Raw genomic sequence first — 113,916 nt, 5'->3', positions numbered from 1 at the left:
CGACCTGCGGTTCACGGCGGTCCTGCCGCTCACCGCGGGCCTCGTCGCCTGCCTGCCGCCGGCCGGGGCGGCCGCGGCCGTCCTCGGTCTCGGGCTCGACGCCTGGGGGACCCCAGGACGTCTCGCCGGAGCGCTCGGCCTGCTGACGGCCGTCGCCGTCTCCCCGTACGCCTGGCGTCCGATCGAGCCGGTCGCCGTGCGCTTCCTGCGCCCCTCGTCCGCGATGGCACTCGCCGAGCGCGTGGAGGAACTGATCGCCCAGCGCGCCGATGTGACGAACGTTCAGGCGGCGGAGATCCGCCGCATCGAGCGGGACCTGCACGACGGGGCACAGGCCCGTCTGGTGGGTCTCGGGCTCTCCCTCGCGACGGCGGAGAAGCTGATGGAGACCGATCCCGAGCGGGCGAAGGCACTCATGAAGGAGGCACGGGCGGGCGCCACCGCCTCCCTGACCGAACTCCGGGAACTGGTCAGGGGCATCAACCCGCCCGTCCTGAGCGACCGCGGCCTGGTCGACGCCCTCCGCGCGCTCGCCCTGGACAGCCCGCTCGACGTCACCGTCGAAGCGGACCTCCCGCACCGCCCGGACCCGCCCGTCGAATCGGCCCTGTACTTCGCCGTCGCCGAACTCCTGAGCAACGCGGTCAAGCACGCCGGGGCGACCCGCGTCCGGATCTCCCTCGCCCGGCGCGAGACCGGCATCCGGATCGAGGTCGAGGACGACGGCCACGGCGGAGCACGTGTCAGGGACGGCGGCGGGCTCGCCGGACTGCGCCGCCGGCTCGCCGTCTTCGACGGCACCCTGGAGATCGACAGCCCGGCGGGCGGCCCGACCCGCGCGACCCTGGAGGTGCCATGCGCATCGTCGTAGCCGAAGACCTGTACCTGTTGCGCGACGGGATGGTCCGGCTCATCGAGGCCTACGGCCACGAGGTGGTGGCGACGGCGGCCACCGGACCCGAGACGCTCCAGGCGCTGCGCACGTGGCGGCCCGATGTCGCCGTCGTCGACGTCCGCATGCCGCCCAGCCACACGGACGAGGGCCTGCGGGCGGCCATCGCCGCCCGCGCCGAACTGCCGGGACTGCCGGTCCTGATCCTCTCCCAGTACGTCGAGCAGCTCTACGCCCGGGAGTTGCTCGCCGACGGCTCGGGGGGCGTCGGCTACTTCCTCAAGGACAGCGTGTTCGACGCCGACCAGTTCATCGACGCCCTCGAACGCGTCGCGGCCGGCGGGACCGCGATGGACCCGGCCGTCATCGCCCGGCTGCTGTCCGGCGGGCCCTCGAACCGGCGCCTGGAGAAGCTCACCGCACGCGAGCACTCGGTGCTCGGCCTGATGGCCGAAGGACTCTCCAACCAGGTCATCGCCCAGCGCCTCTTCCTCAGCGAGAGCGCCATCGGGAAGTACACGACCTCCCTGTTCGGCAAGCTCGGCATCGTCGACGACGGCACCAACAACCGCCGTGTCCTCGCCGTCCTGGCCTACCTGAACAAGGACTGACGGCGGGTCAGCCGGTCTTCGCCAGCCCCGTCGCCCGGCCGTCGGCGTCCCAGGTGATCTCCAGGATCCCGTCGACGGCGGCACGGTCGATCGGCCCGAACACGTGCGGGAAGAGCGTCTCCCCGGAGACGCCGGGCGGCGGGGTCGGCGCGGCGGCCTCCCACTCCGTCCGCGCCGTGAGCCGGCCCTCGTCGAGGAGGAGCACCAGGAGCGGCCGGGGCGCGCCGCGGTAGAAGGCGTTGACGACGGCGAGCGTGGTGGGCTCGTCGGGGGAGCAGTGGACGAAACCCTCCTCGGCGAGGGAGGCGGGCGCGTACGGCTCCTCGGGCCGGGCGGACCATTCGGCGGACGTCACGACGTGGTAGATCATGTGCCGGTTATAGCAGGAGCCGCAGGCCGGCCCCGGGGGCACCAGGTGCGGGCCGGCGGGGGCCCCGGCGTCACCAGGAGCGTCCGGCCTCGATCAGTACGTCCCGTACGCGGGTGACGTGGGGGTTGTCGGGGCGGCCGGGGCGCTGGACGAGATAGCCGGTGTTGATGGGCGGGTCCTCCGGTTCGTGCAGCGGGACGAGCGCGCCGGAGGCCAGCTCGCTCTGGCAGAGATAGCGCGGCAGGACGCTGAACCCCGCTCCGGCGACGACCGCGGCGAGCACCCCGCGCAGATCCGGGACGGTCACGGCGGCGGGGGAGGACAGTCGCGTCCCGAACACGTGCCGCCAGTAGCGGCGGGCGATGGGCAGATCCTCGGCGTACGTGACCAGGGGGACGGGGTGCAGTGCCGCCGGTCCCTCCACGGCGAGGCGCTCCCTGACCCGCTCGGCCCAGACGGGTGCCGCGACCAGGACGAACTCCTCGTCGGTGAGCGGTACGGCGGTCAGCGCCCGCCCGCGCGGCCTGAAGGTGGCGATGACCAGGTCGTGCCGGCCCGCGCGCAGCTCGTCGAGCAGAGGCTCGGTCAGACCCGGGCTGACTCTCAGCCGCACGCCTTCGGCCGTCAGCGGGGCGAGGGCGGGCAGGACCCGCGTGCAGAGCAGCTCGGCGGGGCCCGCGAGATGCACGGGGGCGGTCCGCTCGTGGGGCGCGAGCTCGTGCCCGGCCGCGGCGGCGAGCGCGTCGAGCGGCCCGGCGACCCGGGCGGCGAGGTCGTGCGCGACGGTGGTCGGGGCCACGCCGCGGGGCAGCCGCTCGAACAGCTCGCGGCCGGTCTGCCGCTCCAGGGCGCGGATCTGGGTGGTCACCGTCGGCTGCGACAGACCGAGCAGCCCGGCGCCGGCGGTGAACGAGCCCGAGCGGTACACCGCCAGGAAGGTCCGCAGCAGGTTCAGGTCGGCCGGCGGCTGCGCCGCGCCGCCCGGCACGCCATCGGAATCCTTATGTCTCACGGATGCCAAGCCTACTCAGTCCCTATGGGAGGGTCGCGGCCCCGCCCCGGAAGGTCCGCCGGTAGGCGAGCGGGGAGACACCGATCGCCGCGTGGAGGTGCTGGCGCAGCGAGGTGCCGGTGGCGAAGCCGACCTGGCCGGCGATGTCGTCCACGGCGAGGTCGGTGGACTCCAGGAGATGCCGGGCGCGGGCCACCCGCTGCTGGATCAGCCAGCGGCCCGGGCTCATGCCGACCTCCTCGTTGAACCGGCGCGCGAAGGTCCGCAGGCTCATCCGGGCGTGGTCGGCGAGCGTGCTGAGCGCCAGCGGCTCGTGCAGGTTCTCCAGCGCCCACTGCCGGGTCGCCGAGGTGTCGTTGGCGGTCGTCTCCGGCACGGGCTGCTCGATGTACTGGGCCTGGCCGCCGTCCCGCCAGGGCGGCACGACGCACAGCCGGGCCACGAAGTTCGCGACGGCGGTGCCGTGGTCCTTCCGTACGAGGTGCAGGCAGGCGTCCACGCCGGACGCGGCGCCCGCCGAGGTCAGCACGTCGCCGTCGTCGACGAACAGCACGTCCGGGTCGAGCGCCACCTGCGGGAACCAGTCGCGGAAGACGGAGGCGAGGGCCCAGTGAGTGGTGGCGGGCCGGCCGTCCAGGAGCCCGGCGGCCGCGAGGACGAACGCGCCCGTGCAGATGGACACGATCCGTGCCCCGGCGGGCACCGAGGCCAGCGCCTCGGCGACCCCCGCGGGGAGCTCGCGGGAGAGGAGGGACATGTCGAAGGGCGGCAGGATCACGGTGTCGGCCGTGGCGAGCACCTCGGGGCCGTGCCCGACGGTCACCGAGAAGTCGGAGTTGGTACGGACGGGCCCGCCGTCCACCGAGCAGGTCAGGACCTCGTAGTGCTCGCCCACCGAGCCGAACACCCGGCTCGGAATGCCCAGTTCGAAGGCGTAGACCCCGTCCAGGGCGAGGACGGCGACACGATGACGGTCACCCGTGCCAGAACTCATGGCAGGATCCCTTCGAAAGATGGCATTCATGCCATGGTACGCGGGTCGGCCGGCGGCGAGTCTGGACGGCATGACGAATCAGCCCACCATGCGCGCCATCAGCCAGGACACCCTCGGCACCCCCGACGTCCTCAAGGAGGTCGTGGTCCCGCGGCCCACGCCCGGCCCCAGCCAGATCCTCGTCGCCGTCCGCGCGGCCGGTGTCAACCCGACCGACTGGAAGCACCGCTCCAGCCCCCTCTTCCTCGACCGCCTGCCCCTCGTCCTCGGCTGGGACGTCTCCGGCGTCGTCGAGTCCGTGGGCTTCGGCGTGACCCTGTTCAAGCCCGGCGACGAGGTCTTCGGGATGCTGCCCTACCCGTACGGCGTCGGCTCCCACGCCGAGTACGTGACCGGCCCGGCCCGCGCCTTCGCCCACAAGCCGGCCGGGCTCGACCACGTCCAGGCAGGCGCCCTGCCGCTCGCCGCCCTCACCGCGTACCAGGCCGTCGTCGACACCGCCCAGGTCCGCCCCGGCCAGCGGGTCCTGATCCACGCGGCCGCCGGCGGCGTCGGGCACCTCGCCGTCCAGATCGCCAAGGCCCGCGGCGCGTACGTCATCGGCACCGCGAGCGCCCCGAAGCACGAGTTCCTCCGCTCGCTCGGCGCCGACGAGGTGATCGACTACCGCACCACCGACTTCACCGAGGCCGTCCAGGACGTCGACGTGGTCGTCGACCCGCTGAGCGCCGACACACGCATCCGCTCCCTCGACGTCCTGCGCCCCGGCGGCATGCTCGTCTCCCTGCGGCCCGTCGACCCGGACGAGCCGGCGAGGGCGGCCGCGCGCGGCGTCCGCCTGGAGGCCCTCCTCGTCGAGGCCGACCACGCCGGCATGAACGCCGTCGCCGCCCTCGCGGCCTCCGGCGCCCTGCGCGCCCACATCGAGGCCGTCTTCCCCCTCGCCGAGGCCGCCAAGGCGCACGCCCTCGGAGAGACCGACCGCACGTCGGGCAAGATCGTCCTCACGGTGGACGGCGGACCGACGGGGGAGTGAGCCCTACGCCCTTGTGCCGGACGCGGTGAAGACGGGGATCGCCAGGAAGAAGCGGCCCCCGGCCGCCCGGGCGGTCTGGTCCGCCGTCCAGGCCGCCGCCTGCTCGGAGGTGATCGCCCCCGTCCGTACCGCCGACTCCGCGAGGCCGGTCGCCAGGGGGAGCCGACTGGCGTCGGTGAGGACGGCGGTGGACACCTCCACCGCCACGTCCTCGAAGCCGTGGTCCAGGAGCAGGCCGCGGAAGCGGCGCGCGACGCGCGGTCCGGTGACCAGGTCCGCGCGCGCGTGCACGATCCTCCGGGTCAGAACGCCGTCCCCGGCGTCGAGGACACAGGTGTCCCAGTCCTGCCCGCTGAGCACGGCCTGCCCGCCCGGCGCGAGGACCCGGCGCGCCTCCGCGAGCGCCGCCGCCGGATCGGGCAGCTCGTGCAGCACCTTGTCCGCGCGGTACGCGTCCCACGCGCCGTCCTCGTAGGGCAGCGCGGTCGCGTCCGCGACGGCGAACGCGTGGCCCGGGTGGCGCCGCCGGGCCTCGGCGATCATCTCCTCGTCCCGGTCGACACCGGCGGCGAGGGCCCCGAGCGCGCCGGCCTCGGCGACGGCGAGCCCCCCGCCGCAGCCCACGTCGAGCAGCCGGGTCCCCGCGGTCACCCCCAGGAGCTCGTACGAGCGGGCGCGCAGCGCGGCCGCTCCCGGGGCGCGGTCGACGGCGTCGAGGACGGCGAGCAGAGCAGGAAGGTGGTCGCGGCCCGAACCGGCCGCACGAGTGATGGACATGGCGACCACGCTCGTGGTTAATGCCGACATGAAGTCAAGCGGTACGCCTCCCACTCCTCCCACGATGAGCATCGGCGAAATAGCGGGCCGCTTCGGTCTCGCCACCCACGTGCTGCGGCACTGGGAGTCCGCCGGTCTCCTCGCGCCCGCACGTGACCCCCACGGCCGCCGCCGCTACGACGACAGCCACATCACCCGCGTCGCCGTCGTCCTGCGGGCCAAGGGGGCGGGCCTCGCCCTCGACGACATCCGCGAACTGCTGCGGGCCGGCGAGCCGGGGGTCCGGCGGCAGCGGCTCGAAGCGCACCGCGAGGAGCTCCGGCGCCGGGTGGCGGAGGTGCAGGCCTGTCTCGACCTCGTCGAATGCGCGCTGGGCTGCGCCCACGACGACCTCGCCGCCTGTCCCCGGTTGCGGGAGGTCGTCGCCGCGACCGGTACGAGCGAAGCTACTCGCTCGTACGGTCCGTGATCGGCGGCCTCTCCCCGCGCGTTCGCGTTCCCGCCGGTGGATCCTGGAGGTAAGGGAAGGGGCCGCGCCCCGGTGTTCGCGCGGCCCGGCGATGCGAGGAGGCGGACCATGAGCCGCACGCTGGAGTGGACGGTCGGCGTCGAGCTGACCGAGGACAGCGGCAGGACGAAGGCCGAGGCGACGCTGAGCACCGGCACCTCGACCCTCACGGGCCACGGCTCCGCGCGGTGCAACCCGGCGGACGTGGACGTGCCGGCGATCGGCGACGAACTCGCCGCGAGCCGGGCCATGAAGGACCTGGCCGGCAAGCTCATGCGGGAGGCCAACCGGGAGATGGAGGCGGTGGGCGCGGGGACCGTGCCCCAGCACACCGGCCCCGGCTACGGCTGGCCGGAGGCGGTCTCCTGACGGAACCGCCTCCCGCACCGGGAGCCCGACGGGCGGACGACGCGCCGCCGGGCTCCCGGCGCGTGCCCTGAGGGGTTCGGGGCCCGGGGGTGACGGGACCGGGGAGGGCCGCGCCGGGGCCGGAACGCCGGGCTACGGAGCCTCGCCCCCGGGAGCGCCGTCGTCCTCCCCGTACGCCATCCGGTCCACGACCTCCACCACCCCGTCCACCGTCTCGCACAGCCGCACCAGGATCGGGCCGAGGCCCGGGCGTTCCAGGGTGCCGCTCAGCGTCACCCGGCCCTCGTCGACGTCGATGTGCACGGTCGAGGGGGACAGGTGCAGGATCCGCACGATCACGTCCTCGCGGATCTCCTCCTGGATCGAGCGGTCCCTGCGCAGGAACAGCTGGAGCAGATCGCTGCGGCTGAGCACCCCGATCAGCCGGCCGTCCGCGTCCACGACCGGGAGCCGCTTCACCCGGTGCCGTTCCATCAGACGGGCCGCCTCGACGGCCGTCCAGGAGGGCCGGGCCGTCACGGCGGGGCTCGACATCATGGCCTCCGCCGAGCTCGGCCCGTCCTTCGCGGTGTGGCGCCGCAACAGGTCGGCCTCGGAGACCACGCCCACAGGGCGGTTCTCCTCGTCGACCACGGGGACCGCGGTGATCCCGTACTCGTCGAGGAGCCGCGCGATCTCCTTGAACGAGGTCCCCCGCTGCACCGCGACAGCGGTGGGCGTCATCAGGTCCGCGACACTGCGGTGCCTCATCGTCCGTTCCGTCCCTTCTGGGTGCCTGCGTCCATGATCCCGCACCCGGCGGAACACGTGGTGCGGCGGGGTGCGTCCCCAGGGCTTGTGGGCTTGACGTGACCATGGTTACCTCCGGTAAGTCGTCGTCGTGCCACGGAAGAAGGACCCCCATGCCCTCTCCCCGACCGTCCGGGACCCGCCGCTTCCTCGGAGCCCTCGCAGCCGCCCTCGTGCTCGTCACCACCTCGGGCGGCAGCGGCGCCTCCGCCGCCCCCGCCGGACTCCAGGAGGTGATGTTCGTCGGCAACAACTGGGACGGCACCGCCGACGTCATCTCCTCCCGCGGCGACTTCCACCGCCTCGGGCGCGTGAACGTCGTCCCGGACAAGGAGGAGCGCCTCCGCGAGATCTATCTGAACCCCGTCAAGCTCGCCTTCTTCCTCGGCGTCCGCAGCGGGCCGGGCGAGGGCCACGACCAGTTCGTCGACGACATGTACGCGACCCCCGACGGCTCCGCCATGGTCGTCTCCCGCCCCAGCTTCGCCGATGTCGTCTCCCTCGACCTGCGGACCGGACGGATCAACTGGCGCTTCCCCGTGGCCGGTTACCGCGCCGACCACATGGCCGTCTCGCCCGACGGCACCCGCGTCGCGGTCTCCGCCTCCACCGCGAACACCGTGCACGTGCTGGACGTCGCCACCGGACGCCAGGTCGGCTCCTTCAAGACCGGCGACAAGCCCCACGAGAACGTCTTCACCTCCGACGGCCTGCTCTGGAACATGTCGATCGGCGAGGTCACCACCGCGCTCGACGCCCCCTGGCTCGACTGGACCAAGGGCGACCGGAAGATCACCGTCGTCGACGCGCGCACCTTCGAGACCGTCCGCGTCATCGACATGCGCGACCGCCTCGACGCCTTCGGGCGCGGCGACCTCTCCGACGCCGTCCGCCCGCTCGTCTTCACCCCGGACGAGAAGAAGATCTACTTCCAGGTCTCCTTCTTCAACGGCTTCCTGGAGTACGACGTCGACTCCGACCGCATCACCCGCCTCAAGAACCTGCCCGGCAACCCGGCGACCGACCCTGACCGCACCACCTGGGTCAACGACTCGCGCCACCACGGCCTTTCGATCAGCCCCGACGGCGACAAGCTCTGCGTCGCAGGGACGATGGACGACTACGCCACGGTGGTCGACCGCGCCACCCTCGACCAGGGCCCGCTCGTCCCGGCCTCCAAGCCCTACTGGGCGACCGTGAGCGGCGACGGCAAGGCCTGCGTCATCTCCGAGAGCGGCGCCGACCGGGTCACCGCGATCGACTTCGCCACCGGGCAGCGGGTGGCCTCCGTCGACGTCGGCGACCACCCCCAGCGGGTCCGGCTCGCCCGCGTCCCCGCCGACTGGACCGGCCCCACGGCCGGCTGACACCCCGGACACGAAAGAAGGGGCTGTCGGATCCGCACCCGGATCCGACAGCCCCTTTCCCTGCGGGCTCAGGACCTGTTGACGGCCACTTCGTAGAGCGAGTAGCCCCAGTCCGTGGCCCGCTTCACCCCGTGCACGCGCACATAGCGCGCCGACTGCGAGTCGAACGTCGCCGTGTCGTAGCCGCCGTCACCCGCGTCCGTGGACCACGCGGTCCGCCAGGTCGTGCCGTCGTCCGACAGCTCGATCCGGTACGCGCGCGCGTAGGCCCGCTCCCAGTCGAGCGTGACCCGCCCGACCGGACGCACCGAGCCCAGGTCCACCTGGAGCCACTGGTCGTCCTTCCACTCGCTGGCCCAGCGGGTCCCCGTGTCGCCGTCGACCGTGAGCCCCGGCGAGAAGTTCACGAAGGGGTTCCACCACTCCGTGGTCGAGGCCGACGCCGGCCGCCCGGCGGCCAGGTTCACACCCGGCTCGTGGTCCTCGGTCTTCTTCCACGTCGTCAGGTACGACTCCGCTCCCCGCGACAGCTCGTCCACGACGCCCTGGCCGCCCGGGGTCAGCCGGATCTGCTCGATCCAGTCCGGTACGAGACCGTTGTGCGCGGCGCCGTCCGTGTTGAGGTCCCAGGTGCGCTCACCGGTGACCTGGCGGTCGAGGACCGAGCCCCCGTCGAAGCTGCGGAACGGGTACTTCACCGCGTTCGGGGCGTCCGCCCCGACCGGGCCCGGCCAGCCGCCGACCCCGTTCATGTCCGTGCCGTAGCCGAACCCGACCCCGTACTTCTTGCGCAGCTCCGCCTTCTGCGAGGCCTCGCCCACGAAGCCCTCGGCGCTGTGCATGTACGAGGCGGCGAACCCGCCGAGGCGGTAGAGCCGCTCGGTCCAGTCCAGGTCCATCCAGCTGTGGCTGGACAGGACGCCGGGGTACTCCTGCGCCTCCAGGATGTCGAGGGCCCGCCCCGCGGCCTTGACGCTCATGTGGTCCAGCTCCAGCATCATCCCGCGCTGGATCATGCCCTTCAGGGCGTACTCGCCGAGCCGCGTGAGACCCCGGGTGTTGCACTTCGCGTCGGAGGCGTACGAGGGGACGCTCACGCCGGCCGGCAGCTTCTCCGCCATCGCGGCGGGCGCGGCGGCCAGACCGATCGGGTTGTCGTGCTGCGGGCCCGCGCACTTCTCGGTGGCCCAGAAGGTGCCCGTCGAGAGGAACTGCCCGATGTTGACCGCCACGCCCGTCGTCCCGCTGTCGAAGCGGACGCCGCAGAGCGCGTTGTCGAACTTGTGGCAGAGGAACATGCTGCGCACGCCGAGCGCGTACAGCTCGTCGAGGCCCTTGTCGATGTCCTCCTGCCCGCACTGGGCGATGTCGAGGATCTGCTTGCAGCCGAAGGGTTCCGAGGTCTCCACGCCGAGGACGACGGCGAGCTTGCCCTCCTTGATCACCGAGCGGGCCTGGTCGGCGCTCGTGACGATCCGGAACCAGCCCTTGCCGGGACCGCCGTACATCCCGTCGATGTAGTCCTGCATCTCGTACGTCTTGCGGGCCTCGAGACGGATCGCGGTCATCTCGTCGCAGCTGCGGTCCCGGGGCAGGAGTGAGCAGATCAGACCGTTGGTCACCAGGTCGTTGACGAGCACCCGCTGTCCGCCGCGCCAGGCGCGCTCGACCCAGGCGTAGTAGTTCTGCTGGTGGCTCAGCGAGTTGTTGGCGGGCCAGTCCTTGAACGTGGGCCAGCCGACCGGGTCGTGCTTCCCGTTGTCACCGCCCGTGAGGTGCTCGAAGAGCGCACCCGAGCCGTCCGGGTAGTGCTCGGGACAGTCCTTGAGGGCGTCGGCGACACCCGCCGGCGAGAACGGCGCCCCGCAGATCATCCGGCCGCCGAAACCCTCGCTGGACATCAGGTGGTTGTGCGCGTCGACGAACCCGCGCACCTTGCCCTGCGCGTCGGTGCCCTTGAAGGGGGCGCCCGTGACGTTGATCTGGGAGTCGGGGGCGGGACGTGCGGTGGGTTCCCACCAGGAACCGGCGTCGGCCGCGGGGACCGGCCCCGCGCCGAAGACGACGGCGGCCAGGGCGATGAACAGCGAGACGAGGGCGAATCGCCCGCCCGCTCTGCGCGATGTTGGTCGATTCATGGTCAGCGATGCCTTCGGTCATGGGGGTGTACCGGGCTGGGCCGCCGCCTGTTTCTTGCGGTAACAGCGGCTCGGCCTGAGGATCGCGAGGATCGCCGAGTGAGTCAAGGGTCCGGGTCAAATGACCTGTTGATGAAGTGTCAGCCTCCGATCAGGGTGACCAGTTGTTCGGCCGTCGCGTCGAGCAGTGCCGCCGCGGTCCGCTCGTCGCCGAGCACCAGGTACTGCAGGGTCAGCCCGTCGATCATGGCCGCGAGCAGATGCGCGAGCAGGCCCACCGGCACCTTCGGCTCGACCCCGCACACCGCGCAGACCTGCTCGATCAGGGTGGTCCCCGAGGCGACGTACTGCTCGTACTGGGCCCGCGCCAGATGCTCGAACCCCTCCTCGCGCAGGGCGTACTGGGTGAGTTCGTACGTCAGCATGTGCTCGGCGGGATGGGCCGCGACATGGGCCCAGTACGTGCCGAGGGCGCCCCGCACCGTCTCGCGCAGGGTCGCCCGGGGCTCGACCGCGGACATGACGTGGGCGACGTAGGTGTCGGTGATCGACTCGATGGCGGCCTCCAGGAGCGCCTGCTTGGAGTCGAAGCAGTAGTGGAAGACGCTGAGGGAGACCTCCGCCTCGGCGCAGATCGAGCGGGTCGTGGTCCGGGCGACGCCGTCCCTGGTCATCGCCCTGATCGCCGCCTCGACCAACTGCCTGCGTCGTTCGGCCGACGGCATCCGCGCCATGGTTCCTCCTCGCGTCCGGCGCACAGGGTAACCGCAGCACCCCCGCGCCCCTCCTCTCGGCCGGTCCCGTCCGCGACGGGACCGGCCGAGAGGGCCGTCAGGGGGTGTACGGCGTGTCGCTGTGGTGGAGTTCGGTCAGGGTGGGCTCCGTCACGCGGTACACGGCGGAGCGGCGGATCGTCACGGCGGCCGAGGGCTCGGAGTCCCCGCGCGTCAGGTAGACGACGGTCGCCTGGCGCGGTGCCGGTGACGAGACGTCGATCGACTCCACGGGGGTGCGGTCGCCGAGCGAGGCGGCTGCCACGGGCACCGGGGAGCCGGAGTCGTTGCGCCAGGTGACGAGGCCGTAGAACTTGCCCGTGCCGCCGGTGGTGACCTTGACGGCCGCCACGGCGTCCTCGGCGGGGTCGCCCGTCATGTCCCCGATGCCGCACTGCGGCTGAAGCTCGATCACCACACCGTCGCCCTCCCAACGTCCGTCGGTGAAGGCGACCGTCCCGTCCGGGGCGTCGGGGAAACGGAAGGACGACGTCTGCAGCGGGGCGTTACGCAGCTGGTCACACGTCAGTGCGGCCGCCGAGGCGTCCTTGCCCGGCTGCGTCGGCTTCTTCGACGTCGTCGGCTTGGCCGATTCCTTGCCCTTGCCCTCGCCCTTCCCCGGAGCCTTCGAAGCGCCCGCGGACTTGTCGGGCGCGGGCTTCGCACCCGCTCCGTCGCCTCCCGTGTCCTGGCAGCCCACCGTGACCGATGCCAGCACCAGGGCAGTGACCAGCCACGTTCCGCGTGCTGTCCGGCTTCTCTTCCCGTTCACCGCAGGACCCCCTTGTGTCCGTTCGCGTCGTCCGTCCGCCGTCCGGCAGGTCCGAAGACGCGTCGTCCCGCAGCGCGGTTGCGGGTGCGGGGCAGCGAGGAGGGCAAGGCCATCGTGGCCTGTACTCGTCCCCGCGACGGGAGATGATAAGCCTTCCCGCGCTCCCGCCTCGTCGGCGAGCGGTCTGGCCGCGCAGGGTGTTTCCGGGTGCGTCCTCCGCGAGGTCAGTCTTCTTCCGGGTCCTTCACGTGAAGGACCTCGCGCAGCGCCGCCACCGCGTGGGCCCGGTGCTCGTCGAGCCAGCGGACGGTGGCCTCCTCGTCGCCGTGGCGGAGTGCGGAGATCACGGCGCGGTGCTCGCGTATGGCCTGCTTCCGGTGGGAGGGCTCGGTGTAGTAGAGGGAGCGGTACGCGTCGGTGGCGTCCCACAGGGTCGTGATGAGGCGGACCAGGCGCGGCATCCCGGACGCCTCGATCAGGGTGAAGTGGAAGAGCCGGTTCGCCGCCGCCATCGCGGCCACGTCCCCTTCGCCGGCGGCCCGTTCCACGTCCCGCTGGATCCGTTCGAGCGTGGCGACCGTGCCGTCCGGCATCCACCGCACGGCCATGCGGACCGCCTCGGTCTCCAGGAGCTCCCGGATCCGGTAGATCTCCTCCAGGTCGTCGAGGGAGAGCTCCGCGACGAAGTAGCCCCGGTGCACGTGATGGACCACCAGGCCCTCCGCCTCCAGGGCCTTCAGGGCCTCCCGGAGCGGCACCCGGCTCACCTCGAACCGGGCCGCCAGGGCCTCCTGACGGATCGGGCCGCCGGGTCTGAGCTCCCCGCTGGTGATGGCGCGCCGCAGTTCCTCCAGGACGAACTGCTGGGCGGTCTGCGGCCGCCGCTTCTGCACCGCGCTGCTCATCGCCTGTGACCTTCCGTTCCCTCGTGTCGCCTCCGGTTGACTTCCTCCGCCGGAGGCGACCATCTTCCTACGCGGGGCCGTTCGCCGCCGACCCCCTGTGGACAACTCCGCCCAGCTCCGACCGGACGCCGTCGGTGTGCTCGCCGAGGCGCGGGGGAGCGGTGCGGTACGCGGCCGGGGTGGCGTCGAGCCGGATCGGGTTGGCGACCTGCCCGGGACCGGCCGCGGACTCCGGGACGCGAGGGGCGAGCCCCAGCCGGTCGGCGAGCCCGAAGGCGGCCGCCAGGTCGTTGATCGGCCCGCAGGGCACACCGGCCGCGGTGAGCTCCTCGAACCAGCCGTCGGCGGTACGGGTGCCGAGCGGGCCGGCGAGGGCCTCGACCAGCTCCTCCCGGTGGGCCACCCGGGCCGTGTTCGTCGCGAAGCGCGGGTCCTCCGCGAGCTCCGGCCGTCCCAGCCGCCCGCACAGGGCCCCGAACTGCCGGTCGTTGCCGACGGCGAGGACCAGCGGCCGGTCCTGCGCCTCGAACACCTCGTACGGGGCGATGCTCGGGTGCCTGTTGCCCATCGCGCGCGGTACGACTCCGGCCCCGAGGTGGGCGGCGGCCTGGTTGGTGAGCGCCGAGAGGAGGGAGGTGAGCAGGGAGACCTCGACCCGCTGTCCCTCGCCGGTGCGCTCGCGGTGCCGCAGGGCGGCGAGGACGCCCATCCCCGCGTGGAGGCCCGTGATGACGTCGACCAGGGCGACCCCGGCCTTCGTGCCCTGCCCGTCCGGTTCGCCCGTCACACTCATGAGTCCGCCCATGGCCTGGACGAGCAGGTCGTAGCCCGGCAGCCGGGCGCCCTCGGCGGTGCCGAAGCCGGTCACCGAGCAGTAGACGAGCCCGGGGTTGCCCGCCTTCACGTCCTCGTACCCGAGGCCGAGCTTCTCCATCGTGCCCGGGCGGAAGTTCTCCACGAGGACGTCCGCGCGGTCCACGATCGCCCGGGCCGTGGCCAGGTCCTCGGGATCCGTGAGGTCGAGTGCCACGGAGCGCTTGTTCCGGTTCACGCCGAGGAAGTAGGTGGCCTCGCCGCCGGCGAACGGCGGGCCCCACGCGCGCGTGTCGTCCCCGGAGCCGGGCCGCTCGATCTTGATCACGTCCGCGCCCAGGTCGGCGAGGAGCATCGTCATGTACGGCCCGGCCAGCACCCGGCCGAAGTCGGCGACGACGATCCCGGACAGGGCGCCCGGTTGGTCTGCGCGCATGCGGCTTCCTCGCTCCCACTGGTGATACGAAGATTGGAGATTGGATCCAATCGGACCGTACGGGCCGGATCTCGGATTTTCAATACTGGATCCAATATTCGATCTGGGGCTACGCTTCGGCTCGCCGAGTTGCCACAGTCGCCAGGAGGCCGTCCGTGAAGTCGCCGTCCACTCCCGTCCACCCCTTCGACCTGCTCGCCGTCGACGGACTCCTGACCGACGAGGAGCGCGAGATCCGGAACACCGTGCGTGCCGTCGCCGACCGCGAGCTGCGGCCGCACGTCGCCGGCTGGTTCGAGAAGGGCGAGATCCCCGCCCGCGAGCTCGCCCGCACCCTCGGCGGGATCGGCGTGCTCGGCATGCACCTGGAGGGCTACGGCTGCGCGGGCACCAACTCCGTCGCGTACGGCCTCGCCTGTCTGGAGCTGGAGGCCGTCGACTCCGGACTGCGCTCCCTCGTCTCCGTACAGGGTTCGCTCGCCATGTACGCGATCTGGAAGTACGGCTCCGAGGAGCAGAAGCAGCGCTGGCTGCCGAAGATGGCGGCCGGCGAGTACATCGGCTGCTTCGGTCTCACCGAGCCGGACGCCGGATCGGACCCGGGCGCCATGCGGACCAACGCCAAGCGGGACGGGTCCGACTGGGTGCTCAACGGCACGAAGATGTGGATCACCAACGGCTCGGTGGCCAACGTCGCCGTCGTCTGGGCGCGGACCGAGGACGGCGTCCGCGGCTTCCTGGTCCCGGCCGGCACCCCCGGCTTCAGCGCCCCCGAGATCAAGATGAAGCTCTCGCTGCGGGCCAGCGTCACCAGCGAGCTGGTTTTCGAGGACGTCCGCCTCCCGGCCGACGCCATGCTGCCCGAGGCCCGCGGTCTGTCCGGCCCGCTCGGCTGCCTCAACGAGGCCCGCTTCGGCATCGTCTTCGGCGCGCTCGGCGCCGCCCGCGACTGCCTGGAGACGGCGATCTCCTACGCGAAGGACCGGGTCGTCTTCGCCCGTTCCCTCGCCTCCTACCAGCTGACCCAGCAGAAGCTCGCCGACATGTCCGTCGAGCTCGGCAAGGGCATGCTCCTCGCCCTCCACCTCGGGCGGCTCAAGGACGCGGGCGCGCTCACCCCCGAGCAGGTCAGCGTGGGCAAGCTGAACAACGTCCGCGAGGCGATCGCGATCGCCCGCGAGTGCCGCACGATCCTGGGCGCCAACGGCATCACCCTGGAGTACCCGGTGCTGCGCCACGCCAACAACCTGGAGTCGGTGCTGACCTACGAGGGCACCAGCGAGGTCCACTCCCTGGTCATCGGCAAGGCGCTCACCGGCGAGCAGGCCTTCCGCTGAACCGGGACGGCCTCCCGGTCGCTTGGGACCGGCGAGCCGTCCCGGTCCCACGGACCGGGCGAGCCGTCCCGGTCCCACGGAACCGGGACGCCGTCCCGGTTCCTCAGCCCGACGTCACGCGGCCGACGAACGCGTCCAGGTTGCCCGTCAGACGGGCGAGCTGTTCGTCGAGGGTGAGGGACTCCTCGTGGCGCCGGTGGCGCAGCTTCGGCTGCCGGCGGCCGCGCACGTAGAGGGAGCAGGCGAGGTCGGCGCAGACGTAGATCCCGACCGTGTTCCCCTCGCGGCCCCGGCTGCCGGCCAGCGGCGCCACCAGGAGAGTGACGCCCGAGGACGCGTGCGCGGTCAGACAGACCTGGCACATGCTCGACTTCACGGCGCTGGTCCGGCCCGTGGCCGGGACCCGCAGGCTCACCCCGAGCGGCCCCTCCTCGCGCGGCACGACCAGGTGCGCCCGCAGGGGCGCGCCCGGGTCGACCCAGCCAAGGAAGTCCAGGTCGTCCCAGGGGAGTTCGGCGAAGTCGAGGGGCAGCTTGAGCCGCGCCGCCTCGCCCTTGGTGCAGTTCACGAAGGACGAGCGGATCTGTTTCTCGGTCAGAGGTTCCACTCGGTGGACCGTACACGGATCCCCGGAGGCGGGCATCCGAATATGGACCCCCGGCGCCTTTCAGGCCACCCAGTCCGGCTGGGCCGGGTCGGCGACGTGTCCCGGGGCGCCGTCCAGGGCCGCAGCGAGCCGCTCCGCCGCCGGCTCGTAGGCGTCCACGGGCAGCGTGAACGGGATCCGCAGCCGGTGTTCGTGCGTGCCCGGGTCCACGCCGAACCGGGCACCGCCCTCCACCCGCACCCCGTGCCGCAGCGCCCGGGAGGCGAGGGCGGAGGCGACCGGCCGGCCCAGGTCGATCCAGAGGCACATCCCGCCCGGCGGCACCGTCCACCGCCACTCCGGCACATGGCGCGCCAGCGCGTCGGTCAGCGCGGCCCGGCGCTGCCGCAACTCGTCGAGCCGCCGGGGGAGGATCACGTCGAGGCGGTCGATCAGGGCGACGGCCACCAGCTGGTCCAGTACGGAACCGGACAGGTCGGCGGTGATCCGGACCCGGGCCAGCTCGGTCACGACCCGGGACGCGGCCCGCACCCAGCCGACCCGCAGCCCGCCCCAGCAGCTCTTGCTCAGCGAGCCCACGGAGACGAGCTGTTCCCCGTCGCCCCCGCCGACCGCCGCGGCGAACGGCGGCGGCGCGGGCACGTCCAGAGCCATGTCCGTCAGCGTCTCGTCGACCACCAGCCAGGTCCCGGTGGCACGCGCCGACCGGGCGAGTTGCCGGCGCTGCTCCGCCGGCATCAGCCGCCCGGTCGGGTTGTGGAAGTCGGGGATCAGATAGGCCAGACGCGGCGCGGTCTGCCGCAGTGCCGCGTCGACGAGCCCGCTGTCCCAGCCGGTCTCGGTCACCGGCACCGGCGTGATGCGGAGCATGCGTCCGCGCATCGCGTCGAGGGCGTTGGGGTACGAGGGGTTCTCGGCGAGCACCCGGTCGCCGGCCCGGCCGAGCAGCGTCAGGACCAGCGACACGGCCTGTTGCGCGCCGCTGGTGACGAGGATCTGCTCCGGGAGGGTCGGCAGGCCGCGGGCCGTGTAGCGCTCGGCGATCGAGGTGCGCAGCGCGGGCAGCCCGTACGGGTGGTAGCCCTGCGCCCCGGCGTAGCGGGGCAGCTCGGCGGCGGCAGCCGTGAGTGCGGCGGCCAGCTCCTCCTCCGGCGCGTGCGGCGCGGCGAGGGCCAGGTCGATCGTCGCGCCCGCGTCGTCGTGGAAGGCGCCGAGCACGGTGGGCGTCTGTCCGTCCGGCAGCGCGGTCCACGTACCGGCGCCGCGCCGGCTGTGCGCGTACCCGCTCTCCCGGAGCAGGTCGTACGCCCCGGTCACGGTGGTCCGGCTGACCATGAGGACCCCGGCGAGCTCCCGCTCGGCCGGCAGCCGCAGACGCAGCGCCACGCGGCCGTCGAGCAGCGCCTCCCGCACGGCCCGCGCGAGCTCCCGGTAGCCGAAGCGGCCCTCCGGGGGCGGGGTGAGGAGCGAGGCCAGCTGGCGGCCCGTCAGGGTCCGGTCCGCTGTATGGACCACGCGTGCCACTGCCATGCCAATCACTCCTCATTGGCTCTGCTGTCCGGGCCAATAAGGTTACAGACTCCTTCCCAGTGGCCTGGTGGCGCTGTTCTTCGGACGGCCTTCAGGCGTTCTTCGGGGAAAGGAGACGACCGATGTCCGGGCACTTCACCGACCGTGACGAGCGGATGTGGCAGCAGCGCGCTGAGGAGCGGGCGGCCCGCCCCGTGCCGATCGGAACCTGGTTCCGGGCGCTGCGCCGCCGGGCGGCACGCGCCCGCGTGGAGCGGGACGCCGCGACGCCCACGCCTCGCGCCCACGCCTGCGAACCGGCATGAGGGGTCCGCTGCCGCAGGGCGCGGGCCGGATCGTGGTCGGGGTGACCGGCTCGCTCACCTCGCTCGCCGCCCTGCGGTACGCGACCGGCCTCGCCCGCCGCGAGGGCAGGCCGCTGATCGCGGTGCTGGTCTGGGAACCCCCGGAAGGGGAAGGGCTGTTCGTCCGGATGCCCGACCGGGCCTGGGCGCGGCTCTGGGGCGAGGACGCCCGGCGGCGCCTGGAGGACGCGCTCGTCGACGCGCTCGGCGGAGTCCCCGAGGGCCTCGCCTTCGAGGGCCGGGTGGTCCGGGGTTCCCCCGCGTCGGCGCTGTGCGCGGTGGCCGACCGCCCGGGGGACCTGCTGGTCCTCGGCTCGGCTCCGGACCGGGGCCGGTTCGCCCGGTTCAGGCGGCGGCCGGTGCTGCGCGCGGTCCTGCGCCGCGCGACCGGGCCGGTGCTGACGGTGCCGGGCCCGGTCCTGTTCCCCGGCGAGGCCCGCGTCCTGCGGCGGAACGCCCGTACCCCCGTACCGGAGGCAAGGGCCACGTACGCGCCCTGAAGGGGCCGCGGTCACCGCACGATCAGACGACGGGCGCTGACCCGGGACCGGGCGCGGGGGTCGAGACCGAGACCGAGGAGGAGCGAGACGCCGGGACCGAGGACGACGGCACCTTCGACACCGGCGGGGAGAGCGGGGCCGCCGCCGACTGGTTCCGCCGGTCCGCCTGCTGGTCCGGCGGCAGGCTCGTGCCCCCCGCCGCACCGTCCGAGGCGGGCGCGCTCTCCGGGCTCGACGACTCCGGCGACGGCGACGAGGGGCCGGACGTGTCGGGCGGAGACTCGGGCGAGGACGTGGGCGCGGAGGGGGAGAGCGTCGAGAGGCACGGCGACGGGGTGATCCCGCCGCTCGGCGTCGGGGTCTCCGTGCCCGTCACCGTCACGCACGGCACCGGCGAGGACGGGGAGGTGGACGGGGGCGAGCTGGAGGTGGACGGCGGCACGAGGGTGGACGGGGAGGCGGTGGGCGGCGGGGGAGGCGGCGGGGCCGGCTTGTCGTGCTCGCCCGTGTCGCCGGGCTTCCGCGCGAACCAGCCGTCGGCCTCGGGGTCGTACACCACGAAGACGTTCACGACCGTCACCGAGGGCGCCACCACGACGACCTGCTGGGAGTTGAATCCCTGCCAGGGCGTGCCGGTCGTGCGCGGCGCCTTCTGCGCCACCGGGACGGACAGCGGATTGCCGCAGGCGCACCGCACCCGGGGCACGCCGTGGCCGTCCACCATGACCGCCGTCCCGGCCTGGAGCACCGCCTGGTAGGCGGTGGCCGCGCCGTCGCGGAAGCCGTGGTTCGTCACCCGGGTGTCCACCCGGAGCTGGAGCGGGGTCAGGGACCGGAGATAGCCGGGCACGTCGTCCGGCGAGACCCCGACGACGGTGGCGAAGGCCGTGTTCTTCGCGCGCTCCCCGGAGAGGAAGCGGATCTGCTGCTCGACGTCGCAGCTCGACACCGACTTCGTCCCGCCGTACAGACCCGGCGTCGACCCGGACATCTCGGGTACGGCCGTGGCGGTACGGGGCGGCAGCGAGGCCGGCGGGGCGGAACCGGCGTCGGCGCGTGCCGTCGACCGGGTGAAGGGGTCGGGACCGGTCGCGGCGGCGTTCTGCAGGAAGACCTCGCCGCCGCCGGAACCCGCCGTGTCGTTCTTGCCGTCGGGGCGGTTGGTGAGGACGACGGCCAGCGCCGCGGCCGCGACGAGTACGGCGGTGACCGAGGCGACCTTGGGGACGGAGCGCCACCAGGGGCGGCCACCGCCCTGCCCGCCACCGCCCGTCCCGTCACCGGTCGGCCCCCCGCCGCCAGGGCCGGAGCCGCCACCGGACGAACCGCCGCCCCCCGAACCGCCGTGGGGCGGTCCGGGCGGTGGCGGGGGGCCGGCGCTTCCCGGGCGTGTGCTCGGACCCGAGAGGGGGCCCGAGGGGGGACCTGTGGGGGGAACCGACGGAGGGCCGGACGGCGGGTGGGAAGTCACGTTTTTCCCTTTCTTCCGTTCCGCGCCCATTGTGTGCGCCGAACGGCGCCCGTCCGCAAGCGGAGGACACGACCCGGCACTAGCGTGGAGCGGGTGACGAGCAGTCGGATCCCCACCTCCGCGCGGTCACCCGCGCCCCCGACCGGGCCCTACGTCCGCGTCGCCCTCCAGGCCCTGGCCGCCGTGGTCGCCGGGTTCGTCGCGATGGGCGTCGTCGCCGGGCTCGGCCTCTGGGCCGCGGGCGCCGCCGACCTGCCCGGCGGCTTCACCGCCGTCCTCGCCGCGGTCGTCGTCATGGCCTCCGGCGGCAAGGTCGAACTCTCCGGTGACGCGGGCGCCCTCGCCGGCACCCAGGCCGAACTGACCGCCATGCCGCTCACCGTCACCCTGGTGGGCGCACTGGTCACCGGCTACTGCTTCCTGCGCCCCCTGCGGCACCACGCCGTGACCAGCACCCGCGCGCTCCTGCTCCGCGCCGCGAGCGTCGTCGTGCTCTGGCTGGCCGCGCTCGCGGGCACCTCGGCCCTCGCCCGCCACGACTTCCCGCTCACCCTCGGCGGCGGCACCTCCGAAGGGTCCCTCATGGACATCTTCGGCGAGCTCCTGGACGCAACGAACCCGACCGTCGGCTTCCGCACCGACCTCGGACCCACCCTCTTCTACGGGCTCCTGTGGATCCTGGGCGTGCTCGTCGTGGCCCTCCTCGTCTCCCGCAGGACCCCCCTGCCGCCCCGGCTCGTCCACTACCAGGAACCCGTCAGGCCGGCGGCCTTCGCGATGCTCCTGCTGCTCCTCGCGTACGTCGTCGTGGGACTGGTCATCGGGATCGTCGTCGCGGCGACCAAGGGCCACGCCGCGGAGACCCTCGCCGTGCTCCTCCTCGGCCTCCCCAACATCACCTGGCTCGCGCTCGGCGTGGGCATCGGCGGCTCCTGGCAGGGCAAGGCGGAAGGACCCTTCGGTCTGCCCATGCCGCAGATCCTCGACGCCGTCCTGCGGGGCGGGGGCGACAGCCCGGACCTCTCCACCGTCGACCTGTCCTCGCTCGCCGCGCAGGACGCGCGCGCGTGGTGGCTGCTGCCCGTCGCCGCCGTCCTGGTGCTCGCCGCCGCGTTCGTGGCGGCCGTCCGCTCCCCGGCCCGCATCTCCCTCTGGCAGCACTCGCTGCACCTGGGCATCGCCTTCGCGCTCACCATGCTGGTCGCCGCACCGCTCACCCTGGTCGAGGCCCGCTTCGGCCTCTCGGTCCTCGGCATCGGCGACCTCGACTCGCTCGGCGGCGAGGTGCTGCTCCGCCCGGACGTCTGGAAGACGACGGGCTTCGCGCTGCTCTGGGGCCTGGTCCTCGGCTTCCTCGGCGGCCTTCTCGCCTCCCGGGTCCACCGCAAGGGCGAGGTCGTCGACCAGGCCCGTGTCCCGCCGACCCGGCCGTGACGCCGCTCAGGAGCTACAGGTCGTACGACTGGCCGCGACCGGAACCACCAACCCTGACATCGCCGCGCATCTCCTGCTGAGCCCGCCCACCGTCGGGCAGTACGAACCTAGCGGCCCATTCCGTAGACCGGCGGCTTCGTGGTCGGGCGGGTCCGGGAGAGCCTCGCCGCGGTGCCGCGGGCCGCTTCGAAGGCCATGACCGGGTTTCCGTTCCTGCGCCAGGGCTGGGCGCCGCACCACGGGCCGATCAGACGGAACTGCTCCAGGGCCGCCCCGTACATCATCGACTTGAGCATGTAGTGCGCCAGCAGATGGCGCAGGACCGGGAGGCGCTCGTCGTCGGGCGCGACCGCGTCGAACGAGGCGGCGACCTTCTTCAGCAGACTCCTCGTCAGGGGAGAGGCGGACAGCGCCACGCCGGCGGGCCGGTCGGTGAGCTCGTTCAGGGCGTGCAGGTAGATCCCGGCGAGCGGGCTGCCGGGCGGCGCCTTGCGGACCGCCTCGCGGGCGAACCGCATCATCCGCCGGTCGCTGCCGAACCACTTGGCACACCAGTACTGCAGGGCCTGCCAGTGCCCCTCGTAGTGGTGGGGCGCCCGGGCGACGAGGCCTTCCCAGAGCGGCTTGAACCGTGCGCGCTCGTACTGGGCTCCGCGCGCCGCCGTGATCATGACGACCCACGGGCCCGGGTTCGCGGGGTCGAGCAGTGCGGCCTGCCGCGCCTCCTCGATCGCGGCCGGGAGCATCGCACGGAAGCGGTTCATGTCCGAGTCCAGGACCTCGTGGGCGTACCCGCTGCCCCGGATCTCCCAGGCCCGGTGGACCACGAGGCTCGCGTGGAGGGTGGCCGCGTCGCAGTTACCGGGCTCGGCGGCGCGCCACGCGTCGAGCCAGGCGTCGTCCTCCCGGGCGACGTGCTGCAGGAGCTCGAGCCGCGCCCAGCGCTCGTCCCAGTCCTCGCCGGCCGCCGCGACGTACCGCTCGGCGGCCCGCCAGTCGCCTTCCCACGCGGCGTCGGCCACGGACTGCCGCTCCTCGGCCCGGTGCTCCGGCGGGGGAGGGCCGGCGCGGCGCGGGTCGAGCACCTCACGAGGCGGCAGCCCGTAGGCGGACGCCACGAAGTGCGCGCCGGCCCAGTCGGCGGCACGGCCGGGGGCGATGACGACGCGGTAGAACACGGGGAACAGCACGCCGAGCAGGACGACGAGGGAGAGGGTCACGGCGGCGAATCATTCCCGAATCGATCACTCTCCGCAATAGTTCAGGCCAACGATAAGGCGAGGTCAGAGCGGTCGGGACCCTTCGGTCACCAGAGCGGTCGGGACCCTTCGGTCACCGCTGGACCGGAGCGGTCCGGACCCTTCGCCCACCGCTCTGGACCAGAGCGGTCGGAATCCTCCGGTCACCCCTGCGCACAGGCCACCGACAGCCCCGCGCGACCTGCTAGTCCAGCTCCCGGAAGACCGGCCGTGCCCACGCCGGCGGGGCGGGCGGCGCGGCGGGCCCCCGCGGCTCCCGAGGCGCCGCCGAACCACCGCCGGCCGCGTCGGCCAGGGCGGCGCGCACCGCGGCGACGAACTCCAGGCACGTCCCGTACCGCTCCTCGGGCGTCTTCGCCAGCGCCCTCGCGAACACCGCGTCCGCCGCCCCCGGCAGCCCCGGCCGCACCTCGGACAGCGGCGGCGGCGGATCGTACTGCTGCGCCCACAGCACCGCCCAGTCCGTGTCCCGGCGGAACGGCGGCACCCCCACCAGGGTCTCGAAGACCACGCACGCCAGGCTGTACACATCGCACCGGCCGTCCACCGGCTTGCCGGAGATCTGCTCGGGCGCCACGTAGTCGAGCGTCCCGACGAACTCGCCCACCGTCGTGAAACCCGTCAGGGACAGCGACTTCTTCGTCAGCCCGAAGTCGGTCAGGTACACATGCTCCGGGTGATCGCCGTCCGTGCCCTCCGCGACCAGGATGTTCCCGGGCTTCACGTCCCGGTGCACCAGGTCGTGCGCGTGCGCCGCGTCGAGCGCCGAGGCCACCTGGACCGCGATCCGGCACGCCTTCACCGGCGGCAGCGGCCCCTCGCGGTCGAGCAGGGCCGCCAGGTCCTGCCCCGCCACGTACCGCATCGCGATGTACAGGACGCCCTCCGTCTCGCCCGCTTCGAAGACCGGCACGATGTGCGGGTGGTCGATCGAGGCGGCGACCCGGGACTCGTGGGCGAAGCGCTTGCGGAAGGTGTCGTTGCGGGCGAGCTCGGGCGCGAGCAGCTTCAGCGCCACCGTCCGGTCGAGGCGCAGATCCCGCGCCCGGTACACGACGGCCATGCCGCCGCGCCCGATCTCGCCCTCCACGCGGTAGCCCGCGATCTCCTTGCCGAGCAGCCCCGAGGGCCTGCCCGCCGGGATCTCCGGGTCCCCGTGGGCCGCACCGGTGCTCATGGCTCCTCACCCGCCGGTCCCGTCGGCCCCACGACCTGCGTCGGCGGAGGCCCGGCCGCCCCCGCCGGGTCCACCTGGGGCACGACCTGCGTCGGCTCGTAGCCGCGAGGAGCCGAGGCCTCCTCGGCCACCGAAGCGGATCCGGGCTCCTCCGCCGGCCGGGCGGCCTCGCCGGAAGGCGCCGCCGACGCCGCGTACGTACTGAGCCCGACGCCGTCGCAGTACACCCAGCGCTCGTGCTCCGCGTCGTACAGCCACACCGACTCGCCGTCGACGACCATGCCCACCCGCAGCCCGCGGGTCCGCAGCCGGAAGCCCTCGCCGTCGAGCCGGCCCGAGCCCAGCTCCTCCGCCGCCCGTCGGTAGCGGCCGAGCGCGTCCTCGGCGCGGGCGATGAGCGGCCGGGGATCGGCGGTTCGGGTGAGGGGACGTCCGGCCGCCGGAGGATCGTCCGGAACGCTCACCAGGAGGCGGGCGTCGACCCACGCGGTCCAGCCGTTGGAGCACAGCACCCGGCCCCAGTCGCCGGTCCGGTCCACGAGCCGTACCGGCAGGAAGGCGTCGAGCGGCGCGGTGGGCAGCCCCGGATCGGGCGCCTCCCAGGCGGGCAGCCCAGAGCGCGGCACCACGTGCGTGGGCCGGAAGTCCGGCACGTACTCGGGTACGGGGACGCTCACGGCCTCACCTCCACCACGGGGACGCTCACGGCCTCACCTCAGCCACGGGGACGCTCACCGGCCTCACCTCCACCACGGGGACGCTCACGGCCTCACCTCCACCACGGGGACGCTCACCGGCCTACCTCCGCATCACGACCGGCTCGTGGCGGCGCAGCAGCCGGGCCACGGCCAGACCGAGGACGAGACAGAGCACCACCATCATGCCCATGTCGAACAGCCAGGCCTCCGCCGTGTGCCGCATCAGCGGATCGGCGGTCTTCTCGCTCGGCGCGATCTTCCCGATGTCGATCGTCGCACCCATCGCCGCGAACGCCCACCGCGAGGGCACGAGCCAGGCCAGCTGCTCCAGGACGAGCGTGCCGCGCACCTTGAGCAGCGCCCCGCAGAACACCACCTGCACGATCGCGAGGAGGACGAGCAGCGGCATCGTCACCTCCTCCTTGCGGACGAGCGCCGAGACCAGCAGCCCCAGCATCATCGCCGTGAAGGCGAGGAGCGCCACCGCGAGGGTGATCTCCACGAGCGGCGGCATCAGGACGCCCTTGCCGCCGGGCACGTTCAGCGGCACGCCGACCAGGGCCACCAGGGTGAGGACCACCGCCTGCACGACCGTGATCAGACCGAGCACCACCACCTTGGAGGCGAGATAGGCGGAGCGGGACAGGCCGACGGCTCTCTCGCGCCGGTAGATCGTGCGTTCCTTGACCAGTTCGCGCACGGCGTTCGCCGCGCCCGTGAGGACGCCGCCCACACAGAGGATGAGCAGCACGTTGAGCGTCGACTCGGGGTTGAGGCTGCCCTCGGACAGGGCACGGGCCATCGCGCCCATCACGAACGGCAGGGCGATCATGATGGCGAGGAAGGTGCGGTCGGCGGAGAGCGCCGCCGCGTACCGGCGCACGAGCGTCCGCAGCTGGGAGCCCCAGCTCTGCGCCTTCGGCGGCGGCCCCGGCTCGACGGCGGCCCGGCCGCGGGCCGGCAGGGAGGCACCGGCGGGCGCGGGGGCGTCGGGGTGGGTCATCGGGTCCGCGATGTACCGGCGGTGGAAGCGGGAGGTCCGGTACTGCTCGGCCCAGTCGCGGTCCCGGTCGTTCTCGAAGGCCTCGAAGGCCTCGGGCCACTGCTCGAAGCCGAAGAAGCCGAGGGTGTCCGCCGGCGGGCCGTAGTACGCGACCCGGCCGCCCGGCGCGAGCACGAGCAGCCGGTCGCACACGTCGAGGCTGAGCACGCTGTGCGTGACCACGACGACCGTGCGGCCGTCGTCGGCGAGCCCGCGCAGCATGTGCATCACCGAGCGGTCCATGCCCGGGTCGAGACCCGAGGTCGGCTCGTCGAGGAAGAGCAGGGACGGCTTGGTGAGCAGTTCGAGGGCGACGCTCACCCGCTTGCGCTGGCCGCCCGAGAGGCTGTGGATCGGCTGCTCGGCACGCTCCACGAGACCGAGCTCCCGGATCACCTCGTCGACCCGGGCCCGCCGTTCGGCCGCCGCGGTGTCCTCGGGGAAGCGGAGTTCGGCGGCGTATCCGAGGGCCCGGCGGACGGTGAGCTGGAGGTGCAGGATGTCGTCCTGCGGGACGAGCCCGATGCGCTGGCGCAGCTCGGCGTAGTCGCGGTAGAGGTCGCGGCCGTCGTAGAGCACCGTGCCCCGGTCGGCCGGGCGCTGACCGGTGAGCGCGTTCAGGAGCGTCGACTTGCCGGCGCCGGACGGGCCGACGACCGCGAGCAGGCACTTCTGGCCCACCGGGAACGACACCTCGTCGAGGAGGGTCTTGCGCCCGTGGTCGACGGTCACCGCGAGCGAGCGGACGTCGAGGGAGACCTCACCGGTGTCGGTGAACTCGACGAGCTGGCCGCCGATCAGACAGAACGCGGCCCGGCCGATGCCGACGATGTCCTCGGTCGTCACGCGCGCGTCGACGACGGGAGCGCCGTTGAGGAAGGTGCCGTTGTGGCTGCCGAGGTCGTGGATCCAGTACGTGCCGTCGGGGTGGGCGCGGAGCTCGGCGTGCCGCCGGGAGACGACCAGGTCGGCGACGACGACGTCGTTGTCGGGGGCGCGTCCGATCCGGATGCTGTGGGCGGGCAGCGGGCGTACGGAGGTCGGCTGCCGGAAGGTGCCGGTCGCGGCCGGATGCAGGACGGAGGGAGGCCGGGGGGTCACCGGCCGGCCGCGACCGACCGCCGGCGGCTCCGGCAGCGGCAGCGGCGGGGCCTCGGGGGCGGGCTCTTGCAGGGGCGCGACCGCGGCGTCCGGCGGCCGGTCCCGTACGGCGTCCGGCGGGAAGTCCCGTACTGCTTCCGGTGGCAGGTCGCGGACGGCCTCCGGCGGCGGGGGCGGCAACAGGGGCGGGCCTTCCTTCTCCGGTACGGGCCAGGGGTCCGGTACGGGAGTCGCCCCGGGTGCGGGCGCCGACTCGGGCGGGGGCTCCGGCTCGGGTACGGGAGTCGACTCGGGTACGGGCGGCCACTCGGGTGGGGGCTCCGTTACGGGCTCCGGCTCGGGTACGGGATTCGGTCCGGGTACGAGCCGAGGCTCGGGTCCGGGGGCGGGCTGGGGCTCCGGCTCGGCTGCGCGTCCCTGCTCCGGTCCTGCCACGACCCCCGGCTCCGGGGGGAACCCGGGAGGAGGCTCCGGTACGGCACGCGGCTCCGCCGGACGGGCCGGGGCTCCGGTCAGCAGGACCGCGCGCGGCCCGTCGGTCGGATGCCCGAACCGTACGACCGTCCTGGGGCCGACCTCCCGCGGCCGGGCCACCCGCCGACCGTCCGCGAAGGTGCCGTTCGTACTGCCCTCGTCCGTCAGAGTCCAGTGGCCGCCGACCGCGCTGAGCACCGCGTGGTGCCAGGACGCCCGGGCGTCGGCGAGCACGATGTCGCTGGTGGGGTCGCGCCCGATGCGATAGACGCGGCTCGGTTTCATGAGCGTCGCGTCCCCGTCGATCTCGAGGACCAGATCGGGCGCCGCGGGCACGACGGGCCGCTCTGCCATGCGTTGAATTTTATCCGCCGGTGCTGATCGCCGCCCGGGAAGAGGACGCCGGTAAGGTGGGCGTCCGCCGTTCCAGCGGCCCGAACGAGGAGGACGCACCCGTGCCGAAAGGTGTCACCAGGCGACGGCCCCGCACCCGCGCGGCGCTCCTGAAGGCGGCCCTTGAGACCTTCGCCGAGCACGGCTTCCACGCGACGACGATCGAGCAGATCTGCGAGCGCGCCGGCTACACCCGGGGCGCGTACTACTCGAACTTCGCGAGCAAGGAAGAGCTCTTCCTCGCCCTGTTCGACGAGCACAGCGAGCGGACCGTGCGGCGCCTCGCCGAGTCCATCGACGCGCTGACCCCCGAGGAGTACACCCTCACCCGGCTCGCGGAGCTCGCCGCCCGCGTCGAACCGGACGAGCGGGAGTGGTACCTCGTCACCACCGAGTTCACCCTGCACGCCATCCGCGACTCCCAGGCCGCCTGGGTGCTCGCGCGCCACGACGAGCGGCTGCGGGCCGAGATCGCCCGCGGCCTCACCCTCGTACTGCGCAGGGCCGGACGCGAACTGACCGTGGAGGCCGACCGGTTCGCCCGCCTCCTCATCGCCCTGCGCGAGGGCGGTCTCGCGCAGAGCTACGTGGAGCCGGCCGAGCTGCCGCCCGGCACCCTGGAACGGCAGTTCCTCGCCCCGCTCCTGGAGGCGACGACGCGCGAGATCCCCGGCCAGGGGCCCGCGGGTCAGTCGAACAGGTCGGGGTCGGACGCGGTGATCTGATCCCACAGCGGGCGCGCCTGGAACCAGCCGGCCAGGTGCCCGCCGATCTGCCCCCGGGTGAGCAGGGCCGTCTCGCGGTCGATGAGCTGCGGGGTGCCCGCCGCCATCGCCAGGAGCTGCGCCTGGCAGGAGCGCTCCATGGTGACGAACCACCACACGGCTTCGGCGACGGAGTGGCCGACCGTGAGCAGCCCGTGGTTCTTGAGGATGACCGCCTTGAAGTCGCCGAGCGCCTTGGCGACCCGCTCGCCCTCCTCGGTCTCGTTCACGACGCCCCGGTAGTCGTCGTAGATCCCGTGGTCCTCGAAGAACGCGCAGGCGTCCTGGGTGATCGGGTCGAGCGGGATGCCGAGGCTGGAGAAGGCCTTGCCGTGCAGGGAGTGCGAGTGCGCGGCGGCGACCGCGTCGGGGCGGGCCGCGTGCACCCGCGAGTGGATGACGAACGCGGCGCGGTTCACGGGCCGGCGCCCTTCGAGGACGTTCCCCTCGTGGTCCACCAGGATCAGGTCAGAGGCCTTGATCTGGGTGAAGCTCATGCCGAAGGGGTTGACCCAGAAGGCGTTCGGGTCGCCGGGATCGCGCACGGTGATGTGCCCGGCGACCCCCTCCGAGAAGCCGAACCGCCCGAAGATCCGGAACCCGGCGGCGAGCTGCTCCTTCCGGTGGCGGCGCTCCTCCTCGACGGACTCGAAGGTGGGCGGCAGCGGCACGATCGCCCCTTCGGGCAGCGGCCCGACGGCGGCGGCGATGGCGGGCGGCACGGTGCTCATGACGGCTCCTCGGTGAGCGCGGGGTGTACGGGCGGGGGACGGGCCGCGTCGTACGAGCCGGGCGTACGGGCGGGGGTGCACGGGCCGCGTCGTACTACCAGGCCTGTACAGGCGGGGTCGTACGGCCGGAGCCGTACAGGCAGGCATGCGGCGCGCCAAAAGATACAGAGATGTATCCGATGCGACAACGGTCGCGCCGCCCAGCGCGGCACCTGGTTCCCGCTCCTGCTCCTCGGTGCGCTCACGATGGGCGGCGTCCTGGTCGGCCGCCTCACCTTCCGGATCGAGACCGTGCCCTGCCTGCCGGGCCACGCCGCAGCGGCCGACGGCTGCACCCTGATGCGGCAGACGTCGTCCACCAGCGCGTCCGCCCCGGCATCCTCACCGTCGTCCACCAGGCCCGCCGCGTCGAGTTCGGCTTCCTGCGCACGGCCCTCGACCTCACCGCCGGAAACCCCAGCCGGCACCTGGCCGTCCTGGAGCAGGCCGGACTCGTCGAGATCGACAAGGGGTACGAGGGGAAACGCCCCCGCACCTGGCTCTCCCTCACGCCCGCCGGCGCTCGCGCCCTCCAGGACGAGGTCACCCGGCTCAAGCGCCTCGTCCAGCGGATCGAACGCGGGGGACCCGCCCCTGAGTCCTGAGCCTGGGCGGGGTCAGGCGGCGGGCGCTCCGAAGCGGGCCAGGTAGTGCCAGACCTTCTTCACGTCCTGCAGGTCGTACCGCCCCGACGCGGCCGCCTCCTGCACGATCCGGGCGTCGAGCAGGCCGCCGACCGCGATCCGGGCCGCGAGCTCCACGTACTCCGGCCCCCGGAACGTGGGATGGCGCTTCAGTTCGTCGACGGAGACGCGGAAACCGCCGTGCCACTCCACGGCGCACGGCAGCCTTCGTGCCGCCTCCTCCACCTCCGTACCCCGGTGGCTCGGGTCCAGGACCAGCGCCTCCACGTCCCGCCCGATGACGACGGGGCCGTGGACCTGTGCCTCGATGTAGTCGTCGAGCGGATCCTTCTCGTCGGCCTCGGCGAGTGCGATCAGGCGCATCCGGGACGCGACGCCGAAGTCCTCCGGCTCCAGGAAGCTGTCCGGATAGCAGAAGGTCGCCCGGTGCACGGCGGTCGCCGTGAGGCGCAGATGGGCGGAGCCGAAGCGAGGGGCGGCCCCGAACGGACGGCGGCGGAAGTCGAGGGCGCCGTACACCGGACGCGTCTCGGCCGGAGCCTCGTCGTACACCCCGCCGAACATGCGGCTCTCCCAGCGCCAGCGGTCCCCACCCGGGTGTGCGGTCAGGCCGCCGTTGCCGGTGCCGGTGACGAACTGGGAGCGATAGACGCCCTCGTCCGCGAGCCGGTGCAGGAAGTGCGGGTGAAAGTTGAGGGTGACCCGCAGAGCCGGGTCGAGGGGCTCGCCGGTGGAGCGGTGCGTGACATGGGCGAGCGCCCGCCGGGCGTGATCATGAAGGGGCGTCATCGAGGCAGTGTGCCGGAGGGCCGGGGGTTGCGGCGCGGGGTTTTCGGTGGCTACGGTCAGGGGCGGGGAGAAAGCGCTTTCCCCATGCCCCTGCCCCCTCCCGCGCTCCTGCACCGCACGGCGTGGGTCCCCTCCCGCGTTCCTTCACCCTGCGGCGTGGGCCCCCGCGCTCCTGCACCGCACGGCGTGGGCCCGTCTCCCTCCACCGCCCGGTCCCGTCCGCCCCTGGAGTCCCTCGCGTGCCCACCGCCGACGTCCTGATCTACACCCGAACGGCGGGCTACCGCCACGACTCCATCCCCGCCGGCGCCACCGCCCTCGCCGAGCTGGCGCGCGAGCTCGGACAAGCGGCCGAGATCACCGACGATCCGGCCGTCTTCACACCCGAGCGGCTCGGCCGCTGCGCCGCCGTCGTCCTGCTGTCCACCACCGGGAACGTCCTGACGCCCGAGGGGCGCACCGCCTTCGAGGCCTACCTGCGAGGCGGCGGGGCGCTCCTCGCCGTACACGCCGCCGCCAACGCCGAACCCGACTGGCCCTTCTACGGCGAGCTGCTCGGCACCCGGTTCGACGGCCACCCGGAGATCCAGCCGGGCCTCGTCCTCGTCGACTCCCACGACCACCCGGCGACCGCCCCGCTCCCGGACCGCTGGCCCCGCACCGACGAGTGGTACAACTTCACCTCCGATCCGCGGCCCTCCGGCGTCCGGGTCCTCGCCCGCGCCGACGAGTCCACCTACCGGGGCGGCACCCACGGCGACGACCATCCGCTCGTCTGGTGCCGCGAGATCGGCCGGGGGCGCTTCTTCTTCACCGCGCTCGGGCACGCCTCGGAGACGTACCGCGACCCGGCCTTCCGCGCCCACCTCTCCGGCGCCCTCGTCTGGCTGACCTCCTGACCCCCGCGGGCCACGCGGTCACCCCACCGCCCCGCCCCTGTTGCGCAGACGCCCAGGGAGCGGAAGGTTGCAGACGGGGGCCGATGGCAGGAGGAGGCACGTCATGGGCATCGCCACCGTGAACCCCGCGACCGGCGAGACGCTGCGTACGTACGAGGCCCACGGGCCCGAGGAGGTCGAGCGGCGCATCGCCGCCGCCCACGAGGCGTTCCGCCAGTACCGCACGACCTCCTTCGCCGAACGCTCCCGGCTCATGCGTGCCGCCGCGACCCTCCTCGACGAGGACACCGAGGACATCGCCCGCACCATGACCACCGAGATGGGCAAGCCGATCGCCGCCTCGCGCGCGGAGGCCGCCAAGTGCGCCAAGGCCATGCGCTGGTACGCCAGACACGCCGAGGAACTGCTCGCCGACGAGCACCCGGCCGAGAGCGACGTCCAGGACTCCGGGGCCGACGTGGCCCGGGTCCACTACCGGCCCCTCGGCCCGATCCTCGCCGTCATGCCGTGGAACTTCCCGCTCTGGCAGGTGATCCGCTTCGCCGCGCCCGCGCTCATGGCGGGCAACACCGGCCTCCTCAAACACGCCTCCAACGTGCCGAGGACCGCCCTCTACCTGGGCGACCTCTTCCGCCGCGCCGGATATCCCGACGGCTGCTTCCAGACCCTCCTCATCGGCTCCCGCGAGGTCGAGGGCGTGCTCAGGGACCCCCGGGTCGTGGCCGCCACGCTCACGGGCAGCGAGCCGGCCGGCCGGTCCGTCGCCGCCGTCGCGGGCGACGAGGTGAAGAAGACCGTCCTGGAGCTCGGCGGCAGCGACCCGTACATCGTCATGCCCTCCGCCGACATCGTCGGGGCCGTGAAGACGGCCGTCACCGCGCGCGTGCAGAACAACGGCCAGTCCTGCATCGCCGCCAAGCGGTTCATCGTCCACCAGGACGTGTACGACGACTTCTCGGAGCGCTTCACCGCCGCCATGAACGCCCTCACCGTCGGCGACCCCCTCGACGAGTCCACCGACGTGGGCCCCCTCGCCACCGAGCAGGGCAGGGCCGACCTGGAGGCGCTCGTCGACGACGCCGTGGAGCGGGGCGCCACCGTCCTGTGCGGCGGCCACCGTCCCGAAGAGCCGGAGCTCGGCAACGGCTGGTACTACCGGCCCACGGTCCTCACCGGCATCACCCCGGAGATGCGGATCCACCAGGAGGAGGCCTTCGGCCCGGTCGCCACGGTCTACCCGGTCAGCGACATCGAGGAGGCCGTGGCCGTCGCCAACGACTCCCCGTTCGGACTCAGTTCCAACGTCTGGACGCGCTCCCAGGAGGACATCGCGTTCTTCGTCCGCGACCTGGAGGCGGGCGGCGTCTTCGTCAACGGCATGACGGCCTCGCACCCGGCGCTCCCCTTCGGCGGGGTCAAACGCTCGGGGTACGGGCGTGAGCTCTCCGGCCACGGCATCCGCGAGTTCTGCAACGCGACGACGGTCTGGCAGCGGGCTTGAGGGGGGCTGGGGGAGCGGGCCTGAGGCGTTTCGGAGGAGGCAACGGGCAGCCCGAAGCTGTTTCCGAGGCAACGGGTTCGACCAGCCGGGTGCTCAGCCCGCCGCCCACTCCAACAGCCGCTCCGCCGACCAGGTGTTGATCACCCGGTCCGGCGGGACCCCGCACTCCTCGGCCCGTGCGCAGCCCAGGATCTGCCACTCCAGCTGACCGGGTGCGTGGGCGTCCGTGTCGACGGCGAAGTACGTACCGGCAGCGACGGCCTGCCGCAGCAGCCGGCGCGGCGGATCGAGGCGCTCCGGGCGGCTGTTGATCTCCACCGCCGTACCCGACTCGGCGCAGGCGGCGAAGACGCGCTCCGCGTCGAACTCGGACTCGGGCCGCAGGCGCCCGCCGGCCACCAGGCGCCCCGTGCAGTGCCCGAGCACGTCCATCAGCGGGTCGCGCACGGCCCGTTCGAGACGGCGGGTCATCGACCGGGCGTCCATCCGCAGCTTGGAGTGGACCGAACCGACCACCAGGTCGAGCCGTTCGAGCAGCTCGGGCTCCTGGTCGAGCGAGCCGTCCTCCAGGATGTCGCACTCGATCCCGGTGAGCAGCCGGAAGGGAGCCCACTCCTCGTTCAGCCGCGCCACCACGTCCAGTTGCTCCCGCAGCCGCTCGGGCGAGAGGCCCCGTGCCACGGTGAGCCGCGGCGAATGGTCGGTGAGCACCGCCCACTCGTGCCCGAGTGCGGCCGCCGTACGGCCCATGGCCTCGATCGTGGCGCCGCCGTCCGACCAGTCCGAGTGCAGATGGCAGTCGCCGCGCAGTGCGGCCCGCAGCTCCTCACCGACGTGACCGTCCGTCCCGCCCGGGCCCAGCGAGGCCTGCAACTCCTCCTCCAACTGCGCCAGATACTCCGGCACCCGCCCCTCCAGGGCCTCGCGCACCACCGCAGCCGTCTTCGGCCCGACGCCCTTCAGCGACTCCAGGGTGCCGGCGGCCGCGCGCCGGGCCACCTCGCCCTCGGGCAGGGAGGCGACGGCGGAAGCGGCCGTACGGAAGGCGCGGGCCCGATAGCCGGGCGCCTGGCCCCGCTCGAGGAGGAACGCGATGCGGTTCAGGGCGGCCACGGGGTCCACGACGACCTCCTCACCCACCGCCGGGGGCGGATTCGGCCGCCACCGGCGCCGGTCCGATCTCGCACCACACCGCCTTGCCCTCGCCGCGCGGTTCCACGCCCCACCGGGACGCCAGCGCGTCGATCAGGAGCAGTCCGCGGCCCGAGGTGGCGGCCTCGCCGGGGGTACGCCGCCGGGGCCAGGCGCTCGACCGGTCCTGCACCGAGAGCCGTACCCGCCGCACCGGTTCGGGCAGCACCTCCAGGGTGAGGACCGCTCCGCCCTCGGTGTGCAGCAGTACGTTCACGAGCAGCTCGCCCGTCAACAGCTCGGCGTCGTCGACGAGTTCCGGCATGCCCCAGTCGCGGAGCGCCTGCCCGACGGCCGCGCGCGCGTCCGAGAGGCCCTGCGGGTCGGCCTGGTGGATGTACTGGTGGATGCGCGGCGCCCGGGGCGTGCCCGGGTCCGGGCTGCGGCGCAGTACCAGGAGCGCCACGTCGTCGCCGGAGCCCCACCGCTCCCAGAGCCGCTCGGAGAGGTGGTCGGCGAGCGGCTCCGCCTGCGGCGGGCCGCTGCTGATGGCGCCCGACAGCGCGGCGAGACCGGACTCGATGTCCGAGCCGGGCTGCTCGACGAGCCCGTCCGTGCAGAGCACCAGCGTCTCGCCGGGCACGAGGTCGAGACGCGTCTCGGGAAACTCCTCGTCCCCGAACACGGTCGCCAGGCCCAACGGGAGTCCGCCCCGCAGCTTGGGCTGCCCGACCCGGCCGTCGGTGTGCCGGATCAGCGGACCGAGATGCCCGGCCCGTACGGCGCGCAGGGTGCCGCTCGCCAGGTCGACCTGCGCGTACGTGCAGGTCGCGAAGCGGTTGGTGTCCAGCTCGGCGAGGAACCGGGAGGCCCGGGCGAGGACGGTCGACGGGGCGTGGCCCTCGCCGGCGTACGCGCGCAGGGCGATCCGCAGCTGCCCCATGATGGCGGCGGCGTGCGTGTCGTGGCCCTGGACGTCGCCGACGACGATGCCGACCCGGCCGCGGGGCAGCGGGATCACGTCGTACCAGTCGCCGCCGACCTGGCGCCCGCTCCACGCCGCGTGATACCGGACGGCGATCTCACCGCCCGCGAACTGCGGGATGTTGCGGGGCAGCATCGTCGCCTGGAGGCCGGTGGCCAACTCCCGCTCCTCGTCGAAGAGGATGGCCCGCTGGAGCGACTGGGCGACGATCGCCGCGAGACCGAGGGCGAGGTTGCGCTCGTCGGCGTTGAACGAGGTGCGGCCGCGGTAGAAGAGGGCCATTCCGCCGAGCGAACGGGCCTGTGCCACGAGCGGGAGGTAGCAGGCGGCCCGGAATTCGAGGCGCGCCAGATAGGGGGCGAGCTCGGGGAAGTCCCTTCCCAGGGACGGGAAGGAGGACACGAAACGGGGGCGCCCGCTCAGCACCGCATCGGCCAGCGGCAGTTTGCGGTCGAGACGGCGGCTGCGGAAGTCGTTGAGGACGTCGAGGGATTCGCCGCTGAGCGCGATGATGTTGAGCGAGCCGTTCTCGACGAGACCGAGCGCGAGACCGTCCGCGCCGAGCCGGGCGAGACCGCCCGGACCGGTCAGGGCGGCCGTCACGTCGTCCACGGTCACCGCGCGCGACAGCGCGTTCGTCGTCCGCTCGACGATGCTCGTCTGGACCTCGCGCCGCTTCTCCAGCTCCTGCACGAAGGCGAAGTGGGCGACCTCGGCCGTCGTGTCCCGCACGACCCCGACGATCCGCCGGGCCCGGCCGTCCCGCGAGCGCAGGATCCGCGCCTGCACATGCGTCCAGTGGGGTGAGCCGTCGGCCTGCGGGATGGGGAAGTGCGCCGTGTACGAGGTCGCGCCCCCCTTCACGGCCTTCCGTACGACGTCCTCCAACTTGTCCCGCTCGTCGGCGGCCAGACGCGTCACGATCGACCCCGGCCGCCCGTCGAAGGCGTTCGGGGCCACGCCGAAGATCAGCAGCCCGGACTCGTCGACATCGATGCTGCCCCTGTCGAGATCCCAGTCGAAGCTGCCGGTCCGGTTCATGGCGAGCCACTCGGCGGGCCCGATCTCGCCACTGCGCGTACGCCGGTCGTCATCGGTCATCCCCCCCATTGTCGAACCCGCACCCCGCGGACGCCATGGCGATGACACGGCGTGGCGCGAGTTCGCCGCGGGGCCGCTGCGCGGGGCGGGCAGGAGCGGGCACGGGGGCGGGGCCGGCCGCGGGGCGCGGGTACGGGGGGTTGGGCGCGGGCCGCGGGGCGCGGGACCTCGGATACGGAACGGGCAGGGCGCCGCCTCCCGGGCCCCGGACGCCGTACGTCGGACGTGGGGTGCCGGGCCCCGGATTCGGGACGGGCGGGGGCGCTGGACGCCGGATCCGGAACGGGCGGGGCGCCGGCTCCCGGGCCCCGGACGCCGTACGTCGGACGCGGGGCGCCGGGCACGGGAGACGCCGGACGGGGGACGCCGACCCCCGGGCACCGGCTGCGCGGAAGACGGGCCTCGGCCCGGGTGCCCGGCCCACGCCATCACCCGCGCCGTGCCGGGGCAGAATGGGCCGGTGCAGCCGCAGCCGTCCTACCGTGTTCTCGGTCCCTGCCAGGCCCTCCGTGCCGACGACGGGACGGAGGCCGCCCTGAGCGGTGCCAGGCTCCGGGCCCTCCTCACCGCCCTCGCCGCCGCCGGCGGTCGCGCGGTCGGACCCGGCGCGCTGATCGACCAGGTCTGGCCCGACGGCGACCCCGCCGACGACCAGGACCGTACGGCGGCACTCCAGGCCCTCGTCGGCCGCCTGCGCCGGGCCCTCGGCCGGGAAGCCGTCGTCTCCGCCCCCGGCGGCGGCTACCGGCTCGCCGCCGGCCCGGACGCCGTCGACCTGCACCGCTTCGAGCGGCTCGCCGCCGAAGGCGCCGCTGCCCTCGCCGACGGCCGCGCCGAGCGGGCGGCCGCGCTCCTCGACGAGGCCCTGGGACTCTGGCGCGGGCCCGCGCTCGCGGACCTGCCCGGCCGGGACACCGACCCCCTGGTCGTACGGGTCGAACAGCGGCACGCCCAGGCGCGCCGCGACCGCCTCGCCGCCGAGGTGGCCCTCGGGCGGGCCGCCGACGCCCTCGCGCCCCTCGCCGCGCTCGCCGCCGGACAGCCCCTCGACGAACCTCTCCAGGCCCTGCGGATCCGCGCCCTGCGCGCGGCGGGACGGCCCGCCGAGGCCCTCGCGGCGTACGAGGAGGTACGCGAGAGCCTCGCCGAACGGCTGGGCACGGACCCGGGGCCGGAACTGCGCTCCCTGCACGCCGAACTCCTCACGGAGGACGGGCCCGTGCCCGCCCCGTCACGACGCGCCCTTCCCGCCCCCCTGACCTCGTTCATCGGCCGGGCCGAGGAACTGGGCTCGCTCGCCGCCGCCTGGGAGGGACGCCGGCTGGTCACCCTCACCGGACCGGGGGGTGTCGGCAAGACCCGGCTGGCCCTGGAGGCGGCCGGGACGTACGACGGCCCGGTCCACCTCGCCGAACTCGCCTCCGTACGCGAGGAGTCCACCGTCGCCGCCGCCGTCCTCAGCGCACTCGGGGCACGCGAGACCCAGCTGTGGCACACCCCGGCCGTCGCCCCGGTCGAGCCCAGGGACCGGTTCGCGGCCCTCGTCGAGCACTGCGCCGGGCGCCGGATGCTGCTCGTCCTCGACAACTGCGAACACGTCGTCGCCGAAGCGGCGGAGCTCGCGCAGGCGCTCCTCACGCGCTGCCCGGGCGTGACCGTCCTCGCGACGAGCCGGGAACCGCTGGGGGTGCCGGGGGAGGGGGTACGGCCCTTGGGCCCGCTGCCGGTGGACATGGCGCTCCGGCTCCTCGGGGAGCGGGGCGCGGCCGCGCGGCCGGGGTTCTCGGTGGCGGAGGACCCGGAGGCGGCGGACGAGATCTGCCGCCGGCTCGACGGTCTGCCGCTGGCGATCGAACTGGCGGCGGCGCGGCTGCGGATGCTCTCGGCGCGGCAGATCGCGGAGCGCCTCGACGACCGCTTCCGCCTGCTGACCTCGGGCGCCCGGACGGTACTGCCACGCCAGCAGACCCTGCGCGCGGTGGTCGACTGGTCGTGGGACCTTTTGGACGAGACCGAACGAGCGGTACTGCGACGCCTCGCGGTCTTCACGGGCGGCTGCGACCTGACGGCGGCGGAGACGGTGTGCGGAAGCGGGCCCGACCCGCAGGAAGCGGGGCCTGCGGGTGCGGTGCTGGACGGACCGGGCGCTGAGGCCCTGAACGGACGGCGCGTCGACGATCCGGTGCGGGGCGCGGACATGCCGGGCGCGGGTCTGCCGGTCGGACTCGGCGGCGGGATGCCGGACTCGCCGGTCACTCACGCCCCGGGCGGCCCGGTCGCCGACGTGCCGCAGGTGCGGGGCGCCGACGCACCGGGGCGATCGGGCGTCGAAGGGCCGGTGCAGGGACCGGGCACGCCGGGCGCGGACATGCCGGGCGGGCTCGGCGGCGCAGTGCAGGACCCGTCGGGCGGGCCGGTGGCCGACGTGCCCCGCACCGACCCCCGCGTCCCAGGCCCCGACGCGCCGGGCGGCGCACCGCGCGCCGACGCCCCGAGCAAGCCGGACTCCGCTGCCCCGCCCGTGCCGGACACCGGCCCGCGCGGTGGGCCGGACGCCGGTGCGCCCGCACGGCCCCGCACCGACAGCCTCGACGCCCGACGCCCCGGCGCATCCCACCCCCACGCATCCCACCCCGACGCACCCCGCCCCGGCGTCCTCGGCGTCTCCCGCGCACACGGCCCCCACGTATCCCCCGCCGACGTCCTCGACGTCCTCGGTGCCCTCGTCGACAAGTCGCTCGTCGTGGCCGCGCCCGGCGGCGACGGGATGCGTTTCCGGTTGCTCGAGACCGTCGCCGAGTACGCGGGGGAGCGGCTCGACGAGGCCGGGGAGCGGGAGGTCGTCGCGCGGCGGCATCTCACGTACTACCGGGAGCTCGCCCGCCGGACCGACCCCGAGCTGCGCGGGCCCGGACAGCTCGCCGCCATCGAGCTGTTCGAGCGGGAGCACGGCAATCTGCGCGGCGCCCTCCGGACCGCCCTGGCTCTCGGTGACGAGCAGGAAATGCTCTGTCTCGTCCACGCGCTCAGCTGGTTCTGGCAGCTCCGCAACCACCAGGTCGACGCCCGTACCTGGGCCGCCGAGGCCGGCCGCCTCGGCCCCGACCCCTTCCAGGAACCCGTCCGCCCCGCCGAACCGCTGGACGGGCGGTGCCTCGACGTGCCGCCGCCGTGGACCGGCGAGCGGCTGTGGGAGGCCCGCCGCGGCGGCCGGCTGTACGCCCTCGCGACCGAGGGCGGCGAGGGCGCCACCGCGCTCGAACGGCCCGAGACCCGCGCCCGGCTCACCGCCCTCGTCGCCGCGTACCGCCCCGGCCTCCCCCAGACCTGCAGGCAGCCGGGCACGATGTGGTACTTCGCCCGGCTGATGACCGGCGAGCTCAGCGGCCTCGACGAGACCCTGGCCCAGATCGTCGACGCCTGCCGGGCCCACGGCCCCGGCTGGGACCTGGGCTTCGCGCTCCTCATGCGGGCCAAGCTCGCCGGTCAGGGCGACGACGCCGCGGAGGCGCTCGCCCTCTTCGAGACCGCCAGGGACTCCTGGGGGATCGCGGAGTCCCTCGCGGCCCGCGGCGAGGCCTACGAGCGCGAGGGCCGGCTCAAGGAGGCCGCCGCGGACTTCGAGCGGGCCACCGACGCCGCCACCCGTGTCGGTGCCCGCTCCCAGGTGCCGGTCTTCACGGCCCGCCTCGCGGCCGTACGGCTCCGGCTCGCCCCGACGGGGGACGCGGAGGCCGAACGGCTCCTGGCCGAGGCCGCCGACGAGGCCGGGCAGTGGGGCGCCGAGGCCGCAGGCGCCGGCCGGCTGCTGCTCGCCCAGCACTACGGTCACACGGGTCGCACCGGCCTCGCCCGGGCCCAGCTCTCGCTCCTGGAGGGGGAGTTCGGGGACGTCACGCCGGCGCTCTTCTGGGGTCTGGTGGGCGGCACGTGGGCCTGGCTCGACTGCCTCGACGGCGCCTACGACCGGGCCCTGGAACGCCTCGCCCGGGCCGTCGTGGACGTGGAGACCCTCGCCCATCTGGTCGCCCCGCACCTGGTCGTCGCCCAGTTCGCGACCGCGGCCTGGGCCCGGGGCGCACGCGGCGGACCGGGCGACGCCGAGACGGGGGCACGGCTCCTCGGCGCGTACGACGCCCATGCCGGCTCCGACACGGGCGGCGGCTTCCGCCCCTTCACCCCGCAGACCGAAGCCGCGATCCGGGCCGGCGCCGAGGAGGCGCTCAGCGCGGCCCTGCCGGCGGAGACGTACACCCGCCTGTACGAGGAGGGCACGGCCCTCAGCCTCAGAAGGGCCGCCGGCCTCGTCCGCGACCAGGCCGCAAGTCCGTGAAGCGACGTTGCCGGTCGACGGCAGCTCGCGCCTCGGTCCCTAGGGTCCGTGGACGGCAGGGTATCTCCCTCCGGCGGCACCCGAGGCGGGGTTCGTTCCTGGACCGAGCTACGGGCGGAGAGAGGCCCCCAGCCGGCTCCCATGGCCGATACAGCTCACCGATCACCGCATTCCACGGCTGCGGGCAGGGTGTCCGACCGTACGGCCTCGGCCGGCACGTCGTCGTCGCGAAGGGGGCGCACGGTCAGGTCCCCGGCCCTCGGCAGGGACTGCTCCTCGGCCGCGTCGGGCACCTGGACATACGCGAGGGCCCGCCGCCCCGGCGGCAGCGCGGCGACGCCGTGGCGAGCGCGGGGAGCGCGCAGGCGTCGGCGTACAGGAGCGTCCAGTCGCCCGCCCCCGGCGTGACGGGGACCGCGAACGCTGCCGAAGGGCCGAACATGCCCAGGACGTCCCCGGGCCGAGCCGCCCGCGCCCAGCGGGTCGCCGGACCGGCGTCCTCGCCGTCCCCGTCGAGGAAGAAGTCGATGTCGACGGTTCCGGCGGCCGAATCGTGGGCCCGGAGGGTGTAGCTCCGCATCCAGGGGCGTTCGGCCTCGGGGAGCGCCGCGTAGGCCCCGTACCAGCGCATCGCGTCACCGTCGGGCCCGGGCACCGGCAGCACCGGCTCCGCCTGGCCCGGGCGGGGGAAGAACAGCTTCACCTGCTGGCCGGGGCCCGTCAGGACGAAGCCGTCGGGGCTCGGGCCGCCGAGCGTGACCCGCCGCATGCGCGGGGTCTCCGGGCGGACGGCGGTCACGTACAGACGGTGCAGGGGCAGGGACAGGTCGTGGGACTGCGGCATCGCGAACTCCTCGGGGACGACGGGCCGGCCCCCACCCTCCCCGTCCCGGTCGACACGCCACCGACACCCCGTCGACTCCGCACGCCGGCGGCCCCGGATGCGCTCACGGGAAGCGGACACGAGAATGGCGAGTGCCGGACGAACACGTAGGAGGCGGCATGAACGCTGAGCCCGACAAGACGTCCCCGGGGGACTTCCCGACGCCCGACCGGCTGCTGCACACAGGGTCGGAGGGCGAATTCTCGCCGGAGGACCTCGTCCTCGCCTCCGGCCGTGACGTGAATCCGAAGAATCTCGCCTGGGCGGAACGCCGCATGGCGGAGAAGGGTCGCGCCTCCATGGACGAGCTTCTGCCGTAGGACAGCACGGTCCCGCCGGCCCCGGATCGGTCGCCCCGAACCGGGGTCGCGGCGTTCCCGGGAGTCCCGAGGCTTCCGCATTTATGGAACACGTTCTACCGTGTGCGCCGTCGCGTGTCGCGAACGAGAGCGTCGCGGACGCCGCAGGACGCCGCCACGGGAGGACGCCATGCACCTCGAGTACACGCCCGCACAGAACAGCCTGCGCGCCGAACTGCGGGCGTACTTCGCCGAGCTGGTCCCGGACGACGTCCACACCCGCTACGCGGACCCGGCCGCCCAGAAGCGCTTCTACCGCGAGACCGTGCGACGCCTCGGCGCGGACGGCTGGCTCGGAGTCGGCTGGCCCACCGAGTACGGCGGCCGCGGGCTGACCCCCATGGAACAGTTCATCTTCTTCGACGAGGCCGCGCAGGCCGGCGTACCGCTGCCGCTGATGGCCCTGAACACCGTCGGCCCGACGATCATGAGCTACGGCACCGCCGAGCAGAAGGCGTACTTCCTGCCCCGGATCCTCTCCGGCGAGATCGACTTCGCGATCGGCTACAGCGAGCCGGACGCGGGCACCGACCTGGCCGCCCTGAAGACCCGCGCGGTGCGCGAGGGGGACACGTACGTCGTCAACGGCCAGAAGATCTGGACGACGAACGGCGACACCGCCGACTGGGTCTGGCTCGCCGTCCGCACGGACCCCGACGCCCCGCCCCACAAGGGCATCACCATGCTCCTCGTGCCGACGAGCGACCCCGGCTACTCCTGCACGATCATCAACACTCTCGCCTCGCACGACACCACCGCGAGCTACTACGACGACGTCCGCGTCCCGGTCTCCCGCCGCGTCGGCGAGGAGAACAAGGGCTGGCGGCTCATCACCAACCAGCTCAACCACGAGCGGGTCACCCTCGCCGCCCACGGCACCATGGCGATCCGCGCCCTCCACGACGTCCAGCGCTGGGCCGCCGGCACCCCGCTCTCCGACGGCCGCCGCGTCATCGACCTCCCGTGGGTCCGCCGCACCCTGGCCCGCACCCATGCCCGCCTCGACGCGATGAAGCTCCTCAACTGGCAGATGGTGAACGCCGTCCAGCACGGCACGCTCACCCCGCAGGACGCCTCAGCCGTCAAGGTGTACGGCTCCGAGGCCCGCCGCGACGCCTACGCCGCCCTCATGGAGGTCGTCGGCTCGGCGGGCGTCCTCAAGGAGGGCTCGGCGGGCGCGGTCCTCCACGGCGAACTGGAACGCGGCTACCGCTCGGCCGTCATCTTCACCTTCGGCGGCGGCAACAACGAGATCCAGCGCGAGATCATCTCCTGGATCGGCCTGGGCATGCCCCGCGTCCGCCGTTGAGGCCCATTTCGCGGCTGCAGGCCCTCGTCTCCCGCACCGCCTCCGCCGGCCCGCCGACGAGGTTCTGTCACGGAGTTGCGTCCTGGTGTTCCAGCGCCCCGCTCCCTTGAACAGGTGAGGGCCGGCGGTGGGCCGGTCCGGGTGCTGGCTGCGTGCTGGTGCGCCCGCACCCCGCGCGGAGGCGGGGCGGCGGCCCGCGCACACCACCCGGCTCCGGCTGATCAGCGCCGCACGGCGCCGCGGCCTACGCGTCGGCCGGTTGCGCCGCCGTGCGCGGCGTCCGGGTCTTGACGTCGGCGCCGCCCCCGGGCCCGACCGGAACGCCTCGAAGGGCCCCGGCCGCGCCGGGCGGCTCCGTGGTGCCGGTGAAGGCGCGCGAGATGGCGTCGCCGTACGCGCCCTTCTCCAGCAGGACCCCGCGGGCGGCGCTACACCAGTGAACGCCCCCGCGGCGACGGTCTCGTCGAGACCTGCCGACCGCGGTGATCGACTCGGGATCGGTTCTCGAGCGGGCCCGTGGCCCCGAAGGCCGGGATCGACGGCTCAGGCGCGGTCATGGAGCGTCACCTGGTAGCCGTCCGGGTCGGCAAACGTGAAGGTTCGCCCGAAGGGGCCGTCGATCGGTGCGGAGACGATGGTGTGGCCGTCCGCGACGAGGGCATCGTGGATCGCCTGGACGTCGGTGGCGTGGAGCCAGAGCGCGACACCGATGCCGGGCTGGGGCGCGGAGCCGAGGTCGGTGCCGGGGACGATCTCCCGGAGTGCGAACGCGATCGGCTTCGTCTCGAAGACGACCGCGTGCGGAGGTCCGGCCTGCGAGCGGACGAGGCCGAGGTACTGCTCGTAGAACGCCTGCGAGGCGTCGAGGTCGCGCGCCTGGAGCGAGATGAAGTCGGGGCCGGTGACGGGCATGGGGATACTCCTCTTCGTCGTGTCAGCTTACTGACACGGGCCAGTGTGTCAGAATACTGACATGAGTCAAAGTGGTGGCGGCGTCGAACTGGACAAATCACTGGGCTACCTGCTGAAAGAGGCTTCGAGTGCCCTGCGCATGGCCATGGAGGAGGTGCTTCGCCCGCTGGGAATGACCATCACGCACTACTCGTGCCTCGAGCTGCTCGCGCAGCGGCCGGGCCTCTCGAACTCCGAGCTCGCGCGGGGCGCGTTCGTGACGCGACAGTCGATGAACGTACTGCTCCGGAGCCTGGAGCGAGACGGCTACGTGACCAGGCCTGCGGAGGCGCCCGTCGGGAAGGTCCTTCCCGCGCGGCTCACGCCCCGTGGCCGGGAGGAGCTGGAGAAGGCGAGCAAAGCCGTCCGCTCCGTCGAGGTCAGGATGCTGGCCGGCCTGACCGAGGCTGAACAGTCCGCCGCGCTCCGCATGCTGCGGAACATGGTCCAATCCCTGCGCGACGGCAACGGCGGAGCATGACCACGTATCCCTGACGCACGTCTTGGCGCGACGATTCGGGCGCGTTTGAAAGGCGGTCGAGCTTGGTGCCCGCCCCGTACCCCGCGGACCGGGTGATGGAGGGGTTCGTGCACGCCAGGCCGGGCCGGGAGGACATCGAGCACGGCGCACCTGGAAGTACCGCACCTGCCTCGCCCTGGCGGGACCTGCCAGACGAGCCCAGCCGCACGGGGCCAGCGGTGGAGGCGCCGGCATGTTTGCGGGGGATGCGGAGGCAGCAGGCTTGACTACTGGAGGCGTGCGAGCGGGAGGGGCCAGGGGGATGGGTCGGACGGACGATGGGGGCGAGGGGACGCGATGGCCTTCGGCGATCGGGCCCTACCGGGTGATCAGGAAGTTGGGCGCCGGGGGGATGGGGGAGGCGTTCTTGGCGAGTTCCGAGCAGGACGGCTTGGTGGTCGTCAAGCGGATCCGGGCGGACCTGGCCGCGGATCCGGTCTACCGGGCGCGGTTCCGCCGCGAGGTCCAGGCCGCGCGAGCCGTGAGCGGTGACTGCACGCCCGCCGTGGTGGGCGCGGCGCCTGAGGCCGAGCACCCCTGGCTGGCCACCGTCTTCGTCGAGGGAACGGACCTGCAGGCGCTGGTGTCCGGCGGCGCGGGCCCCCTGGAGGAAGGGGCGGTGCGTGACCTCGCCGGCGCGCTTGCGACCGCGCTGGCCTCCCTGCACGGTGTGGGTCTGGTGCATCGTGACCTGAAGCCGTCCAACGTCTTGATGACCGACACCGGCCCTCGTGTCATCGACTTCGGGATCGCCAAGCCGCTGGGAACGGCTTCACCGTGCTCACCGAGCCGTCTCAGGCGATGGGTACCCCGGCGTACATGTCACCCGAGCAGGTGAGGGGACGCGACGTCTCGCCCGCCAGTGACGTGTTCTCGCTGGGGTCGATCCTCGTCTACGCGTCGACCGGGCATCTCGCCTTCGCCGGCGACGGCGCCACCGCGATGCTGGCGGTGGCCCACGACCGTCCGAATCTGGACGGGGTACCCGGCGGTCTGCGCGCCCTCATCGAAGCGTGCTTGGACAAGACCCCGGAGAATCGCCCTTCACCCGAAGACATACTCAACCTCCTCTCGGCCACCGGGGAGTTCACACAGACCCGTCGCCACCGTCCGCGGATGGGTGCCGCGTACCTCACGCTCACCTTCGTGCTGACCTGCTATGTCTGCGCCTTCCTCGTGGCCGCGGCCGTCCGCCACGGTTACTTTCTGCTGATCCCCGTGGCCCTGGTCTTCGGCGTGGTCCCGCCGGTGTGGGTGATGGAAATGCTGCACCGGCTGCGCAAGGTCACTGCCCAGGCCACGGTGAACGACTGGGGGGTGAAGCTGCGGTACGGGCACGTCCAGGTCGAGTACCCCTGGGAGGAACTCAGCCGGGTGGCGCTGATCAGGCCCAAAGCCGCTCGCGTACCGGCCGACGCGCCCTGGTCCCTCGTCGCCACCATGCGGCCCGGCTACCCGGGCGTCCAGCCCAAGCCCTTGCGCCTGCGCCCGGGAAACCGGGTGGGACTGAACCTGCAGCTGACGCCGGGGGAAGCAGCCGTTCTCGCGGCCCTGCTGGCCCGGCAACGGGCGAACACCCGGGCGACCGAGGACGACGCCAGTGAGGAGATCACCGGCTGAACCGACGGGGACGCCCGGTCCGGCACGGTGAACGCCGACCGACACACGGGGCGCGGCGTCCGCGTGCGTGAGCATCGCACCGGCATGCCGACGGGAGAGGACGGAACCCACTCGGACTCCCGCTCGGCCGGCTTGGCATACGCGCGGCGAGTCCTTGGCCGGTCCTACTCCGAACACCCCACCTGACAGCAGGACTGGCGCCCAAGCGTTTCAAGGAGGCAGTCCCCAGTCGGCTATCGAGCTTGGGCGCACCTGTCCGGCGTGTCCGGCGCGTTCGGGGTGATCGGGGGCAGTGGTTCCCGGGCCGTGTGCCACGTGGTCGGGAGGGCGGCGACGCCTGTGCGGGCGGCGATGACGCCGCCCGCGATGGCGCAGGTCGTGTCGATGTCGCCCCGCCCGGCCACCGTGGTCCACAGCCCCTCGTGGAGGTCGTCGAGGTGGCCCGCCGCGCACCACAGGGCGTACGGGACGGTGTCGGGGCCCGACATCCGGTAGCCGGAACCGAGGACCTCGGCCGAGTGCCGGACCGACGTGTGCTCCGGCATGCGGGCTGCGATCCGCACCCCCGACCGGACGTCGCCCTCGGGGAGCCGGGCGGCGACGGCCCGCAGGAAGTCCGGACGGGCCGGCGCGGGACCTCCGCGGCTGCGGGTCGCGAGGGCCGCGGCGAGGGCCACCGCCACCGCCCCGGCCACCGCCTCCGGGTGGTGGTGCGAGACCACGCTCTGCGCGGCCGCCTGCTCGGCCACGGCGTCGAGGTCGTCGGCGAGCCAGGCGCCGAGCGGGGCGACGCGCATGGCCGCGCCGTTGCCCCAGGACCCCTGGCCGCCGAACTGGCCTGCCACCACGTCCCGCCAGGGCTCGCCCGCGCCGATCCGGCGGAGCACGTCGTGCATCGACGCCCCGTAGCCCCGGTGCGTGTCGTCGGCGTAGGCCGCGGCGAGGCGCAGGGCGAGACGGTCCTGGTCGACGGCGCCGTCTCCCTCGGCGAGTTCCCGTACGAGTACGAGCGCCTGGGCCGTGTCGTCGCTCCACAGCCACAGCGGCTCAGGCGGGACGATCCGCGCCTCCAGGGCCGCCGGGCCCTCCCGGCGCAGGATGGCGAACCAGCGGTCGCCGAAGGCGTCACCGAAGGCGAGTCCGGAGAGCGAATCCAGCGCGGCGGCAGGCGGGTTGATCATCGGATCAGTGTGTCAGCGGTATTCGCACAGGTAGGCGGTGTCCACCGCGACCTTCAGCTGGAAGCTGCTGTCGCCGGGGACCTTGAAGTGGTCCCCGGCGGCGAAGGTCTCCCACTCGGCGGCGCCCGGCAGCAGGACCGTCAGGGCGCCGCTGACCACGTGCATGACCTCCGGGGCGGCCGTGCCGAACTCGTACTCGCCCGGAGCCATGACGCCGATGGTCGCAGGGCCTTGCTCCTGGGTGAACGCGATCGACTTGACCGTGCCGTCGAAGTACTCGTTGACCGTAAACATGGGCGTCGTCCTCGTGGAGATCGAGCGGAAGTGGTGGCCCGGTCCTCGCGTACCGGCCACGGGTAGGGGCACCCTAGCGGCGACGGGGGCGCCCTCCTGGACCGGTCTCACGGGCTGGACGGAGCGGGTCGGTGCCGGTCGTGCTGGTCGGTGCCGGTCAGGTCGTCGTCGGGCGGCCGCCGAAGGACCAGTCGTGGACCTCGATGTCGGCATACCGGTCGGGGGTCCGCAGCACCGCCGCGGCCGTCGCCGCGTCCGGGGCGCGCACCAGGGCCGCCGTGCCCACCCAGGTGGTGCCGTCGTCGGCCAGCAGGGGGCCGTAGGCGATCAGGTCGTCAAGCTCCGCCGGGGCGGTCGGCGGCGTCAGGTCGACGGCCTCGCCCTCCCCGAGGCCCAGGACGAGATACCGGTTGCCGCCCTCGCGGCCGCCGGGGAACTCCCACATCGTCCGGCCCAGCGTGTTGCGCCACCGCCGCAGCAGGACGTCCCGGTACACCCCGGCCTGGTAGTTGGGCTCGTCGAAGGCGAACGCCCGGGCCGCGGCGGCGTCGGGCAGGTCGACGATGTGCACGCTCCCCGTGCACGACTCGCCCGCCGGGTCGAAGGTCGGCCCGCGCGCGATCAGCTGCTTCGCGAAGCCGTCCATGTACGCCCAGTGCGCCTCCAGGAGGGCGTCCCGCAGGGGCATGGACGCGGACCGGTCACGGTGGTAGCAGAGGAATTCCATGGGGCTCAGAATGTGCGCCCGGAGTGATCATGTCGAGGGGTTTTCGTCCTCGTCACGACCAGGGCCGTTCCAGGGGCGCCCGTGATCCGTCGCGTACGCCTTGAACACCTCCTCCGGCGTCCCTCCGATCCGCAGGAAGCGCTCGTCCAGGACGGTGGCCAGGTCCTCCAGGGCCGTGCGCAGGACCGAGGCGGAGAGCCGGACGTCCGGATGGCGGGCGCGCTCCGCCCGGTCCGCCAGGCCGACGGTGAAGTCGAGCCGGCAGGCCAGGGAGATGTTCTCGTCCCCGTCGTAGAAGTAGTACGACTCGGCGTACTGCAGGAAGTCGACGGTGACGGTCGAGAGCGCCGAGGCGACGCCGTCCAGAATCGCGGCACCCCCGGCGGAGTCGAGGGCCTCGGTCGTGCCGTCGCTTCGGCTCAGGTGGGACAGGCGCAGGGCGAGCGTCCTGCGACGGGCGAGGGCCGGGTAGATGCCGAGGACCCAGGCGACGGTCGCCGACAGCAGGGCGAAACCCACCAGGGCCTCGACCGGCGCGAACATGCGCAGCCACCCCGAGGTCGGGGCGATGTCACCGAGCCCCAGCGTGGCCAGGGTGACCAGGGAGACGTACAGCGCGTCGACGGGGCCCGCGTGCTCGGAGGGGGTGAGCCCGGGGGAGTACGAGAAGTCCTCCGGCATGTGCGGCCAGTAGATGAGCGCCCAGCCGACGGCGATGACGAACGCCCAGACGGTGACGACCGACATCATGCCCACCGGCCCGGCCAGACCGACGGGCTGCCATCGCGCTCCGTGGTGGGCCGAGAGGCGCCACATGCCGCGCATCACCAGCCTGCTCAGCCCGCCGTGCCGGGTGGGGTGCCAGATGGTGTGGAAGACGTCCCGCAGGATGAAGAGGATCAGGGCCGCTCCGGCGAGGACGGGCGGCCACGTCATTCCTTCACCGTCCGCCCCGCGCCCGTCCGGGCAGGCCGGTCGTCACGCTCGCAGGACATGCTTCGATCATGCGCGGCCGAGCGGCGCCCTGCACGGGGAGGGGCGGGTGCGGCAGCCGTCTCCCGGTCGTCTTCGCGGTGCCCTTCGGTGCGTGCACCGCAGGTGGGGCGCGATTCGGCGCGTGCCACCATGGAGCGATGCCGAAGAAGGAGGCCGCCGTATGACCGCCCCCGCCCCCGTGTCCGTGGTGCCGCTCACCGCCGAGCACGCCGACGCGGTCGTCGCGATCTACCAGGCCGGGGTCGACGAGGGGAACGCCACCTTCGAGACCACGGCCCCGACCTGGGAGCGTTTCGACGCGGTCAGGCTGCCCGAGCACCGCTTCGTCGCGCTCGACGGGACCGGGCGCGTACTCGGCTGGGTCGCCGTCACCCAGGTCTCCGACCGCTGTGCGTACGCCGGGGTCGTCGAGCACTCGGTGTACGTCCACCCCGACGCCCGCGGCCGGGGCGTCGCCACCGCGCTCCTCGACGCGCTCGTCGCGTCCACCGAAGCGGCGGGCATCTGGACCATCCAGTCCGGCATCTTCCCCGAGAACGCCGCCAGCCTCGCCGTCCACGCGCGCGCGGGCTTCCGGGTCATCGGCACCCGCGAGCGCATCGGCCGCCACCACGGCGTCTGGCGCGACACGGTCCTCGTCGAGCGCCGCAGCCCCCACGTCGACTGACCCGACGCCCGACGCCCGACGCCCGACGCCCGACGCCCGACGCCCACGCCCCTCGCCCGACGCCCACGCCCCTCGCCCGACGCCCACGCCCCTCGCCCGGGGCCCGACGCTCACGCCCGTCGCCGAGGCCCGACGCCGGTCGCCGGACGTCCGATGTCCGAGGCCCGACGCTCACGCCCGTCGCCCGTCGCCCGTCGCCCGTCGCCCACCCGTCCGTCGTCCCTCGCCCGTCTTCCCGTCCCGCGCACGACCGGTTCCCCGGGGCCGGTACGGGCCGTAGCCTGAGCGCCATGAGGCAGGACGCCGACCCCGGGCTCTTCGGCCCCCGCTCCGTGACCTGGCAGGTGCACAGCGACCCGGTGATGTGGATCGCCGGTGTCCGGGCCCTCTGGCTCCAGGCGCTGCACCCCGTCGCCGTCCGCGGCGTCATGATCAACAGCAGTTTCCGGGAGGACCCCTGGGGCCGGCTGATGCGGACCGCCGACTTCGTCGGGACCCTCAGCTACGGCACCACGGAGGCAGCCGAGGCGGCCGGGGCCCGCGTCCGGCGGATCCACCGGCTGCTCGCCGTGGACGACCCCGAACTGCTGCTCTGGGTCCACTGCGCCGAGACCGACTCGTACCTCTCCGTCGCCCGCCGCTCCGGGCTCCCCCTCACCGACGCCCAGGCCGACCGGTACGTCGACGAGCACCGCAGCTCCGCCCGGCTGGTCGGCCTCGACCCGGATGCCGTCCCGGCCTCCACCGCCGAGCTCGCCGCCTACTTCGACGCCGTGCGCCCCGGCCTGGCCGCCGGCCCGGACGCCCGGGCCGTCGCGGACTTCCTGCGCCGCCCGCCCGTCAAACCCGTCCTCGTCCCGGCGCGCGAGGTGATCTGGCGGCGCGTCAGCGCACTCGCGTACGAGACCCTGCCCCCCTACGCCCAGGAGCTGTACGGCCGTCCCGCGCCGCCCCCGGAGACCGTCACCCACCGGCTCGTCGCGACAGCGAACCTCCTGCGCTGCGTGCCCGCCCGCCTGCGCTGGCGGCTGCCGCCCCGGCACATCCTGCGCGCCATGGACCGGCTCGGCCCGGACACCCGGCCCGACCCGTACGCGTACCCCGCCCCGTATTCAGTGTCCGACCCGGCGGCCATACTGGAGGAGCCGAGGAGGCAGCACGGAATCGACGGGGGCGGCAGCACACGATGGGGGACTCCAGACTGATCCAGGGCCGGTACCGCCTGCACGAGGTCATCGGTCGCGGGGGCATGGGCGAGGTGTGGCGCGCCACCGACGAGGCGCTCGGGCGCGGTGTCGCCGTGAAGTGCCTCAAACCGCTCGGACCGCAGCAGGACCCGCAGGTCCTCACCGTGGTGCGCGAGCGCTTCCGCCGCGAGGCCCGGGTGGCCGCGGCGCTCCAGCACCGGGGCATCACCGTGGTGCACGACTTCGGCGAGTACGACGGCGTGCTCTTCCTCGTCATGGAGCTCCTGGAGGGGCGCAACCTCAGCCAGCTCCTCGTCTCCAACGACCAGCGGCCGCTGCCCGTCGAGGACGTCGTCGAGATCGCCGACCAGGTCGCCGACGCCCTCGCGTACACGCACCGGATGGGGATCGTGCACCGCGACCTGAAGCCCGCGAACATCATGCGGCTGCGGGACGGCACGGTGAAGATCTGCGACTTCGGGATAGCGCGACTCGGCACCGACATGGGCTTCACCTCCAAGCTCACCGGGACCGGCATCGCCATGGGCACGCCGCACTACATGTCCCCGGAGCAGATCGGCGGAGGCGGGGAGATCGACCACCGCAGCGACCTCTACTCGCTGGGCTGTGTGCTGTACGAGCTGGCCACCGGCGCCCCGCCGTTCGACCTCGGCGACTCCTGGGCCATCCTCATCGGCCACCGGGACACGGTGCCGAGCCCGCCGCGCGCCCTCCGCGCCGAGCTGCCCGACTACTTCGACCGGATCGTCGTCGACCTGCTCGCGAAGGTGCCCGAGGAACGGCCGGCCGACGCGGGCGACCTTCGCCGCCGGATCGTCTCGGGGCGCTTCGGCGCGCCCCCGTTCCCGCCGCCCGCCGAGGCCCCCGCGCTGCCGATGACGGTGCCCGTGCCCGTACCCCTGCCGGTACCCGCACTCGAAGCCGCGCCCGAATCCGTGGCCGACGGGCCCGCTCCCGCGCCCGCGTGGGTGCGGGGGATGACCGGCGGGCACCGCCCGGCGGCCCTCAGCGGGCCGCGCCCCGCCGTCCACGACCCTGCCGCGGCCGTCCTCACCACCGAGTGGACCACCGCCGCCCCCGACGCCCCGCGGCCGCCCGCCCCCGCGCCCCCGGCGGAGCTGATCGCGGTGCTCGCCGGCCGGTTCCGGGCCGGGATGGGCCTCGGCCGGCTCGGCCGCTGGGACGAGGCCGAGTCCGTGCACCGGTCCGTCGCCCGGGACCGTGCGCGGACCCTCGGCGAGGACCACCCCGACACCCTCACCAGCCGCTACGAGGTCGGCTTCGCCCTCGCCCGGCTCGACCGCCCCGCCGACGCCCTGCACGTCTTCGGCGAGGTCGCCGAGGCCCGCGCCCGTGTGCTCGGCGACGACCACGCCGACACCCTGGCGGCACGTCAGGAGCGGGCCTACGCCCTGGGCCGCCTCGGCCGGCACCCCGAGGCGTACGAGGTGTACGCCGAGGTGCTCGCCGCCCGTGAGCGCACCGTCGGCGCCGACCACCCCGACACCCTGCGCTGCCGCCACAACCTGGCGTACACCCTGGGCCGGCTCGGGCGGTTCGAGGAGTCGTACCGTACGGCCCACGAGGTCGCCGAGGCCCGGGCCCGGCTGCTCGGCGAGGCCCACCCCGACACGCTCGTGACCCGCCACGAGGTGGCGTTCACCCTCACCCGCCTCGGACGCGGCGAGGAAGCGCTCGTCCAGTACCGCGCGGTCGCCGACGCGCGTGCCGCCGCGCTCGGTCCCGACCATCCGGACACCCTCGCCGCCCGCTACGAGACCGGGGTCTGCCTCGGCCGGCTCGGGCAGGCCGCGGACGCCCTCGCCGTCTGCCGCGACCTCGTCGCGGCCCGTACGCGCGCCCAGGGCCCCGACGGTCCCGAGACGCTGCGCGCCCGCCAGGCCCTCGCCGTCAACCTCGGCCGGCTCGGCCGCTGGACGGAGGCCCTGGCCGAGTCCGAGGGCGTGCACGCCGACCGCGAGCGGGTCCTCGGCGCCGACCATCCGGACACGCTCCTCAGCCGGTGGGAGACGGCCGTCGCCCTCGGCCGGCTCGACCGCTGGGAGGAGGCGCGCGAGTGCCACCGGGCGATCGCCGCGGCCCGCACGCGCCTCCTGGGTCCCGCGCACCCCGACACCCTCACCGCCCTCGAGGAGGAGGCCCACTGCCTGGAACGCCTCGGCCGCCACGCGGAAGCGGCCGAACTCCTCCTCAGAGCGGCCACCCTTTCGCCTTGACGAAAAGGCCGTGTGGTGAATCCGGAAACGTCTGAAGGTCACCCCTGGAAACGTTCCGGAAACGGCAAAAGGCGTGGAGAGCTGCAGGCTTCGCACCCGCGGTGTACGTTCAAGGTGAGTACCCCGAACGGCGCACACTGCAACCGGGAGATTCGATATGCCTCAAACGCTCAGAAAAGGCGACAGTGGTCCGGCTGTTTCTCGCCTGCAACGGGACCTGGAAATGCATGGCTACCCCGTCGGGCAGGTGGATGGAATATTCGGCAAAAAGACGGACGCTGCGGTGAGAATGTTTCAGTCCGACCATGAACTGGTCGTCGACGGGATTGTCGGACCGGCCACCTGGGGTGAACTCGAAGGGCCGGTTCCGAGCGTGGAGGTCACCTTCGACCTGTCCGACTTCCCGTCCCTCGCCCTTGCGTTCCGCTGCGGAGTCGACGACGACGTGAACGGATATCTGACTGAACTCGGAATATCCGCCTGATGCGGGATGAGAATCCGACCCTCGGAGCGCCATCATGTCATGCGAGATTCAGACGGTAGCGGCCGGAATCGCCGCGGTGAACGCTGTGGCCTCGACTCCCGGCGTCGCGTTCGGAACCGTGGCTCCCCCTCTCGAACCGTTGCTGGCACTCAGGATGTGGGCGTCCTGGGCAGCCCTGCTCGTAGCACTGGCGTCCCTCGCGAAATGCTATGACGATGCCGGTCGGCATCAGGACGCCGCCACGCTGCGACAGGAGATCGACAGGCTGAAAAGCGAGATCGAAGACATGAAACGGGCCGTTTCTCATTGACTCTCTTTTCCGTCCCGTGGTCTTCCCCGGTCGGCGCCCGCGTGTGAGCATGAGCCATGACCGACCGTGACCCGTCCCGCGATGTCCCCGCTCCCGCCCTTCCCCAAGGTCTCGACCCCGCTCGAGGAGCGGGTGACCCCCAGTACGACGCCGTCGTCGTCGGAGGCGGGCACAACGGGCTCGTCGCCGCCGCCTATCTGGCCCGTGCCGGACGCAGCGTCCTCGTCCTGGAGCGTCTCGGCTCCACCGGCGGGGCAGCCGTGTCGACGCGGCCGTTCGCCGGTGTCGACGCCCGGCTCTCCCGGTACTCGTACCTGGTCTCGCTCCTCCCGGAGAAGATCGTGCGGGAACTGGGGCTGCGGTTCGCCGTGCGGAAACGGTCCATCTCCTCGTACACCCCGAAGGGCGACGGCGGCCTCCTGGTCGGCGGCGGACCCGAGCGCACCCGGGCCTCCTTCGCGGCGCTCACCGGATCCGACCGGGCGTACGAGGCGTGGCAGGCCTTCTACGGCCGTACCGGCGAGGCCGCGCGCCGGATCTTCCCCACCCTCACCGAACCCCTCCCGACCCGCGGCGAGTTGCGCGCCCGCGTCGACGACGCCGAGACCTGGCGGATGCTCTTCGAGGAGCCCCTCGGCGTCACGGTCGAGAAGACCTTCGCCGACGACCTGGTCCGGGGCGTGGTCCTCACCGACGCCCTCATCGGCACGTTCGCCGACGCCCACGACCCCACGCTGCTCCAGAACCGCTGCTTCCTCTACCACGTCATCGGCGGCGGCACGGGCGACTGGGACGTGCCCGTCGGCGGCATGGGCGCGCTCACCGACGCCCTCGCCGAGGCCGCCCGCGCGGCCGGCGCCCGTATCCTCACCGGCCACGAGGCCGTCCGGATCGAGACCGACGGGCAGCGCGCGGCGATCACCTACCGGACCGCCGAAGGCGAGGGCACCGTCGAGGCCGGGCAGGTCCTCGTCAACGCCTCCCCGCAGGAGCTCGCCGCCCTGCTCGGCGAGGCGCCGCCGCCCGCCCCCGAGGGCGCGCAGCTCAAGGTCAACATGCTGCTGACCCGGCTGCCGAGGCTCCGCGACCGCTCCGTCGACCCGCGCGAGGCCTTCGCCGGCACCTTCCACATCGCCGAGGGATACGGACAGCTGGCCACCGCCCACGCCGAGGCCGCGGACGGCCGGCTGCCCTCCGCACCGCCCTCCGAGATCTACTGCCACTCGCTCACCGACCCGACGATCCTGGGCCCGGAGCTCGCCTCGACGGGCCACCAGACCCTCACGCTGTTCGGACTGCACACCCCCGCCCGGCTGTTCGCCGCCGACAACGAGGGCACACGCGCGAAGCTCCTCGCGGCGACCCTCGCCCAGCTCGACGCCCACCTGGACGAGCCGATCGCCGACTGCCTCGCCCTCGACGCGGAGGGCCGCCCGTGCATCGAGGCGAAGACCCCCCTCGACCTCGAACGTGATCTCCGCCTTCCCGGCGGCCACATCTTCCACCGCGACCTCTCCTTCCCGTACGGGGAGGAGAGGACGGGCCGCTGGGGCGTCGAGACGCCGTACGCGAATGTCCTCCTGTGCGGAGCGGGCGCGATCCGGGGCGGCGGGGTGAGCGGCATCCCCGGCCACAACGCGGCGATGGCGGCCCTGGGGCGCTGACGGACCACCACCCGATGGCCGCCCTGGGGCGCTGACGGACCACGACGGGGCCGCACGGCGAGAGGGTGTCTCTCCGTTCGGCCCCGTTGACGTCGCCGCCTCCCCGAGTGGGGTGTGAAGCTGATCTGCGAGCGCGCTTAAGAAATCCTCGATGGACCGCACGCCTCGCGTACGGAAGATTCTCTTCCAGGGATCTTGGGCACTCAGCCGTGCCCGCACCCCCACATCACAGGACACGCACGTCGGGAGCCGTTGCATTGAAGGCGCTGGTCAAGCTGAACGCGGAGCCGGGACTCTGGCTCACGGACGTGCCCGAGCCGGAGACGGGTCCCGGGGACGTCCTCATCAAGGTCAAGCGGACCGGTATCTGCGGGACCGACCTGCACATCCGCTCCTGGGACGGCTGGGCGCAGAAGACGATCGCCACGCCGCTGACGATCGGCCACGAGTTCGTCGGCGAGGTCGTCTCCGTCGGCCGTGACGTCGCCGACATCAACGTCGGCGACCTGGTCAGCGGCGAGGGGCACCTCGTCTGCGGCAAGTGCCGCAACTGCCTGGCCGGCCGCCGCCACCTGTGCCGCGCGACCGTCGGCCTCGGTGTCGGCCGCGACGGCGCCTTCGCCGAGTACGTGGCCCTGCCCGCCTCCAACGTGTGGGTCCACCGCGTCCCCGTCGACCTCGACGTCGCCGCGATCTTCGACCCCTTCGGCAACGCCGTGCACACCGCCCTCTCCTTCCCGCTCGTCGGCGAGGACGTGCTCGTCACCGGCGCGGGCCCGATCGGCATCATGGCCGCCGCCGTCGCCAAGCACGCCGGCGCCCGCAACGTCGTCATCACCGACGTCAGCGAGGAGCGCCTCGCACTGGCACGCAAGACGGGCGTCACGCTCGCCCTCAACGTCGCCGAGCAGACCATCGCCGACGGCCAGCGCACCCTCGGTCTCAAGGAGGGCTTCGACGTCGGCCTGGAGATGTCGGGCAACCCGCACGCGATGCGCGACATGATCGCCAACATGACCCACGGCGGAAAGATCGCCATGCTGGGCCTGCCCAGCGAGGACTTCGCCGTCGACTGGGCGAAGATCGTCACCTCCATGATCACCGTCAAGGGCATCTACGGCCGCGAGATGTTCGAGACCTGGTACGCGATGTCGGTGCTGCTCGAGGGCGGCCTGGACCTCAGCCCGGTCATCACCGGCCGCTACGACTACACCGACTTCGAAGCCGCCTTCGACGACGCGGCCTCCGGCAAGAGCGGCAAGATCATCCTCGACTGGACCACGGGAGCCTGACCCATGTTCGATTCCGTACGCGACTCCGTCCGCGCCACCCTCGAAGAGATCGAGCAGGCCGGACTGCACAAGCCCGAGCGGGTCATCGGCACCCCCCAGTCCGCGACCGTCGAGGTCACCGCGGGCGGCCGCCCCGGCGAGGTGCTCAACTTCTGCGCCAACAACTACCTGGGCCTGGCCGACAACCCCGAGATCATCGCCGCCGCCCACGAGGCCCTCGACCGCTGGGGCTACGGCATGGCGTCCGTCCGCTTCATCTGCGGCACGCAGGAGGTGCACAAGGAGCTGGAGGCCCGCATCTCCTCCTTCCTCGGCCAGGAGGACACGATCCTCTACTCCTCCTGCTTCGACGCCAACGGCGGCGTCTTCGAGACGATCCTCGGCCCCGAGGACGCCGTCATCTCCGACGCCCTCAACCACGCCTCGATCATCGACGGCATCCGCCTCTCCAAGGCCCGCCGCTTCCGCTACGCCAACCGCGACATGGCCGACCTGGAGCAGCAGCTCAAGGCGGCGGTCGAGGGCGGCGCCCGCCGCAAGCTGATCGTCACCGACGGCGTCTTCTCCATGGACGGCTACGTCGCCCCGCTCGACGAGATCTGCGACCTGGCCGAGCAGTACGACGCCATGGTCATGGTCGACGACTCGCACGCGGTCGGCTTCGTCGGCCCCGGCGGCCGCGGCACCCCCGAGCTGCACGGCGTCATGGACCGCGTCGACATCATCACCGGCACCCTCGGCAAGGCCCTCGGCGGCGCCTCCGGCGGCTACGTCGCGGCCCGCGCCGAGATCGTCGCCCTGCTGCGCCAGCGGTCCCGCCCGTACCTCTTCTCGAACACCCTGGCCCCGGTCATCGCCGCCGCCTCCCTGAAGGTCCTCGACCTCCTGGAGTCCGCGGGCGACCTGCGCGAGCGCCTCAACGCCAACACGGCGCTGTTCCGCACCCGCATGACCGAGGAGGGCTTCGACATCCTCCCCGGCGACCACGCCATCGCCCCGGTCATGATCGGCGACGCCGCCGAGGCCGGCCGGATGGCCGAGCTGCTCCTGGAGCGCGGCGTGTACGTGATCGGCTTCTCGTACCCGGTCGTGCCCCAGGGCCAGGCCCGCATCCGCGTCCAGCTCTCCGCCGCGCACTCGACGGAGGACGTGAACCGGGCCGTGGACGCCTTCGTCGACGCCCGCGCCGCCCTGCGCGGCTGAGCCCCGTGAGGGCGGCCTGCACGGCTGGTTCCGTGCGGGGTCGCCCTGCCCGGCCGGCCCTGTGACACCGGCCCTGCGTGGCCGGTGTCCGAAGGCTGAGACACTGGGGGCATGATCGAAGCGCGGCGGTTGCACATCCTCCGTGCGGTGGCCGACCACCGCACGGTCACGGCGGCGGCCGCCGCGCTCTATCTCACCCCCTCCGCCGTCTCCCAGCAGCTCGCCGCCCTGGAGCAGGAGACCGGCCACCGACTGGTGGACCGCAGCGCGCGCGGCGCGCGCCTCACCCCGGCCGGCGAGATCCTGCTCAGCCACGCCAACGCCGTGCTCGCCCAGCTGGAGCGCGCCGAGGCCGAGCTCGCCGCCTACGGCTCCGGAGACGCCGGTACGGTCACGGTCGCCGCGTTCGCCACCGGCATCGGGCTCGTCGTGGCCCCCGCCATCACCGCCCTCGCCCGCACCGCGCCCGGCATCCGGGTCCGGGTCAGGGACGCGGAGGGCGACGAGAGCCTGCTCATGGTCCTGGACCGGCAGGTCGACGTGGCCGTCGCCGTCGAGTACCGGGGCGCGCCCGGCGAGGACGACGCCCGCCTCACCCGAGTCCCGCTCTACGCGGAGCCCTTCGACGCGGTCCTGCCGCCCGGCCACCCCCTGGCCGGTGACGGACGGGTCGCGCTCGCCGACCTCGCCAAGGACACCTGGATCGGCCAGTCCGCGGGGAACCCCTGCCACGACGTGACCGTACTGGCCTGCGAGTACGCCGGGTTCGCGCCGCGCTTCGCGCATGTCTCCGACGACTTCCGCGCCGTCGCGGCCCTCGCCTCGGCGGCCGCCGGAGTGGCGCTCGTCCCGCGCTCGGCCCTGCGCGGGATGGACCTCTCGGGCGTCGAGGTCCGCCCGGTGGACGGGGTCGCCCCCACCCGCCGCGTCTTCGCGGCGGTACGGCGCGGAGCCGAGGAACACCCCCTGATCAGCCCGGTGCTCGACGCCCTGCGTGGCGCGGCCGGAACGGGCGGCTGAGCGCGGGACCAGGCCTCCGGCGCATCATGGAAGGGGCGCCCCGCCCCCGAGGAGGCGGATCAGGATCATGCCCGTCATCGAAGGTACCGTCCCGTTCCTCGGCCACCACACCTGGTACCGGGTCGTCGGCAACGGCCGCGCGGGCCGCCTGCCGCTGCTCGTCGTCAACGGCGGTCCCGGCTGTCCCCACGACTACCTGGACGATCTCGCGGCCCTGCCCGAGGAGACCGGCCGCCAGGTCGTCTTCTACGACCAGACCGGCTGCGGCAGGTCCGACCACCCCGACGATCCCGCGCTCTGGGTGATGTCCACCTTCGTCGAGGAGCTGGGCGCGGTGCGCGCGGCCCTCGGCCTCGACCGCGTGCACCTCTACGGCCACTCCTGGGGCAGCCAGATCGCCCTGGAGTACGTGCTCACGCGCCCGGCCGGCCTGGCGAGCCTGACCCTCGCCGGGCCGATCGCTAGCGCCCCCGCCCACCAGGCCGAGACCCGCCGCCTGAAGGACTCGCTGCCCGCGGACGTACGGGAGACCCTCGACCGCCACGAGGCGGCCGGGACCCTCGACGACGAGGAGTACCAGGAGGCCTGCCTGGAGTTCTACGGCCGCTGGCTGTGCCGCCTCGACCCGTGGCCCCCGCACCTCGTGCGCTCGTTCACGAACATCCGCGAGGACGTGGCGGGCACGCTGTGGGGCGCCACCGAGTGGAACATCACCGGGAACCTGAAGGACTGGGACGTGACCGGCCGGCTCCGCGAGATCGACCTCCCCGTGCTCATCACCTCCGGCCGTCACGACGTGGCCACACCGGCCGCGGTCGGCCCGCTCGCCGACGGCATCCGCGGCGCCTCCTGGGTCGTGTTCGAGGAGAGCTCCCATCTGCCCTCGGCCGAGGAGCCGGAGCGCTACCGCCAGGTGCTCGGCGACTTCCTCGCGGCGGCGGAGGCCCCGACGGCGGCCCGCGCCGCCTGAGCCCCACGGTCGTACGGCGCTCAGTCCGCCGAGCGGGTCCAGCCCACCGCCTCGACGCGGGAGGCGTCCGCGGGACGGGCCTCGTCGAAGAGCGGCAGCCCGGAGGCGTCGAGCACCCTGGCCCCGTCCACGTACACCCCGCGCCCGACGTACCGCTTGTCCGTCGTGTACCGCCAGCGCAGCCGTACGGGGAAGGGCCCCGGCTCCGGCAGCTCGGCCGTGAGCCGGTGCCACACCCGGCCCGACCAGCCGCTCACCGCTCCGTCCGGATGCCGGCGCGGCTCCTCTCCCGGGCGCTCGGTGACGAACGGCACCGGCTCCCAGGAGGACCCGCCGTCCCGGGAGGCCTCCAGACGGGCGGTGTCCGTGCCCGGTTCGGTGTCCCACCACAGCGCGCACGCGAAGCGGGCGGCACCGGGCACCGGGGGCAGGGTGAGCGTCCCGGTGGTGCCGCTGTCCATGCCGGAGAACCATGGGGTACGGCCCAGGGCCGGGCGGACGGGCACGGCGCGGGCCAGCCGGTCGGCGGTGGCGACCCGGGGCGCTGAGCCGGAGCGCCAGGACCGCACCGGGTGCACGGAGTTGCCGAGCACGATCAGGAACGCGTCGGTCGTCGGGTCGAGGACGAGGCTGGTCCCGGTGAAGCCGGTGTGCCCGGCCGTCCGCGGGGTGGCCATCGCGCCCATGTACCAGTGCTGGTAGAGCTCGAAGCCGAGCCCGTGCTCGTCGCCGGGGAAGGCGGTGTTGAAGTCGGTGAACATCAGCTCCACCGACGCCGGCGAGAGGATCCGGGCCCTGCCGTACGCACCGCCGTTCAGCAGGGTGCGGGCGAGGATCGCGAGGTCCCAGGCGCGGGAGAAGATCCCGGCGTGGCCGGCGACGCCGCCGAGGGAGTAGGCGTTCTCGTCGTGGACCTCGCCGTGGACCATGCCGCGGTCGAGGCCGGACCAGGGCGGCCGGGCGTCCTCGGTGGCGGCGATCTCCGGCCGCCAGGAGAGCGGTGGATTGAAACGCGTGCGGTGCATCCCGAGCGGAGCGGTGATCTCGTCGTGGAGCAGGGCGTCCAGACCGAGACCGGTGATCCCCTCCAGGATCAGCTGGAGCGAGATCAGGTTGAGGTCGGAGTAGAGGTACGCGGTCCCCGGCGGGTTCGCCGGGCGCTCGGCCCACAGCAGCCGCAGCTTGCCCTCCCGCGTCGGCTCCCGGTAGAGCGGGATCCACGACCGGAACCCCGAGGTGTGGGTGAGCAGCTGCCGCACGGTGACGTCCTGCTTCCCGCCCCCGCCGAACTCCGGCAGGTACGCGGTGACCTTCGCCTCCAATTCGAGGGCGCCGCGCTCGATCTGCTGCACCGCCAGGACCGAGGTGAACAGCTTGGAGACCGAGGCCAGGTCGAAGACGGTGTCCTCGGTCATCGGGGCCTGCCGCTCCGGCGGCAGCTCGACACCGGTGTCGGTCTTCTCGTCGTACGCCGCGTACCGCACGGCCGAGCCGATCGCCCGGTGCAGGGCGACGGTTCCGCCCCGCCCGGCGAGCAGTACGGCGCCCGCGTACCAGGGGTGCGTGGGGGAGGGGCCGAGGAAACGCTCGGCCTCCGCCACGAGTCCGTCGAGGTGCGGCGCGAGCAGCCCGGCCCGCTCCGCCGACCCGCGCCGCAGCGTGGTCCGCCGCGCAGCCGATCCCGCCCCCGGCCGCCGGCCCTCCGCCGCCGCACCCGGCCCCTCCGCAGCCGCCGCACCCGGCACCGCACCGATCATCAGCGCCCCTCCGAGGGCCAGGACCCCGCCGCCGAACGCGCGGCGGCTCGGCCATCCGTCTCGTCTCGCTCGCTCCGTCATGCCCACCCTCTCCCACCGACCGCGGCGGTGAAACGCGGACGCACCGGTGAAGCGCGGACGCACCGGCCCCGAAGAATCTGACGTTGTGTCAGAAAACCTCTTCCCTCCGCCACGCCGCTGCGGCATCCTGCCGCCCATGGAGACGGAGCTGAGTCGCACACTGGGGATCGAGCACGCCATCTTCGGCTTCACGCCCTTCCCCGCGGTGGCCGCCGCACTCACCAGAGCCGGCGGCTTCGGAGTCCTCGGCGCGGTCCGCTACACCGCGCCCGACGACCTCGCCCGCGACCTCGACTGGATGCAGGAGCACACCGACGGCCTGCCCTACGGCCTCGACGTCGTGATGCCCGCGAAGAAGGCGGTCGAAGGGATCGGCGAGGCCGAGATCGAGGCGATGATCCCCGAGGAGCACCGGGCGTTCGTCCGCGCCACCCTCGCCAAGCACGGGGTCCCCGAACTGGCCGACGGGGAGGCCTCGGGCTGGCGGATCACCGGCTGGATGGAGCAGGTCGCCCGGAGCCAGCTCGACGTGGCCTTCGACTACCCGATCAGACTCCTCGCCAACGCCCTCGGCTCACCGCCGCCCGACGTCGTCGCCCGCGCCCACGACCACGGCGTCCTCGTCGCCGCCCTCGCCGGCAGCGCCCGCCACGCCCGCCACCACGCCGACGCCGGCATCGACATCGTCGTCGCCCAGGGGTACGAGGCGGGCGGCCACACCGGCGAGATCACCTCCATGGTCCTCACCCCCGAGGTCGTCGACGCGGTCTCCCCACTGCCCGTGCTCGCCGCCGGCGGCATCGGCAGCGGCGAACAGATCGCCGCCGGACTCGCCCTCGGCGCCCAGGGCGTCTGGCTCGGCTCGATCTGGCTCACCACCACCGAGGCCGAACTCCACTCCCGCGCCCTCACGGCCAAGCTCCTCGCCGCCGGCTCCGGCGACACGGTCCGCTCCCGGGCCCTGACCGGCAAGCCCGCCCGCCAGCTCCGTACCGAGTGGACCGACGCCTGGGACGACCCGGCGGGCCCGGGGCCGCTCCCCATGCCGCTCCAGGGACTCCTGGTCGCCGAGGCCGTCTCCCGTATCCAGAAGTACGAGGTCGAGCCGCTGCTCGGCACCCCCGTCGGGCAGATCGTCGGCCGGATGAACTCCGAGCGCAGCGTGCAGCAGGTCGTCGACGAGCTCACCCGCGGCTTCGAGAAGGCCGTCGACCGCATCAACCGCATCGCCGGACGGAGCACGTCATGAGCGGAGCCCCCAGCGGATTCTGGGCCCAGGCCGCCGCCGACCCCGGCCGCACCGTCCTCGTCGCACCCGACGGCGAGGAGTGGTCCGCGGGCCGGCTGCACGCCGAGGCCAACCGGCTCGTCCACGGGCTGCGCGCCGCAGGCCTCGAACGCGGCGACGCGTTCGCCGTCGTCCTGCCCAACGGCCCCGAGTTCTTCACCGCCCATCTCGCCGCCACCCAGGCCGGGTTCTACCTCGTCCCCGTCAACCACCACTTCGTCGGCCCCGAGATCGCCTGGATCGTCGCCGACTCCGGCGCCAAGGTCCTCGTCGCCCACGAGCGCTTCGCCGAGGCCGTGACGCTCGCCGCCGACGAGGCCGGTCTCGCGCCCACCCACCGGTACGCCGTCGGCACGGTCCCCGGCTTCCGCCCGTACGCCGAACTCCTCGACGGACAGGACGCGGCCCCGCCCGCCGACCGCACCCTCGGCTGGGTCATGAACTACACCTCCGGCACCACCGGCCGGCCCCGCGGCATCCGCCGCCCGCTCCCCGGCAAGCTCCCCGAGGAGACCCATCTCGGCGGCTTCCTCGGCATCTTCGGCATCCGGCCGGCCGACGGCAACGTCCACCTCGTCTGCTCACCGCTCTACCACACCGCCGTGCTCCAGTTCGCGGCCGCCGCCCTCCACATCGGCCACCCGCTCGTCCTCATGGACCGGTGGACGCCCGAGGAGATGCTCCGCCTCATCGACCGGTACGCCTGCACCCACACCCACATGGTGCCCACCCAGTTCCACCGTCTGCTCGCCCTGCCCGCCGAGGTCAGGGAGCGGTACGACGTCTCCTCCATGCGCCACGCCATCCACGGCGCCGCGCCCTGCCCCGAGCACGTCAAGCGGGCGATGATCGACTGGTGGGGCCGGTGCGTCGAGGAGTACTACGCGGCCAGCGAGGGCGGCGGCGCCTTCGCCACTGCCGAGGAGTGGCTCAAGAAGCCCGGGACCGTCGGCCGGGCCTGGCCCATCAGCGAACTCGCCGTCTTCGACGACGACGGCAGACGGCTGCCGCCCGGCGAACTCGGCACCGTCTACCTCAAGATGAACACCGGCGGCTTCCAATACCACAAGGACGAGGCGAAGACCGCGAAGAACCGCATCGGCGACTTCTTCACCGTCGGCGATCTCGGCGTCCTCGACGAGGACGGCTACCTCTTCCTCCGCGACCGCAAGATCGACATGATCATCTCCGGTGGGGTCAACATCTACCCCGCCGAGATCGAGGCGGCGCTGCTCGCCCACCCCGCCGTCGCGGACGCCGCCGCCTTCGGCATCCCGCACGCCGACTGGGGCGAGGAGGTCAAGGCGGTCGTCGAGGCGGCCGAGGGGTACGAGCCGGGGCCCGCGCTCGCCGCCGAGATCCTGGCCCACTGCGGGGACCGCCTCGCCGGCTTCAAACGCCCGAAGTCGGTCGACTTCGTCGTGGCCATGCCCCGGGACCCGAACGGCAAGCTGTACAAGCGCCGCCTCCGCGACCCGTACTGGGAGGGCAGGGGGCGCCCGCTCTAGACGATCGATTCCAAGGGGTGCAGAGGGTGTCTCAGGTGGCAAGTTTCGTGAGTGCAGCGCCCACGACCGGCAGCATGCCGCACGAACGTCACGTGAGACAGCCGCTAAGCCTTGATCGGTGCGGCCGCCCTGGCGGCCTGCTCGATCTTCGCGTAGGAGGCCGCACGGGCTTCCTCGTCGATCTGCTTCTCGTGTTCGGGGCGCATCCCGGTCCGGCCGTCGAGGCCCTCGCGCAGGATGTCGGCGTGCCCGGCATGCCGGTTGGTCTCGCCGAGGACATGGACCACGACGGCGAACAGGTTCGTGTGGGAAAAAGGCTCCGGCCACCACGGCACGTGGCCGGGGGCGTCGAGGGGAAGCTCGTCGATCGTCGCGTCCGCGTGTTCCCACGTGCGCCGGTAGAACCCGATGATCTGATCGCGGGTCTCGTCCTCGGCGGCCCACTGATCGCTGCCGTCGGAGTCCTGCCACCGGGGCAGCGGTTCCGGGGAAGGGCGGCCGAAGACCTCGCCGAAGTACCTGGCCTCGACGGTGGCCAGGTGTTTGACCAGGCCGAGGAGGTTGGTCCCGGTCGCCGTCAGAGGCCGGCGGGCGTCGTATTCGGACAAGCCGTCGAGTTTCCAGAGCAGGGCCTCGCGGTCCCGCCGCAGTCTCCCGTGCAGGTTGTCCTTCGCGAATTCATCGATCATGTGGCATGAGCCTTCCAGGGGTTGTTCGTGGTCTCAAGGGGACGTGGGGGCGGGCGGGTGCCAGGTGAGAATCCAGCCGGCGGTGAGCGCCGCCGCGCCGCCTGCCAGGGCGATTGCGCCACCTGTTCCGATGCCTGCGGCCACCGAGCCGAAGCAGGCCGGCCCGACGCCCTGAAGCGTCATGCCGCCGGAGCCGAGCAGGCCGAAGGCCTGGCCCTGGCCATCCTGCGGCAGGGCGTCCAGGAACGGCCGTTGCAGGCCGAGACCGTAGGCGAATCCGAAGCCGCAGAGCAGCAGCAGACAGGACGAGACGCCCACTCCGGGCTCGGCGGCGAAGCCGACCAGCGGCAGCCCCATCAGCGCGATCAACGGGACTACCAGTCGCTCCCGGGTGGGCGGCCGTAGCAGTCGCCCCACCAGCAGGTCACCGACGAGCATGCCGACCGGCAGACAGCCCATCAGCACCGCGTACCGGCCGGGCGCGAAGTGGCGTCCTCCCGCGTAGGCGATGATCAGCCCTTCCGCGCCCGCTACGAACGCGGGCGGCAGCCACTGGGCCAGCATCAGTCGTCGCACCGTGTGTCCGCGCAGCAGCAGGCCGGCACCGCGCAGGCTTGCCCGGACGGTCCCGCCATCGCTCCGGGCGCCGGCGGGTGTGCCGCCGAACTCCCCCAGCTGCAGCCGGGGCAGCCGGATGCGGATGGCGAGCGCGCAGCCGAGGTAGAGGGCGGCGCTCACCGCGAGCGCCCGGCGCGGGCCGAGTACCGCGACGACCGCACCTCCCAGCGCCAGACCGAACAACTGCGCGCCGGAGGCAGCGATGTTGTTCAGTGAACGGCCCAGTACATAGGCGTCGCCCTCCAGCCACTGCGCGACCAGCCGACCCGACGCGCCACTGAACACCGGTGTGGCGAGGGCGACCAGCGCCACGACACCGAGGCTTGCCGCGATCGGCATCCGCACCAGGGCGAGCAGCAGGGCGGCGGCGCACTCCACGGCGTAGCCGCCGGCGATGAGCGCGCGGGGCGGCAGTCGGTCGGCCAGGGAGCCCAGCAGCAGCGAGCCGAACAACTGCGGGAGAAAGCCGATGCCGAAGGCCAGTGCGCTCAACAGCGCGGAGCCGGTGGCGGTGAAGACCAGAACCGAGAACGTGGTGATCCGCAGCGCGTCCGCAGTGATCGCGACGGTGCGGGTCGAGAAGAGCAGCCGGAATCGCGGCTCGGCCAGCACCTTCCGGTAGGTGGCACGGCGGTCGTCCTGCACGAGTTCGGCGGTTGGGGTCATGGCTCCCAGCCTCGCCATGCGCCACGCCACCCACCAATGATTCGTCGCTGGACGAATCGAAACAGACGTCCCGCGGTAGCATCGCGGGGTGCTCCGCTTCGAAGTCTCCGTCGAGGACCTGCTGCGCAGCCGCTTCGCGCTGTCGCCCGCGCTGGACCTCTGCTTGCTGCTGCGCTCGCTCATCGGCCAAGGCCCTCCGCTGCCGCGAGCCTGGGCCACCCGGCTCCTGCCTGCTCTTGAACGGCTGCGCCGCGAGACCGAACTGGACGCCGTCCTCGCCCTGCAGGCCCCGCACGGCGGACCGAACTTCATCGCCCCTCCTCCGCGCGGCCTCAACCAGACCTGGGCGGACGACCTGGCCATGATCCGGGCCACACCACTGGAAGCGGCCCGCCACGAAATCGCCACCACCGCGACCGGCCCGTCCGCCCGTGATCCCCGCGTACGCGCGGTGCTTGACTCGCCGGACGCCGTCTCCAGGATCGCCGAGGCGATGGACCGGGCGTGGCGCGAGCTGCTCGCCGCGGACTGGCCGCAACTGCGCGCGGTCTGTGAGCGCGATGTCGTGCACCGGGTGGGTGTGATCGGCGAACACGGATGGGCCGCGACCATCGAGAGCCTGCACCCGGGCATCGCCTGGCACGCAGGTGGTATCGAGATCGGCTTCCTCCGAGGCGGAACACTCCGGCTCGCCGGCGACGGGCTCCTGGTGATCCCCTCGGTCTTCGTCGGGCATGTCGCCGCCCACATGGAAGACCCCTGGCCCAGGACCTTGATCTACTCGGCCCGCGGCACCGCCGCCCTGTGGGGCGAACAGGAGAGCGTCCCCCAACCGGACGCGCTGACCGCTCTGGTCGGCCGAGCCCGGGCCCGGCTGCTGTTGGCGCTGGACGCCCCGGCCAGTACCAGCCACCTCGCCCGAAGCCTCGCCATGGCGCCCGGCGCGGTAGGAGACCACCTCGCCATCCTGCGAGGCGCGGGGCTGCTCGTGCGCGCCCGGTCCGGACGGTCGGTGCTCTACCGGCGCACCCCGCTCGGCGAGGCACTGGTCGCCGGTTCGGGCTGAGGGATCGGGTCAGCACTGCTTTTCGAGGCGCCGCAGGCTCGGAGTCCGGCGAGCGGGAGGTCGCGCAACTGCTGCCGCACGCCGGCCTTCACGCACCGATGCCGGCAGGTGATCGATGTCCCGGTGCACGACTGCGGCGAGCCTCTCGCGGAGATCGCCTCGGTCCCGGCGCTCGCCCCGGACCGTGACTTCCCCGAGGCGAGCGCCATCGACCACGACCGCAGGCACCACGCCACGTACCGGGACCACCTCGGCTTCGACATCGCCGCCCACGCCCTCTTCGTCGTGGGCAGCGCCACCGCGTTCCGTGAACACGGCACGGCGCTCCGCGGCCTCGTCGACGAGGCCCCGCCCCACCGGCACCGCCAACCGGGAGCCGGGCACTTCTGCGTGGAGTTCAGCTCCGGCCCGTGGACCCGGCCCCGGACCCGTCGGCATGTGCGGGGCGTCCTGCACATCGGGTACTGCGAGGACTGGCCGGTCTGATCAGTGCTCCGGTGCCAGGGCCGGGAGCAGCTGGGACTCCTCGTACGCGAAGTGCTCCTCCAGGCTCGTCGCCAGGCGGTCGACCTCGGTGCGCAGGGTCGCCGGGTCGGCGCCGGAGGTGAGGAGGGTCTCCAGTTCGTCGACCGTGCGGGCGACCACCTCGTGCTCGCGGCGCATCCGGCCCAGGGCGTCGGCGAGTTCCGGGAACTGGCGCTCCAGGAGGTCGAAGACGCCGTCCTCGCTGCGGTGGTGGGCGTGGAGGGCGCCGCAGAAGGCGAGACAGTGGCGGGCGAGCTGCCGTCCGGGCGTCGGCGCCGGGGAGTTCAGGCCCGCGCGGAGCTCGTCGTGGACCTTCACGAGGTGGGCGGCGATCGCCCGGTGCCGCGCGGGGCCGGCGAGGTCCACGCGGTGCAGGGCGACGACGGGGATGACCCGGTCCGTGCCGGGGCTGAATCGGAGCCCCGGATGGTCGGGCTGGTCAAGCGCATCAGGATCCCCGACGAACTGCAGTCCCTCGCCCTGGCGCCCCGTCACCTCTCCCTCCTCGCCCATCTCCTCTTCGACGGGCCGCTCGGCGTCAACGAGCTCGCCGCCCGCCTGGAGGTCGCCCCGGCCACCGTGAGCCTGATGGTCGGCGACCTCGCCAAGAAGGGGCTCCTGGAGCGGGCCGAGGACCCCGCCGACCGGCGGCGCAAGATCGTCTCGCCGAGGCGCACCGCCCCGCCATCGACGGCTGGCTGGGCCGCAGCGCCGGCGCCTGGCGCGCGGCCCTCGCGCCCCTGAGCCCTTCCGAACGCAGGATGTTCGTCGAGACCCTCGCCGCCTACGAGAACGACCTCACCGACCCCGAGGGCTGAGCGAATCAGGCGAAAAGGCCCTCTTGTGGCAATATGCGGATCATGAGTTCGAGTGCGACGGCAAGGGCACGGCAGTGGACGACCTGGGGGCCGGTGGTGGCGGCCCTTGTGCTCGGCCTCGCCTGGGGGCGTGAACTCCCGGGCTTCGCGGTGGCGATCGTCGTCGTCTGTCTGTTCGCCGCTGTGCTCTCCGCCGTCCATCACGCCGAGGTCATCGCCCACCGCATCGGCGAACCCTTCGGCTCCCTCGTCCTCGCCGTGGCCGTCACCGTCATCGAGGTCGGGCTGATCGTCATGCTGATGACCGGAGGCGGTGACAAGGCGACGAGCTACGCACGGGACACGGTCTTCGCCGCCGTCATGATCACGTGCAACGGCATCGTCGGCCTCTCCCTGCTCGTCGGCGCGCTGCGCAACCGGGTCGCCGTCTTCAACGCGGAGGGCTCCGGCGGCGAGCTCGCGATCGTCTGCACCCTCGCGACCATGACGCTGGTCCTGCCGACCTTCACGACGAGCCACCCGGGCCCCGAGTTCTCCGCCGCACAGCTCGCCTTCGCGGCCGTTTCCTCGCTCCTCCTCTACGGGGTGTTCGTCGCGGTCCAGACCGTCCGGCACCGCGACTACTTCCTGCCCGTGCCGCGGCCGGACCGGGGGATCCCGGAGTCGGAGGAGGAGCACGCCGCGCCGCCGACCGCCCGCGACGCCTGGTTCAGCCTCGGCCTGCTCGTGGTCGCCCTCGTCGCCGTCGTCGGCAACGCCAAGCTGGTCTCGCCCACCATCGAGGACGCCGTCGCCTCCGCAGGCCTGCCCAAGGCGGTCGTCGGCGTCGTCATCGCCCTGATGGTGCTGCTCCCCGAGACCCTCGCCGCCGTGCGCGCGGCGAGCCGGGACCGCATGCAGACCAGCATGAACCTGGCCTACGGCTCGGCCATCGCCAGCATCGGCCTGACCATTCCGTCGATCGCGCTCGCCTCGATCTGGCTGGAGGGACCCCTGATCCTCGGCCTGGGGCCCCTCCACATGGTGCTGCTCGTGCTCACGGCCGTGGTGAGCGCCCTGACCGTGGTGCCGGGACGCGCCACGCTCCTCCAGGGCAGCGTCCATCTCTCGATCTTCGCCGCCTTCGTGTTCCTGTCGTTCAGCCCCTGACCACCACCACCTTCAGAGCGGGCGAACGCAGGATGTCCTTCTCGCAGAACCGGGAGGTCACCCAGTGCTCGCCCGCGAACAGCCGGGTCTGGTCGCTGAAGTGCGGCGACCCGGGGTTCGAGGACTGGGAGTACGAGAGCAGGGTGCGGGCCACCGGGCACCGGCTGCCGTCCCAGCCGACCGCCTGCACATGGCTCGTCCCGTGCGCGACCTCCACATAGCCGCCGGCCGCCGCGTTCCACACGGGCTCGGTCTTGTTCCAGATCCCCAGGGACTCGGTCCCGCCGCTCACCGGGATCCGTTCCCCGTTCCGTACGACGAACTGGTGGGCGCCGAGCGGCGCGTCCAGCGCGATGCCCGCCGCCCGCAGTTCGGCCGCGGCGTCCCTGAGGGCCTGAGCGAAGCCGGGCGTTCCGGTGTTGAGGGTGTGCGGGGTGCGGACCGGGTCGGCCGCCGAGAACGGCACCAGCCACTGGTCGGCCGGCTTCACCGCACCGGTGAACTTCCGCCAGAAGCGGTCGAAGAGCAGCGCGCCCCGGCTGTCGGTGTTCACCGTGCGGTCCCAGTCGCCGAGCACCCGGCAGACCTCCGGGTCCTCCGGCAGCACCGACGCGCACGCCTTTGCCGCGTCGGCCGCGGCCAGGTCACCGGCCGGAGCCCGGTTGGCGAACTGCTGGCGCTGCAGGTCGGCCACCGTGAGCCCGCCCCGGTCCGCCATCGCCGACACGTCCTCGATCCCGCCCCGGGTGCGCAGCGAGCGCGGGGTGGCGACCGTGCCGAAGATCCGCTCGTAACCGGTCAGTGGCCGGTCGGCGTTGGCCAGCCAGGCGCTGTCGTTGGAGTTCTCCACGTACGGGGTGTCCCGGAGCACCGGCATCCGTGCGGGGCCGAAGACACCCGGCTGCACCGCGTCCGGGTCGGAGCCCGGCGCGCAGTCCGAGCGGGAGCCGTCGAGCACGGCGACGCCCGAGGCCGGGTAGGTGGCCCGGCCGAGCGGGGTGGAGCAGCGCGCGGCGAGCTCGTCGGTGATCCGGGGGAGCACCTGGGACTGGGCGAAGAGGGAGTGCCCCGCGGAGTCCGCCGCGATCGTGTTGACCCAGGGCAGCCCCTGTGTGCGCGCCAGGGTGTCGGCGATGTCCTGCGCGGACCGGGCCCTGGCGAAGCCGAGCGCGGTGTCGGAGCCGCGCAGGTTGGCGGCGTTGGGGTCGTTCAGCGCGTAGGCCGTGGTCGCGGTCCAGGGCAGGGGCAGCTGCGCGCCGAGTCCGCCGACGACGGGTCCGTACCGGGTCCACCACTGGGTACGGGTGACGGGGGCGCCGTCCTTGACCGCCACCGTCACCGCGCGCGGGGTCATCCGCTCCGGCTTCCCGTCCACCAGGTAGGAGGTCGGGTCGCCGGGCGCGAGGGTCAGCTGGTGCAGGTTGAGCGGCACCCCGGTGGCGACGGTGTGGCTCCAGGCCACCTTGTCGTTGAAGCCGATGTTGACGACGGTCGTGCCGAGGAGCGAGGCACCGGAGACGTTCAGCTCGCCGGGGATGGTCTGCTGCGACTGCCAGAAGCGGCGGCCGCCCTGCCACGGGTAGTGCGGGTTCCCCAGGAGCAGCCCGCGCCCGTCGGCCGTCGTGGCCCCGGAGAACGCGACGGCGTTGGAGCCCATGGTGGCGTTCTCGGGAGCGAACAGCGCACGCGCGGCCTCGGCGGCGGCCTCGGGATCGGGGGCGGCGGCCGTCGGAGGAGCGGAGGCCGTCGGGGGAGCGGAGGCCGTCGGGGGAGCGGCGGCCGGCGGCCTCGCCGCCGTGATGCCGTCCGCGGCCCTGCCCTGCCCGCCGAGCACCGAGACGGCGAAGCCGCGCCGGGCCACGTCGAGCGCGGTCACCGGACGGACCCAGTCGGCGTCCGCGCAGGCCGGATCGGTGATCCGGTGCTTCCGCAGCCAGGCGTTGTAGCCGGCCGCCCAGCCCCGCATCAGCTCCTTCAGGTCCCGGCTCGGACCGGCCGGGGCCGGGGTGTCGAGGAGCTCCTCGACCGTGCCCGCGTCCTTCACGCCGCGGAAGTACAGGTCGCTGGAGAGGTTCGTCGTGGCGGAGGAGAGCGAGCCGTCGGGGGCGGCGGCCGGGCCGAAGTACCGGGAGCGTTCCCCGTTCACGGTCAGGAAGCCGTCGGCGAGCACACAGACCTGGTCGGCGGCCTGGGCCCAGCCCGTGCCGAACCCCAGGTTGGCGTAGTCCTTGGCGACGATGTGCGGGATGCCGTACTCGGTGTACCGGATGACGGCCGACAGACCACGGTCGGACGGCTGCCCGCCCCGGTCCCCGGAGTCGGCGGCCGCCGCGCCGGGCAGCGAGGCCGTGACGACGGCGAGCGCCGCGCCGGTGAGCGCCAGGTGTTTCAGACGGGTACGGAGGTGCAAGATGCCTCCCAACGGGCCGATGAGCACTGCGGGTTGGACCATGCACGCAGTTGCGCGGCCCCTTGTCAACATCCCGTTCGGTATCCGAGGTCCGGGCGTCCGCGGCGCGCCGCACGGTACTTGACCTCCCGCCAGGTGGCCGCCGAGGATCACCGCATGGATCGACTCCTCAGCCGCACCGTCGACGGTGTCCTGCGCGCGAGTGCCCGGCGCGTGCCCGACCGGATCGCCCTCCGGTACGCCGACCGGACCTGGACGTACGCGGAGCTGGACGCCGCCGTCTCCACCGCCGCCGCCGTCCTGCGCGAGCCGGAGCACGGGATCGCCCTGCCGGAGTACGCCCGCGTCGCCACGTACGGCCACAACTCGGACGCCTACCTCGTGGCGTTCCTCGCCTGCGCGCGGGCCGGACTGATCCACGTACCCGTCAACCACCATCTGACCGGCGAGGACCTCGCGTACGTCCTGGAGCAGTCGGACAGTTCGCTCGTGCTCGCCGACCCCGCCCTCGCCGACCGCATCCCCGAGGGCTGTCCCGTCAAGCCGCTGCGGGACGCGCCCGGTTCACTGCTCGACGCCCTCGCCGACCCGGAGGAGTACCCCACCGACCGCGACGCCCGCGACGTCGCCCAGCTGCTCTACACCTCGGGCACCACCGCACTCCCCAAGGGCGCGGTGATGACGCACCTCGCCCTCGCCCACGAGTACGACAGCGCGATCGCGGCCCTCGACCTGAGCGAGGACGACAAGCCGGTGCACGCGCTGCCGCTCTACCACTCGGCGCAGATGCACGTCTTCCTGCTGCCCTACCTCGCCGTCGGCGCCGAGAACACCCTCGTCGACGGACCCGACCCGGCCGTCCTGTTCGATCTCGTCGAGGCGGGCCGCGCCGACAGCCTCTTCGCCCCGCCGACCGTCTGGATCGCGCTCGCCAACCACCCCGACTTCGCCGCCCGCGACCTCTCCGCCCTGCGCAAGGCCTACTACGGGGCCTCGATCATGCCCGTACCCGTCCTGGAGCGGCTGCGTGCCCGGCTGCCCGGGCTCGCCTTCTACAACTGCTTCGGGCAGTCGGAGATCGGCCCGCTCGCCACTGTCCTCGGCCCCGACGAGCACGAGGGCCGGATGGACTCCTGCGGCCGCCCCGTCCGCCACGTCGAGGCCCGGGTCGTCGACGAGAACGGCGAGGACGTCCCCGACGGCACCCCGGGCGAGATCGTCTACCGCTCCCCGCAGCTCTGCGAGGGCTACTGGCGCAAGCCGGACGAGACCAAGGAGGCCTTCCGGGGCGGCTGGTTCCACTCCGGGGACCTCGCCGTCCGCGACGCCGAGGGCTATCTCACGATCGTCGACCGGGTGAAGGACGTCATCAACTCCGGTGGTGTGCTCGTCGCCTCACGTCAGGTCGAGGACGCGCTCTACACCCACCCGGGCGTCGCCGAGGTGGCCGTCATCGGCCTCCCCGACGAGCGCTGGATCGAGGCGGTCACGGCCGTCGTCGTCCCGCGCGGCGAGGTCACCGAGGCCGAACTCCTCGACCACGCCCGCGAGAAGCTCGCCCACTTCAAGGCGCCCAAGCGGGTCTTCCTCGTGGACGCCCTTCCCCGCAACGCCAGCGGAAAGATCCTCAAGCGCGACCTGAGGGACCGCTTCGCCCGTCAGCCCTGATCCTTCTCCTCCATCACGCAGAGGATGTTGCCCTCACTGTCCTTGAACCAGGCGCCCCGCATGGTGTCCGAGTCGACCACGCCGTCGACCGTCTTGATGCCGGGCAGGTCGTACTCCTCGAACGTGACGCCCTTGGAGCGCAGCGTCGACATCTCCGTGTCGAGGTCGTCGACCTTCCAGCTCGCCAGGGTGTGCTCGGCCTTGCCGCCGTAGGGCGTCTCGTAGAGGCCGATCACCGTGCCTCCGCATTCGAACCTGGTGTCCTCGGGCGACTCCTTCGTCAGGGGGAGTCCGAGGGTCTCCGAGTAGAACTGCTTGGCCCGGTTCATGTCACTGACCGGAATGATCGCGGCTATGGGGGAGTCCGACAGCATCGCAACCACCTCCTGCCTCCAGGCTACGCAGCGGCCGGGCCCGCCGCTTCCCGCGAGCCCGGCGCGATCCGGAAGGCACCCGCTACGGCTGCTCCCGCAGGTCCACGATCCGCTTGATCTTGCCCACCGAGCGCTCCAGCGTCTCCGGGGCGACCACCTCCACGTCCACCGAGACCCCGATGCCGTCCTTCACCGCCGCCGCGACCGCCCGGGCCGCCTCCGCGCGCTCTTCCGGCGTCGCGTCCGGACGGGCCTCGGCCCGCACCGTCAGCCGGTCGAGCCGGCCCTCCCGGGTCAGCCGCAGCTGGAAGTGCGGGGCCACGCCCGGCGTGCGCAGCACGATCTCCTCGATCTGCGTGGGGAAGAGGTTCACCCCCCGCAGGATGATCATGTCGTCGCTGCGCCCGGTGACCTTCTCCATCCGGCGGAACACCCGAGCGGTCCCCGGCAGGAGCCGGGTGAGGTCGCGGGTCCGGTAGCGGATCACCGGCATGGCCTCCTTGGTGAGCGAGGTGAAGACCAGCTCGCCCTCCTCCCCGTCGGGCAGCACCTCGCCGGTGAACGGGTCCACGATCTCCGGGTAGAAGTGGTCCTCCCAGATGTGCAGGCCGTCCTTGGTCTCCACGCACTCCTGCGCCACACCGGGGCCGATGACCTCCGACAGGCCGTAGATGTCGACCGCGTCGATCGCGAACCGCTCCTCGATCTCCTTGCGCATCTCCTCCGTCCACGGCTCCGCGCCGAAGACGCCCACCTTCAGCGAGGTGGACCGGGGGTCCACGCCCTGCCGCTCGAACTCGTCGAGCAGCGTCAGCATGTACGAGGGGGTCACCATGATGATCTCGGGCCGGAAGTCCTGGATGAGCTGCACCTGCCGGGCCGTCATGCCGCCGGAGGCCGGAATCACCGTGCACCCGAGGCGCTCCGCACCGTAGTGCGCGCCGAGTCCGCCGGTGAACAGGCCGTATCCGTACGCCACATGGACCTTGTGCCCGGGGCGCGCGCCGGCGGCGCGCAGGGAGCGGGCCACCACGTCGGCCCACATGTCCAGGTCGGCGTCGGTGTAGCCGACGACGGTCGGCCGGCCGGTGGTGCCGCTGGAGGCGTGGATGCGCCGGATCCGGGACTGGTCGACGGCGAACATGCCGAAGGGGTAGTGGTCGCGCAGGTCCGACTTGGTGGTGAACGGGAAACGGGCCAGGTCCGCGAGCGTACGGCAGTCGTCCGGGGTGAGTCCTGCCGCGTCGAAGGAGCGCCGGTAGTAGTCCACGTTCTCGTACGCGTGACGCAGGGTGGCGCGCAGCCGCTCCAGCTGGAGGGCCGCCAGCTCCTCGCGTCCGAGCCGTTCGCCGCTGTCCAGCAGTTCCGTCATGCGCCCACTCCTCCGCTGTCGTAAAACGGACTACCGATCATTCGGTTGATCCGTTCCGGGTCAGTAAAACCGGAGGTACCCGGGGCTTGGCAAGGGGGTGGACGAACTTTCCCGGCCGCGCGGCTCCCCGGACGGCGGAGCGCGGGGGGCGCTCGCGGGGCGGCCGCCCCCGGACGGCGCTCCCGCCCGCCCGCGCCGCGCCCGGATGACGTACACCACCGTGCGTTACATCTGGACGCGGAGAGTGACGCACGAGTCCGCGCAAGTCCACGCGTACCCAGAAAGCGAGTCCCCCATGTCGGTCGACACCGCCCCGGCGGCGAGCCCCACCCCGCCCGCCGTCGAGATCCGCCAGGTCCAGCTCAGCCTCAGCACCGCCGCCGCCCGCAACCTCGCCACCACCACCAAGTCCGAACCCCAGATGCAGGGCATCAGCTCCCGCTGGCTGCTCCGCAAGCTCCCCTGGGTCCACACACCCGGCGGCACCTACCGGGTCAACCGGCGCCTCTCGTACGTCGTCGGCGACGGCCGCGTCACCTTCGTCAAGAGCGGCTCCAGGGTCGAGGTCATCCCCGCCGAACTGGCCGAACTCCCGCTGTTGCGCGGCTTCGACGATCCCACCGCGCTCGGCGCCCTCGCCGACCGCTTCGTCCAGCAGGAGTTCGAGCCCGGCCAGATCGTCGTGCACGCCGGGCGGCAGGCCGACCACGTCTACCTCATCGCCCACGGCAAGATCGAGAAGCTCGGCACCGGACAGTACGGCGACGAGACCCTCCTCGGGCGGCTCGGCGACGGCGACACCTTCGGCGGTCAGGTGCTCGCCGGCGACGGCAGCTGGGACTTCACCGCCAAGGCCGTCACCGCCGTCACCCTCCTCGCCCTGCCCCGCACCGCCTACCTGGCCGTCGCCGAGCAGTACGGAAACCTCCGCGACCACGTGCGGAACGCCGGCTCCGACGGCCAGGCCCGCGCCGTCAACCGGGCCGGCGAGGCCGCCATCGAGCTCAGCGCCGGACACGTCGGCGAGGCCGCCCTGCCCGGCGCGTACGCGGACTACGAACTCAAGCCCCGCGAGTACGAACTCAGCGTCGCCCAGACCGTCCTGAAGGTCCACACCCGCGTCGCCGACCTCTACAACCAGCCGATGAACCAGACCGAGCAGCAGCTGCGTCTGACGATCCAGGAGCTCCGCGAGCGCCAGGAGCACGAGCTCGTCAACAACCCCGAGTTCGGGCTGCTCCACAACACCGACTTCGACCAGCGCATCCAGACCCACTCGGGCCCGCCGACCCCGGACGACCTCGACGACCTGCTCAGCATGCGCCGCGACACCGACTACGTCTTCGCCCACCCCCGGGCCATCGCCGCCTTCGGCAAGGAGTGCAACAAGCGGGGCCTCGTGCTCGGCACCGTCGACGTCGAGGGACGCGACATGCCGGCCTGGCGCGGGGTGCCCATCCTGCCCTGCGGGAAGATCCCGGTCACCGACCGGCAGAGCTCCTCGATCATCGCCGTCCGCACCGGCGAGAACAACGAGGGCGTCATCGGCCTCCACCAGACGGGCCTGCCCGACGAGGTCGAGCCCGGCCTCAACTGCCGCTTCATGGGCATCGACGAGAAGGCGATCATGTCCTACCTGGTCTCCGCCTACTACTCGGCCGCCATCCTCGTGCCCGACGCGGTCGGAATCCTCGAGAACGTCGAGGTGCGTCCGCGCGCCTGACGGCCGGTGTCCGGTGCCGGACAAAACCCGTTGCCCGGCGCCCCGGACCAGTGCTGGAGTGGCCGGCATGGAACCCCGGCACCTGCGTGACCTCTACGACCTCCAACTGCGCCGCCAGGCCCGCCCCGACGGGCCCGGCTGCCGCGTCGAACGCACCGGCGCCGTCGTCCGGCAGACCGGCCCCGCGCACGCCTGGAACGGCGTCCTCTGGTCCGGCTTCGACGCTGCCGACGCCGACCGCGCCATCGCCGGAGAGATCGCGCACTACCGCGCCGCCGGCCTGGCCTTCGAATGGAAGCTGTACGGGCACGACACCCCCGCCGACCTCGGCGACCGGCTCCGCGCCGCGGGCTTCACCCCCGAGGAGCCCGAGACCCTGATGGCCGCCGAGGCCGCCGCCCTGCCCGGCGAGGTCCCGCTCCCCGAGGGCGTCGAGCTCCGCGCCGTCACCGACGAGGCCGGAGTGCGCCAGGTGGTCGAGGTCCACGAGCGCGCCTTCGGCACCGACAGCTCCCACATCGGCCGACAGCTCCTGGACCGGCTCGCGGCCGACCCCGGCACGGTCGGCGCCGTCGTCGCCCTCGCCGGCGGCGAACCCGTCAGCGCCGCGCGCCTGGAGCTCTACCCCGGCACGGACTTCGCGGGCCTCTGGGGCGGCGGCACCGTCGAGGGCTGGCGCGGCCGCGGCCTCTACCGCGCCCTGGTCGCGCACCGCGCCCGCATCGCCGCCGCCCGCGGCCACCGCTACGTCCAGGTCGACGCGGCGGACACCAGCCGCCCCATCCTCCAGCGCCTGGGCTTCCTGACGCTGACGACCACGACGCCGTACGTGTACGAGCTCTAGCCGGGCTCGCCCGGCCACGGCGGCGCCCCCAGCCACGGGGCGAACTGCTCGGCGACCAGCGACGCCACGGCCGCCGCGTCCCGCACTCCGTCGACCTCGATCACGCGGACGGCGAGGCGCGGGGCGTCGTGGTAGGCGTACTGATACGCCGTCAGGCCGTAGCGGAGGGCCAGGATTTCGGAGACGGTCGTCTTGCCGGCCCACTGCGCGCCACCGATCCACAACATCCGGCGGTGGAACGAGGGGGGGCGGTGCGTCCCGGCGGGTCAGTCCGAGGTGTCGCCCTCGTGCGCGCCCACCACGGCCCGCAGGAGTCCTGGGAACCGCTCCTCGAACTCCTCGCGGCGCAGGGTGTTCATGCGGGAAGTCCCCACGTAGTGCTGGCGGATGAGGCCGGCCTCGCGCAGGACGTGGAAGTGGTGCGTCGCCGTGGACTTGCTGACCGGCAGCTCGATGGTCCCGCAGGCCAGGTCCTCGCCCGCCGCGTACAGCTCGGCGACGATCCGCCGCCTGACGGGGTCGACCAGCGCGTCAAGGACCTGCTGGAGACCGATCTCGCTCAGGTCGGGGTGGGGCGGGACGCGGTCCCGCCGGCCGGTGCGTGCTGCTGCTGTCATCGTCGTGTCGACCTCCGGGTGCATCGTACGACAACGGTCAAAGTTTCACGACCGTCAAAGTTTGACAGCGGTCGAACCTTGCGCTTTGCTGGGGCACGTCGGCGGAGCGGTCCGCCCGCCGTCGTCACCGAGCGGGGAGGGGAAGCCCGATGAGCAAGGCCAGGACGGTGCTGTTCCACGAGTACGGCGGTCCGGAGGTGCTCCGGACCGAGGACGTGGAGGTGGGCGAGCCGGGCCCCGGAGAGGTGCTGCTCCGTGTGGAGGCCATCGGTCTCAACCGTGCCGAGGCGCTCTTCCGGTCGGGGAACTACATCGAGCCCGCCCGGAGCTTCCCCGCCCGGATCGGACTCGAGGCCGCCGGTGTCGTCGAGGCCGTCGGAGAGGGCGTGGCCGGGTTCGCGGCCGGGCAGGCGGTCAGCGTCGTGCCCTCGTTCTCCATGAACGACCACGGCGTCTACGCCGAGCGCGCGATCGTCCCGGCCTCCTCGCTCGTCCCCCGCCCCGAGGGGCTCGGCGCCGTCGAGGGCGCCGCCGTCTGGATGCCGTACGTCACGGCGTACGGCGGCCTCGTCGAGGTCGGCGGGATGCGCGCCGGGGACACCGTCGTCCTCACCGGCGCCTCCAGCAGCGTCGGCCTCGCCGCGATCCGCACCGCGCACCGGATCGGCGCCACCCCCGTCGCCACCACCCGCACACGGGCCAAGAAGGACGCCCTGCTCAAAGCGGGGGCGGCCGAGGTGATCGTCACCGAGGAGGAGGACGTCGCCGAGCGGATACGGGACCTCACGGGCGGGCGCGGCGCCGACCTCGCCTTCGACGGCGTCGCGGGACCCGGCCTCACCGGCCTCGTCGGCGCCGTCGCCCCCGGCGGCACCGTGCTCGTCTACGGAGCCGTGAGCGGGCTGCCGACCCCGTACCCCGGCTTCGACCTCGGGATGCCCGCCGTCTCCCTGCGCACCTACACGATGCCGGAGACCACGAGGGACCCGGAGCGGCTGCGCCGGGCCCGCGCCTTCGTCGAGTCCGGCCTGCGCACCGGCTTCTTCGAACCGGCCGTCGACCGCACCTTCACCCTCGACGAGATCGTCGCGGCCCACCGGGCCATGGAGGCCGGCCATCAGGTCGGCAAGATCGTCGTGACCGTGCCCTAGGGGATGTCAGGCGCCGTACTCCCGGGGGTGTCAGGCCGCCCAGTGTGCCGGGCGGTCGAAGCCCTCCGGGAGGCGGGTCGCGGCGTTCCCGCGTGCCGAGTTCAGCTGGGGCTGGGTCAGGAAGAGGGCGCCCGTGAGGTCCGCGCCCGACAGGTCGGCGTCCCGCAGGTCCGCGCCGATCAGGTCCGCGAGCGACAGGTCCGCCCCCGTCAGGTCGGCGGCGATCAGCAGCGCCCCGCGCAGGTCCGTGCCCCGCAGCTTCGCCCCGCGCAGCCGCTTGCCGATCAGGTCCGCCCCGCGCCGGCTCTTCGGCCGGCCGCCGGCCGTGGCGCGGACCAGCTCGCTCGTCCGCAGCAGCAGCGGGTTCACCTCGGCGCGCACCGCCGCCACGTCCAGCTTCTCCAGGGCGTCCGGTGTGCCCGCGGTGAGCTCCTCGACCCGGGCCAGGGCCGCACGCAGCTCGGCGTGGACGGGGCGGGCGGTGCGCAGCGCCAGGGCCTCCGTGAGGTAGCGCAGCAGCTCGTGCAGCTGGCGCACCACCGGGAACACCTCGTACATCTGCCGGGCCGTCTCGGGCGCCTCCCGCCAGGACACACCGCCGAAGGTCACCTGGGAGACCTGCTGGCCGGCGCCGAAGCAGTCGTACACCGTGCAGCCCTGGAAACCGCTCGGCCGCAGCCGGGTGTGGATCCCGCAGCGGAAGTCCTCCTGGAGGTTCCGGCAGGGCTCGCCCGACGCCTTGTTCACGGCGAAGTCGGCCGACTTGGCGAAGGGGAGCGCCACGCAGCACAGACCGAAGCAGTTCGCGCAGTCGCCGCGCAGGGCGGAATCCCGGGTCTCGGGCACGGTGGAACGGTTCCTTCGCAGTTCGGGGACGGCCCTCCACCGTATCGCGCCCCCCGCCCCGCCCTTCTCGGAATGGCGCCCACGGCGAAACCGATTGCCATGATCCACACGGACCCGTGAGGATCGGCGGCATGCCGACGTTCACCACACATGACGGAACCGAACTCGCCTACCGCGTCCTGGGGGAGGGGGAACCGCTCGTCTGCCTCGCCGGCGGACCGATGCGCGACGCCGGCTACCTCGGGGACCTCGGCGGACTCGCCGCCCACCGCGCGCTCGTGCTGCTCGACGCCCGGGGCACCGGCGCCAGCGCCGAACCCGCCGACCCCGGCACGTACCGCTGCGACCGGCAGGTCGGCGACGTCGAGGCGCTCCGCGCCCACCTCGGCCTGGAGCGGATCGACCTGCTCGGCCACTCGGCGGCCGGAAACCTCGCCGTCCTGTACGCCGCCGCCCACCCCGAGCGGATCCGCTCCCTCGTCCTCGTCACCTCCCTCTCGCGCGCCCTCGGGGTCGGGACCACCGACGAGGAATGGGACAAGGCCGTCGAGGTCTTCGCCGACCGGCCCTGGTACCCCGAGGCCAGGGCCGCCCTGGACACGATCGGCCCGGACACCCCGCTGCGGCGCGTCTACGAGATCACCGCCCCCTTCGCCTACGGCCGCTGGGACGCGGCCGCCCAGGAGCACGCGGCGCGCACCGGGCCGGAGATGAACTGGGAGGCGGCGCCCGTCTACCACGGCGAGGGCGCCTACGACCCGGAGACCACCCGCCGCGCGCTCGGCGCGCTCACCGCGCCCGTCCTGATCCTCGCGGGCGAGTACGACGCGGGCCCGACGCCCGCCAAGGCCGCCGCCCTCTTCCCGCACGCGGAGCTCGTCGTCCAGCCGGGCGCGGCACACCACCCCTGGGTCGACGACCCCGAGGCCTTCGCCCGCACGGTCGCCGCCTTCCTCGACCCCGACGTCTCCACGGTCACCGTGGACGGCGTACGGATCGCCTACCGGGTCGCGGGACCCGAGGACGCCCGGCCCGTCGTCCTGGTCCACGGGCGCGGCAACGACGGCACGACCTGGACGGTGATCAGCGCGGACCTGGCCGCCGACCACCGGGTGTACGCGATGGACCTGCGCGGCCACGGACTCAGCGACCGCCCCGGCTCCTACGGCTTCGAGGACTTCCGCGACGAACTCGGCGGCTTCCTCGAAGCCCTCGGCCTCACCGGCGCCACCGTCGTCGCCCACTCGATGGGCGCCGCCGCCGCATACCTCCTGGCCCAGTGCGCCCCCGGTCTCATCGGCCGTCTCGTCCTGGAGGAGGCCCCGGCCTTCGTCCCGCTCGACCCACCGCGCCCGGTGGCCGAGCGCCCCGAGGGGGCCCTGCCCTTCGACTGGGGTGTCGTCACGGCCACCGACGCCGAGCTCAACGCTCCCGATCCGGCCTGGCGCGAGGAGCTGTCCGCGATCGCGGCCCCCACCCTCGTCCTCGCCGGCGGCCCGACCAGCCACATCCCCCAGGACCAGCTCTCGGTCCTCGCTTCCGACATCCCCGACGCCCGCCTCGTCACCATCGAGGTCGGCCACCTCATCCACAACGCGGCCCCTGCCGCGTTCCTGGCAGCGCTCAGGGAGTTCGGGCTCTAGTACGTGCGTGCCACCTCAGGCGGTCTCGGCGTCCGCCTCCACGGCCACCGCGCGGGCCCAGCGGTAGTCGGCCTTGCCGCTGGGGGAGCGCTGGATGCGGTCGGTGAGGACCAGCTGGCGGGGGACCTTGTAGCCCGCCAGCTGCTGCCGGCAGTGGGTCTGGAGGGCCTCCAGGTCCAGCGGCCCGGCCCCGGACCTGAGCTGGACGACGGCGGCGACGTGGTTGCCCCACTTCGCGTCCGGCACGCCGGCGACCAGGGCGTCGTACACGTCGGGGTGGGACTTGAGCGCCTGCTCGACCTCCTCGGGGTACACCTTCTCGCCGCCGGTGTTGATGCACTGCGAGCCGCGGCCCAGGACGGTCACGACGCCCTGCTCGTCCACCGTGGCCATGTCGCCGAGCAGCACCCACCGCACCCCGTCCCGCTCGAAGAAGGTCTCGGCGGTCTTGGCCGGGTCGTTGTAGTAGCCGAGCGGGACGTGGCCGCGCTGGGCGAGCCGCCCGGTCTCGCCGGGTGCGACCGGGGCACGGGTCGCCGGGTCGACGACCTGGGTGCGTTCGTTGACGTGCAGCCGGAAGCCCTTCGCCGGGCCGGAGTCGTCGGTGGCGCGCCCGTTGGAACCGGACTCGGTGGAGCCGAAGTTGTTGAGCAGCAGGACGTTCGGCATCAGCTCCTGGAGCTGCGCGCGTACGGTCTCGGACATGATCGCCCCGGACGAGGAGAGGCTGAAGAGCGCGGAGAGGTCCGTGCCCTTCAGCGGTCCGCGCAGCGCGTCCACGAGCGGGCGCAGCATGGCGTCCCCGACCAGGGAGATGCTGGAGACCTTCTCCTTCTCCAGGGTGCGCAGCACCTCCTCGGGCACGTACTTGCGGTGCAGGACGACCCGCTGCCCGTAGTTGAGCGCGATGAACGCGGTGAGGGTGGACGTGCCGTGCATCAGCGGCGGCGCGGGGAAGAAGGTGATGCCGGCGCCCCCGGCCGCGACCCGCTCCGCCAGCTCCTCGGGCCGCTTCACCGGTTCGCCCGAGGGGTCGCCGCCGAAGAGGCCCGCGAAGAAGAGGTCCTCCTGGCGCCACAGGACGCCCTTGGGCATGCCGGTCGTGCCGCCGGTGTAGATGATGAACAGGTCGTCGGGGGAGCGCCGGCCGAAGCCGCGCTCCGGTGAGCCGGCGGCCTCCGCCTCCGTGAACGGGACGCAGTCGAGCGCCGGGGCTGCCTCGTCCGGGGTCCCCACCCGCACGAGGTGCCGCAGCTTCTCCGTCTGCGGCAGCGCCGCCGCGACCCGTCCGGTGAACTCGGCGTCGAAGACGAGCGCCGCCAGGTCGGCGTCCCGGTAGAGGTAGACGAGCTCGTCCTCCACGTACCGGTAGTTCACGTTCACCGGCACGATCCGGGCCTTGAGGCAGGCCAGGACCGTCTGCAGGTACTCGACGCCGTTGTACAGGTGGAGGCCGAGGTGTTCGCCGGGCCGGAGGCCCGCGTCGATCAGGTGGTGCGCGATCCGGTTGGCGGCGGCGTCCAGCCCGGCGTAGGTGAGCCGCCGCTCCGCGCCCGTGCCGGGATGGTCGACGTACACCAGCGCCTCGCGGTCGGGGACCACGTCGACGACCGATTCGAACAGGTCGGCAAGGTTGTACTCCACCGTTCCTCCTGACCCCGGCTCGCACTGGTTCACATGGACGTGGCGGTCATTAGAGCGCCGACCGGTCACCGAAGGAAGGGGGTGCGCAGAAGAATCTGACTGAGTGTCAGAAAACTATTGAACTGGACCCCCGGCTCCTGCAACCTGTTCCAGAACTGGAGACGGGAGACCCCCATGGGCGGCACCGAACACCTCAGCGTCCGGCGCGAAGGCGCCACGCTCGTCCTCACCTTGAACCGGCCCGAAGCCAAGAACGCCCTCTCGCTGCCGATGCTCGTCGGCCTGCACGACGGCTGGCTGGAGGCCGACGCCGACGACGGCGTCCGCTCGATCGTCCTCACCGGCGCGGGCGGTTCCTTCTGCGCGGGCATGGACCTCAAGGCCCTCGCCGGAAAGGGCATGGAGGGCGAGCGGTACCGGGACCGGCTCAAGGCCGACCCCGACCTGCACTGGAAGGCGATGCTCCGGCACCACCGCCCCCGCAAGCCCGTCATCGCGGCCGTCGAGGGGTACTGCGTCGCCGGCGGCACCGAGATCCTCCAGGGCACGGACATCCGGGTCGCGGCCGCCTCCGCCACCTTCGGCCTCTTCGAGGTGCGGCGCGGCCTCTTCCCCATCGGCGGCTCCACCGTCCGCCTGCCCCGCCAGATCGCCCGCACCCACGCCCTCGAAATGCTCCTCACCGGCCGGCCGTACTCCGCCGAGGAGGCCGCCCGGATCGGGTTGGTGGGGCGTGTCGTCCCCGATGGTACGGCCTTGGAAGCGGCCCTCGAGATCGCCGAACGGATCAACGCCTGCGGGCCGTTGGCCGTCGAAGCCGTGAAGGCGTCCGTCTACGAGACGGCGGAGATGACGGAGACGGAGGGGCTGGCGGCGGAGCTGAAGCGGGGGTGGCCGATCTTCGACACGGCGGACGCGAAGGAGGGGGCGCGGGCGTTCGCGGAGAAGCGGCAGGCGGTGTACCGGCGGGAGTGATCCCCCACCCCGCCCCTTCCCGAAACCGGGGGCAAGCCCCCCGGACCCCCGTACGGCCTGCGGCCGTGCCCTCGAACGCAGGGCGGGCTGAACGCTCCGCCCCGCGGGCGGAAATCCAGCCCCGCCGGCGATTGAGGCGCGGGGTCCGGGGCGGAGCCCCGGTTCGGGAAGAGGCGGGGTGGGGTGAAGGCCCCGCGCAGCGGCCCACGCACTCGCCCGCGCATCCACCCACCCACCAAGGAGCACCCACCCATGACCCTCACCCCACCGCCAGAAGCCCTCCGGGCCCCGCTCGTCGTCGAGTTCCCCTTCACCCGTTCCCTCGGTCCCGTCCAGTCCGCCTTCCTCACCGGGCTGCGCGAGCGCACCGTCCTCGGCGTGCGCACCGAGGCGGGCGCGGTGCTCGTCCCGCCCGTCGAGTACGACCCCGCCACCGCCGCCGAGCTCCGCGAGCTCGTCGAGGTCGCCGCCACCGGCACCGTCACCACCTGGGCCTGGAACCCCGAGCCCCGCCCCGGGCAGCCCCTCGCGACCCCCTTCGCCTGGGTCCTGGTCCGCCTCGACGGCGCCGACACCGCCCTTCTCCACGCCCTCGACGCCCCCGGCCCCGAAGCCGTCCGCACCGGTCTGCGGGTGCGGATCCGCTGGGCCGCCGAACGGGCCGGCGCCATCACGGACATCGCCTGCTTCGAGCCGTACGAGAGCACGGGAGAGCACGAACCCGCCCCGCACGACGGCCGGTTCGAGGACCCGGTGACCGGCATCGTCGCCCCCGCCCGGCTGGACTACACGTACAGCCCGGGCCGCGCCCAGACCCGCTATCTGCACGGGCTCTCCGAGCGCCGCACCGTCGGCGAACGCTGCCCCTCCTGCGCCAAGGTGTACGTGCCGCCCCGCGGCGCCTGCCCCACCTGCGGCGTCGCCACCACCGACCAGGTCGAGGTCGGACCGCGTGGCACGGTCACCACCTTCTGCATCGTCAACATCAAGGCGAAGAATCTCGACATCGAAGTCCCGTACGTCTACGCCCACATCGCCCTCGACGGCGCCGGACTCGCCCTCCACGGCCGCATCGCCGGCATCCCCTACGACGAGGTCCGCATGGGCCTGCGCGTCGAACCCGTGTGGAGCGAGGACGGCCGCTACCCCGACCACTACCGGCCCACCGGCGAGCCCGACGCCGACTACGACACGTACAAGGAGCTGCTATGAGCCGGGACGTGGCGATCGTCGCCTTCGCCCAGAGCGACCACCGGCGGCACACCGACGACCTCTCCGAGGTCGAGATGGTGATGCCCGTCCTCCACGAGGTGCAGCGGCAGACCGGCCTGAAGGCCTCCGACATCGGCTTCACCTGCTCCGGCTCCTCCGACTACCTCGCCGGACGCGCCTTCTCCTTCACCATGGCCCTCGACGGCGTCGGCGCCTGGCCGCCGATCTCCGAGTCCCACGTCGAGACGGACGGCGCCTGGGCGCTCTACGAGGCCTGGGTGAAGCTGCTCACCGGAGAGGCCGACACGGCCCTCGTCTACTCCTACGGCAAGTCCTCGCCGGGCTCCGTCCGCGACGTCCTCACCCGCCAGCTCGACCCGTACTACCTCGCCCCGCTCTGGCCCGACTCCATCGCCCTCGCCGCCCTCCAGGCTCAGGCCCTCGTCGACGCCGGCGACACCGACGAACCCGCCCTCGCCGCGATCGCCGCCCGCAGCCGCGAGGACGCCAGGACGAACCCCCACGCCCAGCTGCCGGGCGCCCGCCCCCAGGGCGAGTACGCCGTCCAGCCCCTCCGCACCGGCGACTGCCCGCCCGTCGGAGACGGCGCCGCAGCCGTGATCCTCGCGGCCGGCGACCGGGCCCGTGAGCTGTGCGAGCGCCCCGCCTGGATCCGGGGCATGGACCACCGGATCGAGGCCCACTCCCTCGGCGTCCGCGACCTCACCGACTCGCCCTCCACCCGCCTCGCCGCCGAACGCGCCGGAGCCTTCGAACGGCCCGTCGACACCGCCGAACTCCACGCGCCCTTCACCTCCCAGGAGGTCGTCCTGAGGAAGGCCCTCCGGCTGGACGACAGCGTGACGGTCAACCCCTCCGGCGGCGCCCTCGCCGCCAATCCCGTCATGGCCGCGGGCCTCATCCGGCTCGGCGAGGCCGCCGCCCGCATCCACCGCGGGGAGTCCGACCGCGCCCTCGCCCACGCGACCTCCGGCCCCTGCCTCCAGCAGAACCTCGTCGCCGTCCTGGAAGGAGACAACCGTGTCCGGTAAGGAGCCCGTGGCCGTCGTCGGCATCGGCCAGACCAAACACGTCGCCGCCCGCAGGGACGTCTCGATCGCCGGACTCGTCCGCGAGGCCGCCCTCCGCGCCCTGGCGGACGCGGAGCTGACCTGGGCGGACATCGACGCCGTCGTCATCGGCAAGGCCCCCGACTTCTTCGAGGGCGTCATGATGCCGGAGCTGTACCTCGCCGACGCGCTCGGCGCGGTCGGCAAGCCCATGCTCCGGGTGCACACCGCGGGCTCCGTCGGCGGCTCCACCGCCCTCGTCGCCGCCAACCTCGTCTCCGCGCGCGTGCACCGCACCGTCCTGACCCTCGCCTTCGAGAAGCAGTCCGAGTCCAACGCCATGTGGGGCCTCTCGCTGCCCGTCCCCTTCCAGCAGCCCCTGCTCGCCGGCGCCGGCGGCTTCTTCGCCCCGCACGTGCGCGCGTACATGCGCCGCACCGGCGCCCCCGACACGATCGGCTCCCTCGTCGCGTACAAGGACCGGCGCAACGCGCTCAAGAACCCGTACGCCCACCTCCACGAGCACGACCTCACCCTGGAGAAGGTCCAGGCCTCCCCGATGCTCTGGGACCCGATCCGCTACTCCGAGACCTGCCCCTCGTCCGACGGCGCCTGCGCCATGATCCTCACCGACCGCACCGGCGCCGACCGCGCGCCGCGCCCGACCGCCTGGGTGCACGGCGGGGCCATGCGCAGCGAACCCACCCTCTTCGCCGGCAAGGACTTCGTCTCCCCGCGGGCCGGCAGCGACTGCGCCGCCGACGTCTACCGGCAGGCCGGCATCACCGACCCGCGTCGGCAGATCGACGCCGTCGAGATGTACGTGCCGTTCTCCTGGTACGAGCCGATGTGGCTGGAGAACCTGGGCTTCGCCGAGGAGGGCGAGGGCTGGAAACTCACCGAGGCCGGCGTGACCGAGCTCGACGGCGACCTGCCCGTGAACCCCTCGGGCGGGGTGCTCTCCACCAACCCCATCGGAGCCTCCGGCATGATCCGCTTCGCCGAGGCAGCCCTGCAGGTACGGGGGGACGCCGGCGAGCACCAGGTCGAGGGCGCCCGAAGGGCCCTCGGCCATGCCTACGGAGGCGGCGCCCAGTTCTTCTCCATGTGGCTCGTGGGGGACACCCCGCCCACGGGCTGAGCCCGCCTAACCTGACCTCCATGAACGCGGAACGTGACCTCACCAGGCTCCTCGCCGGGATGCGCCCGGAACTCGATTCCGGCCGCTACGTCTTCACCACGGTGGACGGCCCCGCCCCGGCCGGGGTCGCCCCCGTCGTCACCGTCCGCGAGACCGAGGGCCTCACCCTCGTCGTACGGCAGGAGGAGGCGGACGCGGCCGGGCTCGCGTACGACTACGTGGCCGGCCGGATCACGCTCCGGGTGCACTCCGCGCTCGACGCCGTCGGGCTCACGGCGGCCGTCGCGACCGAGCTGGCCGCGGCGGGCATGAGCTGCAACGTGGTGGCCGGATTCCACCACGACCACCTCTTCGTCGAACACGAGCGCGCGGGTGAGGCGTTGGCCGTGCTGAACGCGCTCTCGGAGAGGTCGGCCGGGGCGGCCGGCTGAGTGCGCCGCAGGCGTGCTTCCCGGGCCGCTCGTCGGGCCCTTCCGGGGGGCAGAGGCCCCCACCCCCGGACACACGCCCCCGCGAACGTCGGTCGTCACCTTTGGTGTCTGACCGATCACGGAAGGTGCGTCCTGCTGCTCGGCGTGGGTGACCGGCTCACCGGCGGTGCGAGCGCCCGACCGAGCCGGGAACCGCCGCCTCGGCGGCCTCGGCGACGGGGCAAGGGCCCCGTCCCCGCCGGCCCCCGCGGACGAGCCACGGCCCCACCGAGCGGGCCCGGCCCGAGGCGGCCGCCCGGCGCGTCGCGTCGCGCGCCCGGGCACGTACCATGGCCGTATGTCCTTCCTCCGCCGCCGCAGCGCCGCCACACCCGCGGGCCCGGACTTCGACGTCCTGGCCATGGATCCGGGGGACTGGCCCGGCAATCTCGGCGCCGGTCTGCTGCCCGCACCCGACGGTTCCTGCCAGGGTGTGTTCCTCCGCTACGACCTGTTCGGCGGCCGCGGACCCGCGATGATCATCGGCAACCTCCCGGCCGGCTCCCCGGCCCGCGAGCTCGCCGACGGCCAGATCCCCTTCGAGGTCGCGCAGCTCCTCGCCGCCCTGGAGAACGACGAGCCGGTCGAGGTCCTCGACACCGAGGACGTCCCCGTCATGCAGGGCGACAACCTCCTCATCGTGCGCCGCCTCAAGCTCTCCGAGAGCCGCATCTCCTGCGTCCAGTTCGACCGCAGCGACAACGTCCTCGTGACGATCGCCAGTTGGGACCGGCCGATCACCGACGATCTGTACGCCCTGCTCAAGCCGCTGCCCGCCGAGCTGTTCCAGCAGGGCTGACGGGGGGAGCGGGGGCCGATGAGCGCGCGCGTCGACGCCTGGATCTGGGCGGTCCGGCTGACCAAGACCCGCTCGCAGGCCGCGGCCGCCTGCCGGGCCGGACACGTCAAGGTCAACGGCGAGCGGGTCAAACCCGCGCAGGCCGTGAAGCCCGGCGACGAGGTCCGGATCTTCCACGGCGGCCGGGAGCGGATCGTCGAGATCAAGGAGCTCCACGTCAAGCGGGTCGGCCCGCCGGTCGCCGCCGAGGCGTACGTGGACAACAGTCCGCCCCCGCCGCCGCGCGAGCACGTGGCCGTGGCCGCCGTGCGCGACCCGGGCGCGGGACGCCCCACCAAGCGCGAGCGCCGAGAGCTCGACGAACTGCGCGGCCGGCGCCCCTGACGCCCTGCCGACGACGGCCCCGGGAACAGCTCCCGGGGCCGTCGTCGTACGTCAGCGCGCGCCCGACCCCAGCAGCTCGGTCACCCTTGCCGCGGAGGTGCCGAGCCCGGTCGGCCCGCGGCCGATCAGCGGGGTGCCGCTGCCCGTGTGGACGTCCTCGGCGCCGTAACGCCTGACGCTCCGATGCCAGTTGAGGATCCCCGCGAGCCAGTCCTCGAGCTCCCGCAAGTACGCCTCGAAGGCCGTCCTGCCCTCCTGGCCGAGACCGAAGTCCTCGTAGAGCAGCGGCACTTCGCGCTGCTTCAGGTGCTCGTACTGGCGCAGCCGGCCCCGCATCAGGTCATCGACCATGGCCACCGCCGTCGGGTAGTCGCAGTCGAAGAACTTCTGGAGCACCAGGACCCCGTTGTGGACCTCGCCCTCGACCTCCACCTCCTTCTGGTACGAGAAGAGGTCGTTGAGGAGCGTCGCGTAGTCCATGACCGAGTTCTCCAGAGCCCGGACCGTGCCCGACCGGTAGAGCTCCGGCGGCAGCGCATCGCTCCGCCGCAGCTTGCACAGCAGCATGGTCAGCTCCGAACCGAAGGTGGTCCGGCGCATCTCGATGTAGTCCACCGGATCGGGCACCCGGTGCTGCGCCTGGTTGTGCAGCTCCCACAGCCAGCTGTCCAGCATGGCGTCGAGCGCGGTCCGCAGCTGGGCGCGGGCCTCCGGCGCCATGGGGGCCGCGGTCCGCGCCCACAGGTCGGCGAGCGAGCGCTCCATCGGGTTGACGGCGAGCGCCGTCCCCGCCGACGGATCGTCCAGCGGCATGCAGGCCTTGAAGCGCTCGGTCTGCTCCTTCGCTCCGGAGAGGTTGCGCGACCTCCCGAAGACGGCCGGGTAGTGGTCGTCCCCGTACGTCCCCCAGGTCAGCCACTGGGCGCTGAGGACCAGCTCCTCCAGGGTGGCGTCCGGGTCGAGTCCCGCCGAGCACAGGGCCAGGTCGAAGCCCTCGGCCATCGGCCGGTCCCAGATGTCGTCGAGGAGCCCCATCGACTCCGCCCAGTCCAGGGAGATCCGGCGGGCCTCCGCGTGGTGCGGGCTGAGCGCCAGCGGGTACGGCAGGTCGAACTCGGGCAGCAGCGAGGGCCCGACGTGCTGGTGCGGTACGTGTGTGAGCGCGCGCCTGCGGGCGGCGGCGGGCCGGCCGAAGAGGTTGCGGATGTCGAGGGCGGAGGTGCCGATGATCCCGTCCAGGTGCGAAGGCGCGCCGACCATGCCCTCGTTCATGTAGCGGCTGGAGCGCATGTGCCACTCGTGCCCGCCGGACTGCCAGTCCTGGAGCCCCTTCGCGTACGCCGCGACGGCCGCGCACTCCGCCGGGCTCAGGCCCTTCTCGGCGGCGAGCAGCGGCACTTCGGTGAGCGCCGTGTTCTCGAACTGCTGGAGCCGCGAGGTCAGCAGGTCGTTGACGGCCTCGGCCGCCTCCTGGGTGGTGCAGCCGAGGAAGCGCTCCAGGACCAGGACGCCGTTGCTGTTCTCGCCCTCGTCCTCGACCTCGCGCTGGTACGAGAACAGGTCGTTGCGCAGGTGCACGGCGTCCGAGAAGGCGTCCCTGAGCACCCGCAGCGGCCGGGAGTACGCCACCTGCGCGGGGACCTCGGCACCCGCCGCGTACTCCACGAGCCCGGCCGACCAGGGCGCTCCGCCCACCTTCCGGCGCATCTCGATGTACTCGACGGGGTTGGCGACGCGCCCGTCGTTGATGTTGTCCAGCTCCCACAGCGACTCGTGGAGCAGGTGCTCCGTCGCCTCCGCGAACCGCACCCGCCAGCCCTCGGACATGGAGGGGACCGTCCGCCGCCAGAGGTCCGCGAGACCCGCCTCGACGGGGTTGGTCGGCTCGGGCATGCCCGCCGCCGGGTCCGCCGGCATGAAGTGCGGCAGCCGGTCCAGATAGGTCTTGCTGCCCGCCCGGTCCTGGGTGCGCTTGAAGACCTCCAGGAAGTGGTCGTCGAAGAAGAAGACCCAGGTGTACCAGTCGGTGACGAGGTTCAGCGCCTCCTCGTCGCAGTCGGGGTGGGTGTACGAGCAGAGCAGCGCGTAGTCGTGGGAGTCGAGGTCGTGCTGCTCCCAGACGCCCGAGCCCTCCAGCATCCCCATCTCCCGCGCCCAGTCACGCGTGTGCGTGCGGGCTGCCTCCACATGGGGATTGAGCCGTGCCGGATACGGAACATAGAAATCCGGCATAACGAAGGGCTGAGCCATTCCTGAGGGGCCTTCCGGTGAGCTGGGCCTTTGACCGGCCCAGCCTTACCCGTCGCCCGGACGGCGCACGCGATCTCCCGAATAGTCGTATGAACGCCGAAGGGGTGGTGCCGGACACCCCTCCCGGCACCACCCCGCGCCTTTCGGCCAGTCCTCCGTCAGCCCTGGGAAACCCGCACGTCAGCGGCCTTCACAAAGGCGACCCGATGGCCGAACTGGATCTGGTAGTACTCCTCCTGGCCCCGGACGACCCTGTGTCCGCTCGGGTCGAACACCGGCGCGAAGTAGTACTCGCCCGGGGTGCGGCCGCCCACCACGTACCGCTGCCCCGCGAGCAGCTTGTACGGCAGCGGTGACACCGACTGCACCGGCACACCCGCCGGATAGGCCGAGGCCTCCGGATACGCCCGCCCGTACACCGGCACCTCGGCCAAGCCCTCCCGCGGCGTCAGGACCTGCCCCCGTGCGTTGACCGCCGTCGGCTCCGCCACCGGGTTCTCGAACCACGCCTTCTGCCCCAGGTACCAGATCGCCGTCCAGTCGCCCCGGCGCTCCGCCACCGCGAAGCTCTGCCCGGTCGAGGCCCGCGCCCCGGTGTCGTTGACCCCGGTCGTGGAGTCCTGCCCGCCGGGCCGCAGACCGATGTCCTTCACCAGGGGCGCGTCGGCGCTCGGCGCGGTGTGCAGGCGCACCGCCCCGCTGCCGTGCGGCACACACGCCTGCCCCGCCGTCACACAGCCCGTGTAGACCGGCCGGTGGGAGCCGTAGTCGGGCCGGATCGTCACCACGCCCGCCTGCGGCCCGGCACTCGGGGTGATCGGCCGGCCGAGCAGCCGGAAGTAGTGCGCCCAGTCCCAGTACGGGCCCGGGTCCGTGTGCATGTTCCTGATGGTGGACGCCGTCGTCCCCGGCACGTTGTCGTGGCCCAGGACGTGCTGCCGGTCCAGCGGGATGTCGTACCGCGCGGCGAGGTACCGCACCAGGCGCGCCGACGTCCGGTACATCGCCTCCGTGTACCAGGAGTCCGGCGAGGTGAGGAAGCCCTCGTGCTCCAGACCCACCGACTTGGCGTTCACGAACCAGTTCCCCGCGTGCCAGCCGACGTCCTTGAGGGAGAGGTGCTGGGCGATGTGCCCGTCGGAGGAGCGCAGTGAGTACTGCCAGGACACGTACGTCGGGTCCTGGACCAGCTTCAGGGTGGTCTTCCAGTCGGCCTCGGTGTCGTGGATGACGATGTAGTCGATCGACTGGGAGGAAGGCCGGTTCGCCAGGTCGTGGTTGCCGTAGTCGCCGTCGCCGAACTCCTCGTACGGCGCGGGGATCCACTCGCAGGCCACCGAGGCCGGGCACTCCACGGGACCGGTGGCGGGCCGCCGCAGGCCCAGGGCGTCCACCTGACCGGTGGCGGGCGCCACCGCGGGGGCGGCCGGGAGCGTCACCACCTGCCCGCTGTCCGTCGTCCGCGTCTCCCCGGTCCTGATCACGTCGAAGACGTCGTTCGCGTACGCGGCGGCCGTCGCCGCGTCGTCCGCACCGGAGTACCGCGCCACCGCCCCGTACCAGTCGGCCGGGTCCGCGCTCGCCGGAAGCCCGGCCTCCCGCTGCGCCGCCGCGAGCAGTGCCGCACCGCCCTCGATGTTCGAGGCCGGCACCGTCCGCAGCTCCTCGGCCGGGATCCCGGACAGCGCCGAAGCCCGCTCCAGGGTCCGCAGCCGCTCGGGCAGTTCCTCCGGGGCGGGGAGCGGGACCTCGGCGCCCGTGCGGGCCGGGCGGGAGGAGTCGCCGCGCGCGTCCTCCTCGCCCTCCGAGTGGTGCGGGGCGGTCCGGGCGAGCGCCGTCGCCGCGTCCGTGAGGTGCATCGGCCCGTAGCCGCCGGTCACACTCGGCGCGCCGCCGTGGGCGTCCCACCTCGACTGCAGGTACGAGACGGCGAGCAGCACGCTCTCGGGCACGCCCTGACGCTCGGCCGCCCGCGCGAACTGCCCCTGCAGGACACCCGCCTCGGGCACATCGGCTCCGGCGGGCGGGGCGGCGGACAGCAGCGGAAGCAGCAGGGCGGCGGACGCCAGGGCACCCGCCGCCCCCGGCACACGGCGCGGTGACGGACGTCTGCGCGATACGGAACGGAGCAAGGCAGCCTCCAGAGGCAGGGGGTGACACGGGGGCGTGCGGGGCCGAACCCGTACAGGGGTATCGGCTCCCGGACGATCCGTCAATCACACCTGGCCAAACGGAAGTTCCCACGTCAGGGCGGGAATGGAGGCCATGCGGCGGAGTTTCGCGGAGACGGGTCCCGGGCCTGGGACGCGTCACTGGAGTGGACCATTGAAGGGGTCCCGGGCACGTCTCCCGGAGATTCCCGGATTCGGACAAGCCGGTGCGCCGCGTCCCGGTGTGTCGGCACCGGGCTCACGGCGCACCGCCCCCGTATGGTCGGCCGGACCCGCCCCTTCAGCGCGTCCCGACCGCCGCGCGCACGGCCCGCCGTGCCATGGCGCAGTCGTCGTGCAGCCGCCTCAGCAGCAGCCGCTGTTCCTCTCCCGGCGCGAGCGTTCCGGAGGGCACCGGCACGGAACCCGCCGGCGGGGCCTCCTTCATGGTGCGCTGCACCGCCGTCTCGTACGTACGGATCTCCCGCGTCAGCACGATCATCAGGTTCACCAGGAAGGCGTCCCGCGAGGCCGTGCCCGCCTGCTGGGCCAGCCCGCTGATCTGGCGGCGTGCCAGCGGTGCGTCACCGAGCACCGCCCACAGGGTCGCCAGGTCGTACCCCGGCAGGTACCAGCCCGCGTGCTCCCAGTCGACGAGGACCGGTCCTGCCGGGGAGAGCAGGATGTTGGAGAGCAGGGCGTCACCGTGACAGAACTGGCCCATGCCCTGACGGCCGCCCGCGTGCGCCAGACCGTGCAGCAGCTTCTGCAGGTCGTCCCGGTCCCGGTCCGTGAACAGCCCGAGCTCGTGGTACCGGGCGATCCTGGCGCCGTAGTCCAGCGGGGCGTCGAAGGTCCCGGCCGGCGGCCGCCAGGCGTTCAGCCGGGCGATCGCACCGAGCGCGGCCCGCACGTCGGCCCGCGGCGGGGCCTCGACGGGGTGGCGCGACAGCGCCGCGGCCCGCCCGGGCATCCGCTCGATCACCAGCGCGCAGTTCTCCGGGTCCGCTGCGATCAGCCGCGGCGCCCGCACCGGCGGACGGTGACGGACGAAGGAGCGGTAGGACGCTATCTCGTGCCGGAACCGCTCGACCCACGCGGGGGAGTGGTCCAGTAAACACTTCGCGACCGCCGTGGTCCGCCCGGTCGTCCCGACGATCAGTACGGAACGGCCGCTGCGCCGCAGCACCTGCACGGGGTTGAACTCCGGGCAGATCCGGTGGACCGACGCGATCGCCCTCTTCAACTGCGCCCCCTGGGGGCCGGACAGGTCGATTCTCCCGCTGACCGGCTGGGTACCGGTGCCGCCCGCCCAGCGCCTCGGCCTGACGGCCTGGGGAGCGGGGGCCAGGTACGGTCCGGAGCCGGCGGGGACGATGCGGTGCTGCGGCCGGGGCGGGGCGGACACGGAGGACGATGCTGTGTACATGGAGGTGACAGATCCCTTCGTGCGCCGACGAGTTGCGTGCGTCGCCCCGCCCGCCCCCGGTCCGCACCCTGGGGAATGAGGGCCGGTCGGCGGGGCGGGGTGGCGCGTTCCTACCTGACACCCGAGCGCGGGTGGCGGAACATCTCGCGCACCCTGGCGAAGCCTGGCGAATTGTCGCCAGGCCTATGACAGAGGGCTACTGTCAACTCAGCCGAGAACCTGGGGGCTTAGACGTGACCGGACAAACCAACACCCGCCTGGCAGACCTGTTCGGCCTGGCCGGCTGGTCCAAGGGCGAACTCGCGAGACTCGTCAACCGGCAGGCGGCGGCCATGGGCCACCCCCAGCTGGCGACCGACACCTCGCGGGTGCGGCGCTGGATCGACCGGGGCGAGACCCCGCGCGATCCCGTCCCCCGGGTGCTGGCAGCACTGTTCACCGAGCGACTCGGCCGTGTCGTGACCATCGAGGACCTCGGGTTCGTACGACACGGGCGCGCCGGAAAGAAGCAGGACGTCAGGAAGACGGAGAACCCTGACGGGCTGCCCTGGGCACCCGATCGTACGGCGGCGGTCCTCACCGAATTCACGGGAATGGACCTCATGCTCAACCGACGCGGCCTGGTGGGCGCGGGTGCCGCGCTTGCCGCCGGCTCCGTACTCAGCAACGCCATGCACGACTGGCTGCAGACCGACCCCGCACACAAGGGCGCCGCCCCGCGGGCCACCGATCCCCTCCACGCCGACCCCGCTGGGTTCGACCGCTACGAGGCCGCCCCCATCGGGTCGGAGGAGATCGAGGCCCTGGAGCACTCGGTGGAGGTGTTCCGTGCCTGGGACGCCTCCCGGGGTGGCGGCCTCCAGCGCAAGGCGGTCGTGGGCCAGCTGAACGAGGTGGGCGGCATGCTCGCCTACCGTCACGCCGATCACCTCCAGCGGCGCCTGTGGGGCGTCGCCGCCAACCTGGCGGTCCTCGCGGGCTGGATGTCCCACGACGTCGGTCTCGAACCGACGGCGCAGAAGTACTTCGTCATCGCCGCCCACGCGGCCCGCGAGGGCGGCGACCGGCCCCGGGCCGGCGAGGCGCTGTCCCGGGCCGCCCGCCAGATGGTGCACCTGGGCCGCCCCGACGACGCCCTCGACCTGATGAAGCTCGCCAAGTCGGGCTCGGGCGAGCGGGTACTGCCGCGCACGCAGGCCATGTTCCACACCATCGAGGCCTGGGCGCAGGCGTCGATGGGCAGGGGCCAGGCGATGCGCCGCACCCTCGGCGAGGCCGAGGAGCTGTTCGTCTCCGACCGGCAGGACGAGAAGCCGAGCTGGATGCAGAACTTCGACGAGGCCGACATGCACGGCATGCAGGCCCTCGCCTACCGCACCCTCGCCGAGCACGACCCGGCGGCGGCGGTCCCCGCGCAGCGCCACGCCAAGCTGGCGCTCGAACTGCGGCGCGGCGGGCACGACCGATCGAAGCTCTTCGACCACATCTCGATGGCCTCGGCCTGCTTCATCGCCGACGACCCGGAACAGGCCGACCGGTACGCCCGGCTCGCCCTGATGTCCATGGGGGACACCTCGTCCCACCGGACCTGGGACCGGCTGCGCGAGATGTACCGGCTGACCGGCCAGTACGCGGGCTACTCGAGGATCGAGAACCTGCGCGAGGAGATCGAGCTGGCCCTCCCGAGGTCTCCCGTCAACCGCCCGAGGACCGGACAGGCCTGAGCTCCCCGTCCTGCGGGACGGGGAGCTCAGGAGGTCTTCTCGCCAGCGGGCAGGTGACCTGGGCCGCCGGCCTCGGTCCGGCTCAGAGGGCGACGCGAGAGGCGCCAACGGATGCCTCGGGGACGTCGGTGCATGCCCCGCGAGCGTCGGCGTGTGACGGCGGGAGGCCCGGCGGATGACACCGGGAACGTCGGCGGTTGACGGCGCGAACGTCGGCGGGTGAACCCGGGGTCGTTTCGGCCGGGTGGCCCCGGGCCGCTTTCAGCCGGTGACCCGGACCACCATCACGCAGGCGTCGTCTTCCCGCGACTCCTCGCCGAACTCCTCCACCACCGCGCGCACGCCGTCCTGCGCGTCCCGCGCCTCCGTGAGCCGGGGGCCCAGGGCGAGCAGTCGTCGCGTACCCGTGTCGTCGTCCGTGCCGCTGCCGCGCGTCAGCCCGTCGGTGTGCAGGACGAGCAGGTCACCGGGGTTCAGCCGGGTCTCGGCCTCGCCGTACACGGCGCCGGTCGTCGCCCCGAGCAGGACCCCCTCGGGTCGCCGGAGCACGTGCCCCGTCCCGCCGCGGAAGAGCAGCGGGGCGGGGTGGCCGGCCTGCGCCCAGGCCAGGGTCTGGGCCACCGGGTCGTACCTGCAGCACATCGCGCTGCCGAGCGCGGGCTGTACGGAGGTCTCCAGGAGCTGGTTGAGGTGACCCATCAGCGCCGCGGGGCGGATGCCGGCGACGGCCATGCCCCGGAGCGCTCCGAGGAGCATGGCCATGGAGGAGGTCGCGGCGACCCCGTGGCCCGTCAGGTCGCCGACGGTCAGCAGCGCGTCCCCGTCGGGCAGCGCGAGCGCGTCGTACCAGTCGCCGCCGATCAGGCCGGTGCTGGCGGCCGGGAGGTAGTGCGCGGCCACGTCGAGCGGGGCGGGCCCGTCGTGGGCGAAGCTGAGGGAGCCGCGCCAGGGCGGGAGGACGGCCTCCTGGAGCTCGACGGCGACCCGCCGCTCGGTGAGTTCGATGTGGCGGCTGCGCTCCAGGCTGTCCCGGCTCTCCCGCACCGCGCGCTCGCTGCGGCGCAGCTCGCTGACGTCCCGCAGGACGGCCCACATGGAGGCGGTGCAGCCGTCGGCGTCCAGGACGGGTTCGCCGGTCATGTGCACCGTACGCACCCGGCCGTCGGTCCGTACGATCCGGAACTCCCCGTCGATCGGCTTCCCGTCGATCAGACAGTCCGTCACCATCGCCTGCAGGACGGGCTGGTCCTCGGCGAAGACCATGGTGGGCATCTCGTCGAGCGACATCGGGCCGCTCTCGCGGGACCGTCCGAAGATCTGGAACAGCTCCTCGGACCAGCTGACCTCGTCGGTGAGCAGGTTCCACTCGGCGGACCCGACGCGGGAGAGCAGCGAGCCGGTCCGGGGCGGGGAGGCGACGCCGTACGCCGTGCCGGGCGCGGTCGCGAGGGAGGTGTCGACGGCGACGTCGGCGTCCCCGGCCTCGTCCGCCGCGGCGGCGCTCGCCGGGACGCCGGCCCGGAGCTGGCCCAAGTGGGCCCCGAGGTCGTCGAGTTGATGGACCGCCAGGTCGCAGAGGGCGCGCTGCCAGCGCTGCTGGGGATCGTCCTCGTCCGCCACGGCGTCCCGGCGGACGGCGTCCACTTCGCCGCGCAGGCGGCGGGTCTGTGAGATCAGCGCGTCCACCGTGCCCGGCTCCGGCGGCTGGGCGGGGCGGTCCGCGAACAGATGGGACGGCATGTCGTACTCCGATACAGGCGCGGCGCGGCCAAGTGTGGAAGGTGGCCCGTAGACGACTGTTGCACAGCCCGGTGCAGCCCGTAAGGGATTTGGCAACACTCGATCCGGTGGTGCTTCTGGCATATGCCAAAGGCCCGGCGATTATCGGACAGGGCGGGACCCGTTACGGTGCTGGGGTGGTGAACGACGACGGAAACGGCACGGTGAGCGCGGCGGCGACGGCCACGGGAGGGGTGGTGGCGGGGGAGTCGGACATGCGTACGGGGGCGGACGTGGTGGTGCCGGAGGGACGTGGGTCGGGACCGGCGGACGCGGGCGCGGGGGCCGCGGCCCGGGGTGCGGCCGTGAGCGCGGTGGGTACCGCGGTGCTCCTCGCGGCCGCGCCCGCCGGCCGGGGCCGCGCGATGGACGCCGCCTCCGTGCTGCCGGCGCTCGCGGCCGTACCGCCCGGCGTCCTCACCGGCACCGCGGCCGCCACGCTCGTCGAACTCGCCGATCCGCTCGACCCGCAGACCGTCCTCACCCGGCTCCGCGCGGCGGCCGCGAGCCCCGGCCCGCTGGTGGTGTGCCTGGCGGGCCAGCTCCACCTCGACCGCCGCCAGCAGTTGCCCCATCTCGCGCTCGCCCGTACGACCCCGGCGACCCTCCGCTACACGGCACTGCCGTGGCACTGGCTCGCCGGCGAACTCGGCGTACGGCAGCCCGGGACCACGACCGTCGTGGCGGACCTCGCGGCAGACTCGGAGGTCTGGCAGCGCCTCGCCGCCGCGCCCGGACTGCTGCACCTGGGACCGGGGCCCCTGCTCTACGCCCGCGTGGTGCCGGCCCCGCGAAGGGGCGAGCCCACGACCCCCGAATACCTGAGGGCCTGGGCGGAACTCTGGCGCTCCGGGGCCCGGTTGACACCGTCCTCGGCGCACGCGGAGGCGGCGGCACGGGCACTGACGGTGTCGCCGACGCCGGAACCGGTCTTCCTGACGCCGGGCCTCGCACCGGCGCCGGGTGCGACGGTCGTGCCGGTGCCGGGGTCCGACACCATGAGCACGCCTCCGCCCGTTGCGGCGCCTGCGCCCGCGACCCGTACTGCCGCGGCGCCTCCCCCGGCAACCCGAACCGCACCTGCTCCGCGTCCCGCCTCCGCGACCGGCCCCGGGACCGGGGCCGCTTGGGCCCCGGAGCGCGCGACTGGTTCCACAGCCGCACCCCCGACTGGTCCCGGGCCCGCGTCCGGGACGGGCGCTGCGCCTGCGCACGCTGGGGCGCCCGAGCGCGCGACTGGTCCGGCATCCGCACCCCCGACTGGTCCCGGGCCCGCGTCCGGGACGGGCGCTGTGCCTGCGCACGCTGGGGCGCCCGAGCGCGCGACTGGTCCGGCATCCGCACCCAGCTCCGGGACCGGACCCGCACCCGTGCCCGCGACGAGGCCCGCGTCCGCACCCGCGACGGGCCCCGCGCCTGTGGCCGCTCGGGCGGCCGAGGCCGCGACGGGTCCCGCGCCCGCGTCCGGTCCCGCGTCCGTGAGCCGTCCCGCACCCGCGTCCGCCACCTACCCCGCGCCCTCCTCGGCCTTCACGCCCGCCCCGGCACCTGTGCCTCCTGCCCGCCCCGCGCCGGCACCCGCGTCCGCGACCCGCCCCGCGCCCGTACCTACGCCCGCCCCGGCACCCGTGCCCGTTCTCCCCGCAATTCCCCCCGGGTTCGTGCCCGTCAACCCCCCTGCGTCCCGGCCCGTCGGTGGAGGTGTGCCGGCAGGTGTCGAGGACCCGCATCCCGCGATCCTCGCCGCCGCCATGGCCGGGCGGCACGGGGAGGCGGCGGCTGTCGCGGCGGCCTGGGAGCACGACGCCCTGCGGCGCCACGGGCCCCGGTCCATGGAGGCGGTGCACTGGACCGAGGTGCGGGCGGACCTCGCCCGCCTCGCCGGGGAACCGGCCCGCAGCTGCGAACTCTGGCTCGCCGCCGCCGAGGCCCGGCTCGGGCTCGGTCAGCGACGGGACGACCCCGACGTCGAGGGGGCCGTCGACCGGGCCCACCACCAGTGGGAGCAGATCGGGGACAGCGGCCGTGCCCGGGCCCTCGGCCCCCTCCTCATCGCGACCCGGCGACGCGTTCCGGGACGTCGGCCGGGCGCACTGGCCGCCCTCACCCGCCGGATGGGCTGAAGGGCCCGCACAGTCCGCAGATCCCCGCCCCGGAAAGGCCCGCCACGTGACGTCCTCGCTCGCCACCGCCCAGCGCTCGCTCGCCGACCCGTCCGTACGCCACCCGTTGTGGCCGCCGCTCACCCGGGGCTGCCCCGTCACCTCCACCGAGGACGTCGCGTACCCCCTCGACATCGACTACGCCTACGACCGGGTCCCCGCCGACCTGTTCAAGCGCCCGGCCGCCCACGGCCTGGAGCGGTGGGCCCCGCTGCTCCCGCCCCTCGCCGCGCCCGGCCTGGGAGAGGGCAACACGCCCCTGGTCGAACTCCCCGACGGCGTCTGGATCAAGGACGAGTCGCGCAACCCCACCTGGAGCCACAAGGACCGGCTCAACCGGGTCGCCGTCAGCGCCGCCGTCGCCTCCGGGGCGCGGGGCATCGTCGTCTCCTCGTCAGGCAACCACGGCGCGGCGGCCGCCGCCTACGCGGCCCGTGCCGGACTGCCGTGCGCCGTGTTCACCTCCCCGTACGCCCCGCCGGCCGTCGCCTCCCACCTCAGGGCCTACGGCGCGACGGTGCTGACCGTTCCGTACGAGTCGGTACGCCCACTGATGCGCCGCATCGTCGACGAGCTCGGCTTCCAGAGCGTCAGCAGCGTCACGGAGACCGCCCACACCGGGCACCCCTTCGGGCCCGAGGGGTACAAGACACTCGCGTACGAACTCGCGCTCGACCTCGGACGCGCGCCGGCCGAGGTCCATCTCCCCACGGGGTACGGCGAGTTGCTGTTCGGCGTGGCCAAGGGCTTCCAGGAGCTGGCGCGGCTCGGCGTCACCGACTCCGTCCCCCGCGTGTACGCCGCGGAGCCCGCCGCGGCCGGCGCCCTGACGGAGGCCCTGCGCACCGGCAGACCGGTGGCCCGCGTCCCGGTCGGTCCGACGACCGCGTACGCCATCGACTGCGAGATCAACAGCTACCGGGGCGTCCTCGCGGTCCGTACGACCGGGGGAGCGGCCCGCACGGTGACGGACGACCAGATGGCCGCGGCGCGGGCGGAGTTGGCCGCGCAGGGCATCTGGTGCGAGACCTCCTCCGCCGCCGGCCTCGCCGGCCTGCGCGCCCACGGGCCGCGCGAGACCGACGGCCCGATGGTGTGCGTGGTCACCTCCAGCGGCTACAAGGACGTCGCCACGGCGAAGGAGGCCTTCGAACCGACGGCCCCGGACTGGGCGCCGATCAAGGCGGCGCTGACGGCCGGGGAGTCCGAGCCGCGCTGACTCCCGGGTGACCGTCCGTACCGGGCCGCCGACGATCCCCACGTGGTGGCCGCCGGGCGACGTCCAGGGCGACGGGGCACCCCTGCCGTCCCTCACGGCGGGCTGCGCCGCCCTGCTGGTTCCGGCGTCGGCGCTCTCCGGCATCCGCCCCGAGGCGCGGCGGCGCCGCCCGGACTCCGGAGCCGGACCCGTCTCTCGGGCGGCGGGTGGGCGCCGGGCTCGCCGTGGTTCCCCCGCCCGTCGCGACCCCGCCCCCCGAGCACCACGCGATGCCGAACACGCGAGCGCCGCTGGTCCCGACTTTGAGATGATCGGAGGTGTGACCCTCTCCCCGCATCCCGTCCCGACCCCGGCGCCCGCCCTCCCCGCCGGCCCGCTCGTCACCGAGCGGCTGGTGCTGCGGCCCGTCCGGAGCGGGGACCTGGCGGCGGTGACGCGGCTGTGGACCGACCCGGAGGTGCGGCGCCACCTCGGCGGTCCCGTGATCGACTCGGTCGTCCGGATCCGGCAGCGGCGGATCGTCGGGGCGGCCGGTTTCCACGCGGTGGTCCGGGCCGAGGACGGGGTCCTGCTCGGCCTCGTCACGGTGGAGGCCGAGGGGCGCGGCGGGGAGACGGAGGTCTCGTACCAGTTCCTGCCCGAGCACTGGGGGCGGGGGTACGCGCGCGAGGCGGTCGGCGCGGCCGTGGCGCGGGCGCTGGAGTCCGCGCCGAGCGTGGTCGCGGTCACCCAGGAGGCCAACGACCGCTCGCGCCGGCTCCTGGAGGCCGTCGGCCTGGAGCACGTCGAGTCCTTCGTGGAGTGGGACGCCCACCAGGTGCTCTACCGCCTGTGCCGTTGACGGCCCCGCCGCTCCGGCCCCGCTACTTCGCGCGCTCTCCGGCCGCCAGCGCCGCCACCGCCCGTTCCAGCCGTGCCGCCCTGGTCTTCGCCGTGCGGGCCTGCCACAGGCTGAGGATCACCAGGTAGCGGTCGGTCCTGCCGAGCGCCTCGAAGGCCTCCGCCGCCCCCGGTTCCGCCGCGAGGGCCGCCGCCAGGTCGTCCGGCACGGTCGCGTCCTTCTGGGAGGGGTACGCGGCCTCCCACCGGCCGTCCGCGCGGGCGGCCCGCACCTCGGCGAGGCCCGGCTCCCGCATGCGGCCGGCCGCGGTCAGGGCCTCGACCCGGCGCACGTTGACCTGGGACCAGAGGCCGCGGGGCCGCCGTGGGGTGATCTTCTGGAGGTAGCTCCGCCCGTCCCGCGCGATCCGCTTGCCGGTGATCCAGCCGTACGCGAGCGTGCCGTCGAGGATCTCCTCCGCGCTCGGCGAGGCCACGTCCGAGCCCTTCCTGCCGAGCAGCAGCCAGATGCCCGGCGTATCCCCGTGGTGCTCTTCCAGCCAGGCCTCCAGCTCCGCCCCGCCGTCGAACGCCAGTACCGGAAGCCCTTCGACCGTCTCCACCGGAACCCCCTTCCCCTCCGTCGGACATCCCTGGTCACCAAGATATTGACAGTGGCCGGAAGACGGTCGTAACTTGCCTGCAACGTCGTACTAACGCGCGTTACTAAAGCGCGTAACCAAGAGAAGCAGTCAAGGGCAGGGGGAAACGAGATGGCCGCCGGCGGTCCTCGCAGCGTCACCATGAGTGATGTCGCCCGACGGGCGGGGGTCTCGCGCACGGCCGTCTCCTTCGTCCTGAACGACCGCCCCGGCGCGGCCATCCCGGACGAGACCAGGCGGCGCATTCTGGCCGCGATCGACGAGCTCGGCTACCGCCCCAACGCGGGCGCCCGCGCCCTCGCCGCCCAGCGCAGCGAGTGGTACGGACTGATCACCGAGATCGTCACCGCCCCCTTCGCCGTCGACGTCATCAAGGGCGCCCAGGACCGCGCCTGGCTCGACCGCAAGTTCCTGCTGATCGCCGCGAGCGAGGGCGACCGGGCCCAGGAGGCCGCCGCCCTCGACAAGCTCCTCGAACAGCGGGTCGAGGGACTGCTCTACGCCACGACCTGGCACCGCGCGGTCACCCTCCCCGAGGCGGCCCGCGAGGTCCCCACGGTCCTCGTCAACTGCTACGACGCCGAGGGCGAACTGCCCTCCGTCGTCCCGGACGAGATCGGCGGCGGCCACCGCGCCGCCCGCCGCCTCGTCGAGGCGGGTCACGAGCGCATCGGGTTCATCAACCTCGACCCGGACATCCCCGCCGCCGTCGGCCGCCGCGAGGGGTACGAGCGGGCACTGCGCGAGGCCGGCCTGCCCCTGGACCCGTCGCTCGTCGTCTCCGGCCACGCGACCGCCGACGGCGGCTACACCGCCGCCTGTGCACTGCTGGACCGCGCCGACCGGCCGACCGCGCTCTTCTGCGGGAACGACCGGATGGCGATGGGCGCGTACGACGCCATCAAGGAACGTGGGCTGCGGATCCCGGACGACGTGGCCGTGGTGGGCTACGACAACCAGGAACTCATCGCCGCCTACCTGCGGCCCAAACTGACCACGCTCGCCCTGCCGTTCGAGGCCATGGGCGCCAAGGGCGTGGACATGCTCGCCGCTCTCGCAGCGGGGCAGCCGCTCGACACCCGCAGGGTGACGGTCGACTGCCCGCTGCTCGAACGCTCGTCGGTCTGACCGCGAATCAGGCCCGTCGAGATCTTCCGTCCCGTCTTCGTCCGGTGTGTTGAAGAGAGGAAAGAGCCACCATTATGACACCCTCCCCTGCCCGCGGCCGAGCGCCGCGGGGGCTCCGCCCCGCCCTCCTGGCGGGCGCCGCGGCGTCCGCCCTGCTGCTCCTGACCGGCTGCTCCGGCGGCGCGGGAGCGGCCGGCGCCGGAGACACCTCCGGCAACCAGTTCCTCACGATCCCGCGCGAGGACATGGGGACCTTCACGCGGAACTTCAACCCCTTCTCCCCGAAGGCCGCGCCCATGACCAAGGAGGCGGTGTACGAACCGCTCATGGTCCACAACCCGGCCGACGGCAAGGACACCCCCTGGCTCGCCACGGCGTGGACCCAGGCGTCCGACGGGAAGTCCGTCACCTTCACCCTCCGCGAGGGCGTCAAGTGGTCCGACGGCGAGCCCTTCGCCGCCGAGGACGTCGTCCACACCTTCGAGCTCCAGAAGAAGCTGCTCGGCGGATTCGACTACCTCCGCGAAGTCACCGCCGACAGCCCGCTGAAGGTCACCTTCCACTTCACCAAGCCGTTCTCGCCCTCGCTGTACGAGATCGGCGGGCACTTCATCGTCCCGAAGCACATCTGGTCGAAGATCGCCGACCCGGCCAAGGACACCAACGCCACCCCCGTCGGCACCGGCCCGTACACCCGGGTCGACCACTTCCAGAGCCAGTCCTACGAGCTCCGCAAGAACCCCTCGTACTGGCAGCCGGCCAAGCAGCGGATCGCCGGCATACGCCTGCTCGCCTTCTCCGGCAACGACAGCGCCAACCTCGCCTTCACCAACGGCGAGGTCGACTGGACCCAGGCGTTCATCCCCGACATCCAGAAGTCCTTCGTCGCGAAGAACCCGAAGACGAACCACTACTGGTTCCCCACCACCGGCGCGATGATCAACTGGCAGCTGAACACGGCCAAGGCGCCCTTCGACGACCCCGCCCTGCGCAAGGCGCTCAGCCGGGCCGTCGACCGCGCCAAGATCGCCAAGGTCGCCATGAACGGCTACAGCACCCCCGCCGACTGCACCGGCCTGTCGAACGCCTACGACGCCTGGCGCGACGAGACCGTCGCCGCCGCCTGCGACTGGACCACGCACGACAGCAAGGCCGCGGCGAAGGCCCTCGACGCCGCCGGGTACAAGCTCGGCGCCGACGGCAAGCGCACCCAGAAGAACGGCAAGCCGCTCACCCTCGACATCTCCGTCGGCTCCGCCTCCTCCGACTGGATCTCGGTCGCCGGCATCATCAAGCAGAACCTCGCCGAGGTCGGCGTCACCGCCACCGTGAAGTCCCCGGACTGGTCCGCCGTCGTCTCCTCGTACGAGACGGGCACCTTCGACAGCGGCATCGTGTGGAGCAACAACGGCGCCACACCGTACGAGTTCTACCGCGGCGCCATGGCCACCACCCAGGTCAAGCCCGTCGGCGAGAAGGCGACCGAGAACTACCACCGCTTCGGCGACCCCGAGGCCGACAGGCTCATCGACGCCTTCGCCGCCACCACCGACCCGAAGACCCAGCAGGCCAGGGCGAGCGAGCTGCAGAAGCTGTTCGCCGCCGACGCCCCCGTCGTGCCGCTCTTCCCCGGACCCGAGTGGGGCGCGTACACCGACGCCCGCTTCACCGGCTGGCCCACGAAGGACGACCCGTACGCGACCCTCTCCAACCGGTCCGTGACCACCGTCCTCGTGCTCACTTCCCTCCGGCCCGTCAAGGGCTGACCCGCCCCAGGGGGACGGCCCCGCCGGGCCGTCCCCGCCCCCGAGAAACGACAGGGAGCAGACGTGCGTCTCGTCCTGCGCAACCTGGGGTTCTATCTGATCGCCTTCTGGGCCTCCGTCACCCTCAATTTCCTGCTGCCGCGCTTCATGCCCGGAGACCCCGTCTCCCGGATGTTCGCCCAGGCCCAGGGGACGATGCAGCCCGATCAGATCGCCCAGTTGCAGAAACTCTTCGGTCTCGACGACCGCCCGCTGTGGCGCCAGTACGTCGACTACCTCCACAGCGTCGCCACCGGCGACCTCGGCATCTCCCTCTCCCGCTTCCCGACCCCGGTCTCCGAGGTCATCGGCTCCCAGATCGGCTGGACGCTGCTCCTCGGCCTCACCGCCCTGTTCGTCGCCGCCCTCGTCGGCAACCTCCTCGGCGTCCTCGCCGCCTGGCGCCGGGGCGGGATCCTCGACTCCGCGCTCCCACCCCTGCTGATCTTCGTCGGCTCGTTCCCGTACTTCTGGCTGGCGATGGGCGCCCTCTACCTCTTCGGCGTCACCCTCGGCTGGTTCCCGCTCCGGCACGCGTACGACGTCGGGCTCGAACCCGGCCTCGACGCCGCGTTCCTCGGGAACGTCGCCACCCACCTGGTCCTTCCCGCCCTCACCATCGTGCTCGTCTCGATCGGCGGCTGGATGCTCGGCATGCGCAACACCATGATCGCCACCGCCGCCGAGGACTACATCACCATGGCGGAGGCGAAGGGGCTCAGCCCCGCCCGGATCATGTTCCGGTACGCCGCCCGCAACGCGCTGCTGCCCTCCGTCACCAACTTCGGCATGGCCCTCGGCTTCATGGTGGGCGGCGCCCTCCTCACCGAGGTCGTCTTCGCCTACCCCGGCATCGGCTACCAGCTCCTCGCCTCCGTCCAGGCCCTCGACTACCCGCTGATGCAGGGCATCTTCCTCACCATCACGGCGGCCGTCCTGCTCGCCAACTTCGTCGTCGACCTCGTCCACGTCCGCCTCGACCCGCGCGTCCGCGTCCGCTGAGGAGGGAACCCGACATGCCCGTCCCCGACCTGCCCGTCGCCGACCCGCCCGTCCTCGACGCCCCGGACACCGCCACAGCCGTGTCCCACAACCCGCCGCCCCGCCCACCGGGCACCGCCCGCCCCGCCCGCCAGGGCCTCGGACGGCGGCTGCTCGCCGACCGCAAGGCCCGCACCGGACTCCTCCTGCTCACCGTCTTCGCCCTGCTCGGCGCGCTCGCCCCGGTCCTCGCGCCCGGCGACCCGTCCCTCATCACCGACCTCGGCGCCACCCCGCCGTCCGCCGGCCACTGGCTCGGCACCACCGCCAAGGGTCAGGACGTCCTCGCCCTCACCCTCTGGGGCACCCGCAGCTCGATGCTCGTCGGCTTCACCGTCGGCATCGCCGCCACCCTCGTCGCCCTGCTCGTCGGCCTCGCCTCCGCCTACCTCGGCAAACTCGCCGACGACCTGCTGACCCTCGTCACCAACGTCTTCCTGCTGCTGCCGGGCCTGCCGCTGCTCGTCATCCTCGCCGCGTTCCTGCCGCCCGGCACCACCACCGTCGTCCTCGTCCTCACCGTCACCGGCTGGGCCGGATCGGCCCGCGTGCTGCGCGCCCAGGCCACCTCCATCCGGGGCAAGGACTTCGTGGCCGCCGCCGTCGTCACCGGCGAGCGACCGCTGCGGATCATGTTCCGGGAGATCCTCCCCAACATGGCCTCGGTGGTGATGACCACCGTGCTCGGCTGCGTCATCTTCGGCATCGGCGCCCAGGCGGGCCTGGAGTTCCTCGGCCTCGGCGACGCCTCCGTCGTCAGCTGGGGCACCAACCTCTACTGGGCCGGGAACGACGGCGCCCTGATGACCGGGGCCTGGTGGGCCTTCGTCCCCTCGGGCCTGTGCATCGCGCTCGTCGCCTTCGCGCTCGCCCTCGTCAACTACGCGGTCGACGAGATCACCAACCCGCGCCTGCGGTCCCGGCGAAGGAGCAAGCGATGAGCACCGAACCCCTCCTCGACGTACGCGGTCTGCGCGTCGAGTACCAGGGCGACGGCCGCAGCGTCGTCGGCGCCGACGACGTGTCGTTCACCATCGGAGCCGGAGAGATCTTCGGACTCGCCGGCGAGTCCGGCTGCGGCAAGTCCACCGTCGCCAACGCCGTCATGCGGCTCCTCAAGCCGCCCGCCGAGATCACCGCCGGCTCGGTCGCCTTCCGGGGCCGCGACGTCCTCGCCATGGACGCCCGCGAACTGCGCGCCTTCCGCTGGCGGGAGATCGCCATGGTCTTCCAGTCCGCGATGAACTCCCTCAACCCCGTCCTCACCATCGGCGAACAGATCGGCGACATCCTCACCACCCACGAGAGACTGAAGAAGCGGGCCGCCCGCGAACGCTCCGCCGCCCTCCTCGACCTCGTCGGCATCGCCCCCGACCGGCTGAAGGCCTATCCGCACCAGCTCTCCGGCGGCATGCGCCAGCGCGTCGTCATCGCCATGGCCGTCGCCCTCGAGCCGGCCCTGCTCATCATGGACGAGCCGACCACCGCACTCGACGTCGTCGTCCAGCAGGAGATCATGGCCCAGATCCGCGAACTGCAGCGGACGCTCGGCTTCTCCGTCCTCTTCATCACCCACGACATGTCCCTGATGGTCGAGCTGTCGGACCGCATGGGCGTCATGTACGGCGGCCGGCTCGTCGAACTCGCGGACGCCAAGGAGCTGTTCGCGCGGCCCCTCCACCCGTACACCGAAGCCCTGATGAACGCCTTCCCGCCGCTCACCGGACCCCGCCGGGAACTCACCGGCCTCTTCGACGCCCCGCGCACCGCCGACAGCTGCGGCTTCCACGTCCGCTGCCCCGACGACCGCGCCGACTGCTCCACGAACATCCCGGACCTGCGCCAGGTGGCCCCCGGCCGCTGGGCCGCCCTCACCGGAGGCACCGCAGCATGACCCTCCTCCAGATCCGCGGGCTCACCAAGGACTTCCCGGTCGGCAGCGTCTTCTCCCGCCGGCGCGTCCGCGCGGTGAACGGCGTCGACCTCGACCTCGCCCCCGGCCGTGTCACCGCCCTCGTCGGCGAGTCCGGCAGCGGCAAATCCACCATCGCCCGCTGTCTCGCCCGACTCGAACGGCCCACCTCGGGACAGATCCTCCTCGACGGCGAGGACGTCTTGCGCACCGAGCGCCGCCGCGCCTCCCGTACGTACCGGGGCAAGGTCCAGATGGTGTTCCAGGACCCCTTCGGCTCCCTCAACCCCGTCCACCGCGTCGAGCACTTCCTCGGCCGCGCCCTCGTCCTCCACGGCCACGCGGCCGACCGGGGACGGCTCGCCGCCCTCATGGAGGAGGTCGGCCTGGCACCGGACATGCTCGACTCCTACCCGCACGAGCTGTCCGGCGGACAGCGCCAGCGCGTCGCCATCGCCCGCGCGCTCGCCGTCGGACCGAGCGTCCTCCTCGCCGACGAACCGACCTCCATGCTCGACGTGTCCGTCCGGGTCGGCGTCCTCAACCTGATGCGCCGGCTGCGTGACGAACGCGGCCTGTCCATGCTGTACATCACCCACGACCTGGGCTCGGCCCGCTACCTCGCCGACACCACCGCCGTCATGTTCGCCGGCGAACTCGTCGAGGGCGGCGACGCGCTCGCGGTCATGGACGCCCCCGCCCACCCGTACACCCGGCTGCTGCTCTCCGCCGTGCCCGACCCCGCCCGGCGCACCGGCTACGACAAGGCCGAGCGCGCCCGGCTGCGGGCCGCCGTCCTGAACCCCGCGTCCTGCCCGTACGAGGACGGCACCTGCAGCACCACCACCCCCGTACGCCACACCGTCGGCGAGGACGGAGGGCAGCCGCACTGGGTGCGCTGCCACCTCTACGCGCCCGCCCACGAGATCGCCCACCGCGTGCTCCAGTCCGCCGACGACGCCTCCCCGGAAGCAGAGAACACCGCCGCATGACACACGACCTGATCGCCCCGGCCCTCGAAGAGAACCTCGCCGAGCGGGCCTTCCGCGATCCGCACCGGCCCCGCTTCCACTTCACGTCCCCCGGCGGCTGGCTCAACGACCCCAACGGGCTCAGCCACTGGAACGGCGTCTACCACCTCTTCTACCAGTACAACCCGCTCGCCCCCGCCCACCACCGCATCCACTGGGGCCACGCCACCTCCACCGACCTCGTCACCTGGACCGACGAACCCGTCGCCCTCGTCCCCGGCACCACCGGACCCGACCGCGACGGCTGCTGGTCCGGCGTCCTCGTCGACGACGGGGGAGTGCCCACGCTCGTCTACTCGGGCCGGCACGGCGAGCGCGAACTGCCCTGCGTCGCCACCGGCAGCCCCGACCTGCGGCACTGGACGAAGGACCCCGCCAACCCGGTGATCGCCGCACCACCGGCGGGCGTCGACATCACCGCGTACCGCGACCACTGCGTCTGGAAGGAGGGCGCCGTCTGGCGCCAGCTCGTCGGCTCCGGCATCCGCGGCCAGGGCGGCACGGCCTTCCTGTACGAGTCCCACGACCTGCGCGACTGGCGGTACGTCGGCCCCCTCCTGACCGGCGACGCGAGCCGGGGCACGGCCGCCGACCTCGACTGGACCGGCACCATGTGGGAGTGCGTCGACCTCTTCCGCGTGGACGGCACCGACGTCCTCGCCTTCTCCGCCTGGGACGAGGGCGCCACCCACCACCCCCTCTACTGGACCGGCCGCTACGAGGGCGACCGCTTCGAGCCGAGCGCCCTGCACCGCCTGGACTACGGGCAGAACTACTTCTACGCGCCCCAGTCGACGCGCGACGCGCACGGCCGCCGCATCATGTTCGGCTGGCTCCAGGAGGGCCGCGGCGAGGAGGCCACCGCCCACGCCGGCTGGTCCGGCGTCATGTCCCTGCCGCGCCTCGTCACCCTCGGCCCCGACGGCGCCCTCGCCCAGACGCCCGTCCCGGAGCTGTCACGCCTGCGCCGCGACCATGTGCACCTCGGCCCCTTCGAGGGGGACGCCGACCTGGACGCCATCCGCGGCGACCAGCTCGACCTGGAGGCGACCCTGCGCCTCGCCCCGGGCGCCACGGTACGGCTCGGGGTACGGGAGACCCCGGACGGCGCCGAGCGGACCGTCGTCGAGCTCACCCGCGACGCCTCCGGCACCTCGGGCACCCTGCGCCTCCACCGCGAGACGAGCAGCCTCGACCCGGACGTCGACACCGCACCCCGCCACGGCGAGCTGCCCCTCGGCGCGGACGGCGCGGTCGAACTCCGCGTCCTCGTCGACCACTCCGCCCTGGAGGTCTTCGCCAACGGCCGCGCCCTGGCCGCCCGCGTCTACCCGACCCGCCCCGACGAGGCGACCGGCGTCTCGCTCACCGTCACCGGCCGCGCCACCATCACCCGGCTCGACGCCTGGCACATGGCGCCGATCGAGACGGCCCCGCGGCCGCTCTGGCCGTGATCGCCCCCGCCGCACCGCGGCCCCTTCGACCGTGAGCCCTCCCGGTGAACCGGTCCTTCCGTGACCCCTTCGCCGGTTGCCGGGCGCCGAGCCCGGCAACCG

Annotated in this window: 101 protein-coding genes and 1 pseudogene (1 of these 102 running past the window's edge); 59 read left to right on the top strand and 43 right to left on the bottom strand. The window is 73.3% G+C overall.

Annotated elements, in window-relative coordinates; genetic code table 11:
• Together ABT041_RS11390 and ABT041_RS11385 are read left to right on the top strand one after the other, a co-directional pair.
• Positions 1-871 carry the 3' portion of a sensor histidine kinase gene (locus tag ABT041_RS11390; RefSeq protein ID WP_351182668.1) on the top strand. It extends 395 nt beyond the left edge of the window, so 871 of the gene's 1,266 nt are visible here — the last part of the coding sequence; its start codon lies off the left edge, out of view; its stop codon occupies positions 869-871.
• Complete coding sequence (locus tag ABT041_RS11385) at positions 856-1,503, top strand: response regulator transcription factor (RefSeq protein WP_351182666.1); 648 nt, start codon at positions 856-858, stop codon at positions 1,501-1,503. The genes ABT041_RS11390 and ABT041_RS11385 overlap by 16 nt, the downstream gene beginning before the upstream one ends.
• A 7-nt stretch (positions 1,504-1,510) precedes the next feature.
• On the opposite strand, the gene ABT041_RS11380 is transcribed toward ABT041_RS11385, so the two are convergent.
• From ABT041_RS11380 to ABT041_RS11370, 3 genes are all read right to left on the bottom strand, one after another.
• Positions 1,511-1,873 carry a DUF952 domain-containing protein gene (locus tag ABT041_RS11380; protein WP_351182664.1) on the bottom strand — a complete coding sequence of 121 codons (363 nt, stop codon included), beginning with the start codon at positions 1,871-1,873 and terminating at the stop codon, positions 1,511-1,513.
• A 70-nt stretch (positions 1,874-1,943) separates the two neighbouring features.
• Entirely contained in the window at positions 1,944-2,885 is a 942-nt protein-coding gene (locus ABT041_RS11375; protein ID WP_351182662.1) for a LysR family transcriptional regulator, read from the bottom strand.
• Between the two features lie 22 nt (positions 2,886-2,907).
• On the bottom strand, positions 2,908-3,879 hold the full coding sequence (locus ABT041_RS11370) for a GlxA family transcriptional regulator (protein WP_351182660.1): 972 nt from the start codon (positions 3,877-3,879) through the stop codon (positions 2,908-2,910).
• A gap of 88 nt (positions 3,880-3,967) precedes the next feature.
• Here ABT041_RS11370 and ABT041_RS11365 point away from each other — a divergent pair, with 88 nt between their 5' ends.
• Positions 3,968-4,915 carry an NADP-dependent oxidoreductase gene (locus ABT041_RS11365; RefSeq protein WP_351182743.1) on the top strand — a complete coding sequence of 316 codons (948 nt, stop codon included), beginning with the start codon at positions 3,968-3,970 and terminating at the stop codon, positions 4,913-4,915.
• A gap of 3 nt (positions 4,916-4,918) precedes the next feature.
• Here ABT041_RS11365 and ABT041_RS11360 read toward each other — a convergent pair whose 3' ends face one another.
• A complete protein-coding gene (locus tag ABT041_RS11360) occupies positions 4,919-5,692 on the bottom strand; it encodes a methyltransferase domain-containing protein (protein ID WP_351182658.1) in 774 nt (257 codons plus the stop codon).
• A 64-nt stretch (positions 5,693-5,756) separates the two neighbouring features.
• Between ABT041_RS11360 and ABT041_RS11355 the strand changes: the two genes are divergently transcribed.
• Complete coding sequence (locus tag ABT041_RS11355; protein WP_351182656.1) at positions 5,757-6,161, top strand: MerR family transcriptional regulator; 405 nt, start codon at positions 5,757-5,759, stop codon at positions 6,159-6,161.
• A gap of 108 nt (positions 6,162-6,269) precedes the next feature.
• Positions 6,270-6,569 carry a dsRBD fold-containing protein gene (locus ABT041_RS11350; protein ID WP_351182654.1) on the top strand — a complete coding sequence of 100 codons (300 nt, stop codon included), beginning with the start codon at positions 6,270-6,272 and terminating at the stop codon, positions 6,567-6,569.
• 132 nt (positions 6,570-6,701) lie between these two features.
• On the opposite strand, the gene ABT041_RS11345 is transcribed toward ABT041_RS11350, so the two are convergent.
• Complete coding sequence (locus tag ABT041_RS11345) at positions 6,702-7,319, bottom strand: CBS domain-containing protein (protein WP_351182652.1); 618 nt, start codon at positions 7,317-7,319, stop codon at positions 6,702-6,704.
• Positions 7,320-7,471: 152 nt separating this feature from the next.
• Here ABT041_RS11345 and ABT041_RS11340 point away from each other — a divergent pair, with 152 nt between their 5' ends.
• Positions 7,472-8,725 (top strand): YncE family protein, encoded by a 1,254-nt coding sequence (locus ABT041_RS11340; RefSeq protein ID WP_351182650.1) that lies wholly within the window; start codon positions 7,472-7,474, stop codon positions 8,723-8,725.
• A 68-nt stretch (positions 8,726-8,793) separates the two neighbouring features.
• On the opposite strand, the gene ABT041_RS11335 is transcribed toward ABT041_RS11340, so the two are convergent.
• The 5 genes from ABT041_RS11335 to ABT041_RS11315 form a co-directional block, all read right to left on the bottom strand.
• Positions 8,794-10,863 carry a galactose-binding domain-containing protein gene (locus ABT041_RS11335; protein WP_351182648.1) on the bottom strand — a complete coding sequence of 690 codons (2,070 nt, stop codon included), beginning with the start codon at positions 10,861-10,863 and terminating at the stop codon, positions 8,794-8,796.
• A 140-nt stretch (positions 10,864-11,003) separates the two neighbouring features.
• On the bottom strand, positions 11,004-11,597 hold the full coding sequence (locus ABT041_RS11330) for a TetR/AcrR family transcriptional regulator (protein ID WP_351182646.1): 594 nt from the start codon (positions 11,595-11,597) through the stop codon (positions 11,004-11,006).
• Between the two features lie 97 nt (positions 11,598-11,694).
• Complete coding sequence (locus tag ABT041_RS11325; RefSeq protein WP_351182644.1) at positions 11,695-12,354, bottom strand: hypothetical protein; 660 nt, start codon at positions 12,352-12,354, stop codon at positions 11,695-11,697.
• Between the two features lie 278 nt (positions 12,355-12,632).
• The gene (locus ABT041_RS11320) at positions 12,633-13,313 is read right to left on the bottom strand and encodes a GntR family transcriptional regulator (protein WP_351182642.1); all 681 of its coding nucleotides are present in this window, start codon (positions 13,311-13,313) and stop codon (positions 12,633-12,635) included.
• Positions 13,314-13,380: 67 nt separating this feature from the next.
• Positions 13,381-14,562, bottom strand: a complete 1,182-nt coding sequence (locus ABT041_RS11315; protein ID WP_351182640.1) for a CaiB/BaiF CoA transferase family protein — start codon at positions 14,560-14,562, stop codon at positions 13,381-13,383.
• A 155-nt stretch (positions 14,563-14,717) separates the two neighbouring features.
• Between ABT041_RS11315 and ABT041_RS11310 the strand changes: the two genes are divergently transcribed.
• A complete protein-coding gene (locus tag ABT041_RS11310; RefSeq protein ID WP_351182638.1) occupies positions 14,718-15,899 on the top strand; it encodes an acyl-CoA dehydrogenase family protein in 1,182 nt (393 codons plus the stop codon).
• A 103-nt stretch (positions 15,900-16,002) separates the two neighbouring features.
• Here the strand turns inward: ABT041_RS11310 and ABT041_RS11305 are convergent, their stop codons facing one another.
• Positions 16,003-16,506 (bottom strand): FBP domain-containing protein, encoded by a 504-nt coding sequence (locus ABT041_RS11305; RefSeq protein ID WP_351182636.1) that lies wholly within the window; start codon positions 16,504-16,506, stop codon positions 16,003-16,005.
• Positions 16,507-16,566: 60 nt separating this feature from the next.
• Positions 16,567-18,036, bottom strand: a complete 1,470-nt coding sequence (gene yczR, locus ABT041_RS11300; RefSeq protein WP_351182634.1) for a MocR-like transcription factor YczR — start codon at positions 18,034-18,036, stop codon at positions 16,567-16,569.
• A gap of 122 nt (positions 18,037-18,158) precedes the next feature.
• Between yczR and ABT041_RS11295 the strand changes: the two genes are divergently transcribed.
• The gene (locus tag ABT041_RS11295; RefSeq protein WP_351182632.1) at positions 18,159-18,341 is read left to right on the top strand and encodes a hypothetical protein; all 183 of its coding nucleotides are present in this window, start codon (positions 18,159-18,161) and stop codon (positions 18,339-18,341) included.
• A complete protein-coding gene (locus ABT041_RS11290) occupies positions 18,338-18,880 on the top strand; it encodes a universal stress protein (RefSeq protein WP_351182630.1) in 543 nt (180 codons plus the stop codon). The genes ABT041_RS11295 and ABT041_RS11290 overlap by 4 nt, the downstream gene beginning before the upstream one ends.
• 22 nt (positions 18,881-18,902) lie before the next feature.
• Here ABT041_RS11290 and ABT041_RS11285 read toward each other — a convergent pair whose 3' ends face one another.
• The gene (locus ABT041_RS11285) at positions 18,903-20,351 is read right to left on the bottom strand and encodes a DUF6777 domain-containing protein (protein WP_351182628.1); all 1,449 of its coding nucleotides are present in this window, start codon (positions 20,349-20,351) and stop codon (positions 18,903-18,905) included.
• A gap of 93 nt (positions 20,352-20,444) precedes the next feature.
• Between ABT041_RS11285 and ABT041_RS11280 the strand changes: the two genes are divergently transcribed.
• Positions 20,445-21,785, top strand: coding sequence for a streptophobe family protein (locus tag ABT041_RS11280; RefSeq protein ID WP_502976435.1), 1,341 nt, complete (start codon positions 20,445-20,447; stop codon positions 21,783-21,785).
• A 107-nt stretch (positions 21,786-21,892) separates the two neighbouring features.
• Here the strand turns inward: ABT041_RS11280 and ABT041_RS11275 are convergent, their stop codons facing one another.
• The 4 genes from ABT041_RS11275 to ABT041_RS11260 form a co-directional block, all read right to left on the bottom strand.
• The gene (locus ABT041_RS11275; protein ID WP_351182624.1) at positions 21,893-23,005 is read right to left on the bottom strand and encodes a hypothetical protein; all 1,113 of its coding nucleotides are present in this window, start codon (positions 23,003-23,005) and stop codon (positions 21,893-21,895) included.
• A gap of 223 nt (positions 23,006-23,228) precedes the next feature.
• The gene (locus tag ABT041_RS11270) at positions 23,229-24,221 is read right to left on the bottom strand and encodes a serine/threonine-protein kinase (protein ID WP_351182622.1); all 993 of its coding nucleotides are present in this window, start codon (positions 24,219-24,221) and stop codon (positions 23,229-23,231) included.
• Positions 24,218-24,898, bottom strand: coding sequence for an SH3 domain-containing protein (locus tag ABT041_RS11265; RefSeq protein ID WP_351182620.1), 681 nt, complete (start codon positions 24,896-24,898; stop codon positions 24,218-24,220). The genes ABT041_RS11270 and ABT041_RS11265 overlap by 4 nt, the downstream gene beginning before the upstream one ends.
• Before the next feature lie 121 nt (positions 24,899-25,019).
• Entirely contained in the window at positions 25,020-27,890 is a 2,871-nt protein-coding gene (locus ABT041_RS11260; protein ID WP_351182618.1) for an FHA domain-containing protein, read from the bottom strand.
• Between the two features lie 101 nt (positions 27,891-27,991).
• Between ABT041_RS11260 and ABT041_RS11255 the strand changes: the two genes are divergently transcribed.
• Complete coding sequence (locus ABT041_RS11255) at positions 27,992-28,654, top strand: TetR/AcrR family transcriptional regulator (protein ID WP_351182616.1); 663 nt, start codon at positions 27,992-27,994, stop codon at positions 28,652-28,654.
• Here ABT041_RS11255 and ABT041_RS11250 read toward each other — a convergent pair.
• Positions 28,618-29,424: a class II aldolase/adducin family protein gene (locus ABT041_RS11250; protein ID WP_351182614.1), complete on the bottom strand. Its 807-nt coding sequence runs from the start codon at positions 29,422-29,424 to the stop codon at positions 28,618-28,620. The genes ABT041_RS11255 and ABT041_RS11250 overlap by 37 nt on opposite strands.
• A gap of 179 nt (positions 29,425-29,603) precedes the next feature.
• Between ABT041_RS11250 and ABT041_RS11245 the strand changes: the two genes are divergently transcribed.
• Positions 29,604-30,068 (top strand): winged helix-turn-helix domain-containing protein, encoded by a 465-nt coding sequence (locus ABT041_RS11245; RefSeq protein ID WP_351182613.1) that lies wholly within the window; start codon positions 29,604-29,606, stop codon positions 30,066-30,068.
• A 12-nt stretch (positions 30,069-30,080) separates the two neighbouring features.
• On the opposite strand, the gene ABT041_RS11240 is transcribed toward ABT041_RS11245, so the two are convergent.
• Positions 30,081-30,896, bottom strand: a complete 816-nt coding sequence (locus tag ABT041_RS11240) for a DUF3626 domain-containing protein (protein ID WP_351182611.1) — start codon at positions 30,894-30,896, stop codon at positions 30,081-30,083.
• Positions 30,897-31,135: 239 nt separating this feature from the next.
• Between ABT041_RS11240 and ABT041_RS11235 the strand changes: the two genes are divergently transcribed.
• Both ABT041_RS11235 and ABT041_RS11230 read left to right on the top strand, forming a co-directional pair.
• On the top strand, positions 31,136-31,795 hold the full coding sequence (locus ABT041_RS11235; protein ID WP_351182609.1) for a ThuA domain-containing protein: 660 nt from the start codon (positions 31,136-31,138) through the stop codon (positions 31,793-31,795).
• Between the two features lie 103 nt (positions 31,796-31,898).
• On the top strand, positions 31,899-33,296 hold the full coding sequence (locus ABT041_RS11230; RefSeq protein ID WP_351182607.1) for an NADP-dependent succinic semialdehyde dehydrogenase: 1,398 nt from the start codon (positions 31,899-31,901) through the stop codon (positions 33,294-33,296).
• Positions 33,297-33,389: 93 nt separating this feature from the next.
• On the opposite strand, the gene ABT041_RS11225 is transcribed toward ABT041_RS11230, so the two are convergent.
• Positions 33,390-34,418 (bottom strand): PHP domain-containing protein, encoded by a 1,029-nt coding sequence (locus tag ABT041_RS11225; protein ID WP_351182605.1) that lies wholly within the window; start codon positions 34,416-34,418, stop codon positions 33,390-33,392.
• A gap of 10 nt (positions 34,419-34,428) precedes the next feature.
• The gene (locus ABT041_RS11220; RefSeq protein WP_351182604.1) at positions 34,429-36,513 is read right to left on the bottom strand and encodes a SpoIIE family protein phosphatase; all 2,085 of its coding nucleotides are present in this window, start codon (positions 36,511-36,513) and stop codon (positions 34,429-34,431) included.
• 460 nt (positions 36,514-36,973) lie between these two features.
• Between ABT041_RS11220 and ABT041_RS11215 the strand changes: the two genes are divergently transcribed.
• A complete protein-coding gene (locus ABT041_RS11215) occupies positions 36,974-40,846 on the top strand; it encodes a BTAD domain-containing putative transcriptional regulator (RefSeq protein ID WP_351182602.1) in 3,873 nt (1,290 codons plus the stop codon).
• Positions 40,847-41,090: 244 nt separating this feature from the next.
• On the opposite strand, the gene ABT041_RS11210 is transcribed toward ABT041_RS11215, so the two are convergent.
• Positions 41,091-41,690, bottom strand: coding sequence for a siderophore-interacting protein (locus tag ABT041_RS11210; RefSeq protein WP_351182600.1), 600 nt, complete (start codon positions 41,688-41,690; stop codon positions 41,091-41,093).
• Positions 41,691-41,848: 158 nt separating this feature from the next.
• On the opposite strand from ABT041_RS11210, the gene ABT041_RS11205 reads away from it, so the two are divergent.
• The gene (locus ABT041_RS11205) at positions 41,849-42,049 is read left to right on the top strand and encodes a hypothetical protein (protein WP_351182598.1); all 201 of its coding nucleotides are present in this window, start codon (positions 41,849-41,851) and stop codon (positions 42,047-42,049) included.
• 169 nt (positions 42,050-42,218) lie between these two features.
• Positions 42,219-43,397 (top strand): acyl-CoA dehydrogenase family protein, encoded by a 1,179-nt coding sequence (locus tag ABT041_RS11200; protein WP_351182596.1) that lies wholly within the window; start codon positions 42,219-42,221, stop codon positions 43,395-43,397.
• Between the two features lie 543 nt (positions 43,398-43,940).
• On the opposite strand, the gene ABT041_RS11195 is transcribed toward ABT041_RS11200, so the two are convergent.
• The gene (locus ABT041_RS11195) at positions 43,941-44,309 is read right to left on the bottom strand and encodes a VOC family protein (protein WP_351182594.1); all 369 of its coding nucleotides are present in this window, start codon (positions 44,307-44,309) and stop codon (positions 43,941-43,943) included.
• A 61-nt stretch (positions 44,310-44,370) separates the two neighbouring features.
• Between ABT041_RS11195 and ABT041_RS11190 the strand changes: the two genes are divergently transcribed.
• The 3 genes from ABT041_RS11190 (at position 44,371) to ABT041_RS11180 (ending at position 46,488) form a co-directional block, all read left to right on the top strand.
• Positions 44,371-44,829: a MarR family winged helix-turn-helix transcriptional regulator gene (locus ABT041_RS11190; protein WP_351182592.1), complete on the top strand. Its 459-nt coding sequence runs from the start codon at positions 44,371-44,373 to the stop codon at positions 44,827-44,829.
• A 232-nt stretch (positions 44,830-45,061) separates the two neighbouring features.
• Positions 45,062-45,706 (top strand): protein kinase domain-containing protein, encoded by a 645-nt coding sequence (locus tag ABT041_RS11185; protein WP_351182590.1) that lies wholly within the window; start codon positions 45,062-45,064, stop codon positions 45,704-45,706.
• Positions 45,646-46,488: a protein kinase domain-containing protein gene (locus ABT041_RS11180; protein WP_351182588.1), complete on the top strand. Its 843-nt coding sequence runs from the start codon at positions 45,646-45,648 to the stop codon at positions 46,486-46,488. Before ABT041_RS11185 ends, ABT041_RS11180 begins: the two co-directional genes overlap by 61 nt.
• A gap of 233 nt (positions 46,489-46,721) precedes the next feature.
• On the opposite strand, the gene ABT041_RS11175 is transcribed toward ABT041_RS11180, so the two are convergent.
• The 4 genes from ABT041_RS11175 to ABT041_RS11160 all read right to left on the bottom strand — a co-directional run bounded on the left by ABT041_RS11175 (position 46,722) and on the right by ABT041_RS11160 (position 49,626).
• Entirely contained in the window at positions 46,722-47,669 is a 948-nt protein-coding gene (locus ABT041_RS11175; protein ID WP_351182586.1) for an ADP-ribosylglycohydrolase family protein, read from the bottom strand.
• Between the two features lie 12 nt (positions 47,670-47,681).
• On the bottom strand, positions 47,682-47,963 hold the full coding sequence (gene ppnP, locus ABT041_RS11170) for a pyrimidine/purine nucleoside phosphorylase (protein WP_351182584.1): 282 nt from the start codon (positions 47,961-47,963) through the stop codon (positions 47,682-47,684).
• Positions 47,964-48,120: 157 nt separating this feature from the next.
• Positions 48,121-48,690, bottom strand: coding sequence for a YciI family protein (locus ABT041_RS11165; RefSeq protein WP_351182583.1), 570 nt, complete (start codon positions 48,688-48,690; stop codon positions 48,121-48,123).
• A gap of 27 nt (positions 48,691-48,717) precedes the next feature.
• A complete protein-coding gene (locus tag ABT041_RS11160; protein WP_351182582.1) occupies positions 48,718-49,626 on the bottom strand; it encodes a potassium channel family protein in 909 nt (302 codons plus the stop codon).
• A gap of 220 nt (positions 49,627-49,846) precedes the next feature.
• On the opposite strand from ABT041_RS11160, the gene ABT041_RS11155 reads away from it, so the two are divergent.
• The 10 genes from ABT041_RS11155 to ABT041_RS11110 all read left to right on the top strand — a co-directional run bounded on the left by ABT041_RS11155 (position 49,847) and on the right by ABT041_RS11110 (position 60,741).
• Positions 49,847-50,353 carry a GNAT family N-acetyltransferase gene (locus tag ABT041_RS11155; protein WP_351182580.1) on the top strand — a complete coding sequence of 169 codons (507 nt, stop codon included), beginning with the start codon at positions 49,847-49,849 and terminating at the stop codon, positions 50,351-50,353.
• 290 nt (positions 50,354-50,643) lie between these two features.
• The gene (locus tag ABT041_RS11150) at positions 50,644-51,558 is read left to right on the top strand and encodes an oxygenase MpaB family protein (protein ID WP_351182578.1); all 915 of its coding nucleotides are present in this window, start codon (positions 50,644-50,646) and stop codon (positions 51,556-51,558) included.
• The gene (locus ABT041_RS11145; protein ID WP_351182576.1) at positions 51,540-53,798 is read left to right on the top strand and encodes a serine/threonine-protein kinase; all 2,259 of its coding nucleotides are present in this window, start codon (positions 51,540-51,542) and stop codon (positions 53,796-53,798) included. Before ABT041_RS11150 ends, ABT041_RS11145 begins: the two co-directional genes overlap by 19 nt.
• A 157-nt stretch (positions 53,799-53,955) precedes the next feature.
• The gene (locus tag ABT041_RS11140; RefSeq protein ID WP_351182574.1) at positions 53,956-54,282 is read left to right on the top strand and encodes a peptidoglycan-binding domain-containing protein; all 327 of its coding nucleotides are present in this window, start codon (positions 53,956-53,958) and stop codon (positions 54,280-54,282) included.
• A 34-nt stretch (positions 54,283-54,316) separates the two neighbouring features.
• The gene (locus tag ABT041_RS11135) at positions 54,317-54,592 is read left to right on the top strand and encodes a hypothetical protein (protein WP_351182572.1); all 276 of its coding nucleotides are present in this window, start codon (positions 54,317-54,319) and stop codon (positions 54,590-54,592) included.
• A 56-nt stretch (positions 54,593-54,648) separates the two neighbouring features.
• Complete coding sequence (locus tag ABT041_RS11130; protein ID WP_351182570.1) at positions 54,649-56,256, top strand: phytoene desaturase family protein; 1,608 nt, start codon at positions 54,649-54,651, stop codon at positions 56,254-56,256.
• A 257-nt stretch (positions 56,257-56,513) separates the two neighbouring features.
• A complete protein-coding gene (gene tdh, locus ABT041_RS11125; RefSeq protein ID WP_351182568.1) occupies positions 56,514-57,548 on the top strand; it encodes an L-threonine 3-dehydrogenase in 1,035 nt (344 codons plus the stop codon).
• A 3-nt stretch (positions 57,549-57,551) separates the two neighbouring features.
• A complete protein-coding gene (locus ABT041_RS11120; RefSeq protein ID WP_351182566.1) occupies positions 57,552-58,751 on the top strand; it encodes a glycine C-acetyltransferase in 1,200 nt (399 codons plus the stop codon).
• 111 nt (positions 58,752-58,862) lie between these two features.
• The gene (locus ABT041_RS11115) at positions 58,863-59,771 is read left to right on the top strand and encodes a LysR family transcriptional regulator (RefSeq protein WP_351182564.1); all 909 of its coding nucleotides are present in this window, start codon (positions 58,863-58,865) and stop codon (positions 59,769-59,771) included.
• 67 nt (positions 59,772-59,838) lie between these two features.
• On the top strand, positions 59,839-60,741 hold the full coding sequence (locus tag ABT041_RS11110) for a proline iminopeptidase-family hydrolase (RefSeq protein ID WP_351182562.1): 903 nt from the start codon (positions 59,839-59,841) through the stop codon (positions 60,739-60,741).
• A gap of 20 nt (positions 60,742-60,761) precedes the next feature.
• On the opposite strand, the gene ABT041_RS11105 is transcribed toward ABT041_RS11110, so the two are convergent.
• Positions 60,762-62,579 carry a serine hydrolase domain-containing protein gene (locus tag ABT041_RS11105; RefSeq protein WP_351182560.1) on the bottom strand — a complete coding sequence of 606 codons (1,818 nt, stop codon included), beginning with the start codon at positions 62,577-62,579 and terminating at the stop codon, positions 60,762-60,764.
• A 136-nt stretch (positions 62,580-62,715) separates the two neighbouring features.
• Between ABT041_RS11105 and ABT041_RS11100 the strand changes: the two genes are divergently transcribed.
• Entirely contained in the window at positions 62,716-63,828 is a 1,113-nt protein-coding gene (locus ABT041_RS11100) for an NAD(P)H-dependent flavin oxidoreductase (protein ID WP_351182558.1), read from the top strand.
• Positions 63,825-65,375 (top strand): acyl-CoA synthetase, encoded by a 1,551-nt coding sequence (locus tag ABT041_RS11095; RefSeq protein ID WP_351182556.1) that lies wholly within the window; start codon positions 63,825-63,827, stop codon positions 65,373-65,375. Before ABT041_RS11100 ends, ABT041_RS11095 begins: the two co-directional genes overlap by 4 nt.
• A gap of 104 nt (positions 65,376-65,479) precedes the next feature.
• On the opposite strand, the gene ABT041_RS11090 is transcribed toward ABT041_RS11095, so the two are convergent.
• Positions 65,480-66,064 (bottom strand): DinB family protein, encoded by a 585-nt coding sequence (locus tag ABT041_RS11090; protein ID WP_351182554.1) that lies wholly within the window; start codon positions 66,062-66,064, stop codon positions 65,480-65,482.
• Positions 66,065-66,097: 33 nt separating this feature from the next.
• Positions 66,098-67,348: an MFS transporter gene (locus ABT041_RS11085; RefSeq protein ID WP_351182552.1), complete on the bottom strand. Its 1,251-nt coding sequence runs from the start codon at positions 67,346-67,348 to the stop codon at positions 66,098-66,100.
• 88 nt (positions 67,349-67,436) lie between these two features.
• On the opposite strand from ABT041_RS11085, the gene ABT041_RS11080 reads away from it, so the two are divergent.
• Positions 67,437-68,414, top strand: a complete 978-nt coding sequence (locus ABT041_RS11080; RefSeq protein WP_351182550.1) for a winged helix-turn-helix domain-containing protein — start codon at positions 67,437-67,439, stop codon at positions 68,412-68,414.
• Between the two features lie 108 nt (positions 68,415-68,522).
• Positions 68,523-68,900 (top strand): hypothetical protein, encoded by a 378-nt coding sequence (locus ABT041_RS11075; RefSeq protein WP_351182548.1) that lies wholly within the window; start codon positions 68,523-68,525, stop codon positions 68,898-68,900.
• Here the strand turns inward: ABT041_RS11075 and ABT041_RS11070 are convergent, their stop codons facing one another.
• Positions 68,901-69,305, bottom strand: a complete 405-nt coding sequence (locus tag ABT041_RS11070; protein ID WP_351182546.1) for a hemerythrin domain-containing protein — start codon at positions 69,303-69,305, stop codon at positions 68,901-68,903. It lies immediately after the preceding gene.
• Positions 69,306-69,365: 60 nt separating this feature from the next.
• Between ABT041_RS11070 and ABT041_RS11065 the strand changes: the two are divergent.
• Both ABT041_RS11065 and ABT041_RS11060 read left to right on the top strand, forming a co-directional pair.
• Positions 69,366-69,757: pseudogene (locus ABT041_RS11065) on the top strand (MarR family winged helix-turn-helix transcriptional regulator).
• Between the two features lie 42 nt (positions 69,758-69,799).
• Positions 69,800-70,906 (top strand): calcium:cation antiporter, encoded by a 1,107-nt coding sequence (locus tag ABT041_RS11060; RefSeq protein ID WP_351182544.1) that lies wholly within the window; start codon positions 69,800-69,802, stop codon positions 70,904-70,906.
• Here ABT041_RS11060 and ABT041_RS11055 read toward each other — a convergent pair.
• Complete coding sequence (locus ABT041_RS11055; protein ID WP_351182542.1) at positions 70,896-73,316, bottom strand: penicillin acylase family protein; 2,421 nt, start codon at positions 73,314-73,316, stop codon at positions 70,896-70,898. The two genes, ABT041_RS11060 and ABT041_RS11055, sit on opposite strands and share 11 nt — an antisense overlap.
• Before the next feature lie 156 nt (positions 73,317-73,472).
• Between ABT041_RS11055 and ABT041_RS11050 the strand changes: the two genes are divergently transcribed.
• Positions 73,473-74,984, top strand: a complete 1,512-nt coding sequence (locus ABT041_RS11050) for a fatty acyl-CoA synthetase (RefSeq protein WP_351182540.1) — start codon at positions 73,473-73,475, stop codon at positions 74,982-74,984.
• On the opposite strand, the gene ABT041_RS11045 is transcribed toward ABT041_RS11050, so the two are convergent.
• Together ABT041_RS11045 and paaK are read right to left on the bottom strand one after the other, a co-directional pair.
• On the bottom strand, positions 74,975-75,358 hold the full coding sequence (locus ABT041_RS11045) for a VOC family protein (RefSeq protein ID WP_351182538.1): 384 nt from the start codon (positions 75,356-75,358) through the stop codon (positions 74,975-74,977). The two genes, ABT041_RS11050 and ABT041_RS11045, sit on opposite strands and share 10 nt — an antisense overlap.
• A gap of 82 nt (positions 75,359-75,440) precedes the next feature.
• Positions 75,441-76,730 (bottom strand): phenylacetate--CoA ligase PaaK, encoded by a 1,290-nt coding sequence (gene paaK / locus ABT041_RS11040; RefSeq protein WP_351182536.1) that lies wholly within the window; start codon positions 76,728-76,730, stop codon positions 75,441-75,443.
• Positions 76,731-77,025: 295 nt separating this feature from the next.
• Here paaK and ABT041_RS11035 point away from each other — a divergent pair, with 295 nt between their 5' ends.
• Entirely contained in the window at positions 77,026-78,453 is a 1,428-nt protein-coding gene (locus ABT041_RS11035) for a family 2B encapsulin nanocompartment shell protein (RefSeq protein WP_351182534.1), read from the top strand.
• A 67-nt stretch (positions 78,454-78,520) separates the two neighbouring features.
• Positions 78,521-79,297, top strand: coding sequence for a GNAT family N-acetyltransferase (locus tag ABT041_RS11030; RefSeq protein ID WP_351182531.1), 777 nt, complete (start codon positions 78,521-78,523; stop codon positions 79,295-79,297).
• On the opposite strand, the gene ABT041_RS11025 is transcribed toward ABT041_RS11030, so the two are convergent.
• Together ABT041_RS11025 and ABT041_RS11020 are read right to left on the bottom strand one after the other, a co-directional pair.
• Positions 79,294-79,524, bottom strand: a complete 231-nt coding sequence (locus ABT041_RS11025) for a hypothetical protein (RefSeq protein ID WP_351182528.1) — start codon at positions 79,522-79,524, stop codon at positions 79,294-79,296. The genes ABT041_RS11030 and ABT041_RS11025 overlap by 4 nt on opposite strands.
• A 39-nt stretch (positions 79,525-79,563) precedes the next feature.
• Entirely contained in the window at positions 79,564-79,914 is a 351-nt protein-coding gene (locus ABT041_RS11020; RefSeq protein WP_351182525.1) for an ArsR/SmtB family transcription factor, read from the bottom strand.
• A gap of 149 nt (positions 79,915-80,063) precedes the next feature.
• Between ABT041_RS11020 and ABT041_RS11015 the strand changes: the two genes are divergently transcribed.
• A complete protein-coding gene (locus ABT041_RS11015; RefSeq protein WP_351182522.1) occupies positions 80,064-81,065 on the top strand; it encodes a zinc-dependent alcohol dehydrogenase family protein in 1,002 nt (333 codons plus the stop codon).
• 30 nt (positions 81,066-81,095) lie between these two features.
• On the opposite strand, the gene ABT041_RS11010 is transcribed toward ABT041_RS11015, so the two are convergent.
• A complete protein-coding gene (locus ABT041_RS11010) occupies positions 81,096-81,911 on the bottom strand; it encodes a pentapeptide repeat-containing protein (RefSeq protein WP_351182519.1) in 816 nt (271 codons plus the stop codon).
• Positions 81,912-82,042: 131 nt separating this feature from the next.
• Between ABT041_RS11010 and ABT041_RS11005 the strand changes: the two genes are divergently transcribed.
• Positions 82,043-83,554 carry an alpha/beta fold hydrolase gene (locus ABT041_RS11005; protein WP_351182516.1) on the top strand — a complete coding sequence of 504 codons (1,512 nt, stop codon included), beginning with the start codon at positions 82,043-82,045 and terminating at the stop codon, positions 83,552-83,554.
• 15 nt (positions 83,555-83,569) lie between these two features.
• Here the strand turns inward: ABT041_RS11005 and ABT041_RS11000 are convergent, their stop codons facing one another.
• Positions 83,570-85,198, bottom strand: coding sequence for an acyl-CoA synthetase (locus ABT041_RS11000; protein WP_351182513.1), 1,629 nt, complete (start codon positions 85,196-85,198; stop codon positions 83,570-83,572).
• Positions 85,199-85,372: 174 nt separating this feature from the next.
• Between ABT041_RS11000 and ABT041_RS10995 the strand changes: the two genes are divergently transcribed.
• The 7 genes from ABT041_RS10995 to ABT041_RS10965 all read left to right on the top strand — a co-directional run bounded on the left by ABT041_RS10995 (position 85,373) and on the right by ABT041_RS10965 (position 91,249).
• The gene (locus ABT041_RS10995; RefSeq protein ID WP_351182510.1) at positions 85,373-86,173 is read left to right on the top strand and encodes a crotonase/enoyl-CoA hydratase family protein; all 801 of its coding nucleotides are present in this window, start codon (positions 85,373-85,375) and stop codon (positions 86,171-86,173) included.
• Between the two features lie 252 nt (positions 86,174-86,425).
• Complete coding sequence (locus ABT041_RS10990; protein ID WP_351182507.1) at positions 86,426-87,385, top strand: Zn-ribbon domain-containing OB-fold protein; 960 nt, start codon at positions 86,426-86,428, stop codon at positions 87,383-87,385.
• Positions 87,382-88,437 (top strand): thiolase family protein, encoded by a 1,056-nt coding sequence (locus tag ABT041_RS10985; RefSeq protein WP_351182504.1) that lies wholly within the window; start codon positions 87,382-87,384, stop codon positions 88,435-88,437. The genes ABT041_RS10990 and ABT041_RS10985 overlap by 4 nt, the downstream gene beginning before the upstream one ends.
• Entirely contained in the window at positions 88,427-89,596 is a 1,170-nt protein-coding gene (locus ABT041_RS10980) for a thiolase family protein (protein WP_351182501.1), read from the top strand. Before ABT041_RS10985 ends, ABT041_RS10980 begins: the two co-directional genes overlap by 11 nt.
• Before the next feature lie 20 nt (positions 89,597-89,616).
• The gene (locus tag ABT041_RS10975) at positions 89,617-90,027 is read left to right on the top strand and encodes an ACT domain-containing protein (protein WP_351182498.1); all 411 of its coding nucleotides are present in this window, start codon (positions 89,617-89,619) and stop codon (positions 90,025-90,027) included.
• Between the two features lie 337 nt (positions 90,028-90,364).
• Entirely contained in the window at positions 90,365-90,865 is a 501-nt protein-coding gene (locus tag ABT041_RS10970; RefSeq protein ID WP_351182495.1) for a hypothetical protein, read from the top strand.
• 18 nt (positions 90,866-90,883) lie between these two features.
• Complete coding sequence (locus tag ABT041_RS10965) at positions 90,884-91,249, top strand: RNA-binding S4 domain-containing protein (protein ID WP_351182492.1); 366 nt, start codon at positions 90,884-90,886, stop codon at positions 91,247-91,249.
• 51 nt (positions 91,250-91,300) lie between these two features.
• On the opposite strand, the gene ABT041_RS10960 is transcribed toward ABT041_RS10965, so the two are convergent.
• The 3 genes from ABT041_RS10960 to ABT041_RS10950 form a co-directional block, all read right to left on the bottom strand.
• Positions 91,301-93,499 carry a terpene synthase family protein gene (locus ABT041_RS10960; RefSeq protein ID WP_351182489.1) on the bottom strand — a complete coding sequence of 733 codons (2,199 nt, stop codon included), beginning with the start codon at positions 93,497-93,499 and terminating at the stop codon, positions 91,301-91,303.
• A 158-nt stretch (positions 93,500-93,657) separates the two neighbouring features.
• Positions 93,658-95,631: an N-acetylmuramoyl-L-alanine amidase gene (locus ABT041_RS10955; RefSeq protein ID WP_351182486.1), complete on the bottom strand. Its 1,974-nt coding sequence runs from the start codon at positions 95,629-95,631 to the stop codon at positions 93,658-93,660.
• A 319-nt stretch (positions 95,632-95,950) separates the two neighbouring features.
• Positions 95,951-97,078, bottom strand: a complete 1,128-nt coding sequence (locus ABT041_RS10950; RefSeq protein ID WP_351182483.1) for an aminoglycoside phosphotransferase family protein — start codon at positions 97,076-97,078, stop codon at positions 95,951-95,953.
• A gap of 233 nt (positions 97,079-97,311) precedes the next feature.
• On the opposite strand from ABT041_RS10950, the gene ABT041_RS10945 reads away from it, so the two are divergent.
• A complete protein-coding gene (locus ABT041_RS10945; RefSeq protein ID WP_351182480.1) occupies positions 97,312-98,802 on the top strand; it encodes a DNA-binding protein NsdB in 1,491 nt (496 codons plus the stop codon).
• Between the two features lie 261 nt (positions 98,803-99,063).
• On the opposite strand, the gene ABT041_RS10940 is transcribed toward ABT041_RS10945, so the two are convergent.
• Positions 99,064-100,542: a PP2C family protein-serine/threonine phosphatase gene (locus ABT041_RS10940; RefSeq protein WP_351182477.1), complete on the bottom strand. Its 1,479-nt coding sequence runs from the start codon at positions 100,540-100,542 to the stop codon at positions 99,064-99,066.
• A gap of 1,742 nt (positions 100,543-102,284) precedes the next feature.
• Between ABT041_RS10940 and ABT041_RS10935 the strand changes: the two genes are divergently transcribed.
• From ABT041_RS10935 to ABT041_RS10925, 3 genes are all read left to right on the top strand, one after another.
• Positions 102,285-102,704 carry a hypothetical protein gene (locus ABT041_RS10935; RefSeq protein ID WP_351182474.1) on the top strand — a complete coding sequence of 140 codons (420 nt, stop codon included), beginning with the start codon at positions 102,285-102,287 and terminating at the stop codon, positions 102,702-102,704.
• A 46-nt stretch (positions 102,705-102,750) separates the two neighbouring features.
• Positions 102,751-103,962: a threonine synthase gene (locus ABT041_RS10930; protein WP_351182471.1), complete on the top strand. Its 1,212-nt coding sequence runs from the start codon at positions 102,751-102,753 to the stop codon at positions 103,960-103,962.
• A 319-nt stretch (positions 103,963-104,281) separates the two neighbouring features.
• On the top strand, positions 104,282-104,803 hold the full coding sequence (locus ABT041_RS10925; protein WP_351182469.1) for a GNAT family N-acetyltransferase: 522 nt from the start codon (positions 104,282-104,284) through the stop codon (positions 104,801-104,803).
• Between the two features lie 22 nt (positions 104,804-104,825).
• Here ABT041_RS10925 and ABT041_RS10920 read toward each other — a convergent pair whose 3' ends face one another.
• Entirely contained in the window at positions 104,826-105,404 is a 579-nt protein-coding gene (locus ABT041_RS10920; RefSeq protein WP_351182466.1) for a YdeI/OmpD-associated family protein, read from the bottom strand.
• A gap of 180 nt (positions 105,405-105,584) precedes the next feature.
• Here ABT041_RS10920 and ABT041_RS10915 point away from each other — a divergent pair, with 180 nt between their 5' ends.
• The 7 genes from ABT041_RS10915 to ABT041_RS10885 all read left to right on the top strand — a co-directional run bounded on the left by ABT041_RS10915 (position 105,585) and on the right by ABT041_RS10885 (position 113,814).
• Positions 105,585-106,571, top strand: a complete 987-nt coding sequence (locus tag ABT041_RS10915) for a LacI family DNA-binding transcriptional regulator (RefSeq protein WP_351182463.1) — start codon at positions 105,585-105,587, stop codon at positions 106,569-106,571.
• 74 nt (positions 106,572-106,645) lie between these two features.
• Positions 106,646-108,337, top strand: a complete 1,692-nt coding sequence (locus tag ABT041_RS10910; protein WP_351182460.1) for an ABC transporter substrate-binding protein — start codon at positions 106,646-106,648, stop codon at positions 108,335-108,337.
• Positions 108,338-108,400: 63 nt separating this feature from the next.
• Positions 108,401-109,378: an ABC transporter permease gene (locus ABT041_RS10905; RefSeq protein ID WP_351182457.1), complete on the top strand. Its 978-nt coding sequence runs from the start codon at positions 108,401-108,403 to the stop codon at positions 109,376-109,378.
• Positions 109,379-109,392: 14 nt separating this feature from the next.
• Positions 109,393-110,358: an ABC transporter permease gene (locus ABT041_RS10900; RefSeq protein WP_351182454.1), complete on the top strand. Its 966-nt coding sequence runs from the start codon at positions 109,393-109,395 to the stop codon at positions 110,356-110,358.
• Positions 110,355-111,311, top strand: coding sequence for an ABC transporter ATP-binding protein (locus ABT041_RS10895; protein ID WP_351182451.1), 957 nt, complete (start codon positions 110,355-110,357; stop codon positions 111,309-111,311). Before ABT041_RS10900 ends, ABT041_RS10895 begins: the two co-directional genes overlap by 4 nt.
• Positions 111,308-112,321, top strand: coding sequence for an ATP-binding cassette domain-containing protein (locus ABT041_RS10890; RefSeq protein WP_351182448.1), 1,014 nt, complete (start codon positions 111,308-111,310; stop codon positions 112,319-112,321). Before ABT041_RS10895 ends, ABT041_RS10890 begins: the two co-directional genes overlap by 4 nt.
• Complete coding sequence (locus ABT041_RS10885; RefSeq protein WP_351182445.1) at positions 112,318-113,814, top strand: glycoside hydrolase family 32 protein; 1,497 nt, start codon at positions 112,318-112,320, stop codon at positions 113,812-113,814. Before ABT041_RS10890 ends, ABT041_RS10885 begins: the two co-directional genes overlap by 4 nt.
• Positions 113,815-113,916 lie beyond the last annotated feature (102 nt).

Origin of the sequence: Streptomyces sp. NPDC002825 (assembly GCF_040295385.1) — a bacterium.
Taxonomy (GTDB): domain Bacteria; phylum Actinomycetota; class Actinomycetes; order Streptomycetales; family Streptomycetaceae; genus Streptomyces.
The sequence above is the reverse complement of the archived record's forward strand: the minus strand, read 5'-3'. Positions and strand labels throughout refer to the sequence as shown.

Bases quoted from the DNA above. Each gene is read 5' to 3' on its own strand.
- ABT041_RS11355 (WP_351182656.1), top strand. From the start codon at position 5,757: ATGAGCATCGGCGAAATAGCGGGCCGCTTCGGTCTCGCCACCCACGTG.
- ABT041_RS10895 (WP_351182451.1), top strand. From the start codon at position 110,355: ATGAGCACCGAACCCCTCCTCGACGTACGCGGTCTGCGCGTCGAGTAC.
- ABT041_RS11330 (WP_351182646.1), bottom strand. From the start codon at position 11,597: ATGGCGCGGATGCCGTCGGCCGAACGACGCAGGCAGTTGGTCGAGGCG.
- ABT041_RS10970 (WP_351182495.1), top strand. From the start codon at position 90,365: ATGTCCTTCCTCCGCCGCCGCAGCGCCGCCACACCCGCGGGCCCGGAC.
- ABT041_RS11025 (WP_351182528.1), bottom strand. From the start codon at position 79,524: ATGTTGTGGATCGGTGGCGCGCAGTGGGCCGGCAAGACGACCGTCTCC.
- ABT041_RS11260 (WP_351182618.1), bottom strand. From the start codon at position 27,890: ATGGCAGAGCGGCCCGTCGTGCCCGCGGCGCCCGATCTGGTCCTCGAG.
- ABT041_RS11090 (WP_351182554.1), bottom strand. From the start codon at position 66,064: ATGATCGATGAATTCGCGAAGGACAACCTGCACGGGAGACTGCGGCGG.
- ABT041_RS11005 (WP_351182516.1), top strand. From the start codon at position 82,043: ATGCCGACGTTCACCACACATGACGGAACCGAACTCGCCTACCGCGTC.
- ABT041_RS11135 (WP_351182572.1), top strand. From the start codon at position 54,317: ATGTCATGCGAGATTCAGACGGTAGCGGCCGGAATCGCCGCGGTGAAC.
- ABT041_RS11220 (WP_351182604.1), bottom strand. From the start codon at position 36,513: ATGACCGATGACGACCGGCGTACGCGCAGTGGCGAGATCGGGCCCGCC.
- ABT041_RS11270 (WP_351182622.1), bottom strand. From the start codon at position 24,221: ATGAGCACCGGTGCGGCCCACGGGGACCCGGAGATCCCGGCGGGCAGG.
- ABT041_RS11335 (WP_351182648.1), bottom strand. From the start codon at position 10,863: ATGAATCGACCAACATCGCGCAGAGCGGGCGGGCGATTCGCCCTCGTC.
- ABT041_RS11350 (WP_351182654.1), top strand. From the start codon at position 6,270: ATGAGCCGCACGCTGGAGTGGACGGTCGGCGTCGAGCTGACCGAGGAC.
- ABT041_RS10965 (WP_351182492.1), top strand. From the start codon at position 90,884: ATGAGCGCGCGCGTCGACGCCTGGATCTGGGCGGTCCGGCTGACCAAG.
- ABT041_RS11190 (WP_351182592.1), top strand. From the start codon at position 44,371: ATGAGTCAAAGTGGTGGCGGCGTCGAACTGGACAAATCACTGGGCTAC.
- ABT041_RS10985 (WP_351182504.1), top strand. From the start codon at position 87,382: ATGAGCCGGGACGTGGCGATCGTCGCCTTCGCCCAGAGCGACCACCGG.
- ABT041_RS11320 (WP_351182642.1), bottom strand. From the start codon at position 13,313: ATGAGCAGCGCGGTGCAGAAGCGGCGGCCGCAGACCGCCCAGCAGTTC.
- ABT041_RS10910 (WP_351182460.1), top strand. From the start codon at position 106,646: ATGACACCCTCCCCTGCCCGCGGCCGAGCGCCGCGGGGGCTCCGCCCC.
- ABT041_RS10915 (WP_351182463.1), top strand. From the start codon at position 105,585: ATGAGTGATGTCGCCCGACGGGCGGGGGTCTCGCGCACGGCCGTCTCC.
- ABT041_RS11105 (WP_351182560.1), bottom strand. From the start codon at position 62,579: ATGACGGAGCGAGCGAGACGAGACGGATGGCCGAGCCGCCGCGCGTTC.
- ABT041_RS11365 (WP_351182743.1), top strand. From the start codon at position 3,968: ATGCGCGCCATCAGCCAGGACACCCTCGGCACCCCCGACGTCCTCAAG.
- ABT041_RS11340 (WP_351182650.1), top strand. From the start codon at position 7,472: ATGCCCTCTCCCCGACCGTCCGGGACCCGCCGCTTCCTCGGAGCCCTC.
- ABT041_RS11230 (WP_351182607.1), top strand. From the start codon at position 31,899: ATGGGCATCGCCACCGTGAACCCCGCGACCGGCGAGACGCTGCGTACG.
- ABT041_RS11150 (WP_351182578.1), top strand. From the start codon at position 50,644: ATGAGGCAGGACGCCGACCCCGGGCTCTTCGGCCCCCGCTCCGTGACC.
- ABT041_RS11165 (WP_351182583.1), bottom strand. From the start codon at position 48,690: ATGGAATTCCTCTGCTACCACCGTGACCGGTCCGCGTCCATGCCCCTG.
- ABT041_RS11210 (WP_351182600.1), bottom strand. From the start codon at position 41,690: ATGCCGCAGTCCCACGACCTGTCCCTGCCCCTGCACCGTCTGTACGTG.
- ABT041_RS11110 (WP_351182562.1), top strand. From the start codon at position 59,839: ATGCCCGTCATCGAAGGTACCGTCCCGTTCCTCGGCCACCACACCTGG.
- yczR (WP_351182634.1), bottom strand. From the start codon at position 18,036: ATGGCAGTGGCACGCGTGGTCCATACAGCGGACCGGACCCTGACGGGC.
- ABT041_RS10995 (WP_351182510.1), top strand. From the start codon at position 85,373: ATGGGCGGCACCGAACACCTCAGCGTCCGGCGCGAAGGCGCCACGCTC.
- paaK (WP_351182536.1), bottom strand. From the start codon at position 76,730: ATGACGGAACTGCTGGACAGCGGCGAACGGCTCGGACGCGAGGAGCTG.
- ABT041_RS11045 (WP_351182538.1), bottom strand. From the start codon at position 75,358: ATGCTGTCGGACTCCCCCATAGCCGCGATCATTCCGGTCAGTGACATG.
- ABT041_RS11020 (WP_351182525.1), bottom strand. From the start codon at position 79,914: ATGACAGCAGCAGCACGCACCGGCCGGCGGGACCGCGTCCCGCCCCAC.
- ABT041_RS11100 (WP_351182558.1), top strand. From the start codon at position 62,716: ATGGAGACGGAGCTGAGTCGCACACTGGGGATCGAGCACGCCATCTTC.
- ABT041_RS11360 (WP_351182658.1), bottom strand. From the start codon at position 5,692: ATGTCCATCACTCGTGCGGCCGGTTCGGGCCGCGACCACCTTCCTGCT.
- ABT041_RS11245 (WP_351182613.1), top strand. From the start codon at position 29,604: ATGCGACAACGGTCGCGCCGCCCAGCGCGGCACCTGGTTCCCGCTCCT.
- ABT041_RS10960 (WP_351182489.1), bottom strand. From the start codon at position 93,499: ATGGCTCAGCCCTTCGTTATGCCGGATTTCTATGTTCCGTATCCGGCA.
- ABT041_RS11175 (WP_351182586.1), bottom strand. From the start codon at position 47,669: ATGATCAACCCGCCTGCCGCCGCGCTGGATTCGCTCTCCGGACTCGCC.
- ABT041_RS10990 (WP_351182507.1), top strand. From the start codon at position 86,426: ATGACCCTCACCCCACCGCCAGAAGCCCTCCGGGCCCCGCTCGTCGTC.
- ABT041_RS11155 (WP_351182580.1), top strand. From the start codon at position 49,847: ATGACCGCCCCCGCCCCCGTGTCCGTGGTGCCGCTCACCGCCGAGCAC.
- ABT041_RS11345 (WP_351182652.1), bottom strand. From the start codon at position 7,319: ATGAGGCACCGCAGTGTCGCGGACCTGATGACGCCCACCGCTGTCGCG.
- ABT041_RS11295 (WP_351182632.1), top strand. From the start codon at position 18,159: ATGTCCGGGCACTTCACCGACCGTGACGAGCGGATGTGGCAGCAGCGC.
- ABT041_RS11385 (WP_351182666.1), top strand. From the start codon at position 856: ATGCGCATCGTCGTAGCCGAAGACCTGTACCTGTTGCGCGACGGGATG.
- ABT041_RS11035 (WP_351182534.1), top strand. From the start codon at position 77,026: ATGTCGGTCGACACCGCCCCGGCGGCGAGCCCCACCCCGCCCGCCGTC.
- ABT041_RS11290 (WP_351182630.1), top strand. From the start codon at position 18,338: ATGAGGGGTCCGCTGCCGCAGGGCGCGGGCCGGATCGTGGTCGGGGTG.
- ABT041_RS11095 (WP_351182556.1), top strand. From the start codon at position 63,825: ATGAGCGGAGCCCCCAGCGGATTCTGGGCCCAGGCCGCCGCCGACCCC.
- ABT041_RS11200 (WP_351182596.1), top strand. From the start codon at position 42,219: ATGCACCTCGAGTACACGCCCGCACAGAACAGCCTGCGCGCCGAACTG.
- ABT041_RS10975 (WP_351182498.1), top strand. From the start codon at position 89,617: ATGAACGCGGAACGTGACCTCACCAGGCTCCTCGCCGGGATGCGCCCG.
- ABT041_RS11160 (WP_351182582.1), bottom strand. From the start codon at position 49,626: ATGACGTGGCCGCCCGTCCTCGCCGGAGCGGCCCTGATCCTCTTCATC.
- ABT041_RS11030 (WP_351182531.1), top strand. From the start codon at position 78,521: ATGGAACCCCGGCACCTGCGTGACCTCTACGACCTCCAACTGCGCCGC.
- ABT041_RS11380 (WP_351182664.1), bottom strand. From the start codon at position 1,873: ATGATCTACCACGTCGTGACGTCCGCCGAATGGTCCGCCCGGCCCGAG.
- ABT041_RS11185 (WP_351182590.1), top strand. From the start codon at position 45,062: ATGTTTGCGGGGGATGCGGAGGCAGCAGGCTTGACTACTGGAGGCGTG.
- ABT041_RS11195 (WP_351182594.1), bottom strand. From the start codon at position 44,309: ATGCCCGTCACCGGCCCCGACTTCATCTCGCTCCAGGCGCGCGACCTC.
- ABT041_RS11205 (WP_351182598.1), top strand. From the start codon at position 41,849: ATGAACGCTGAGCCCGACAAGACGTCCCCGGGGGACTTCCCGACGCCC.
- ppnP (WP_351182584.1), bottom strand. From the start codon at position 47,963: ATGTTTACGGTCAACGAGTACTTCGACGGCACGGTCAAGTCGATCGCG.
- ABT041_RS11015 (WP_351182522.1), top strand. From the start codon at position 80,064: ATGAGCAAGGCCAGGACGGTGCTGTTCCACGAGTACGGCGGTCCGGAG.
- ABT041_RS11130 (WP_351182570.1), top strand. From the start codon at position 54,649: ATGACCGACCGTGACCCGTCCCGCGATGTCCCCGCTCCCGCCCTTCCC.
- ABT041_RS11115 (WP_351182564.1), top strand. From the start codon at position 58,863: ATGATCGAAGCGCGGCGGTTGCACATCCTCCGTGCGGTGGCCGACCAC.
- ABT041_RS10890 (WP_351182448.1), top strand. From the start codon at position 111,308: ATGACCCTCCTCCAGATCCGCGGGCTCACCAAGGACTTCCCGGTCGGC.
- ABT041_RS11250 (WP_351182614.1), bottom strand. From the start codon at position 29,424: ATGAGCACCGTGCCGCCCGCCATCGCCGCCGCCGTCGGGCCGCTGCCC.
- ABT041_RS11370 (WP_351182660.1), bottom strand. From the start codon at position 3,879: ATGAGTTCTGGCACGGGTGACCGTCATCGTGTCGCCGTCCTCGCCCTG.
- ABT041_RS11315 (WP_351182640.1), bottom strand. From the start codon at position 14,562: ATGCGCGCAGACCAACCGGGCGCCCTGTCCGGGATCGTCGTCGCCGAC.
- ABT041_RS11085 (WP_351182552.1), bottom strand. From the start codon at position 67,348: ATGACCCCAACCGCCGAACTCGTGCAGGACGACCGCCGTGCCACCTAC.
- ABT041_RS11240 (WP_351182611.1), bottom strand. From the start codon at position 30,896: ATGACGCCCCTTCATGATCACGCCCGGCGGGCGCTCGCCCATGTCACG.
- ABT041_RS10885 (WP_351182445.1), top strand. From the start codon at position 112,318: ATGACACACGACCTGATCGCCCCGGCCCTCGAAGAGAACCTCGCCGAG.
- ABT041_RS11145 (WP_351182576.1), top strand. From the start codon at position 51,540: ATGGGGGACTCCAGACTGATCCAGGGCCGGTACCGCCTGCACGAGGTC.
- ABT041_RS11140 (WP_351182574.1), top strand. From the start codon at position 53,956: ATGCCTCAAACGCTCAGAAAAGGCGACAGTGGTCCGGCTGTTTCTCGC.
- ABT041_RS11060 (WP_351182544.1), top strand. From the start codon at position 69,800: ATGAGTTCGAGTGCGACGGCAAGGGCACGGCAGTGGACGACCTGGGGG.
- ABT041_RS11120 (WP_351182566.1), top strand. From the start codon at position 57,552: ATGTTCGATTCCGTACGCGACTCCGTCCGCGCCACCCTCGAAGAGATC.
- ABT041_RS10940 (WP_351182477.1), bottom strand. From the start codon at position 100,542: ATGCCGTCCCATCTGTTCGCGGACCGCCCCGCCCAGCCGCCGGAGCCG.
- ABT041_RS10900 (WP_351182454.1), top strand. From the start codon at position 109,393: ATGCCCGTCCCCGACCTGCCCGTCGCCGACCCGCCCGTCCTCGACGCC.
- ABT041_RS11050 (WP_351182540.1), top strand. From the start codon at position 73,473: ATGGATCGACTCCTCAGCCGCACCGTCGACGGTGTCCTGCGCGCGAGT.
- ABT041_RS10950 (WP_351182483.1), bottom strand. From the start codon at position 97,078: ATGTACACAGCATCGTCCTCCGTGTCCGCCCCGCCCCGGCCGCAGCAC.